The organism is Nocardia sp. NPDC051900 (assembly GCF_044452545.1).
Lineage (GTDB): Bacteria > Actinomycetota > Actinomycetes > Mycobacteriales > Mycobacteriaceae > Nocardia > Nocardia sichangensis.
The window spans coordinates 113,788-228,456 of the sequence record NZ_JBITBU010000001.1 but is presented as its reverse complement, the minus strand read 5'-3'; the positions used below and the strand labels follow the sequence as shown (position 1 = coordinate 228,456).

98 protein-coding genes, 1 other RNA gene and 1 pseudogene (2 of these 100 cut by a window edge) are annotated in these 114,669 nt (G+C 68.8%); 49 read left to right on the top strand and 51 right to left on the bottom strand.

All coding sequences use genetic code 11. From position 1 onward, the window contains the following. A protein-coding gene (locus tag ACIA5H_RS01025) for a hypothetical protein (RefSeq protein WP_397072989.1) crosses the window boundary here: on the bottom strand, positions 1 to 395 show its 5' portion. The gene continues 163 nt to the left of window position 1, outside the view; 395 of the gene's 558 nt are visible here — the first part of the coding sequence; the start codon lies at positions 393 to 395; its stop codon lies beyond the left edge, outside the window. A gap of 214 nt (positions 396 to 609) precedes the next feature. Between ACIA5H_RS01025 and aceE the strand changes: the two genes are divergently transcribed. From aceE to ACIA5H_RS00990, 7 genes are all read left to right on the top strand, one after another. Next, positions 610 to 3,525, top strand: coding sequence for a pyruvate dehydrogenase (acetyl-transferring), homodimeric type (aceE, locus tag ACIA5H_RS01020; RefSeq protein ID WP_397072987.1), 2,916 nt, complete (start codon positions 610 to 612; stop codon positions 3,523 to 3,525). Between the two features lie 11 nt (positions 3,526 to 3,536). Further along, the gene (locus ACIA5H_RS01015; protein WP_355072743.1) at positions 3,537 to 4,871 is read left to right on the top strand and encodes a helix-turn-helix domain-containing protein; all 1,335 of its coding nucleotides are present in this window, start codon (positions 3,537 to 3,539) and stop codon (positions 4,869 to 4,871) included. A gap of 128 nt (positions 4,872 to 4,999) precedes the next feature. Then, on the top strand, positions 5,000 to 5,914 hold the full coding sequence (locus tag ACIA5H_RS01010; RefSeq protein WP_355072745.1) for an ACP S-malonyltransferase: 915 nt from the start codon (positions 5,000 to 5,002) through the stop codon (positions 5,912 to 5,914). Positions 5,915 to 6,036: 122 nt separating this feature from the next. Continuing rightward, complete coding sequence (gene acpM / locus ACIA5H_RS01005) at positions 6,037 to 6,339, top strand: meromycolate extension acyl carrier protein AcpM (RefSeq protein WP_039796877.1); 303 nt, start codon at positions 6,037 to 6,039, stop codon at positions 6,337 to 6,339. Positions 6,340 to 6,349: 10 nt separating this feature from the next. Then, on the top strand, positions 6,350 to 7,600 hold the full coding sequence (locus ACIA5H_RS01000) for a KasA/KasB family beta-ketoacyl-ACP synthase (protein ID WP_355072747.1): 1,251 nt from the start codon (positions 6,350 to 6,352) through the stop codon (positions 7,598 to 7,600). 121 nt (positions 7,601 to 7,721) lie between these two features. Next, positions 7,722 to 9,155, top strand: coding sequence for a carboxyl transferase domain-containing protein (locus ACIA5H_RS00995; RefSeq protein WP_355072748.1), 1,434 nt, complete (start codon positions 7,722 to 7,724; stop codon positions 9,153 to 9,155). Between the two features lie 181 nt (positions 9,156 to 9,336). Continuing rightward, positions 9,337 to 9,822: a helix-turn-helix domain-containing protein gene (locus ACIA5H_RS00990; RefSeq protein WP_355072749.1), complete on the top strand. Its 486-nt coding sequence runs from the start codon at positions 9,337 to 9,339 to the stop codon at positions 9,820 to 9,822. A gap of 12 nt (positions 9,823 to 9,834) precedes the next feature. Here ACIA5H_RS00990 and ACIA5H_RS00985 read toward each other — a convergent pair whose 3' ends face one another. Beyond that, complete coding sequence (locus ACIA5H_RS00985) at positions 9,835 to 10,521, bottom strand: nitroreductase (RefSeq protein WP_397072983.1); 687 nt, start codon at positions 10,519 to 10,521, stop codon at positions 9,835 to 9,837. 181 nt (positions 10,522 to 10,702) lie between these two features. Here ACIA5H_RS00985 and ACIA5H_RS00980 point away from each other — a divergent pair, with 181 nt between their 5' ends. Then, a complete protein-coding gene (locus tag ACIA5H_RS00980) occupies positions 10,703 to 12,499 on the top strand; it encodes an Eco57I restriction-modification methylase domain-containing protein (protein WP_397072980.1) in 1,797 nt (598 codons plus the stop codon). 162 nt (positions 12,500 to 12,661) lie between these two features. Here ACIA5H_RS00980 and ACIA5H_RS00975 read toward each other — a convergent pair whose 3' ends face one another. After that, positions 12,662 to 13,285 carry a TetR/AcrR family transcriptional regulator gene (locus tag ACIA5H_RS00975; protein ID WP_355072755.1) on the bottom strand — a complete coding sequence of 208 codons (624 nt, stop codon included), beginning with the start codon at positions 13,283 to 13,285 and terminating at the stop codon, positions 12,662 to 12,664. Between the two features lie 223 nt (positions 13,286 to 13,508). Between ACIA5H_RS00975 and ACIA5H_RS00970 the strand changes: the two genes are divergently transcribed. Both ACIA5H_RS00970 and ACIA5H_RS00965 read left to right on the top strand, forming a co-directional pair. Beyond that, the gene (locus ACIA5H_RS00970; protein WP_397072977.1) at positions 13,509 to 14,321 is read left to right on the top strand and encodes an SDR family NAD(P)-dependent oxidoreductase; all 813 of its coding nucleotides are present in this window, start codon (positions 13,509 to 13,511) and stop codon (positions 14,319 to 14,321) included. Between the two features lie 104 nt (positions 14,322 to 14,425). Further along, entirely contained in the window at positions 14,426 to 15,424 is a 999-nt protein-coding gene (locus tag ACIA5H_RS00965; RefSeq protein ID WP_397072974.1) for a GAF domain-containing protein, read from the top strand. A gap of 24 nt (positions 15,425 to 15,448) precedes the next feature. Here ACIA5H_RS00965 and ACIA5H_RS00960 read toward each other — a convergent pair whose 3' ends face one another. From ACIA5H_RS00960 to ACIA5H_RS00950, 3 genes are all read right to left on the bottom strand, one after another. Then, complete coding sequence (locus ACIA5H_RS00960) at positions 15,449 to 15,634, bottom strand: hypothetical protein (RefSeq protein ID WP_039803648.1); 186 nt, start codon at positions 15,632 to 15,634, stop codon at positions 15,449 to 15,451. A gap of 167 nt (positions 15,635 to 15,801) precedes the next feature. Further along, complete coding sequence (locus tag ACIA5H_RS00955; RefSeq protein WP_397072972.1) at positions 15,802 to 16,317, bottom strand: gamma carbonic anhydrase family protein; 516 nt, start codon at positions 16,315 to 16,317, stop codon at positions 15,802 to 15,804. 51 nt (positions 16,318 to 16,368) lie between these two features. Then, positions 16,369 to 17,316 (bottom strand): GlxA family transcriptional regulator, encoded by a 948-nt coding sequence (locus tag ACIA5H_RS00950; protein WP_397072969.1) that lies wholly within the window; start codon positions 17,314 to 17,316, stop codon positions 16,369 to 16,371. Between the two features lie 71 nt (positions 17,317 to 17,387). On the opposite strand from ACIA5H_RS00950, the gene ACIA5H_RS00945 reads away from it, so the two are divergent. Both ACIA5H_RS00945 and ald read left to right on the top strand, forming a co-directional pair. Continuing rightward, complete coding sequence (locus tag ACIA5H_RS00945; protein ID WP_379252979.1) at positions 17,388 to 18,155, top strand: MBL fold metallo-hydrolase; 768 nt, start codon at positions 17,388 to 17,390, stop codon at positions 18,153 to 18,155. Positions 18,156 to 18,285: 130 nt separating this feature from the next. Beyond that, on the top strand, positions 18,286 to 19,395 hold the full coding sequence (gene ald, locus ACIA5H_RS00940) for an alanine dehydrogenase (protein WP_355072765.1): 1,110 nt from the start codon (positions 18,286 to 18,288) through the stop codon (positions 19,393 to 19,395). Here the strand turns inward: ald and sigJ are convergent, their stop codons facing one another. Next, the gene (gene sigJ / locus ACIA5H_RS00935; protein WP_379252981.1) at positions 19,396 to 20,346 is read right to left on the bottom strand and encodes an RNA polymerase sigma factor SigJ; all 951 of its coding nucleotides are present in this window, start codon (positions 20,344 to 20,346) and stop codon (positions 19,396 to 19,398) included. It lies immediately after the preceding gene. Between the two features lie 137 nt (positions 20,347 to 20,483). On the opposite strand from sigJ, the gene ACIA5H_RS00930 reads away from it, so the two are divergent. Together ACIA5H_RS00930 and ACIA5H_RS00925 are read left to right on the top strand one after the other, a co-directional pair. Next, a complete protein-coding gene (locus ACIA5H_RS00930; protein WP_397072964.1) occupies positions 20,484 to 21,401 on the top strand; it encodes a cobalamin biosynthesis protein in 918 nt (305 codons plus the stop codon). A gap of 233 nt (positions 21,402 to 21,634) precedes the next feature. After that, on the top strand, positions 21,635 to 22,033 hold the full coding sequence (locus tag ACIA5H_RS00925) for a VOC family protein (protein ID WP_355072770.1): 399 nt from the start codon (positions 21,635 to 21,637) through the stop codon (positions 22,031 to 22,033). A gap of 52 nt (positions 22,034 to 22,085) precedes the next feature. Here ACIA5H_RS00925 and ACIA5H_RS00920 read toward each other — a convergent pair whose 3' ends face one another. Both ACIA5H_RS00920 and ACIA5H_RS00915 read right to left on the bottom strand, forming a co-directional pair. Then, a complete protein-coding gene (locus ACIA5H_RS00920; protein WP_397072960.1) occupies positions 22,086 to 22,988 on the bottom strand; it encodes an SURF1 family protein in 903 nt (300 codons plus the stop codon). Beyond that, the gene (locus tag ACIA5H_RS00915) at positions 22,988 to 23,509 is read right to left on the bottom strand and encodes a low molecular weight protein-tyrosine-phosphatase (protein ID WP_379252984.1); all 522 of its coding nucleotides are present in this window, start codon (positions 23,507 to 23,509) and stop codon (positions 22,988 to 22,990) included. The genes ACIA5H_RS00920 and ACIA5H_RS00915 overlap by 1 nt, the downstream gene beginning before the upstream one ends. 44 nt (positions 23,510 to 23,553) lie before the next feature. Between ACIA5H_RS00915 and cobC the strand changes: the two genes are divergently transcribed. The 7 genes from cobC to ACIA5H_RS00880 all read left to right on the top strand — a co-directional run bounded on the left by cobC (position 23,554) and on the right by ACIA5H_RS00880 (position 39,059). Continuing rightward, entirely contained in the window at positions 23,554 to 24,594 is a 1,041-nt protein-coding gene (cobC, locus tag ACIA5H_RS00910; protein WP_379252986.1) for an Rv2231c family pyridoxal phosphate-dependent protein CobC, read from the top strand. 336 nt (positions 24,595 to 24,930) lie between these two features. After that, positions 24,931 to 26,043, top strand: a complete 1,113-nt coding sequence (locus tag ACIA5H_RS00905; protein ID WP_397072956.1) for a Nif3-like dinuclear metal center hexameric protein — start codon at positions 24,931 to 24,933, stop codon at positions 26,041 to 26,043. 136 nt (positions 26,044 to 26,179) lie between these two features. Beyond that, the gene (locus ACIA5H_RS00900; RefSeq protein ID WP_397072954.1) at positions 26,180 to 26,824 is read left to right on the top strand and encodes a hypothetical protein; all 645 of its coding nucleotides are present in this window, start codon (positions 26,180 to 26,182) and stop codon (positions 26,822 to 26,824) included. Between the two features lie 72 nt (positions 26,825 to 26,896). Next, positions 26,897 to 27,634: a C4-type zinc ribbon domain-containing protein gene (locus tag ACIA5H_RS00895; RefSeq protein ID WP_356965065.1), complete on the top strand. Its 738-nt coding sequence runs from the start codon at positions 26,897 to 26,899 to the stop codon at positions 27,632 to 27,634. A gap of 31 nt (positions 27,635 to 27,665) precedes the next feature. Next, a complete protein-coding gene (locus tag ACIA5H_RS00890) occupies positions 27,666 to 28,859 on the top strand; it encodes a bifunctional RNase H/acid phosphatase (protein ID WP_397072951.1) in 1,194 nt (397 codons plus the stop codon). A gap of 314 nt (positions 28,860 to 29,173) precedes the next feature. Further along, a complete protein-coding gene (locus ACIA5H_RS00885; protein ID WP_397072949.1) occupies positions 29,174 to 31,645 on the top strand; it encodes an FAD-dependent monooxygenase in 2,472 nt (823 codons plus the stop codon). Positions 31,646 to 31,823: 178 nt separating this feature from the next. Continuing rightward, complete coding sequence (locus ACIA5H_RS00880) at positions 31,824 to 39,059, top strand: amino acid adenylation domain-containing protein (RefSeq protein ID WP_397072947.1); 7,236 nt, start codon at positions 31,824 to 31,826, stop codon at positions 39,057 to 39,059. Positions 39,060 to 39,066: 7 nt separating this feature from the next. On the opposite strand, the gene ACIA5H_RS00875 is transcribed toward ACIA5H_RS00880, so the two are convergent. After that, on the bottom strand, positions 39,067 to 39,882 hold the full coding sequence (locus ACIA5H_RS00875) for a helix-turn-helix domain-containing protein (protein ID WP_379252990.1): 816 nt from the start codon (positions 39,880 to 39,882) through the stop codon (positions 39,067 to 39,069). A gap of 129 nt (positions 39,883 to 40,011) precedes the next feature. On the opposite strand from ACIA5H_RS00875, the gene ACIA5H_RS00870 reads away from it, so the two are divergent. From ACIA5H_RS00870 to ACIA5H_RS00860, 3 genes are all read left to right on the top strand, one after another. Then, entirely contained in the window at positions 40,012 to 40,419 is a 408-nt protein-coding gene (locus tag ACIA5H_RS00870; RefSeq protein ID WP_379252991.1) for a hypothetical protein, read from the top strand. A gap of 184 nt (positions 40,420 to 40,603) precedes the next feature. After that, positions 40,604 to 41,185 carry a GNAT family N-acetyltransferase gene (locus ACIA5H_RS00865; protein ID WP_397072944.1) on the top strand — a complete coding sequence of 194 codons (582 nt, stop codon included), beginning with the start codon at positions 40,604 to 40,606 and terminating at the stop codon, positions 41,183 to 41,185. Next, positions 41,182 to 42,141: a hypothetical protein gene (locus tag ACIA5H_RS00860; protein ID WP_397072942.1), complete on the top strand. Its 960-nt coding sequence runs from the start codon at positions 41,182 to 41,184 to the stop codon at positions 42,139 to 42,141. The genes ACIA5H_RS00865 and ACIA5H_RS00860 overlap by 4 nt, the downstream gene beginning before the upstream one ends. A gap of 4 nt (positions 42,142 to 42,145) precedes the next feature. Here the strand turns inward: ACIA5H_RS00860 and ACIA5H_RS00855 are convergent, their stop codons facing one another. The 4 genes from ACIA5H_RS00855 to ACIA5H_RS00840 form a co-directional block, all read right to left on the bottom strand. Continuing rightward, positions 42,146 to 42,607, bottom strand: coding sequence for a GNAT family N-acetyltransferase (locus tag ACIA5H_RS00855; RefSeq protein WP_355072794.1), 462 nt, complete (start codon positions 42,605 to 42,607; stop codon positions 42,146 to 42,148). Between the two features lie 48 nt (positions 42,608 to 42,655). Next, entirely contained in the window at positions 42,656 to 43,228 is a 573-nt protein-coding gene (locus ACIA5H_RS00850) for an NUDIX hydrolase (protein ID WP_397072940.1), read from the bottom strand. Positions 43,229 to 43,260: 32 nt separating this feature from the next. After that, positions 43,261 to 43,548 (bottom strand): hypothetical protein, encoded by a 288-nt coding sequence (locus ACIA5H_RS00845; protein WP_355072797.1) that lies wholly within the window; start codon positions 43,546 to 43,548, stop codon positions 43,261 to 43,263. A gap of 93 nt (positions 43,549 to 43,641) precedes the next feature. Continuing rightward, the gene (locus tag ACIA5H_RS00840; RefSeq protein WP_355072799.1) at positions 43,642 to 44,529 is read right to left on the bottom strand and encodes an alpha/beta fold hydrolase; all 888 of its coding nucleotides are present in this window, start codon (positions 44,527 to 44,529) and stop codon (positions 43,642 to 43,644) included. 36 nt (positions 44,530 to 44,565) lie between these two features. On the opposite strand from ACIA5H_RS00840, the gene rnpB reads away from it, so the two are divergent. Further along, positions 44,566 to 44,979, top strand: an RNA gene (gene rnpB / locus ACIA5H_RS00835) — RNase P RNA component class A. A 97-nt stretch (positions 44,980 to 45,076) separates the two neighbouring features. On the opposite strand, the gene ACIA5H_RS00830 is transcribed toward rnpB, so the two are convergent. Beyond that, a complete protein-coding gene (locus ACIA5H_RS00830; protein WP_379252995.1) occupies positions 45,077 to 45,445 on the bottom strand; it encodes a hypothetical protein in 369 nt (122 codons plus the stop codon). A gap of 452 nt (positions 45,446 to 45,897) precedes the next feature. On the opposite strand from ACIA5H_RS00830, the gene ACIA5H_RS00825 reads away from it, so the two are divergent. Together ACIA5H_RS00825 and ACIA5H_RS00820 are read left to right on the top strand one after the other, a co-directional pair. Next, a complete protein-coding gene (locus ACIA5H_RS00825; RefSeq protein WP_228827325.1) occupies positions 45,898 to 46,212 on the top strand; it encodes a hypothetical protein in 315 nt (104 codons plus the stop codon). Positions 46,213 to 46,228: 16 nt separating this feature from the next. After that, positions 46,229 to 47,680: an RNB domain-containing ribonuclease gene (locus ACIA5H_RS00820; protein WP_397072937.1), complete on the top strand. Its 1,452-nt coding sequence runs from the start codon at positions 46,229 to 46,231 to the stop codon at positions 47,678 to 47,680. A gap of 294 nt (positions 47,681 to 47,974) precedes the next feature. Here ACIA5H_RS00820 and ACIA5H_RS00815 read toward each other — a convergent pair whose 3' ends face one another. From ACIA5H_RS00815 to panB, 6 genes and pseudogenes are all read right to left on the bottom strand, one after another. Further along, entirely contained in the window at positions 47,975 to 48,838 is an 864-nt protein-coding gene (locus ACIA5H_RS00815) for a CHAD domain-containing protein (protein ID WP_397073405.1), read from the bottom strand. Positions 48,839 to 48,883: 45 nt separating this feature from the next. Continuing rightward, positions 48,884 to 49,831, bottom strand: a pseudogene (pip, locus tag ACIA5H_RS00810) (prolyl aminopeptidase); the annotation flags it as partial. 13 nt (positions 49,832 to 49,844) lie between these two features. Continuing rightward, positions 49,845 to 50,294 (bottom strand): hypothetical protein, encoded by a 450-nt coding sequence (locus ACIA5H_RS00805; protein ID WP_355072805.1) that lies wholly within the window; start codon positions 50,292 to 50,294, stop codon positions 49,845 to 49,847. A gap of 262 nt (positions 50,295 to 50,556) precedes the next feature. After that, positions 50,557 to 50,958 carry a PIN domain nuclease gene (locus tag ACIA5H_RS00800; protein ID WP_355072807.1) on the bottom strand — a complete coding sequence of 134 codons (402 nt, stop codon included), beginning with the start codon at positions 50,956 to 50,958 and terminating at the stop codon, positions 50,557 to 50,559. Next, the gene (locus ACIA5H_RS00795; RefSeq protein ID WP_355072809.1) at positions 50,955 to 51,173 is read right to left on the bottom strand and encodes a DUF2191 domain-containing protein; all 219 of its coding nucleotides are present in this window, start codon (positions 51,171 to 51,173) and stop codon (positions 50,955 to 50,957) included. Before ACIA5H_RS00795 ends, ACIA5H_RS00800 begins: the two co-directional genes overlap by 4 nt. 58 nt (positions 51,174 to 51,231) lie before the next feature. Next, on the bottom strand, positions 51,232 to 52,086 hold the full coding sequence (gene panB / locus ACIA5H_RS00790) for a 3-methyl-2-oxobutanoate hydroxymethyltransferase (RefSeq protein WP_379252999.1): 855 nt from the start codon (positions 52,084 to 52,086) through the stop codon (positions 51,232 to 51,234). A 188-nt stretch (positions 52,087 to 52,274) separates the two neighbouring features. On the opposite strand from panB, the gene ACIA5H_RS00785 reads away from it, so the two are divergent. The 3 genes from ACIA5H_RS00785 (at position 52,275) to ACIA5H_RS00775 (ending at position 58,385) form a co-directional block, all read left to right on the top strand. After that, on the top strand, positions 52,275 to 53,813 hold the full coding sequence (locus tag ACIA5H_RS00785) for an alpha/beta hydrolase (RefSeq protein ID WP_379253115.1): 1,539 nt from the start codon (positions 52,275 to 52,277) through the stop codon (positions 53,811 to 53,813). A gap of 164 nt (positions 53,814 to 53,977) precedes the next feature. Further along, positions 53,978 to 55,315 carry a type I glutamate--ammonia ligase gene (glnA, locus tag ACIA5H_RS00780; protein ID WP_379253000.1) on the top strand — a complete coding sequence of 446 codons (1,338 nt, stop codon included), beginning with the start codon at positions 53,978 to 53,980 and terminating at the stop codon, positions 55,313 to 55,315. Between the two features lie 58 nt (positions 55,316 to 55,373). Next, on the top strand, positions 55,374 to 58,385 hold the full coding sequence (locus ACIA5H_RS00775; RefSeq protein ID WP_397072934.1) for a bifunctional [glutamine synthetase] adenylyltransferase/[glutamine synthetase]-adenylyl-L-tyrosine phosphorylase: 3,012 nt from the start codon (positions 55,374 to 55,376) through the stop codon (positions 58,383 to 58,385). Between the two features lie 57 nt (positions 58,386 to 58,442). On the opposite strand, the gene ACIA5H_RS00770 is transcribed toward ACIA5H_RS00775, so the two are convergent. Further along, positions 58,443 to 58,778: a helix-turn-helix domain-containing protein gene (locus ACIA5H_RS00770; RefSeq protein ID WP_355072814.1), complete on the bottom strand. Its 336-nt coding sequence runs from the start codon at positions 58,776 to 58,778 to the stop codon at positions 58,443 to 58,445. Between the two features lie 106 nt (positions 58,779 to 58,884). Here ACIA5H_RS00770 and ACIA5H_RS00765 point away from each other — a divergent pair, with 106 nt between their 5' ends. From ACIA5H_RS00765 to ACIA5H_RS00745, 5 genes are all read left to right on the top strand, one after another. Beyond that, the gene (locus tag ACIA5H_RS00765) at positions 58,885 to 59,211 is read left to right on the top strand and encodes a hypothetical protein (RefSeq protein ID WP_040865768.1); all 327 of its coding nucleotides are present in this window, start codon (positions 58,885 to 58,887) and stop codon (positions 59,209 to 59,211) included. Positions 59,212 to 59,213: 2 nt separating this feature from the next. Then, the gene (locus ACIA5H_RS00760; protein ID WP_355072994.1) at positions 59,214 to 59,861 is read left to right on the top strand and encodes a cysteine hydrolase; all 648 of its coding nucleotides are present in this window, start codon (positions 59,214 to 59,216) and stop codon (positions 59,859 to 59,861) included. A 574-nt stretch (positions 59,862 to 60,435) separates the two neighbouring features. Next, on the top strand, positions 60,436 to 61,128 hold the full coding sequence (locus tag ACIA5H_RS00755; protein ID WP_397072931.1) for a class I SAM-dependent methyltransferase: 693 nt from the start codon (positions 60,436 to 60,438) through the stop codon (positions 61,126 to 61,128). Positions 61,129 to 61,266: 138 nt separating this feature from the next. Further along, the gene (locus ACIA5H_RS00750) at positions 61,267 to 62,211 is read left to right on the top strand and encodes an endonuclease/exonuclease/phosphatase family protein (protein WP_397072929.1); all 945 of its coding nucleotides are present in this window, start codon (positions 61,267 to 61,269) and stop codon (positions 62,209 to 62,211) included. 294 nt (positions 62,212 to 62,505) lie between these two features. Next, entirely contained in the window at positions 62,506 to 63,942 is a 1,437-nt protein-coding gene (locus ACIA5H_RS00745) for a metallopeptidase (protein WP_397072927.1), read from the top strand. Positions 63,943 to 63,945: 3 nt separating this feature from the next. Here the strand turns inward: ACIA5H_RS00745 and ACIA5H_RS00740 are convergent, their stop codons facing one another. Genes ACIA5H_RS00740 through ACIA5H_RS00725 form a run of 4 tightly spaced genes read right to left on the bottom strand, consistent with a single transcriptional unit; the run spans position 63,946 to position 68,326 of the window. Then, on the bottom strand, positions 63,946 to 64,398 hold the full coding sequence (locus ACIA5H_RS00740) for a 6,7-dimethyl-8-ribityllumazine synthase (protein ID WP_355072822.1): 453 nt from the start codon (positions 64,396 to 64,398) through the stop codon (positions 63,946 to 63,948). A gap of 9 nt (positions 64,399 to 64,407) precedes the next feature. Continuing rightward, positions 64,408 to 65,295 (bottom strand): lysophospholipase, encoded by an 888-nt coding sequence (locus ACIA5H_RS00735; RefSeq protein WP_397072925.1) that lies wholly within the window; start codon positions 65,293 to 65,295, stop codon positions 64,408 to 64,410. After that, positions 65,292 to 66,662, bottom strand: a complete 1,371-nt coding sequence (locus tag ACIA5H_RS00730) for a M20/M25/M40 family metallo-hydrolase (protein WP_397072923.1) — start codon at positions 66,660 to 66,662, stop codon at positions 65,292 to 65,294. Before ACIA5H_RS00730 ends, ACIA5H_RS00735 begins: the two co-directional genes overlap by 4 nt. Beyond that, positions 66,659 to 68,326 carry a CocE/NonD family hydrolase gene (locus ACIA5H_RS00725; RefSeq protein WP_397072921.1) on the bottom strand — a complete coding sequence of 556 codons (1,668 nt, stop codon included), beginning with the start codon at positions 68,324 to 68,326 and terminating at the stop codon, positions 66,659 to 66,661. Before ACIA5H_RS00725 ends, ACIA5H_RS00730 begins: the two co-directional genes overlap by 4 nt. 111 nt (positions 68,327 to 68,437) lie before the next feature. Between ACIA5H_RS00725 and ACIA5H_RS00720 the strand changes: the two genes are divergently transcribed. After that, entirely contained in the window at positions 68,438 to 69,352 is a 915-nt protein-coding gene (locus tag ACIA5H_RS00720) for a DMT family transporter (protein ID WP_379253008.1), read from the top strand. Between the two features lie 332 nt (positions 69,353 to 69,684). On the opposite strand, the gene ACIA5H_RS00715 is transcribed toward ACIA5H_RS00720, so the two are convergent. Next, positions 69,685 to 70,803 carry a glycosyltransferase gene (locus tag ACIA5H_RS00715; protein ID WP_397072918.1) on the bottom strand — a complete coding sequence of 373 codons (1,119 nt, stop codon included), beginning with the start codon at positions 70,801 to 70,803 and terminating at the stop codon, positions 69,685 to 69,687. Next, positions 70,803 to 71,543 carry a DUF2334 domain-containing protein gene (locus ACIA5H_RS00710; RefSeq protein ID WP_397072916.1) on the bottom strand — a complete coding sequence of 247 codons (741 nt, stop codon included), beginning with the start codon at positions 71,541 to 71,543 and terminating at the stop codon, positions 70,803 to 70,805. Before ACIA5H_RS00710 ends, ACIA5H_RS00715 begins: the two co-directional genes overlap by 1 nt. Positions 71,544 to 72,158: 615 nt before the next feature. Between ACIA5H_RS00710 and ACIA5H_RS00705 the strand changes: the two genes are divergently transcribed. Beyond that, the gene (locus tag ACIA5H_RS00705; protein WP_397072914.1) at positions 72,159 to 72,602 is read left to right on the top strand and encodes a TY-Chap domain-containing protein; all 444 of its coding nucleotides are present in this window, start codon (positions 72,159 to 72,161) and stop codon (positions 72,600 to 72,602) included. A gap of 62 nt (positions 72,603 to 72,664) precedes the next feature. After that, the gene (locus ACIA5H_RS00700; RefSeq protein WP_397072912.1) at positions 72,665 to 73,399 is read left to right on the top strand and encodes a DUF4191 domain-containing protein; all 735 of its coding nucleotides are present in this window, start codon (positions 72,665 to 72,667) and stop codon (positions 73,397 to 73,399) included. 74 nt (positions 73,400 to 73,473) lie between these two features. Here the strand turns inward: ACIA5H_RS00700 and ACIA5H_RS00695 are convergent, their stop codons facing one another. Then, positions 73,474 to 73,929, bottom strand: a complete 456-nt coding sequence (locus tag ACIA5H_RS00695) for an RDD family protein (RefSeq protein WP_364427805.1) — start codon at positions 73,927 to 73,929, stop codon at positions 73,474 to 73,476. A gap of 252 nt (positions 73,930 to 74,181) precedes the next feature. Between ACIA5H_RS00695 and glnA (ACIA5H_RS00690) the strand changes: the two genes are divergently transcribed. After that, a complete protein-coding gene (gene glnA, locus ACIA5H_RS00690; RefSeq protein WP_355072839.1) occupies positions 74,182 to 75,618 on the top strand; it encodes a type I glutamate--ammonia ligase in 1,437 nt (478 codons plus the stop codon). A gap of 166 nt (positions 75,619 to 75,784) precedes the next feature. On the opposite strand, the gene ACIA5H_RS00685 is transcribed toward glnA (ACIA5H_RS00690), so the two are convergent. After that, on the bottom strand, positions 75,785 to 76,642 hold the full coding sequence (locus tag ACIA5H_RS00685; protein ID WP_397072909.1) for a hypothetical protein: 858 nt from the start codon (positions 76,640 to 76,642) through the stop codon (positions 75,785 to 75,787). 170 nt (positions 76,643 to 76,812) lie between these two features. Further along, entirely contained in the window at positions 76,813 to 78,126 is a 1,314-nt protein-coding gene (locus ACIA5H_RS00680) for an FAD-binding protein (protein ID WP_397072907.1), read from the bottom strand. Positions 78,127 to 78,467: 341 nt separating this feature from the next. Here ACIA5H_RS00680 and ACIA5H_RS00675 point away from each other — a divergent pair, with 341 nt between their 5' ends. From ACIA5H_RS00675 to ACIA5H_RS00665, 3 genes are read left to right on the top strand one after another with little or no spacing between them, the layout of a single operon-like run. Next, positions 78,468 to 78,863, top strand: a complete 396-nt coding sequence (locus ACIA5H_RS00675) for a hypothetical protein (protein ID WP_397072905.1) — start codon at positions 78,468 to 78,470, stop codon at positions 78,861 to 78,863. 28 nt (positions 78,864 to 78,891) lie between these two features. Next, positions 78,892 to 80,898, top strand: a complete 2,007-nt coding sequence (locus ACIA5H_RS00670; RefSeq protein ID WP_397072903.1) for a type VII secretion target — start codon at positions 78,892 to 78,894, stop codon at positions 80,896 to 80,898. Next, entirely contained in the window at positions 80,898 to 83,012 is a 2,115-nt protein-coding gene (locus ACIA5H_RS00665) for a hypothetical protein (protein WP_397072901.1), read from the top strand. Before ACIA5H_RS00670 ends, ACIA5H_RS00665 begins: the two co-directional genes overlap by 1 nt. A gap of 100 nt (positions 83,013 to 83,112) precedes the next feature. On the opposite strand, the gene ACIA5H_RS00660 is transcribed toward ACIA5H_RS00665, so the two are convergent. The 3 genes from ACIA5H_RS00660 to ACIA5H_RS00650 all read right to left on the bottom strand — a co-directional run bounded on the left by ACIA5H_RS00660 (position 83,113) and on the right by ACIA5H_RS00650 (position 88,450). Beyond that, the gene (locus tag ACIA5H_RS00660; protein WP_397072899.1) at positions 83,113 to 85,308 is read right to left on the bottom strand and encodes an elongation factor G-like protein EF-G2; all 2,196 of its coding nucleotides are present in this window, start codon (positions 85,306 to 85,308) and stop codon (positions 83,113 to 83,115) included. A 96-nt stretch (positions 85,309 to 85,404) separates the two neighbouring features. Continuing rightward, positions 85,405 to 86,895, bottom strand: coding sequence for a serine hydrolase domain-containing protein (locus tag ACIA5H_RS00655; protein ID WP_397072897.1), 1,491 nt, complete (start codon positions 86,893 to 86,895; stop codon positions 85,405 to 85,407). Between the two features lie 130 nt (positions 86,896 to 87,025). After that, positions 87,026 to 88,450 (bottom strand): WGR domain-containing protein, encoded by a 1,425-nt coding sequence (locus ACIA5H_RS00650; protein ID WP_397072895.1) that lies wholly within the window; start codon positions 88,448 to 88,450, stop codon positions 87,026 to 87,028. A 135-nt stretch (positions 88,451 to 88,585) separates the two neighbouring features. Here ACIA5H_RS00650 and ACIA5H_RS00645 point away from each other — a divergent pair, with 135 nt between their 5' ends. Beyond that, a complete protein-coding gene (locus ACIA5H_RS00645) occupies positions 88,586 to 92,029 on the top strand; it encodes a phosphotransferase (RefSeq protein WP_397072893.1) in 3,444 nt (1,147 codons plus the stop codon). 13 nt (positions 92,030 to 92,042) lie between these two features. Here the strand turns inward: ACIA5H_RS00645 and ACIA5H_RS00640 are convergent, their stop codons facing one another. Then, positions 92,043 to 92,540, bottom strand: coding sequence for a hypothetical protein (locus tag ACIA5H_RS00640; protein ID WP_397072891.1), 498 nt, complete (start codon positions 92,538 to 92,540; stop codon positions 92,043 to 92,045). A 950-nt stretch (positions 92,541 to 93,490) separates the two neighbouring features. Beyond that, a complete protein-coding gene (locus ACIA5H_RS00635; protein WP_397072889.1) occupies positions 93,491 to 93,961 on the bottom strand; it encodes a MarR family winged helix-turn-helix transcriptional regulator in 471 nt (156 codons plus the stop codon). A gap of 181 nt (positions 93,962 to 94,142) precedes the next feature. Here ACIA5H_RS00635 and ACIA5H_RS00630 point away from each other — a divergent pair, with 181 nt between their 5' ends. Further along, positions 94,143 to 94,577 carry a hypothetical protein gene (locus ACIA5H_RS00630; RefSeq protein ID WP_397072887.1) on the top strand — a complete coding sequence of 145 codons (435 nt, stop codon included), beginning with the start codon at positions 94,143 to 94,145 and terminating at the stop codon, positions 94,575 to 94,577. Between the two features lie 189 nt (positions 94,578 to 94,766). Here the strand turns inward: ACIA5H_RS00630 and ACIA5H_RS00625 are convergent, their stop codons facing one another. The 6 genes from ACIA5H_RS00625 to ACIA5H_RS00600 form a co-directional block, all read right to left on the bottom strand. Continuing rightward, positions 94,767 to 95,528, bottom strand: a complete 762-nt coding sequence (locus tag ACIA5H_RS00625) for an ESX secretion-associated protein EspG (RefSeq protein WP_397072885.1) — start codon at positions 95,526 to 95,528, stop codon at positions 94,767 to 94,769. Between the two features lie 61 nt (positions 95,529 to 95,589). Continuing rightward, positions 95,590 to 96,867, bottom strand: coding sequence for a hypothetical protein (locus ACIA5H_RS00620; RefSeq protein WP_397072883.1), 1,278 nt, complete (start codon positions 96,865 to 96,867; stop codon positions 95,590 to 95,592). A 13-nt stretch (positions 96,868 to 96,880) separates the two neighbouring features. Continuing rightward, positions 96,881 to 97,255, bottom strand: a complete 375-nt coding sequence (locus tag ACIA5H_RS00615) for a hypothetical protein (protein ID WP_397072881.1) — start codon at positions 97,253 to 97,255, stop codon at positions 96,881 to 96,883. A gap of 14 nt (positions 97,256 to 97,269) precedes the next feature. Continuing rightward, positions 97,270 to 97,809, bottom strand: a complete 540-nt coding sequence (locus ACIA5H_RS00610; protein WP_397072879.1) for a DUF3558 domain-containing protein — start codon at positions 97,807 to 97,809, stop codon at positions 97,270 to 97,272. A 149-nt stretch (positions 97,810 to 97,958) separates the two neighbouring features. Continuing rightward, positions 97,959 to 98,468 (bottom strand): DNA-directed RNA polymerase subunit beta, encoded by a 510-nt coding sequence (locus tag ACIA5H_RS00605; RefSeq protein ID WP_397072877.1) that lies wholly within the window; start codon positions 98,466 to 98,468, stop codon positions 97,959 to 97,961. Between the two features lie 114 nt (positions 98,469 to 98,582). Beyond that, positions 98,583 to 98,792, bottom strand: coding sequence for a hypothetical protein (locus tag ACIA5H_RS00600; protein WP_364427856.1), 210 nt, complete (start codon positions 98,790 to 98,792; stop codon positions 98,583 to 98,585). A gap of 113 nt (positions 98,793 to 98,905) precedes the next feature. Here ACIA5H_RS00600 and ACIA5H_RS00595 point away from each other — a divergent pair, with 113 nt between their 5' ends. Both ACIA5H_RS00595 and ACIA5H_RS00590 read left to right on the top strand, forming a co-directional pair. Next, positions 98,906 to 100,504: a helix-turn-helix domain-containing protein gene (locus ACIA5H_RS00595; RefSeq protein WP_397072875.1), complete on the top strand. Its 1,599-nt coding sequence runs from the start codon at positions 98,906 to 98,908 to the stop codon at positions 100,502 to 100,504. Positions 100,505 to 101,056: 552 nt separating this feature from the next. Continuing rightward, entirely contained in the window at positions 101,057 to 101,746 is a 690-nt protein-coding gene (locus ACIA5H_RS00590; protein ID WP_397072873.1) for an esterase/lipase family protein, read from the top strand. A gap of 185 nt (positions 101,747 to 101,931) precedes the next feature. Here the strand turns inward: ACIA5H_RS00590 and ACIA5H_RS00585 are convergent, their stop codons facing one another. The 7 genes from ACIA5H_RS00585 to sucB all read right to left on the bottom strand — a co-directional run bounded on the left by ACIA5H_RS00585 (position 101,932) and on the right by sucB (position 110,143). Beyond that, entirely contained in the window at positions 101,932 to 102,510 is a 579-nt protein-coding gene (locus ACIA5H_RS00585; RefSeq protein WP_397072871.1) for a transglycosylase SLT domain-containing protein, read from the bottom strand. 669 nt (positions 102,511 to 103,179) lie between these two features. Further along, on the bottom strand, positions 103,180 to 104,613 hold the full coding sequence (locus ACIA5H_RS00580; protein ID WP_397072869.1) for an ATP-binding protein: 1,434 nt from the start codon (positions 104,611 to 104,613) through the stop codon (positions 103,180 to 103,182). A gap of 130 nt (positions 104,614 to 104,743) precedes the next feature. Further along, the gene (gene lipA, locus ACIA5H_RS00575) at positions 104,744 to 105,784 is read right to left on the bottom strand and encodes a lipoyl synthase (RefSeq protein ID WP_355072885.1); all 1,041 of its coding nucleotides are present in this window, start codon (positions 105,782 to 105,784) and stop codon (positions 104,744 to 104,746) included. 10 nt (positions 105,785 to 105,794) lie between these two features. After that, on the bottom strand, positions 105,795 to 106,541 hold the full coding sequence (lipB, locus tag ACIA5H_RS00570) for a lipoyl(octanoyl) transferase LipB (RefSeq protein ID WP_397072866.1): 747 nt from the start codon (positions 106,539 to 106,541) through the stop codon (positions 105,795 to 105,797). A 359-nt stretch (positions 106,542 to 106,900) separates the two neighbouring features. Next, positions 106,901 to 107,437 (bottom strand): GNAT family N-acetyltransferase, encoded by a 537-nt coding sequence (locus ACIA5H_RS00565; protein ID WP_379253035.1) that lies wholly within the window; start codon positions 107,435 to 107,437, stop codon positions 106,901 to 106,903. After that, positions 107,434 to 108,342: a TIGR01777 family oxidoreductase gene (locus ACIA5H_RS00560; RefSeq protein WP_355072890.1), complete on the bottom strand. Its 909-nt coding sequence runs from the start codon at positions 108,340 to 108,342 to the stop codon at positions 107,434 to 107,436. Before ACIA5H_RS00560 ends, ACIA5H_RS00565 begins: the two co-directional genes overlap by 4 nt. A gap of 19 nt (positions 108,343 to 108,361) precedes the next feature. Next, a complete protein-coding gene (gene sucB / locus ACIA5H_RS00555; RefSeq protein WP_379253037.1) occupies positions 108,362 to 110,143 on the bottom strand; it encodes a 2-oxoglutarate dehydrogenase, E2 component, dihydrolipoamide succinyltransferase in 1,782 nt (593 codons plus the stop codon). A gap of 260 nt (positions 110,144 to 110,403) precedes the next feature. On the opposite strand from sucB, the gene ACIA5H_RS00550 reads away from it, so the two are divergent. Continuing rightward, positions 110,404 to 110,766, top strand: a complete 363-nt coding sequence (locus tag ACIA5H_RS00550; RefSeq protein WP_379253038.1) for an oxidoreductase — start codon at positions 110,404 to 110,406, stop codon at positions 110,764 to 110,766. 203 nt (positions 110,767 to 110,969) lie between these two features. Here ACIA5H_RS00550 and ACIA5H_RS00545 read toward each other — a convergent pair whose 3' ends face one another. Beyond that, positions 110,970 to 112,481, bottom strand: a complete 1,512-nt coding sequence (locus tag ACIA5H_RS00545) for a leucyl aminopeptidase (protein WP_397072863.1) — start codon at positions 112,479 to 112,481, stop codon at positions 110,970 to 110,972. A gap of 9 nt (positions 112,482 to 112,490) precedes the next feature. Beyond that, entirely contained in the window at positions 112,491 to 113,291 is an 801-nt protein-coding gene (locus ACIA5H_RS00540) for a TetR/AcrR family transcriptional regulator (protein ID WP_379253041.1), read from the bottom strand. Positions 113,292 to 113,400: 109 nt separating this feature from the next. Between ACIA5H_RS00540 and ACIA5H_RS00535 the strand changes: the two genes are divergently transcribed. Further along, positions 113,401 to 114,054, top strand: a complete 654-nt coding sequence (locus ACIA5H_RS00535) for a GNAT family N-acetyltransferase (RefSeq protein ID WP_397072860.1) — start codon at positions 113,401 to 113,403, stop codon at positions 114,052 to 114,054. Continuing rightward, on the top strand, positions 114,051 to 114,669 hold the 5' portion of the coding sequence (gene gcvT / locus ACIA5H_RS00530) for a glycine cleavage system aminomethyltransferase GcvT (protein WP_397072858.1). Its footprint extends 482 nt past the window's final position; 619 of the gene's 1,101 nt are visible here — the first part of the coding sequence; it begins with the start codon at positions 114,051 to 114,053; the stop codon falls past the right edge of the window. The genes ACIA5H_RS00535 and gcvT overlap by 4 nt, the downstream gene beginning before the upstream one ends.

Genomic DNA, 114,669 nt, shown 5'->3' with positions numbered 1-114,669 from the left:
GTGGGTAGCGCCTCCTTGGCGGAGTTCACGCCGCTTTCCACCTTGTTCGCGGCGTCCTCTAGAGTCTGCGCCGCCGAGTCGCGCTTGGCGACGTAGTCCGGTGCGTTCGCATCGTGCGCGTCGACGAAATCGTTGTATTTGCTGACGCCCGCTCCGGTGATGGTGGGGAACTGACCGCAGTTGTCGGAGATGGCCTTGGCCTGGGCCGCGGCGCGCCTGGATGAGGTCGCCGCCGCCGACGAGGACGCTGCCTCGGTCTTGTATGCCGCCAGATCGCTCGCGTTCGGACCCGCCACGCCTTCCACCCGGTTGGCGCACCCCGCGACGACCAATCCGATGGCGACCGCGCCGGTGGCACACACCATTCCGAACCCGCGTGGGTTCAGCAGCTTCATCGTCCTCCCGCTCCTCAGGGCTGCCACGCTCGACATGCTCACCTTGCCTGTCGAACGGTACTGGATTTCCGGCTGAGATGATGATTTGGGACGCGTCATCGGCAAGGATGGATGGTGCGCCCGAACCTTTCGTGAACGGGGGGTCCGCCAACCAGCGAACCCGCCCGGGGATACCGACGCCATCAGCATGTCCACCCCTGTACGAGGAGCAGATTTGACCGACCTGATCCACTCTTCCGCACCGGCGAAATCCGCTGGTACCAGCTCCGCTCCCGCGCCCGCCGCGAGCCGCGATCCGAACGGGTCGCACGCGCCGCAGCCGGCCGGACGGGTGCGGGTGATCCGCGAAGGGGTGGCGTCCTACCTACCGGACATCGACCCGGAGGAAACCAGCGAATGGCTCGAGTCGTTCGATGAGATGCTCGACCGGGAGGGTCCCGGCCGTGCGCGTTACCTCATGCTCCGTCTGTTGGAGCGGGCCGGTGAACGTCGGGTCGCCATCCCGTCCTTGACCTCCACCGACTACGTCAACACCATTCCCACCGAGAACGAGCCGTGGTTCCCCGGCGACGAGGAGGTGGAGCGCCGCTTCCGCGCCTGGATCCGCTGGAACGCCGCGATCATGGTGCATCGCGCCCAGCGCCCCGGCATCGGCGTCGGCGGCCACATCTCGACCTACGCGTCCTCGGCGGCGCTCTACGAAGTCGGCTTCAACCACTTCTTCCGCGGCAAGGACCATCAGGGCGGCGGCGACTCGATCTTCATCCAGGGCCACGCCTCGCCGGGCATCTACGCCCGCGCGTTCCTCGAGGGCAGGCTGTCGACCGATCAGCTCGACGGGTTCCGTCAGGAGTACAGCAACGGCGGCCCCGGCCGCGGGCTGCCGTCCTACCCGCACCCGCGCCTGCTGAACAACTTCTGGGAGTTCCCCACGGTGTCCATGGGCCTGGGCCCGATGAACGCCATCTACCAGGCGCGCTTCAATCACTACCTGCACGATCGCGGTATCAAGGACACCTCCGACCAGCACGTGTGGGCGTTCCTCGGCGACGGCGAGATGGACGAGCCGGAGTCGCGCGGTCTCGCGCACGTCGCTGCCATGGAGGGTCTGGACAACCTGACCTTCGTCGTCAACTGCAATTTGCAGCGCCTGGACGGCCCGGTGCGCGGCAACGGCAAGATCATCCAGGAGCTGGAGTCGTTCTTCCGCGGCGCGGGCTGGAACGTCATCAAGGTGATCTGGGGCCGGGAGTGGGACGCGCTGCTCGGCGCCGACCGCGACGGTGCGCTGGTGAACCTGATGAACAGCACCCCCGACGGTGACTACCAGACCTACAAGGCCAACGACGGCGCGTACGTCCGCGACCACTTCTTCGGGCGTGACCCGCGCACGAAGGCGCTGGTGCAGGACTTGTCCGACCAGGAGATCTGGAACCTCAAGCGCGGCGGCCACGACTACCGCAAGGTGTACGCCGCCTACGCGGCGGCGATGGCGCACAAGGGCCAGCCGACGGTGATCCTGGCCAAGACCATCAAGGGCTACACCCTCGGCAAGCACTTCGAGGGCCGCAACGCCACGCACCAGATGAAGAAGCTGACCCTGCAGGATCTCAAGGACTTCCGCGACCTGCAGCGGATCCCGATCAGCGACGCCGAGTTGGAGAAGGATCCGTACCTGCCGCCGTACTACCACCCCGGTATGGAGGCCCGCGAGGTCCAGTACATGCTCGACCGGCGCAAGGCGCTCGGCGGGTTCCTGCCCGAGCGGCGCGCCGCGGCCAAGCCGCTGAAGCTGCCCGGCGACGAGGCCTACCGCTCGGTCCGCAAGGGTTCGGGCAAGCAGAACGTCGCCACCACGATGGCCCTGGTGCGGCTGATGAAGGAGCTGCTGCGGGACAAGGAGATCGGCAAGCGGATCGTCCCGATCATCCCCGACGAGGCCCGCACCTTCGGCATGGACTCGTGGTTCCCTTCGTTGAAGATCTACAACCGCAATGGGCAGTTGTACACATCCGTCGACGCGGAATTGATGCTTGCCTACAAAGAGAGCACCGTCGGGCAGATCCTGCACGAGGGCATCAACGAGGCGGGGTCGACGGCGTCGTTCACCGCGGCGGGCACCTCGTACGCCACGCACGGCGAGCCGATGATCCCGCTGTACATCTTCTACTCGATGTTCGGCTTCCAGCGCACCGGCGACGGACTGTGGGCGGCCGCCGACCAGCTCGCGCGCGGGTTCGTGCTCGGCGCGACCGCCGGACGCACCACGCTGACCGGCGAGGGCCTCCAGCACAACGACGGGCACTCGCTGCTGCTGGCCTCGACCAACCCGGCCGTGGTGACCTACGACCCGGCGTTCGCGTTCGAGATCGCCCACATCGTGCGCGACGGCCTGCGCCGCATGTACGGCGGCGGCACCCCGCCGCAGGGCTCCGCGCCGCTGCCCGGCACCCATCCGCACGGCAGCCCCACCGAGTTCGGCGGTGAGGACGTCTTCTACTACATCACCCTCTACAACGAGCCGTACCCGCAGCCGGCCGAGCCGGAGGACCTCGACGTCGCGGGGCTGCTCAAGGGCATCTACCTGTACAAGCGCGGCGGTGAGGGCGCGGTGCGCGCCCAGATCCTGGTCTCCGGCGTCACCGTGCCGGACGGCCTGCGCGCGCAGGCGCTGCTCGCGCAGGAGTGGGGCGTGCAGGCGGACGTGTGGTCGGTCACCTCGTGGGGCGAACTCCGTAAGGAGGCGCTCGACAAGGAGATCGCCGCGCTGCGCGACCCGGGCGCCGAGCCCGGGGTTCCGTACGTCACCGAGGCGCTGTCGCGGGTCGACGGCCCATATGTGGCCGCGACCGACTGGATGCGCGCGGTGCCCGACCAGGTCCGCAAGTGGGTGCCCGGCGACTTCACCACGCTCGGCACGGACGGTTTCGGCTTCTCCGACACCCGCCCGGCCGCGCGGCGGGTGTTCAACGTCGACGCGCAGTCCATCGTGGTCGCCGCGCTGGCCGGACTCGGCCGGATCGGCAAGCTCGACCCGGCCAAGGCCGCGGAGGCGGCGGCGAAATACGGCATCGCCGACGTGGACGCCGCGCCGAAGGCGGCGGTGAGTTCGGACGAAGACCTCGCATAGCGGAATATTGGATGGTGGACCGTAAACCGCCGCGGCCGCGACGGATCTCCGAGGGCTCTTCCGAGCACGAGGTGTATCTGCCGACGGGCGCGCTCTCCCCGAACCGGCAGACCCGCGACCCCCTTCCGGACACGCTGCTCAAACGCGTGAAGCAGTTCTCCGGCCGCCTCTCCACCGAGGCGGTGGGGTCGATGCAGGATCGGTTGCCGTTCTTCGCCGATCTGGACGCCGCGCAGCGGGCGGGCGTGCAGATGCTGGTGCAGACCGCGGTGGTGAACTTCCTGGAATGGCTCCAGGACCCGGACAGCGACATCCGTTTCAGCCTGGACGCCTTCCAGGTGATCCCGCAGGATCTCGCGCGGCGGTTGACGCTGCGCCAGACCGTGGACATGGTGCGCGTCGCCATGGAGTTCTTCGAGCAGTGGCTGCCCGCGCTCGCGCGCAACGACCGGCAGCTGGTGGCGCTGACCGAGGCGGTGCTGCGTTACGGGCGTGAGCTCGGCTTCGCAGCCGCCTCGGTGTACGCCAGCGCCGCCGAGTCGCGCGGCGCGTGGGACACCCGGTTGGAGGCGCTCGTCGTCGACGCCGTGGTGCGCGGCGACACCGGCCCGGACATGCTCTCCCGGGCCGCGACGCTGAACTGGGACGCCACCGCACCGGCGACGGTGCTGGTGGGCACGCCGCCCGGGGAGCAGGGTGTCTCGTCGGTGGGGGCGGTGCATTCCATCGCGGCGCGGCACGGGCGGGCCGCGCTCGCGGTGGTGCAGGGCACCAGGCTGGTGATGGTCGTCTCCGGGCATCTGGGGGAGACCGCTCAGATCTCACCGTTCCTGGCAGACCTGCTCGCGGAGGTGTTCTCCGACGGTCCGGTGGTGATCGGTCCGACCACCCGCACGCTGGGCGCGGCCCACGCCAGCGCGGTGGAGGCGCTGGCCGGGATGGAGGCCGTGGTGGGTTGGCGGGGGGCGCCCCGACCGGTGCACGCGGCGGAATTGCTGCCGGAGCGCGCTTTGTTGGGTGATCGAGCTGCGATCGACGCGCTGAACGAGTACCTTGTCCTACCGTTGGCTGCGGCGGGGTCGTCGCTGGCGGACACGCTCGATGCCTATCTGGATTGCGGTGGAGCGGTCGAGACGTGTGCGCGCCAGCTGTACGTCCATCCAAATACGGTTCGGTATCGCCTCAAGCGAATCGCCGAGATCACCGGCCGGGATCCGATGAATCCACGGGACGCGTACGTCCTCCGGATCGCCGCGACAGTGGGTCGTTTGACACGAACCCGTAACGAATCGTCAACTCCTGTCCCAGAAGTCACTTCGATCGCGTTGGGTCCCGAGGGCTTGTAACGCATCGGCGGAATCGGTCGATTCGGACAGCCCACGTGGTCTTTTGTGGAACCCCCACAAAAGCGCTTCCGAAGCTTCATCCGCGTCGACATCTCGTGCGGCCCGCCTCACAGTGTTTTCTTAGAGGCGTGATCGCGTTGTTCGCCCCTGGACAGGGCTCTCAGACACCCGGCATGCTCGCGCCTTGGCTCGACCTTCCCGGCGCGAACGAGCGCCTCACGCTGTGGTCCAAGGCTTCCGGCCTGGATCTGGTCCGTCTCGGCACCACCGCGACGGCCGAGGAGATCACCGACACCGCGGTCACCCAGCCGTTGGTGGTCGCCGCCGCGCTACTCGCGTTCGCGGAGATCTCCCAGGACGAGCTGCCCGCCGCTACCATCGTCGCCGGGCATTCGGTCGGTGAACTCGCCGCCGCCGCGGTCGCCGGAGTCATCTCCGCCGACGACGCGGTCCGGTTGGCCGCCATCCGCGGAGCGGAGATGGCCAAGGCGTGCGCACTGGAACCGACCGGCATGTCCGCGGTGCTCGGCGGCGACGAGGCCGCCGTGCTCGAACGGCTCACCGAACTCGACCTCGTCCCGGCCAACCGCAACGCGGTGGGCCAGATCGTGGCCGCGGGTCGGTTGGACGCTCTCGCCGAGCTCGCCGCGAACCCTCCGGAGAAGGCCAGGGTTCGGGCGCTGCCCGTCGCGGGCGCGTTCCACACGGCGTTCATGGCGCCCGCGCAGGATGCTGTGACCGACGCCATAACGAAGATCACGCCGAACGAGCCGACCAGAACCTTGCTCTCGAACTTCGACGGCAAGCCGGTCGCGTCCGGACAGGACGCGATCGACAAGCTCGCCGCGCAGGTCACCCGGCCTGTTCGCTGGGATCTGTGCACCGAGACCGTCCGGCAGGCCGCCGTTTCGGCGGTGGCGGAACTGCCGCCGGCGGGCACCCTCGTCGGCATTGCCAAGAGGGAGCTGAAGGGCACGCCCACGCTGGCCCTGAAGACCCCGCAAGACCTCCCCGCGTTGGCTGAGCTGACCGTGTCCGGCTAGCTTTCCTCCGCGACCATGCATCACATGATGCGAGGTCGTGACCGAGAGGCGGTAACTATTACCGCGCTCGATCCGAAAAAAACCAGTAGAGCCCTACAAAGTATCAAGAAGGGAGCCACGAAGTGGCCGCTCTGACCCAGGAACAAATCGTCGAGGAACTCGGCAAGATCATCGAAGAGGTGACCGGCATCGAGCCCTCCGAAGTGACGATCGAGAAGTCCTTCGTCGATGACCTGGACATCGACTCGCTGTCCATGGTCGAGATCGCGGTTCAGACCGAGGACAAGTACGGCGTGAAGATCCCCGACGAGGATCTGGCCAGCCTGAAGACCGTTGGCGACGCCGTCAACTACATCCAGAAGCTCGAGGCCGAGAACGCTGAGGCGGCGGCCGAGCTCAAGGCCAAGTTCGACAACGCCGAGTAGGGCCGAAACTGTGACCACTCCTTCCACCTTGAACGGGAACTTCCCCAACGTCGTCGTAACCAGCCTTGCGGCGACCACGTCGATCGCGGGTGACGTCGATGCGACGTGGAAGGGACTCCTCAACGGCGAGAGCGGCATCGACGTTCTCGAGGATTCCTTCGTCGAGGAATACGACCTTCCGGTCCGCATCGGCGGTCACCTGAAGGTCCGGCCGGACACCCTGCTGACCCGGGTCGAATGTCGGCGCATGGCCTACGTCGAGCAGCTCGCGACCGTGCTCGGTCGCGAGGTCTGGCGGAACGCGGGCAGCCCGGAAGTCGACCCGGAGCGGCTGGGTGTGGCCATCGGCACGGGATTGGGAGGCGGCGACGCCCTCATCGATTCCGTGGACAAGCTGAAGAACGGCGGCTACCGCAAGATTTCGCCGTTGGCTGTGCAGATGGTCATGCCGAACGGCCCCTCGGCCGTTGTCGGCCTCGAATTGAAGGCCAGGGCAGGAGTGGTCACTCCGGTCTCGGCGTGCTCGTCCGGCTCCGAGGCCATCGCCAACGCCTGGCGGATGATCGTCATGGGTGACGCGGACATGGTCGTCACCGGTGGCGTCGAGGGCTTCATCGACGCGGTGCCCATCGCGGCGTTCACCATGATGCGCGCCATGAGCACCCGCAACGAGGACCCGAAGGGCGCCTCGCGTCCCTTCGACAAGGATCGCGACGGCTTCGTCTTCGGCGAGGCGGGCGCGCTGATGGTCATCGAGACCGAGGAGCACGCGAAGGCTCGGGGCGCGACCATCCACGCCCGCCTGCTCGGCGCAGGCATCACCTCCGACGGCTTCCACCTCGTCGCCCCCGACCCGACGGGTGACGGCGCCGCGCGGGCGATGACCAGGGCGATGCAGTCCGCTGGCCTGACCAAGAAGGACATCACGCACATCAACGCGCACGCGACCGCGACGCCGATCGGTGACACCGCCGAGGCGAACGCGATCAACAAAGCCGTGGGCAGCCACGCCTCGGTGTACGCGCCGAAGTCGGCGCTCGGCCACTCGATCGGCGCCGTCGGCGCCCTGGAGTCCGTGCTGACCGTGCTCTCCATCCGCGACGGCATCGTTCCGCCGACGCTGAACCTGGAGAACCAGGACCCGGAGATCGACCTCGACGTGGTGAAGGGCGAAGCCCGCCGCCAGGAGATCGAGTACGCGATCAACAATTCCTTCGGATTCGGTGGGCACAACGTAGCGCTCGCCTTCGGTCGGGCATAGCCGCGCGATCGACTGCACAACGATTCCGGCGGGGCCGGCCATCTGACGTGGTCGGCCCCGCCGCGTTTCGCCATACGCAGCCGCGGCAGCGGCGCACTTATCGAGGTCAGGAGACAACGCGATGACAATCATCGCTCCCGCGTTGCATCAGGAGACGACGACCGACCCGCGCGATCCGCTCGGCCGGCTCCAGCGTTTCTTCGATCCCGGCACCATTCTTCCGCTACACCCGCGCGACAAGTCCGGCGTGCTCGCCGCCATCGGCGAGGTGGACGGCGTCCGCACCGTGGCCTACTGCTCCGATGCCACCGTCATGGGCGGCGCGATGGGCGTGGAGGGCTGCAAGCACATCGTCGACGCCATCGACACCGCCATCGACTCCGGTGTCCCCGTGGTCGGCCTGTGGCACTCCGGCGGCGCTCGCCTGGCCGAGGGCGTCGAGGCGCTGCACGCGGTCGGTCTGGTCTTCGAGGCCATGGTCCGCGCGTCCGGCCTGGTCCCGCAGATCTCCGTGGTGCTCGGCTTCGCGGCCGGTGGCGCCGCCTACGGCCCGGCGCTGACCGACATCGTGATCATGGCTCCGGAAGGCCGCGTCTTCGTGACCGGCCCGGACGTGGTGCGCAGCGTGACCGGCGAGCAGGTCGACATGGCCACCCTCGGCGGGCCGGAGACGCACGGTAAGAAGTCCGGCGTCACCCACATCGTGGCCGCCGACGAGTCCGACGCGCTGCACCGCGCTCGCCGCTTGGTGTCGATGTTCGCCGAGCAGGGCGAATTCGACTTGGTCGCGGCCGAGCACGGCGACGTCGACCTGAAGGCGATGCTGCCGGAGTCGGCGAAGCGCGCCTACGACGTGAAGCCGATCATCAACGAGCTGCTCGACAACGTCGACGGCGAGTCGTCGTTCGAGGAATTGCAGGGCGGGTACGCCCGCAGCATCGTCACCGGTCTGGGCCGTCTCGGTGGGCGCACCGTCGGTGTGCTGGCGAACAACCCGATCCGTCTCGGCGGCTGCCTGAACTCCGAGAGCGCGGAGAAAGCGGCGCGTTTCGTGCGGCTGTGCGACGCGTTCGGCATTCCGCTGATCGTGGTCACCGACGTGCCGGGTTACCTGCCCGGCGTCGGCCAGGAGTGGGAAGGCGTCGTGCGGCGCGGCGCGAAGCTGCTGCACGCGTTCGCCGAGGCGCGCGTTCCGCGGGTCACGCTGGTGACTCGGAAGATCTACGGTGGCGCCTACATCGCGATGAACGCCCGCTCGCTCGGCGCGACGGCGGTCTACGCGTGGCCGGGCTCGGAGGTGGCCGTCATGGGCGCCAAGGCCGCGGTCGGCATCCTGCACAAGAAGGCCCTCGCGGCCGCGCCGGAGGAGGAGCGCGAGGCGCTGCACGAGCGGCTCACCGCCGAACACGAGCGCATCGCGGGCGGTGTGGAGCGCGCTATCGCCATCGGTGTCGTCGACCAGGTCATCGACCCGGCGAAGACCCGCAGCATTATCGCGGCGGCGCTCGCCGCGGCCCCGGCCCGCGCCAGCCACCACAAGAACATTCCGCTCTGATCTACGCACCGAAGCGGGCTCCGGTATTCCCGGGGCCCGCTTCGCGTTTTCCGGATTTCGCACCGACGGGCTCGTGCGGCGCTGTGGAGTCGGCGGTTTGGTGTGTCGCACGCAGTTCGAGCGGGTGAGGTCGTGAAGTCTCACGGGGCGGGAGCGGCTCGGTGGTCGGTAGCATCGGGAGGTGCGCTACGAAGAACTGGCCGACGTGCCGTGCTCGATCACGCGCCCGCTCGTGATCTTCGGTGATCGCTGGACGCTGCTGATCCTCAAGTCCTGCTTCTCCGGGGTCCGGCGGTTCAACGCCTTCCAGAGCGCACTGGGCATCTCGCGCAGCAGGTTGCAGGATCGGCTGGACCGCCTGATCGAGCACGGCATCCTCGTCAAGCAGAAGGCCGCCGTGGGTGCGCACGAGGAGTACCGCCTCACCCCCAAGGGGCACGACATCTACCCGATTCTGCTGGCCATCCGTGATTGGGGCGATGCTTACATGGCGCCGGAAGGGCCTCCGGTGCGTTACGCCCATCACGAGTGCGCGGGCGAGGCCCACGTCCGGCTCGAATGCGATTCGTGCGGAGCCGAACTCACCGCACGCGATGTCACCCCGAAGCCGGGACCGGGCTTGCTGGGCGTCACCGGCGCCGAGGCGACCGCGGGTAGCGCGCGCTGACGCCCTCGGGTGTCAGTCGGCGAACCAGGTGGCGACTTCGTCGGCGTCGGCCCGGGTGGTGCGGAAGCTGTTGACGGGATGATCGAGGTCCGGATATCCGAATGAGATTCCGGCGACGACCTTGCGATGCTCCGGGATGCCGAAGTACTCCCGGACGAAAGGGGAGTACGAGGCGAGTGCCGCCTGCGGCGCCGCGCCGAGACCGAGGCTCTGCGCGCCCAGCAGGAAACTGCCGATGTACAGACCGCAGTCCACCGCTCCGTAGACGCCCAGATCGGCTTCGCTGGTCACGATCGCCACATGCGGCGCGTCGAAGAGTTCGAAATTCCGTACGGCCTGCCGCATCGTCTTCTCGTGATCGCCTTTGGCGATGCCGACGCTGTCATACAGTTGCTTTCCGCATTCGCGCCTGCGGTCCCGGTACGCACCGGTGTATTGCGCGGGAAACTCGAAATCCGACGCGGGCGTGGCTGTCGCGATGTGTTCGACCAGTTCCTTCCGGAAACGATCCGTTCCGGCGCCCTCCGTCACCACGACCTGCCATGGCTGGGTGTTGCACCACGACGGCGTTCGCTGGGCCAGCCGCAACAGGGCGCGGATGGTGTCGCGCTCGACGGGCTGCGAGTGGAATTGCCTGCAGGTCCACCGTTCGTCGAGCACTCGGGTCAGGGTTGTGAAGTCGTCGGTCGTCACGGTCATTCCCCCGCCTCCTTTGGTAGTCTTATTTCGAGACCGCACGCTAGCATCGAACGCTCCGACGCGAAAGCCGGGCGCCACGCCGTCGCCGGGCGCCGGGCGAGTCGGCCGCGACGCGCGCGGGGCGCAAAAGTGTTGCCCGCGTTGCGGCAACGGGCGCGGTCGCGCCAGGCAGAATCCCGATATGGCGTCCGAAGCTCCCGCCGCGCGGGACCGCAAACGGCACGGCAGGCATTACACGCCGCCCGTGCTGGCGCGGTTCCTGGCGCAACGGCTGCTGCGCCATGCCGAGCCCTCGGACGCGGGCGTCCTGCGTGTGCTCGATCCGGCCTGTGGCGACGGCGAATTGCTGTTCGCCGTGCACGAAGAGGTCGCGGCCCGGTTTCCCGGTGTCCGTCTGGTGTTGACCGGTTACGACCTGGACGCCCGCGCGCTCGCGGTCGCCCGTGAGCGCGCCCGCTCGGCGGGGATCGACGCGCACTGGCACAAGGCGGACTTCCTCGCGGTCGAGGCGCGGCTCGCGGACGGCGCGTTCGACGCGGTGATCACCAACCCGCCGTATGTGCGCACCCAGCAGTTGGGTGGATCGACCGCGCAGTTGCTGAGCAAGCGGTTCGGTCTGCGCGGGCGGATCGACCTGACCCATCCGTTCGTGGCGACGCTGCCCCGGCTGCTGGCCGCGGGAGGTGTGCTCGGCCTCCTGTGCGCCAACCGATTCCTGACCACCAAGGCCGGCGCGAACATCCGGCGGCTGTTGCTGACCGATCTGGCTCCGGTCGAGCTGTACGACCTGGGGGACACCAAACTGTTCACCGCCGCTGTGCTGCCCGCGATCACCATCGCGCGCCGCGCGAACCACGGCGACGGTTGCCGCTACGTCTCCGCCTACGAGGCCATCGGCGAAACACCAGGTGCGAAGACGCTGTTCGAGGCGCTGCTCGACCCGGGCGGCTCGATCGTCGAGTACAACGGCCGGACCTTCGCCGTCGAGGTCGGCACGTTGGCAACGGGGTGCGGGCCGCCCGGAGCCGGTCGGGGTGGCGATGAGAGTTCGACCCGTGACGCCGCGCCGGCGGTCACGGCGGAACGAAGGACTCTCCGAGGCGCGGCGCGGGAGCCGGAGGCCGCGTGGCGGATGTCGCACGACGCGATCGATTCCTGGCTGGCGCGGATAGCGACGGCGACCTGGCGCAATTTCGGCGAGGTGGCGCGCATCCGGGTCGGCATCAAGACGACCGCCGACCATGTGTTCATCTCCGACCGCTGGGCACAGGCCGACCTGTGTCCCGAGCCCGAACTGTTGCTGGAGCTGATCACCCATCACGATCTGGCGCCGTGGCGGGCCACACGCGCCCGCGACGTTCGCGTGCTGTATCCCTACGACCTGGCCTGTGCCCGCCGCACGCCGATCGATCTCGGCGAATACCCTGCCGCCGCCGCGTATCTACGGTCGCATCGTCGCACACTGGCCGGGCGACGCTATGTCGTCGAAAGCGGCCGCGCCTGGTACGAGATCTGGGTGCCGCAGCGCCCGCACCTGTGGCAGCAGCCGAAGCTGGTATTCCCGGACATCAGCGACCGTCCGCGTTTCGCGCTGGACAGCTCGGGCGCGGTGGTCAACGGCGACTGCTACTGGATCTCGCTGCCCGATCTGGCGGCTGCGCCCACGGAGGCGACGCGCTTGGCATATCTGCTGATGGGGGTGGCCAATTCGGCGCTCGGATTGCGGTTCTACGACGTGGTCTGCGGCAATCGGTTGTACTCGGGCAGGCGGCGGTGGATCACCCAATATGTGTCACGGCTGCCGGTGCCCGATCCGGCGGCGGCCCGGTCGGCGGGAGTCATCGATCTGGTGCGCGAGTTCGTGGAGGGCCGGGCGCCGGATGCGGCGGCGCGGGCCGAGCTGGACGAGCGGGTGGACGCCGCGTTCGGCGTCGGATTACGCGTACCTCCGCCTTCGCTCCGGCCATGCGCGGGCTGAAGACGGACTGTGTCCGACAGCGCCGATCAAGCGTACCTCCGCCTTCGCTCCGGCCATGCGCGGGCTGAAGACGGACTGTGTCCGACAGCGCCGATCAGGCGTACCTCCGCCTTCGCTCCGGCCATGCGCGGGCTGAAGACGGACTGCGTCCGACAGCGCCGATCAAGCGCTGACCCGGACGCCGACCATCGGCAGCAGCGTGCGGCGGGCGAACTCGCGCGCCGCGTTCTGATCGCTGACCGGGATCAGGCCGTCGGGGGTGAGGGCGAGCGACAGCGCCAGCCGGGCCATGATCTCGGCGACCAGATCGGCGTCGAAGTCGTGCGTGCCACCGGCATTCCGTAGCTCGCGCAGCTTCTCGGCCAGGTAGTCGCGGCCGACGGCGAGGATCGGCCCCGCCTCGGTGGTCAGCCGGGGCAGGATCAGGTCGGGCTCGGTGCGCAGCAGCCGGCGCAGCAGTTCGTTGCCCGCGATGGCGCTGATGAACGCGACGAAGATCTCGACGAGCTGATCGTCGTTGCCCGAGACGGTGCGCACCTGCTTCTCGATCGCGGCGACGAAGCGCTGTGCCTCCCGGACGCTGACCGCCTCGACGAGGTCGTTCTTGGATTCGTAGCGCCGGTACAGCGTGGCCGGGCTGATCCCGGCGCGGCGGGCGATCTCGCCCATGCTGGTCCGCTTGATACCGAAGTCCAGGAATGCCGAGAGTGCGCTTTCCAGGAGCTTTTCGCCGTCGGCGACCGGCTTCTCGAGGATGCGCTGCAACATGGGCGAGAGGGTTGGCATCGGATCTCCAGTAGGTTCGGCGCGGTCGCCGGGCCGTGGCCGGTGGGCGCGGCATCGCGACGGGTGCGGACGGGAACGTCCATTATTTCATTGGGTGGACGCCGCGTGACCCGGCATTGCCGAGGAGCGGCCGGATGGAGTGGGTCGCGCGTCCAGATTCGGCTGACTAGCCTGTGGTCGGTGTCCGGCCGCGACTCCGGCCGGTCCGGAAAGGGGTTGAGCCATGGGGTATTTCGCGAATCGTGTGGTGGCGGTCACCGGCGCGGGTTCGGGCATCGGCCGGGCGCTGGCGGTGGCATTGGCGGGCGCGGGGGCATCGCTGGCGCTGTCGGACAAGTCGGCGGATGCCGTGGCCGAGACGGGGGTGTTGTGCGCGGCCGTGGGCCGGGAGCCGTCGGTGAGCACGGTGGACGTCACCGATCGGGCGGCGGTGTTCGCGTACGCGGATCGGACCGTCGCCCGGTTCGGGCGGGTCGAAGCACTGTTCAACAACGCGGGCATCCTGCACGTCGGCGGCGTGCTGGAGTCGCCCTTCAGCGACTTCGAACAGGTGATGGCCGTCGACTTCTGGGGTGTGGTCAACGGGACCAAGGCGTTCCTGCCCCATCTGCTGGCCGCCGATCGCGCGCATGTCGTCAATATGTCCTCGGCGTTCGGGCTGGTGGCCGTCGCGCGGCACGCGCCGTACAACGCGGCGAAGTTCGCCGTACGCGGTTTCACCGACTCGCTGCGCCAGGACATGCGTGCGGCGGGCGGCTCGGTGCGGGTCACCGGGGTGTATCCGGGCGGCGTGCTCACCGGGATCGCCCGGTCGGCGAGCGTCGCGCCGGGCGTCGACGCGCAAGCGGTGGTGCGCCGATTCGAGGGACATGTGGCGCGGACCAGCCCGGGAGCGGCTGCGCGGACCATTCTGCGCGGCGCCGCGCGCGGCGACGCGAAGGTCCTGGTCGGAATCGATGCCATCGCTGTGGACCTGGTCACACGAATGGCGGGGTCGTACCACGAGAAGGTGCTGGACATGGTATTCCGGTCCTGACCGCACGCCGGATGCGCGGTCAGGGACGGGGAGGGCGAAATGACAACCGGCCGAGCATATTACGAGTTACGGTGGACCGCCGATGATGGCGTGCGGGGGCGCGGATGGTGACGAAATGGCTGCTGCTGGAGTGCTTTTCGGGCCAGCCGGGGCGAGTGATCGCCGTGGGGTCCGCGCCGAAGGCGTTCGTGCCGCTGAGCAACATCGTGCGCAATCCGCTGTCGCGGGCCGACGCGGAGTCGGCGCTGCGGCGGGCATGTGCCACTGGTGCGCCGGTCGCGTGCGTCTCCGGCGACGGACGGCGCACGGTGCGGGCCGAGCCGCTGCTCATCGCGCCGGGGCGGGCGCATGCCGTACGACTGTGGGTGGGCCCGCGGCAAGAGCCGGTCGCGGCGGCCGACCCGATGGGGGCGTGGTACTTCGATCTCACGGCCAACCGCTCGGTGCGCAGTATCGACCTGTTGGACCTGTACGGCGTCGCGCCGGAGAACCGTGCCGCCGAGCTGGCCATCGCGGGCGCGTTCACCCGGCTGGTCGCCAACCGCGACGAGAGCGAGGCGCTGGCCAAGATCGTCAACTCGGCGCCGGGCACCGAGCATCAGGCGGTCTGGACCATCCGGCGCGACGACGACGCTCTGCGCGCCGGGCATTTCGCCTGCCGGATCGTCGCCGAGCCGGACGACGCGGGCGAGCCTCATGTGCTGCTGCGCGGGGTGACCCAGGACATCGGCGCGGCCACCGCCGTCTCCGCCGCTCCACCGCCGACGATCCTGGAGTACGCGGTGCTGGAGGCCGCCACCGAACCCGGCGAGTACCGCGCGATCGTCAATCTGCGCTCGTTGCGGCTGATCCGGTGGATCGGGCCGCCCATGCCGGACGTCGCCTGGGCGGATCTCCCCGGGCAACCGAGGCCGCAGATTCATCCGGATGATCTGGCGACCGCGCGAACCATGTCGCGAGATCTGGCGCGGCATCGTACCGAGGGGACGGTGCGCCTGCGCCGGGTCGACGGTGGCTGGCAAACGGTACGCATTCGGGCCGCGTTGATGGCGCTGGATCAGCACACCACGGCCGGACTCGCCACGCTCACCGCGGCATCGTGATCCGCGGTGAGCGTGGCGTCGAAGTCATTGGCGCGGCAGATCCAGCTCGGCCATTTCCTTCTCGATCGCGTTCGCGGCGAAATCCACACCGCGAGAACGTAATTCATGAACCCGGCGCTGGAGTGCCTCGACTCCCCCCGGTTGGGCCGCGATGTCGGCGACGCTGATCCGGCCCTTGGGCCCGTGCACACCCGACTGCACGTACGACACCGTGATACCTCCTGCCTGCACGCTCGCCCACCCATCGACCCGGGTGGGTTCACCACTGCGCTACAAGTCGCACGACAACCGTGTCGACAGGAGAGCCCGGGTCGCCGGGCACGCTGGCTGAATGCTATCAGCGATCTCTAATGGACATTTGATCAGTGTGTCCTGTTTCACACCTCATTCGCCGTGCGATGTTGGGCTGTATTTGCTAGGTAGACAGTCGCATTCAGGCGAATGCGATCTTGCTCCTCGGCACCGAGTTCCCGGCGCACCTTGCCGGGCACGCCCGCCACGAGCGAACCGGGCGGAATCCGCGCGCCCTCCGGGATCAGCGCGTTGGCCGCGATCAAGCTGCCGGGTCCGACCACCGCGCCGTTGAGGATGGTGGCGCCCATGCCGACGAGCACGTCGTCGCTGATCGTGCACCCGTGCAGGATCGCGTTGTGCCCTACCGAGACCCCCGCGCCGACGGTCAGCGGGAAGCCCGGGTCGGCGTGCAGCACGCAGCCGTCCTGGATATTGCTGCGCGCGCCGACCTCGATGGTCTCCAGGTCACCGCGCAGCACCGCGCTGTACCAGACACTGACCTCGGCGCCGAGCCGGACACGGCCGATCACGGTGGCGTTCGGCGCGATCCACGCGCTCTCATCGATCTCCGGCGCATGCTCGCCCAGCTGAATCCGCATGGCCATGAACTTAGCGGGCTCGGCCGTGCGGCCACCCGCGGCCCGTCCCGGTCAGTTCTGTCCTTGGAAACTGGTGCGGTGCGCGGCGGGGCTGGTGCCGAGGATGCGGTGGAAGTGGTGGCGCAGGCTCACCGCCGTGCCGAATCCGGTGTCGACCGCGATGCGTTCCACAGTGTCGGTGGTGGATTCGAGCAGTAGCCGCGCGCGATCGGTGCGCTGGAGCAGCAGCCACTGCTGGGGGCTGGTGCCGGTGCGGTCGCGGAAGCGGCGGGTGAAGGTGCGCCGCGACATGAGCGCGACACGGGCCCAGCCGTCCAGGTCGACCGGGTCGCCGAGATGGGTGCGCGCCCAGACCATGGCGCGCTCGATCGGATCGTCGTCGGCGGCGTCGGGCACCGCGACGGGGATGTACTGCGCCTGGGAGCCGCTGCGATGCGGGGCGGTGACCAGCGACCTGGCCAGCTGGGTGGCGGCTTTGCTGCCGAGATCGCCGCGGACCAGATGCAGGCAGCAGTCCAGCGCCGCGGCCACCCCGGCGGAGGTCACGATATCGCCCAGATCCGACCACAACGTGTCGGCACGGACCCGGACCGCGGGGAACGCACGGGCGAGCTCGGCGGCGGAGGCCCAATGCGTGGTGATCTCGCGGCCGTCGGCCAGTCCGCTGGCGGCCACCGCCCAGGAACCCAGGCACAGCCCGACGATCCTGGCGCCGCCGGCGTGGGCGGTGCGCAGGGCGTCGCGCACGTCGGCGGACAGCGGAGCGCCGAGTCGCCAGCTCGGGATCACGACGGTGTCGGCCCGCGTCAGCGTCTCGAGTCCGTGCCGGACGTGGATGTCGAATCCGGCCGGGGTGCGCACTGTTCCGGGCCGCTCGGCGCACACGTCCACCTGATACGGCGCGGGCCCTTCGACGCCGACCCGGCCGAAAACGAGGCTGGGCACCGACAGATGGAAGGGACTGACTCCGTCGAACGCCAGAACGGCCACTGTACGCATGGCCCGATCTTAACGGTAAGCGGCTCGCGGGCCACTATCTCTTGGCGGGCGGGTGGGACAAGATCAACGGCATGAGCGAGACGATCGAACGCACCGGCCTGGAACTCCTGCACATCGGCGGTCCCACGGTGCGGTTCCGCTACGCGGGCCGCACCTGGCTGACCGACCCCACCTTCGACGAGCCGGGCGATTACCCGGGGCCCATCACGTTGCACAAACTCGTCGGGCCCGCCGTGTCGCGGGAGGAAGTCGGCCCCGTGGACGTCGTATTGCTCTCGCACGACGAACACGCCGACAACCTCGACGACTCCGGCCGGAAGTTGCTGACCACGGTGCCGACCGTGCTGTCCACGCCCGGCGCCGCGACTCGGATCGAAGGAGTGCGCGGGCTGGCGAACTGGGAGACGGTGACGGTGCACGGCGTGCAGGTGACCGGCGTGCCGGCCCTGCACGGTCCCGAGGGCTGCGAGCCGTTCAGCGGTATCGTCACCGGGTTCGTGCTGCGCGCCGAAGGCGAACCGACGGTGTACGTCTCGGGTGACAACGCCTCCGTCGACCTGGTACGGCAGATCGTCGAGCGGATCGGCCGCATCGACATCGCCGTGCTCAACGTGGGCGCCGCGAACGTCGGCCGTTTCGGCGACACCGACGTCACCCTGAACGCGCGCACCGCGCTGGAGGCGGCCGAAGCGCTCGGCGACGCGGTGATCGTGCCCGTCCACGCCGAAGGCTGGGCGCACTTCAGCGAGACGCTCGACCACCTGGGCCGTGTCTTCCGCTACGGCGGCCGCACCGAGCAGTTGCGGATACCGCCGCTGGGACGCACCACCACCGTGTGAGACGGGTCGTCCGAACTCAGCTGGGCAACGTGCCGAGAAACTCACCCGGCGCGCGCGGCTCGGGTGGTCGCCGTGCGCGTTCGGCGCGTCGGTCGTGGCGTCGGCCCCGCGCCGGGGCCACGATGGCGGTATGAGGATCGGAGTTCCACAGGAGGTCAAGGATCAAGAGTTCCGGGTAGCCCTGACTCCGGCGGGCGCCGGGGAGCTGACCGGGCACGGACACGACGTGCTGGTGCAGGCGGGCGCGGGCGTCGGATCGGGATTTCCCGACGCCGACTACGCCGCGGTGGGGGCCCGCCTGGTCCCCGACGCCGACCAGGTGTGGCGGGACGCCGACCTGGTGTTGAAGGTGAAGGAGCCGATCGCGCAGGAGTATCAGCGGATGCGCCGTGGGCAGGTGTTGTTCACCTTCCTGCACTTGGCGGCGTCGCGCGAATGCACCGACGCCGTGTTGCGCTCGGGCATCACCGCCATCGCCTACGAGATGGTGCGCGCCGCCGACGGGTCGCTACCCCTGCTGGCTCCGATGAGCGAGATCGCGGGCAAGCTCGGCGCTCAGGTCGGCGCGTATCACCTGATGGCGCCGCTCGGTGGCGCGGGACTGCTGCCCGGCGGCGTCCCCGGCGTGCGCCCGGCGGAAGTGGTGGTGCTCGGCGGCGGCGTCGCGGGGTCGAACGCGGCCGCGGTCGCCGTCGGCATGGGGGCGCGCGTCAGCGTGCTGGACACCAACCTGCATCGGTTGCGCGAACTCGACGCTCGCTTCGACGGGCGGATCGCCACCGTCGCGTCGAACGCCACGGAGGTCCGGCGCGCGGTGTTGTCGGCGGATCTGGTGATCGGCGCGGTGCTGGTTCCCGGCGCGCGTGCGCCGGAGCTGGTCTCCGATGAGCTCGTCGGCGGTATGCGCCCCGGCGCGGTGCTGGTGGACATCTCCATCGACCAGGGCGGCTGCTTCGCCTCGGCACACCCGACGACGCACGCGAATCCGACCTTCCGGGTGGCGGATTCGCTGTTCTACTGCGTCGCCAACATGCCGGGCGCGGTGCCGCACACCTCGACCATCGCGCTCACCAACGCGACCTTGCCCTACGTGCGGGCGATCGCCGAACTCGGCTGGCAGGAGGCATGCGCCCGGCACCCCGATCTCGCGCACGGGCTCACCGCGGACGCCGGGCGGCTGCTGTCGGCCGAAGTCGCGGCCGCGCACGGATACTCGCGGCCGCTCGGCGTCGCGGGCTGACTACTCCCGCTCGGTGCGGCTTCCGCCCAGGTGCCAGTCGGGCTCACCGGTGGTGGGCAGGTCGCGCAACTTGTCGGGGTTGCGGACCACGTCGATCGCGACGATGCGACCGTCGTCGACGGTGAAGGAGAAGACGCCCGTGTGGGTGCCGTCGAAGACCACCAGTCCGGGCTGGCCGTTGACCAGCACCGCGCGGCCCCAGCCGCCCGCCACTTGGTACCAGCCGAGCAGCAGCTTGGCCACGAGCTCGGCGCCGTGCACGGGCTGCCGAATCGCGGGCACCTTGCCGCCGCCGTCCGCGGTCAGGCTGACGTTCGTGTCGAGGACGCCCAGCAGGGCGCCGAGGTCGCCGGAACGCCACGCCAGCGCGAAGGCCGACACCACCTTCTTCTGCTCGTCGGGGGAGGCGGGAAAGCGCGGGGTGCCCTCCTCGACGTGTTTGCGTGCGCGGGAAGCCAGCTGGCGGACGGCGGCCGGGGTGCGGCCGACCACTTCGGCGACTTCGGGGCCGCTCATGCCGAAGACGTCCTGGAGTACGAACGCGGTGCGCTCGGCGGGCGACAGCGACTCGAGCACGACCAGCAGCGCGGTGGTGACCCGCTCGTCCTGGGTGATCCGGTCGGCGGGGTCGTCCCAGCTGGTCACCTCCGGCTCCGGCAGCCATTCGCCCACGTACTGTTCGCGGCGCACGCGAGCGGAGCCGAGGTGGTCGAGGGCGAGCCTGCCGGTGACGGTGGACAGCCAAGCCCGCAAATTGTCGATCGCTCCGGCGGCGCCCGTCTCGTACTGGCGCTGCAACCGCAGCCAGGCCTCCTGCACGACGTCGTCGGCGTCGCTGAGACTGCCCAGTGTGCTGTAGGCGAGCCTGCGCAGATACGGGCGGTGCTCCTCGAACCGCCGAGCCAGCTCGGCCTGATCGAGGTGCTCGGGGGAAGGCTGTTCGGAAGTCACGTCTGTTCGCCGTTCGTCGTTCGGGCCCCGCCGGGGCGAGTCTATGGATGCTTCACCAGGTCGACGACGCAGGGGCGCGGAGTGTGACACGGCCGGGCCGTGCGGGACGGTCGCCGCCCGCCCGATAGTGTCGCCGAGTGCAGAAGGGGACCGCTACCGCGCTCGGGTTGCTGCTCGGGTTCGCGCTCGATCGAACGTTCGGCGATCCGCGGCGGTGGCACCCGGTGGCCGGATTCGGTTCGGCGGTGGCGGCTTTGGAGTCGGTGACCTATGCCGACCGGCGCGCCGCGGGGCTGGTGCACGAGGCGCTGGCCGTCGGCGCGGTGGTCGGACTCGGCGCGGCCGTACGCCGCGGCGGCGTGGTCGCGACCGCCGCCGCGACCTGGACCGTGCTGGGGGGCCGGAGTCTGGCCCGAACCGGTCGCCGGATGGCCGATCGCCTGGCGAGGGGCGATCTCGACGGCGCCCGCGCGCTGCTGCCCTCGCTGTGCGGCCGCGACCCGCAGGCGCTCGACGAGGACGGTCTCGCCCGCGCAGCCCTGGAGTCCATCGCCGAGAACACCTCCGACGCGGCCGTCGCCCCGATGGTGTGGGGAGCGGTGGCGGGCGTTCCGGGTTTGCTCGGATATCGTGCGGTCAACACGCTGGACGCGATGATCGGCTACCGCAACGAGCGCTACCGGCATTTCGGCTGGGCCGCCGCGCGCGTCGACGACGCGGCCAACCTGATCCCGGCGCGCGTCACCGGTTTGCTCACCGCCGTGCTCGCACCCTCGATCGGCGGAAGGCCCGCTGCCGCCTTGGCCGCGTGGCGCCGGGACGCCGCCGGGCATCCCAGCCCCAACGCGGGCGTGGTCGAAGCGTCGATGGCCGGGGCGCTGGGCGTCCGGTTGGGTGGCCGCACCGAGTACCCGCACGGTGTGGAGATTCGCCCGGTGCTCGGTGACGGCCAAGCTCCGACCGTGCACGACTTGCGCCGCGCCGTACGCCTTTCGGAGGCGGTGCAACTCACCGCCACCGTGATCGCCGCCGCGGTGGCCGCGATCAGACGTTGAGTGGTTGGCCGCGGCGGGTGGCCGCGATCAGGCGTTGAGCCGTCCGCCGCACCGGGCAGCCGAGAACGGCGGGAGTCCGCGGGCGGTCGGCCCGCGCACCGGCCGCCGCGGCCGCTCGCGATCGCCGGGCGATGACTGTCACCGGCCGCAACGTCGGCGCCGCGCGGAACCTCCGATCGGCTGGCTTAAGGGCGCTGATCGTGCGAATCCGGATTGTCCCGTAGGGTCGGCGGGTGCGAATCGGGCTCATGACCATCGTGGTGGCGGAGTACGACGCCGCGATCGACTTCTTCGTCGACTCGTTGGGATTCGAACTGATCGAGGACTCAGCGGCTCGCACGAATGACGGCCGTCCGAAACGGTGGGTGGTCGTGCGGCCACCCGGCGCCGAAACCGGCATATTGCTGGCCCGCGCCGACGGTGCGCGGCAAGCCGCGGTGATCGGACAGCAGGTCGCGGGCCGCGTCGGATTCTTCTTGCAGGTCGAGGACTTTCGGTCGGCGTACGACCGAATGGTCTCGCGCGGTGTCGAGTTCGTCGGCGCGCCACGGAGCGAGCCATACGGGCAGGTGGCGGTCTTCCTGGACATCGCTGGGAACCGGTGGGATCTGCTCGGCCCGGCTCAGCCGTAGTGCGAATCGTCCGGCGTCGCGTCGAGCAAGTCCGGCCGCGACCATGCCGGGTTCAACCGCGGCCGCGGCCGTAGCGGTCGGCGAGGCGCGCTTCCGTGGTCGGTGCGGCGGGCACGCTGGGAGCCGTCGACGGAGTCTGCTCGGACCCGGCCGGTTCGGTGCCCGACGTGGCCTCGGGCGATTCTGCGGCGGAGCTCTTTTCCTTCCTTCGTTCCCGGATCTCGGCGTAAATGAAATAGCCGAGGCCGAGGGGAGCCATGATGCCGAAGGCCAGCCATTGCAGGCCATAGGACAAATAGGGGCCCGCATCGAGCTGGGGGAGCGGCGTCGGAGTGAACGCGCCCGGTTGGTTTTCACTCAGTTGCAGGTAGCCGCCGCGCTCGCCGCCGGTCGGAACGGCGGTCAGGGACTGTCGCAGGACCGCCGTCTCCTGGGTGGTGTCGATGGAGTACACCTGGCGATAGCCGTCCTGGACGCTCGGGTCCTTGCCGGGCGTGACCCCTTCGGACATCCGGACCCTGGCCTCGATGCGCTGTGGCCCGGCGGGGGGCTCGGGGATCTGCGGCGGGCGCGTGCCGTCGACCGCCGCCACCAGCCCGCGGTCGACGAGCAGCACGCGCCCGTCGTCCAACCGGAACGTCGCGAGCACCGCGTACCCCGGAGCGCCGTCGAGATGGCGCAGCCGCACCAGCGCCGTCGAGTCCGGCACATAACTGCCGGAGGCGGTGACACGCAGCCACTCGGTGTGCTCGCTCCCCGCGCCGGAGAGCACGGTCGTGACATCGACGGGCTCGGCCTTCACCGAGTCGGCGATCAACTGGTTGCGGTGCGACGTGGCGGTGTTCTTGCCGAGTTGCCACGGCGCGAGCACGGTGAAGCACAGGTAGGCGAACGCGGCGACCAGCACCGCCAGGATCAGCCAGCTGGGGCGAAGCAGGAAGGTCAGTCTGCGCATCAGGATCGCTCGTCGGAGACGAGGCGCGGGTCGGGCGGTTCGGCGGCGGCCAGTTCGGCGCGCACCCAGTCGAGCAGGCCGGGGACGGCGGCCTCGATCTGCGCGCGCACGAGTTCGAAGTCCGCCGCGTCGCCGTAGTAGGGATCGGCCACGTCCTGACCGTCGGCGTCCGGGTCGAAGGCGCGCAGCAACCGCAGCCGCTCGGCCGGGATGCCCAGGCGGGCGAGGTCGCGCTGGTGCGAGCTGTCCAGCGCGATCACCAGGTCCGCGTCACTGTGCTCGGCGCCGAACGCCGCGGCGACGTGGCCGGTCGGGTACCCGTATTTGCGCAGGGTCGCGCTGGTGCGCGGGTCGGCGTCGTCGCCCACGTGCCACGAACCGGTGCCCGCGCTGCTCACCCGCACCCGATTGGCCAGGCCGGCCCGGTACAGGTGCGAGGCGAAGATCTTCTCCGCCATCGGAGAGCGGCAGATGTTGCCGGTACAGACGAACGAGACGTGCAGCTGGCCCACGCCTGCCATTCTGGCCGGTCCCGCTCCGGCACCGCCACGTAGGGTGTGGTCTCGTGGCCGAGGACACCGTCGATCGAGCGAAACTGCGCCACCACGGCGACGTGGACGTACGTCCGGGCATGCTCGATTTCGCGGTGAACGTGCAGGGGGCCGCACCGCCGGAATGGCTGCGGCGGCGGTTGGCCGCGCGCCTCTCTGATCTGGGGCGTTATCCCAGCGCCGAGGACGCCGAAGCCGCTCGCCGCGCGATCGGGGCCCGGCACGGCCGCGATCCCGGGGAGGTGCTGCTGCTGGCCGGCGCGGCGGAAGGCTTCGCCATGCTGCCTCGCCTCGCGCCGCGGTCGGCCGCGGTGTTGCATCCGTCGTTCACCGAGCCCGAACTCGCGCTCCGGGAAGCGGGCGTTCCCGTCACCAGGGTGGTACTCGAACCGCCATACCGGCTCGATTCCGCCGCGGTGCCCGCCGGAGCCGATCTGGTGGTGCTCGGGAACCCCACCAACCCGACCTCGGTACTGCACTCGGCCGCCGCCATCCGCGCCCTGCGCAGGCCAGGGCGCGTCATCGTGGTAGACGAGGCCTTCGCCGACGCGGTGGCCGGTGAGCCGGAATCCCTCGCCGCCGACCCCGCACCCGACCTGCTCGTCCTGCGCAGCCTCACCAAGACGTGGGCGCTGGCGGGGCTGCGCTGCGGTTACTTCCTCGGCGCGCCCGAGGTGCTGGCGCGCCTCGGCCACGGGCGACCGCACTGGCCGCTGGGCACCCTGCAGCTGGAGGCGATCACCGCGACCGCGAGCCCGGCCGCCGTGGCCGACTCGCAGCGCCGCGCCGAAACGCTCGCCGTGCATCGTGCCGCGATGATCGAGCGCCTGAGCGGCCTCGGCGTGGCGGTCCACACTCCGGCGGAAGGCCCGTTCCTGCTGCTGCGCGTGGCGGACGGTGAATTGCTGCGCAAACATTTGGCCGCGGAGGGGATCGCGGTCCGGCGCGCGGACACCTTCCCAGGCCTGGGCCCGGATCACCTGCGCGTCGCGGTCCGTGGCCCCGCGGAAGTCGACCGGCTGGTCGCGGCGATCCGGTCGGCGGATGTCCGATGAGTACGAGGCTCCGGCCGTGCCACGCCGATCAAAGATCCGATCCCGCGCGCAGGCGCACTGGCTGGCGGAGATTTCGCCTGTCGGATGTCTCGCGGCCGGTTGCCGATCTCCACGTCCGCCGCATGGTGGTCGCCGCACCGGGCATCCGGGCGAACAAAGGGTCCGGCCCACTCACCACGACGGACGCGGTGTTCGTGGCGCTGGACTGTGCCCTTCGTACCGTCCGACCACGCGAATCACCGGCACGAGACGGGCGAGCGCACGCAGCCACGCAGGCACGCCCGGCGGTGAATCCACTGCCGCACAGTGCGGAACCGAAGCGAAGGAAGGTGGACGATGACCACGCTCGCGGATCTCATCGGGGCGCTCGACGCGGCCTACCCGCCAGCGCTGGCCGAGCCGTGGGACTCGGTCGGCCTGGTCTGCGGTGACCCGGCCGAGGAGCTGACCCGGGTGCTGTTCGCGGTGGACGCGACCGCCGCGGTCGTCGACGAGGCGATCGACTGGCGTGCGCAGGCGCTGGTGGTGCACCACCCGTTGCTGCTGCGCGGCGTCGACACCGTCGCCGCGAGCACGCCGAAAGGGGCGCTGCTGCATCGGCTGATCCGTTCGGGCTGCGCGCTGTTCACCGCGCACACGAACGCCGACTCCGCCGATCCCGGCGTCTCGGACGCGCTCGCCGCGGCCATCGGCCTGACCGTGACCGGCCCGCTGGACTCCAAACCCGAAGCAGCCGTGGACAACTGGGTGATCCAGGTACCGCGCACACACACCGACGCGGTGCTCGCCGCGCTCTTCGCCGCCGGTGCTGGCGCGAGCGGGCACTGTTGCGACCGTGCGGTGCGTGTGCCCGCGACCGGCCAGTTCCGTCCCGAAGCCGCGGAACAAGGCTCCCTGACCGAACTCCAGTACGTCGAGGAGGAGCGGATCGAGGTGGCCGCCCCGCCCGCCGCGCGCTCGGCCGTGCTCGCCGCGCTGCGGGCCGCGCATCCCGGTGACGACCCGGTGTATCACATCGGCGAACGCGCCCAGCTGCCGTCGTCGCTCGGCATCGGCCGGATCGGCACCCTGCCGCGACCGGAATCCTTGCGCGACTTCACCGATCGCGTGGCCCGCGCCCTCCCGCCCACCGCGTGGGGCGTACGCGCCGCGGGCGACCCGGATCGCACCGTCTACACGGTCGCGGTGTGTGGCGGCGCGGGTGACTCCTACCTGAACAGGGCCAGCGGGCTGGGTGTCGATGTGTATCTCACCTCCGACCTGCGCCATCACCCGGTCGACGAGCACCTGCGCAAGGGCGGCCCCGCCTTGGTGGATGCCGCGCACTGGGCGACCGAATTCCCGTGGTGCGCGCAGGCGGAAGCGGTCGTGCGAACCGCCCTTCCCGGTTTGGAGACCAGGGTGTCCACGCTGCGCACCGATCCGTGGACGGTGCGCGCGCCCGGCTGAGCGTCGCACGTCCGCGTCCGAACCCGTTGTCTCGGCGACGAACTGGCAACGGCGTGTCGGGGCGTGTCCGCGCCGGGCCGGAACGGGTTGGGCGTTTCGGGTGAATCGAGTAGTTCGCGCGGGGTACAACTACCGCATGAACTTCCCGGTGGATTTCGGGCTCGTGCAGATCGGGCTGATCCTGCTGCTGGTCGTCGGTGTAGCGCTGATCATCTCCGGTCTGATCGCCGCGCGCCGGGTGGGAATGCGGCCGCTGCTCGCACGCGGAACGGGCGGGCTCGCGCTGTTGCTGGTCGCCGCGGTGCTGCTGTGGATCGCGACGCTGCTGCAGACCTATCTCGGATTGACCGGCGAGATCAAAGCGGCGCATGTGGTGGCCAAGCCGGTGGCGGGACAGGAACACCTGCTCGACGTCGATGTCACCCTGTACGGCGACGACGACCACCCCGAGCAGCGTCTCACCCATCGGGTCGAAGGCGACATGTGGGTACTGCAAGCGGGCATCGTCGAGTTGGAGCCGTGGGTGAACGCGCTGGGCTTTCACTCCGGCTACCGGATCAGCCGCCTGTACGGTCAGCGTCTGGACGGCGTCGCGACCAAACAGAACCAGATCTTCCTCAACGACGGCGACCGCGACTTCTTCGCCGACATGCGCGCCGGCCGCTGGTGGACCCAGCCGTTCGTGCGCTCCGCCTACGGCAACGCGGTGATCGCGGTGCCCGGCGAATACGACGTCTACATCTCCCGCGACGCCATCAAAACTCGCACGGTCGGCGGCTGACGCCGGTCCGCCGATCCGGCGGGGTACGGTTGAACACCAGTCCCGTCCACCCCGTCCAGGAGTTTGTCCGCGTTGAATGTCGAACCCCCGATCCAGGCCGAGCTGCTGCGGCTCGCCGCCGTCGACGCCGAACTGACCCGGATCGCGCACCGCCGCACCGTGCTGCCCGAGCAGCAGGAGGTGGCGCGGCTGGAGGCCGAGCGCAACGCGCACTCCGACGCCGCGGTGGCCGTGGAGATCGTGCTGGACGATCTCGACCGCGACATCCGCAAGCTGGAGGGCGAGGTCGAGGCGGTGCGCAAGCGCGAGGAGCGGGACAAGAGTCTGCTCACCGCGGGAACCGTGAACGCCAAACAGCTTTCGGAGATCCAGCACGAGCTGGGCAGTCTGGAGCGCCGCCGCTCCGTGCTGGAGGACGAGCTGCTCGAGGTGATGGAGCGGCGCGAAGCCTCCGCCGCCGACCACGAGCACGCGGGCGCGCGGTTGAGCAAGACCGACGAGGAACTCGGCGATGCCAGGCGACAGCGGGACGAGGCGCTCGCGGACCTGGACGTGGCGCAGACGCGCTGCGAAACCGATCGCGCGGGCGTGGTCGCGAAGCTGCCCGGCGAACTTCTGGCCATCTACGACCGTCAGCGGGAACAGCACGGTGTCGGCGCCGCCCTGTTGCAGGCGCGTCGCTGCGGCGCGTGCCGCATCGAACTCGATCGCGGCGAGATCGCCCGTATCGCCAAGACCGCTCCCGACGTGGTCGTGCGCTGCCCGGAGTGCGGCGCCATCCTGGTCCGGACCAGGGAATCGGGGCTGTGAGTTCGCCGCGACCGACTGACCGGGAAGTGCGATGAGTTTCCCGGAGGTGATCGTCGAAGCCGACGGCGGCTCGCGGGGCAATCCCGGTCCGGCCGGCTACGGCGCGGTGGTCTACGACGCCGATCACGTCCGGGTGCTCGCCGAGCGCCGGGAGTTCCTCGGCATCGCCACCAACAACGTCGCCGAATATCGCGGACTGATCGCCGGGTTGGCGGCGGCCGCGGAGCTGGGCGCCGAATCGGTCGTGGTGCGGATGGATTCCAAGCTGGTCGTCGAGCAGATGTCCGGTCGCTGGAAGATCAAGCACGCGGCCCTGATCCCGCTCGCCGACCAGGCCCGCAGGATCGCGGCCGGGTTCGCCCGGGTGAGTTACCGCTGGATCCCGCGCGCGCAGAACTCGCATGCCGACCGGCTCGCGAACGAGGCTATGGACGCCGGAGCCGACGTGGACGAGGGCCGTGCTCACGCCGCCTCCACCCGGTCGGTGGAGGCCGCCGATCCGGCTCTCGCGGACACCGAGCGCGATCTGCCGAGCTGGATCGACGAAGCCAGGGAAGCGAACGCCGAGCAGTCGAAGCCCGCGCAGCACGGTCCCGGCTGGACCCGTGCCACGGGTCGGCCCACGCGTTTGCTGCTGCTTCGCCACGGTCAAACCGAGTTGTCGGTGCAACGCCGCTATTCCGGTCGCGGCAATCCGCCGCTCACCGCGCTGGGCCGCGAGCAGGCCGCGCGCGCCGCGAAAATGCTGGCCGCCAAAGGCGGCATCGCCGCGGTGGTCAGCTCTCCGCTCGGCCGGGCCAGGGAGACCGCCGAGGCGGCCGCCGCCGCGCTCGGGGTCCCGGTCGAGATCCACGACGGGCTGATCGAGACCGACTTCGGCGCGTGGGAGGGATTGACCTTCGCGGAGGCCGCGCAACGCGACCCGGATCTACACGCCCGCTGGATCGGTGACCCCACCGTCGCCGCGCCCGGCGGGGAGAACTTCGAGGAGGTCCGCGCGCGGGTGGACGCGGCTCTGCGCGACCTGCTCGAGCGGTACCCCGGCGCCAATGTGGTCGTGGTCAGTCATGTGACCCCGATCAAGACGCTGCTGCGGCTGGCCCTCGATGCCGGCCCGTCGCTGCTGTATCGCTTGCATCTGGATCTGGCGTCGCTCTCGATAGCCGAGTTCTATCTCGACGGCGGGTCTTCGGTGCGTCTGGTGAACGATACGTCCTACCTCTGAAGCCGACGACGAGCCCGATTCGAGGGCGAACGCGGTGCGTGGAGGGCGAATTATGCCTCATTGCAACACATTTCCGTTTCACAATCGCGCGATGCGGTGAATCTCACTTCAACTCGGCCTTGCGCGCCGAGTAGCGGTAGGCTTCCGGACGGTCAGGCACAGGCGTCCTAGCTGCCTGCCTGGTCGGGGTCGACGCAGTGACCTCGGTCAGTGCTGCTCAGCGGGACGGTTTCGCGCGGGCAGAGTGGCCCGCGGGCCGCGTCGCGGCGGGAACCACCTGTGCCGTCGAGTGGTTCGATGAGAGTGCAGGTTCGATGAGCAGTCCGATCAAGGTTGTCGTTCTCGGGGCAGGGATCGGAGGACTCACCACCGCGGCCGCCCTGCGGCATGCGGGATTCGGCGTCGAACTATACGAAGCGGGCCCGGAACTGCGGGCCCAGGGCTTCGGACTTTCCGTGCAGGCCAACGGAATCAACGCACTGCGCACGTTGGGTCTCGGCATCGACGAGCAGCTGCTCGACCGCGGCGGCCGGGTCGAGACCTTCCGTTTCTGCAACCCCGACGGCAGCCCGATCCGGGTGCTCCCGGTGCATCGGCTCGACGCCCAGCTCGGCGCACCCGCCGTGGCGCTGCACCGCACCGACCTGCACGACGTGCTGCTGAGCGCGATCGGCGACACGCCGACTTTCGTCGGCGCGCAGGCCACCCGCTTCGTCGACGACGGCGAGCACGTGCGCGTCGAGTTCGCCGACGGACGGGTCGCCGAGGGCGATCTGCTCGTGGGCGCAGACGGTATCCACTCGGTGGTGCGCGCCCAGTTGCACGGTCGCGCCGAGCCGCGGCCCGGCGATTTCGTCTGCTGGCTGGCCTGCATCCCGTTCGAGCACCCCAATGTCGCGCGCGGATTGTCGGCGCACTTCTGGGGCACCGGAATGCGTTTCGGCATCCACGACATCGGTCACGGCCGGGTGTACTGGTGGGGCACCAAGACGCTCCCCGCCGACGAGGCCGCCAACTGGCAGGGCGGCAAGGAAGACCTACTGCGCTTGTACGCCGACTGGGCGCCGGAGGTGCGCGCCTGCATCGAGCAGACCGACGAAGCGGCGATCCTGGCCGTGCCCGCTCAGGACCGCCCGCCGCTGGCGCAGTGGGGCCGCGGCCGGGTGACGCTGCTCGGCGACGCGGCGCACCCGATGCTGCCCAGCCTCGGCCAAGGCGCCAACGCCGCGATCGAGGACGCGGTTGTGCTGGCCAGTGTGCTGCGCAACTCCCTGGACCCGGTCGCGGGCCTGCGTCGTTACGAGAAGTTGCGCGCCGCCCGCACCGCCATGTTCGTGAACGGATCGGCTTCGCTGGCGAAGATCGAGCAGACCACCGACCCACGCCTGGTGCGGGTGCGCGACACCTACTTCCGCCACGCGCCCACCGAATTCTTCCTGCGTGAACTCGGCAAGCCGATGTCGTTCCCGGCGCCGGACGGGCCGACGGCGCGGCTGCCGCGTCCGCTCTCGCCGGTCGAGCGCTGGCACTGGATCGCCGATCAGCTGGCACCGCTGCACATCCTGTCGCGGGTGCGCATTCGTGGCCACGTCGAAGCCGACCGGATTCGCGCGGGCTTGGACGAAGTACAGCGCCGACATCCGCTCTTGCGGGTCGCCGTCGCCGCCGAACCGGACGGCACCGCACCGCGTTTCGTGCCGGTGCAAGCGCCGATCCCGCTGCGCGTGATCGAATCCGAGGACAGCACGAACTGGCTGACCGAGGCCGACGAGGTGGAGCTGCGCGAGCCGTTCGACTGGCGCACCGGCCCGCTGGCCAGGGCGGTGCTGATCAAGGAGACCGACGGCACCAACGAGCTGATCGTCACGCTGCACTACGCCATCGCCGACGGCGAGAGCGCGTTGTCGGTGGCCAAGCAGGTGCTCCAAGTGGCCGCCGGGGAAGGGGGCGACTTCTCGCCCGCGCCGGTCCGGCCGGGCCCGGAAGAACTGTTCCCCCCGCGCTTCCAAGGTGCGGGCGGTGCGCTGCGCACCGCGGGATCTTTCCTGCGCGACCAGAAGTCGCAGCTGCGCAAGCCGCGCAGGCTGGAGCCGACCAGGCTCGCCCCGCCCGCACAGCGGCGCAGCCGGGTGGTGCACCGCAGCCTCGACGGCGACCAGTTGGAGGCGCTCACCGCGGGCTGCGCCCGCCACGGCGTCGGCCTGCAGGCCGCACTCTCCGCCGCGCTGCTGACCGCGGCGGCCAGGGAGGCAGGCACCGACAAGGCCGCCTGGTACACCGTCGGCAGCTCGGTCAACTTCCGTGACCATCTCGACGGCGCCGCGGGCGACACCGAGGTCGGCACCTATCAGGGCATGATCGCCACCCCGGCGAAGTACGCGCCGTGGGCCTCGCTGTGGGAGATCGCCACAGAGATCGAGCGCGAGTACGGTGCGCGGATGGACCGGCGCGATCACTTGTCCGCGTTGAACCTGCTGAAGGTGGCCGCGCCGAAGTCGGTGGCCGCCAGCGCGTCCACGGTGAAACTCATGGACACTCGCGGCCCGGGACATCTCTGTATGACCTACCTCGGCGACTACCCGTTCCCGGCCAAGATCGGCTCCTGGCAGCTGGAGGGCGCGCAGTTCGTCTCCGGCATGTCCGTCAGCGGCTTCATCATGGCCACCGCCAATGCGACGCACAACGAGCTGTCCCTCAACATCGGCTACGTCGAGCCAGCGGTATCACGTGACCGCGCCGACCGTCTGGCCGACGAAAGCGTGCGCGCGCTGCTGTCAGCTTGCTGACCGGCCCGCATACACCGCGATAACAACAGCAGAGTCGCGGCATCGGCAGTGCCGATGCCGTGATTCGCGATATCGATAACTGGATAAGTGTGGTAGCAGCTTTGCGTGTCAGCGATCAGGGTGGGCTCGAGTAGATCCGCGCACGGCCGGTGCCGCGACTGTCGCGATAGGAGTGACTGTGACATTCGAACCGAGTGCTACTTCCGAGAGACCCCCCGAAGCCTGGCCGGTCAGCGCGTACCAACGCGATGTCTTGTCGGTCGCCTACCGGTATGCCCCGGCGCCGGTCACCCGAAACGCCTACTGCGCGTTCATGGACGAACCGTTCGACATGGACCGGTTGCGGGCCGTGGTGCGCAGGGCGCTGCTCGCCGACGAGGCGCTGCGCCTGCGGTTCGAGTTCTCCGAAGGCCGCTTCTGGCAGTGGGTCTCCGACGAGCTACCCGAGGTCGAGCTGGTCGATCTCAGTTGGGCGTCGGACCCCGCCGCGGCGCGCCGCGACTGGGTGAACCGGGCCAATGTGACGCCGTCCCCGCCCCGGCAGCCGTTCCGGATCGCCGCGCTGGTCGACGGGCCCGACCACTTCCATCTCTACGTGGCGATGCACCACGCGATGATCGACGGCTGGGGCGTGAACGCGCTCTGGAGCGCCCTGGTCGACAACTACAGCCGCACCGACCTCTCGCTCGAGCAGCTCGCCGAGCCGGATCCGTTCACCGAGCAGACCGACCGCGGCGCGGCGACCTATCGCGAGATCGCCGCCGAGCACGAGGAGTATCTGTCCTCCCCGCAGTGGGTGGCGGACCGCGACGCGCTGGTGCGTCGCTTCGAGGGAGTGGTCCCCGCGCTGTTCTCCGGACGTGCGAGCACCCCCAACGTCGACCGGGGGCGGCGGCGCGTGGTGGTGGAACCCGCGTTTCTCGACCGCATTCGCGCCACCGGCTTCTCCGTCTTCGCGTTCACGGTTTCGGCGCTGGCCGCCTACCTGACCACCATTCACCGCTCCGAAGAGGTGGTGATCGGCGTCCCGATGCTCAACCGGCACAGCGCGGAGACCTTCCGCACCGCCGGGCACCGGACGAATGTGGTGCCACTGCGCATCCGGGTCGACCCCGCCGAGCCGCTGTCGGCGGTCGCCTCGGAAGTGGCCGCGCAGATCCGGGAACTCAAGCGCTACGAGCGTTTTCCCTACGGTGACCTGGCACGTGCCCTCAGTAGCGATCCCACGGCGCCGCCGCTGTTCGACGTGGCGTACTCCTATATCAAGATGCCGCCGTCGGATCACCTCGACAAGATTCTCGGCACCCTCGACATCGTCAACCCGGGCACGGTGCTCGAGGCACTGAACATCCTCGGCGTCGAGCACGCGCGCGACGGCTCGCTGAACCTCCAGCTCTACTACGACAAGGACGTCTTCGACGAGAATTTCCCGTTCGAGTCGGTCGTGCGCGGCGTCGGTGCGCTGGTGGTGGCGGCGCTGGACCGGCCTGAGGCGCCGATCTCGGACTTGCCGCTGATGTCGCGGCGGGAGCAGGCGGCCGTCGCCGCGTTCGAATCCGGACCGCGCGAGGAATTCCCGTACACGACGATCGACCGGCTGATCGCCGACGTGGCCGCGCGGCATCCGGACCGGATCGCGATCGAACCGGTCGCCGGGTCCGGGGAGCAGCCGCTGCGCTACGCCGAATTGTCCGCGCTGGCCGACGGTTTCGCCGCGAGGCTGCACGCGTTGGGCGCGACCGGCAACGAATGCGTCCCGGTGGTACTGCCCCGCTCGACGGAGATGCTCGTCGCGATCTTCGGTGCGCTGCGGGCCGGTTGCGCCTATGTGCCGCTCGACCCCGACTTCCCGGCCGCTCGTATCGAGACCGTGCTCGCCGACTGCGGGGCACGATTCGTCGTGGCGGGGCCGGAGCATGGAGCGGTTTTCGACAGGCTGGGCGTCACGAGGATCACGGTGGCCGACACCGTCCCGGCGCGTGGTATCGAAAACGTCTCGCATCCAGCGGATCTCAGCTACCTCATCTACACGTCCGGTTCCACGGGCGTGCCCAAGGGCGTGATGATCGAGCACCGGTCGGTGGTGAACCGCCTGACCTGGATGCAGCGACGCTACCCACTACACGATTCGGACGTGATCCTGCAGAAGACGCCGGTGACCTTCGACGTCTCGGTGTGGGAGCTGTTCTGGTGGGCGATCACCGGCGCCAAAGTGGCGCTGCTGGAACCTGGCGGCGAGCGCGATCCGCGCCGCATCGCCGACGCGATCGCCGCACACGGCGTGACGGTGCTGCACTTCGTGCCCTCCATGCTGGCCGCGTTCGTCGACGAACTCGCGGCCGACCCCGCCACGGTCGCCCGCATCGGCAGCGTGCGACGGGTCTTCTGCAGCGGCGAGGCGCTACCCCCGGCGCTCGTGCGCCGGTTCCACGCGGTCTTCGCCGCGGCCGGGGCGTCGGCGCCGCAGCTGGTGAATCTCTACGGACCCACCGAGGCCACCGTCGACGTCTCCTATTTCGACTGCCCCGCCGACGATCCGCTCGACGTGGTGCCGATCGGCCGCCCGATCGACAACATCGACTTGCTCGTGCTCGATCACATCGGCCGCCGGGTGCCGGTCGGCGTGCCGGGGGAGCTGAACATCGCGGGTGTGGGCGTGGCCCGCGGCTATCGCGGCAGGCCCGAGCTGACCGCGGCGGCGTTCGTCGACGATCGCGCGGTGCCGGGGCGCCGCCGGTACCGCACCGGTGACCTGGCGCGCTGGCTGCCGGACGGCAATCTCGAATACCTGGGTCGCTTCGACGATCAGGTGAAGATCCGCGGCAACCGGATCACCCTCGGCGAGGTGCAGAACGCGATGCTCGGCTGCGCCGGGGTGCGTGCGGCGGCCGTGGTGGACGAGGTCTCGGAAGCGCACGGCGTGCAACTGGTCGGCTATTTCGTCGGCGCCGATGTCTCCGGTGAGGAGATCGCCGCGCAGCTGGCGGCCCGGCTGCCCCGCTACATGGTGCCGTCGCGACTGATCCGGGTGGACCGGATTCCGCTGACTCGCAACGGGAAACTGGACCGGCGCGCCCTCGCCGAGCAGCTCGTCCTCGGCCACGGCGGCGAGCCGGTCGCGGGCGCGGAGCCGCGCACCGATGTCGAGACCAGGCTCGCGCAGGTCTGGCGCACCGTGCTGGGCGTCGAGTCGGTCGGCGTGCACGACAACTTCTTCACCCACGGCGGCGATTCCATCCTCGCGCTGGCCGTGCGCACCGCAGCCGAACGCGCCGGGCTCTACTTCGACGTGGACGCCTTCTACCAGGCGCCCACCATCGCGGAGCTGGCCCGCGTCGTGCGCGACGACCGCCACGACGAGCGTGGCCGCGTCGCCGCGCCCCTGGAGACGGTGCCGCTGATCGACCGCGCCGCGCTGCACCAGGCCGAGGACGCGTTCCCGGCAACGGCCCTGCAACTGGGCATGCTGTATCACAGCATCGAGCGCGCCGACTCGGTCACCTACAAGGACGTGTTCCGCTATCGGCTCGAAGTACCCTGGGACGCTTCGCAATTCAGGGATGCCGTGGACCGGCTGGTGCGGCGTCAACCCGCGCTGCGCTCGTCGTTCGAGCTGAGCAGGTATTCGGTTCCGTTGCAGATCGTGCATGTCGCGCCGCCCTACGAACTGGAGATCATCGATCTCGGCGAGATGGACGAGGCGGACGGCGAGGATCTGATCGAGATCTATCTCCAGGAGCGGGCCCACGCCCAGTACGACATCTCACGCGCTCCGCTGTTCGCGATCCGGGTGTTCGTCCGTCCCGGCTCGCAGCAGCCGGTCGGCACGGTGGACCTGGTGCTGAGCTTCCACCACGCCATCCTGGACGGCTGGAGTGTCGCCACGTCGGTGCTGGAACTGCTGCTGGACTACCTCCACCACATCGGCATGACTCGCAACCGAGTCGAGGCCACCCCGCATCCGGCCACCGTGCTCGCCGAGTACGCGCGGGCCGAGCAGAGCGCCGCGCGCGACAGCGCGGCGCGCGCGTACTGGCTGACCGCCCTGGAAGGCGCCGAACCCACCGCGCTCACCGCGCTGGGGGTGCACCAGCCGGTGGTGGCGGGCGTGCCGCAAGCGCGGGCGCTGGTGCCGCGCAGACTGGCCGAACGGGTCTCCGCGTTCGCCACGCGCCACCAGGTGCCGGAGAAATCGGTGTATCTGGCCGCGCACTGCCTGGCGTTGCGGGCGCTGACCGGCCGCACGGACGTCACCACCGGCGTGGTGAGCCACGGTCGCCCGGACCGGGCCGGCGCCGAACGAGTGGCGGGCCTGTTCCTCAACACGCTGCCGATCCGGTTGGACGGCACCGCGACCACCTGGCGCGCGGCGGTAGAGCAGATCGCGCGACGCGAACGCGAGGCCTACCCGTTCCGCCGCTACCCGCTGCGGTCGATCCTCGCCGACGGCGGGCCGGTCTTCGAGACGGCGTTCAACTTCGTCAACTACCACGTCTTCCAGCCCATGCTCGTGCTGGACGGCGTGCGCCTGCTCGATTTCGACGCCCGCGAGGAGACCAACTTCCAACTGCTGGTCACCGCGGCCACCGACCCGCGCGACGGCCGGATGTGGTTGCGGGTGGACGGCGACCACACGCTGACCGCTGAGCAGTGCGAGACCGTGGCGCTCACCCAGTTGCGCATGCTGGCCGGAATCGTCGCCGACCCGGACGCGGCGATCGACCGTGGCGTCGGCCCCGCGACCGCCCGCGACGTGGGCACGCTGGTGGCCGAGGCGGCCGCGCTCGACCCCACCCGCATCGCCCTGGCCGGTGACGAGGAATCGGTCACCTACGACGAGCTGATCGATCGCTCCGACCGGCTGGCCCGGCGCCTGGTCGGGCTCGGGGTGTCCCAGGGCGACCGGGTCGGCATCCTGATGGTGCGCCGCCCGCGGCTGGTGCTGCTCGTGCTCGCGCTGAGCAGGATCGGGGCCGCGTGTGTTCCGCTGGATGTCAGCTACCCGCGAGCCAGGCTCAATCTGATGATCGACCGAGCTCGCCCGCACCGGGTGATCGCCGACGCCGCCTATCGCGACATCGTCGACGACGCCGCCTTGGTGCTGGACACCGCCGCGCTCTTCGACGACTCCGTGCCCGACGCGGAAGTGGCGCTGCCCGACCACGTCCCGCCCGACGCGGTGGCCTACGTGCTGTTCACCTCCGGGTCGACCGGCGAGCCCAAGGGCGTCGCCATGCCGCATCGCGGCCTGACCTCTCTCGTGGACTGGCAGAATCGCGCGGCCACCGGCACCGGCCTGCTGAGCACACTGCAGTTGGCGCCGTTGAGTTTCGACGTCTCGTTCCAGGAGATCTTCACCACCCTCGCGGCCGGGTCCACCCTGCGGGTGAGTTCGGCCGATCTGCGATCGAACGTCGAGCAACTGCTGACCACGGTGGTGGAAGAGGGCATCGAACGACTCTTCCTGCCGTACGTGGCCTTGCAGGCCTTCGCCGAGGCGGCCGTGGCGCACCGGATGTTCCCGACCGAACTGAAGGTGCTGATCTCCTCCGGCGAGCAGCTGCGCATCACCGACGAGATCCGCGCCCTGTGCAAGGTGGTTCCCGGCCTGGTGCTGGAAAACCAGTACGGTCCCACCGAGTCCCACGTCGCGACCAAGTTCACGCTCACGGGTCCGGCCGACGAGTTCCCCGCGCTGCCGCCCATCGGGCGCGCCGTCGACGGCGACACCGTCGAACTACTCGACAGCGCCCTGCGGCCGGTGCCGGACGGCGTGATCGGCGAGATCTATCTCGGCGGCCGCAGCATCGCCCGCGGCTACGAGGGCAGGCCCGCGCTCACCGCGCAGCGGTTCGTCGCGACGCACGCGGGCGGAATCCGCTACCGCACCGGCGATCTCGGCGTCCGGCTGTTCTCCGGCGACATCGTCTGCCTGGGACGCAGCGACAGCCAGGTGAAGATCCGCGGGTTCCGGGTGGAGCCGGCCGAAGTCGAGCTGTGCATCCTGAGCTTGGTCGAGAAGTTCCCCGGCATCACCGAGGCCGCAGTGGTGGCGCGCGGTTTCGGCGGCATAGACGGCTCGCTGATCGCCTTCCTGGTCGGCGCGCCCGAGCAGACCGACCTCGCCGCGTTGCGGCACGACCTGCGCTCGATGCTGCCCGCGCACATGGTGCCGTCGCGGTTCGCCTGGCTCGATGAGCTGCCCCGCACGCCCAGCGGCAAGCGCGACGACGCGACGCTGCGCGCCTACGGCGAGGACGCGACGGAAACCGTGTCGGCGCGGCGGGAGCCCGCCGACGAGTACGAGCGGTCGGCGGTCGAACTGCTCGCCGAGTACGCGGGACTGCGCGCCATCGGTGTGGACGACGACTTCTTCGCGGCGGGCGGCACCTCGATCGGGGCGATGCGCGTGGTGATGGCGCTGTCGCGCCGGTGGGGCGTCGAGGTGCCGCTGGACGCGTTCATCGGCGCGCCCACCGCCGCCGGGATCGCCACCCTGGTGCGGGCGGGCGCCGTGCAACGCACATTCGACCCGCTGGTGCCGATCAGCGTCGGCGGCAGCAAGCCACCGCTGTTCCTGGTGCACCCGATCGGCGGAAACGTGCTGTGCTACCTGGCCCTCGCGCGTTATCTGGATCCGGATCGCCCGATCTACGGGTTGCAGGCGGCAGGCGCGGATTCCGGTAGCGCCCCGGAGAAGACCATTCCCGCGATGACGGAGTCGTACCTGCAGGCGGTGCGGCGGGTGCATCCGAAGGGGCCGTATCACTTGGCGGGTTGGTCGTTCGGCGGCTACGTCGCGTTGGAGATGGCCCGCCAGCTGCCCGAGCACGAGGTCTCGAGTGTGACGCTGCTGGACACCATGGCGCTGCGCGCACGCACCCGGACCCCGATTCCGGAGGAGAAGCTCATCCGGTGGTTCTTCCTCGAGCTGCTGTGGTACGCGCGGGGAAGCCGCTCCGCCCTGGTCGATTTCGAGCCCGGCGTGCACAATTCCGAGGATCTGTTCGCGGCGATGCTGGCGGAGTCGGTGCGGTCGGGCATCCTGCCCGCCGACAGTTCGCCGCAGGCGATCCGGCGGCTCTACGAGGTGTTCTTCGCCAACTACTCGGCCATGCTGGACTACAAGCTCGAGCCGTACCAGCGCGACATCACGCTGCTGCGCGCCACCGAGGGTCTGCCGCCGGGCGTCGACCTGGCGCACAAGACCGTCGGCAGCATGTTCGACAGCGCCGACAACGGCTGGAAGCAGTACGCGGCGCGCAGGTTCACGGTGATCGACGTGCCGGGCGATCACCTGAACATGATGACCGAGCCGAACATCGGCGAGCTGGGGCTGCGGTTGGACGAGGTGCTGTCGGCCGCCGATCCCGACCTGGACCGCGAGTGGGACGAGTCCATGCTGGACGCCTGAGGTCCGCTCACGACTTCGCCGCGGCCGCCGCCCCGCGCAGCGCGGCCGCGGTGAAGTCGTCGAGGGGATAGAACAATTCGATGGCCAGCTCCGACAGCGTCACGTCGGCCGGAGCGCCGAAGGTCGCCATCGTGCTGAACATCGACAGTTCGCCCGCCGGGGTGCTGATCCGGATCGGCACCTCGAACGGGCTGGACGGTAAGCCGGTCCGCGCCTCCGCCTCCGTCCCCGGCGGATCGGGGTAGCCGGAGACCTCGTCGTAGAGTGCGGTCAGTTCCGCGTCACCGCTCGCGCTGACCTGCCTGGCCAGCCGCTCCAGGAACAGCTCGCGCACCTGGGTGCGGTTGGCCAACCGGGCCGAGAGCCCGTCCGGGTGCAGCACCAGCCGGTAGACGTTGGGCCGGGGCGCGCGGACGTGCTCGGGGACGCCGTCCATCAGCACGCGCATCGCCGCGTTGCCCACCACCACGTTCCACAGCCGATCGATGACCACCGCCGGATACGGTTCGTGGGCGGTCAGCATGGTGTCCAGCGCGGAGCGGACCGACGCGAGATGGGCGTCTTCGAGGCTGCTCTCCCGGTAGGCGGGCGCGAAACCGGCCGCGACGAGCAGGGTGTTGCGTTCGCGCAGCGGCACCTCCAGCGTGTCGCACAGCCGCAGCACCATCGCCCGGCTGGGCGCGGCTCGGCCGGTCTCCACGTAGGACAGGTGCCGCGCCGAGGTGTCCGCGGCCAGCGCCAGGTCGAGCTGGCTCAGCCTGCGCCGTTGCCGCCATTCCCGCAGCAGGATGCCCGCTCTCGACTGTGTCCGCACCGAAGTCACCCGGTCAGCTAAGCATCCCGGCGCGCGGTGCGGCCATGACCTCGGAGGTTATTGAGACGCCCATCTCCGGGCAGCAGGGTTGGTGCCGGGAGCCGATCGGCCCCGCCGGATCGACCACGGGAGTACGACATGAGACCCACCACCCTGGCTCGCCGCGACGGCGGCGCCGCGTTCCTGTGCTCCGCATTGCGCGTGGACGGCTGGAGCACCGGGATCTTCGGCGGGGTGTTGCTCGCCGGAGCCGGACTGCTGCGCGACCCGCTGGGGGTACCGACGGGCTGGTGCCTCGCGTTCGGCGTCGTCATGCTCGGCGGCGCGCTCGCGTTGCTGTCGATCGCCCGGCGCCCGGCGGTCGCCGCGCGCTACGCGGGGGCGGTGGTCACGGTCAACGCGCTCTCCGCGGCGGGGATGATCGGGCTGGCCGGTTCGGGATTCTTCGCGTTGACCGGGCTCGGCGTCGCATTCCTACTCGTCGGAGCGGCGGCGGTGGCGACCTTCGCCGGGCTGGAGTTCGCCGGACTGCGCAGGCTCGGGTGAGCGCCGTGCTCGATGACGACCGGTCCCGCCGCGCCGACGAAGCGACCCGCGCGGCTGCTCCGGACACCCTTGCCGGTTCGAGGTTACGAGGATCGGGTTGCTCGTCGCCGATGTCGCGGTGACAGCGCCTCGCCGTGGTCGAATTCCGTTGTGCACGAATCGTGGACCGGGTAGAGACGTGCGGATGGACGTTTCGATATCCGGGATCAGATTGCTCGCGCCCGATGACTGGGCGGTGTTCCGGCGCGTCCGGCTCGCGGCGCTGACCGACGCGCCGCAGTTCTTCGGTACCACCCTGGCCGAGGCGCGGGCCCGCACCGAAAGCGACTGGCGGCGCGCCCTGTCGGACCGGGCGCAGTTCGTGGCTGAGTCGGGCGGGACCGAAGTGGGCACCGTCGCGGGCATGCTCGACCCGGAACACGGTGGCGTGCACCTGATCTCGATGTGGGTGGCGCCGCGGGCACGGGGGACCGGCGTGTCCGACCGGCTGGTCGGCGCGGTGCTCGACTGGGCGGTCGCGGGCGGACACGACGTCGTCCGTTTGGAGTTCGCCGAGCACAATGCCTTCGCGGAGCGGCTGTATCTGCGCAATGGCTTCGTGCGGACCGGGGTGAGCGGGCCGATGGCCCCTGGCGACCCGCGACGGGAATTCGAGATGGCGTGGCGGCCGTCCCGTTTGTCCGCCCCTTCGCAGGGTATCCGGGCCGCAACGGCATCCGAGACGCCCGTCCCGCACCGCGACGCCGAGCACAGGAGACAGCCATGAACAAGCGCAAGCCCACGGACAAGGGACCCGACGACGTGCAGGACACCGCCGACGTCTCCGGTAACCGGTCGGCCGGAACCGGGCGACCGGCCGAGGATGCGGCGCACGGGGGCCGGGAGCCGGAGCCGGGCGCCACTCGGCGCGCGGCGGGCACGCCCGGCGACTCCGACGAAGGCGGCGCGGGAGCACCGGCCACGGGGAGTGCGGCGCAGGTCTCGGAAGACGCGTCCGTGCAGGTCACCGTCGCCGCCGACGCGGCGGCGACGGTGACCTCGGGGAAGGTTCCGACCGGCACGGCCCCGCAGGCGGGCGGCACGCCTGATGCGGGGGAGTCCGTGACTGCCGGTACGGCTTCGCAGGCGGGCAGCGCGTCTGGTGCGGGGGAGCCGCTGTCTTCGGGGGAGGTTCCGACCGGCACGGCCCCGCAGGCGGGCGGCACGCCTGATGCGGGCGAGTCCGTGAGTACCGGCGCGGCCCCGCAGGCGGACAACGCGCCCGGTGCGGCGGAGACGGTGTCTTCGGCGGAGATTGCGACCGGTGCGGCCCCGCAGACTGGCGGTACCGCCGATGCGGCGGCGGTGTCTTCGGCGGCGGCTGCGCAGGAGGGCCGCACGACTGGTGCGGCGGAGCCGGTGACTCCGGCCGATGCGGCTGCGCAGGCGAGTAGCGCTCCTGGTGCGGCAGAAAAGCCGGAATCCACCGGGAGGCACGCGGCCGGAGCCGGGAGTCGTGAGCAGACGCCGGTCGGGGAGTCGGTTCGACGCGCGGCCGAGCGCGCCGAACGAGTCCAGGCGGACGCCGCCACCGCCGCCGAACGCGGCGCGGCGGGAATTCCCGGCCCGGTGGCGCACCCGGGCCGCACCCTGTTGGAGACGCTCCGCGACAAGCCTGTCCTCGCTGCGATTCCCGCCTCGGTCCTGGCTTTCATTTTCTGGCGCGCGTTCCGTCGAGGCTGACCCCTTACACGCGCCGCCGGTAGAACTGCCGAGATCCGCCCTCTGGCCCGGGATCCGCCTCCTCCGCGGGATGGAAGCCCAGGTTCTCGTAGAACGCGCGCGCACCACTGGCGACCGCGCCGGGATGGTCGGGCCCGAAGGTGACCACTTCGAGCGTGCCGGGAGTCGGCACGTAACGGCGGATCGCGTCCGTGGTCAGCGCCCGGCCGATCCCGTGCCCGCGCGCCTGTTCCGCGACGACCAGCCAATGCACCCGGTAGGTCGGCGGGTTCGAGCCGAACAGGATGCCGCCGAGCACTTCCGCCCCCGCGGACCGGGCGACGAGCGCCGTACCGCGCCGCACGTGCCGCAGCACCGCGGCGCGAAATCCGGCATCGTCGGCGGACGCGCCGAACCAGTGCTCGACCTGCCCCGCCAGTTCGAGAAAACCGGCGAGGTCGTCCTCGCGCGCAAGCCTGACAATCATCCGCGCCATCGTGACACCATCGGCCGCCGCCGTCGACTCGAAGGGACCTCAGTCGGCGGCGGGTCGCAGAGCGATGTCGAGCTTGGTGCGGAAACGTCCGAAGTGGGGGTCGGTGTCGTGGAGGGCGAATCCGTCCAGTTCCCACCATCGTTCACCGTCGAACTCGCGCGGATCCAGGGCATGGCCGTCGGCGCGGTCACCGCGGATGACATACCAGAGGCTGACGTCCTCGTGACCGGAGTCCGAGCCGACCGTGGTGGTGACGGTGAGGAACAGCGGGTCGGGCCCGATGACGTCGAATCGGGCCTCGACGCCGATCTCCTCGGCCGCTTCACGCCGCGCGGTATCGAGCGGATGCTCGCCCGGATCGACGTGCCCTCCGGTCGGCAACCACAACCCGGCGAGGCGATGCTTGCCCAGCAGCACCGCCCGTGCCGCCGGATCGACCAGCACGACATAGCAGACCAGGTGCCGCGGCGGGGTCGCTGGTCTGGCCCGCCGGAAGATGTCGTCGGTCGACGCGAGCCAGGCCAGCGTCGTGTCGATGTGCCGTCGCTCGAGCTCGTCGAGGGGCGCGATCCGACGCACGATCTCGGCGATCGCGGCGGTGGAGGGCTGCATGGCACGGACTGTAGCGCCGGGCACCGACAGGTTCAGCCGTCCAGCACAACGGGTTTCAGCCGGGCCGTGTACGCCGCGGCGCGGTCGAGCGCGTCGGCGGCCGCCGCGAGTTCGATCAGCGCTTCTTCGAAGACTTCGCGTGCCCCGGCGACGCAGTAGCCGGGGGTGGTGAGCGCGCCGATCCCGTCGGTGTCGATCAGCAGCCCGGAATCCGGCAACGCGCCGTAGTCGTCGGCCAGCGCCGCGAGGTCGCGCCGCAACTCGCGTACCCGGTGCAGCAATCGGCCGCGCCGTTGTTCCAGGATCAAGGGATCGATCATCGGTGCCTCGTTTCGATCGACGCGTGCTCTTTCGCAATCTACCGAGCGCGGCACCGATGTGCGGCCCGGCCGCCGGGCCGGGCCGCGAACGCCCTATGGTCGCAGCACCGACACCAAGAATTCGGTTTGGTCGTACACGGTCTTCTCGAAGACCTCGTCGAAATAGATGTCGAAATGCTTGGCGGGATAACGTTTCACCACCGCGTGCTTGGTGCGTTCGGCGGCGCGCAGCGCCGATTTCACCGGCGCGACGGAATCGTCATCGCACAGCGCGTACAGCACCGGCATCTTCAGTGCCTTCGCGCGCCGCGCGGGTGCGTCGAAGAGTGCCGAGAACGCTACTCGCGCGGCCACTTTCGGCTCGTAGGTCTCGCTCTCGTCGGTCAGCCTGCGGAAGCCGTCCGGTACGTCGGGCGCGCTCATCAGCGCCGCGGCGCCGCGGCGTCCGGCCAGCCGAATGCCGACCGGCTTGCGCCGGAGCGTTCCGAGCAGCAGGTCGGTGGCCGCGATGGTGGTGACCTTGACCAGGCTGATCGGCCCCTTGGCCAACGCCGAGGACAGGCCGCTGGTGAACGGCACCTGCGCGACCACGGCCGCGATGTAGGCATCGTCCGGTGCGACCGAAAGCACGTGGCCGCCGCCGAACGACGTGCCCCACAACGCGATCCGGGTCGCGTCGATGCCGCGCAGCGTGCGCGCGAACGCGATGGCGGCATGCCAGTCCGCGCGCTGGCGCGCGATGTTCAGCAACTGGCGCGGCGTGCCCTGGCTGGCGCCGAAATGCCGATAGTCGAATACCAGGACCGCCATTCCCGCGGCGGCGAAACGCCGCGCGTACCGATCCAGTCCCATTTCCCGATTGGCCCCCAGGCCGTGTCCCATCACCACTAGCGGGCGGGGTTTGGGTGCGCCGTCCGGGCGATATAGCCACGCCGCGCACTGTTCGCTTCCGGATGGGAAGCCGACCTCGACACGTTCCATGGCCATCAACCGTACCCAGTATCCTGTTCTGGCGGACGAGTTGGTCGGGCGGCCGCGGCGCTGGGAACGGGCACGGCTGTGCCGCCGCCCGGCGCCGAGGAAAGTCCGGACTCCACAGAGCAGGGCGGTTGTTAACGGCAACCCGGGGTGACCCGCGGGAAAGTGCCACAGAAAAGAGACCGCCCACGGCCTAGCGGTCGTGCGGTGAGGGTGAAACGGTGCGGTAAGAGCGCACCAGCGCCCCGGGTGACCGGGGCGGCTCGGTAAACCCCGCCCGGAGCAAGGTCGAAGGCCGCACCGGTTACGGTGCGGCTGCGCAGGCGCTCGAGGGCTGCTCGCCCGAGCCTGCGGGTGGACCGCTCGAGGTACCCGGCAACGGAGTGCCCAGATGGATGGCCGCCTCCCGGCTCAGGCCGGGGACAGGATCCGGCTTACAGACCAACTCGTCCGCCCGCCGGCGCGTGCTCCGCACTCCGGCTCGACTCCGCGCGAGGTCGCGTTCCGCGAACTCGGCGGGTGTGCGAAGCACGCCGGGATAGCGCGGGGGTCAGCACATCAGTTTGGCCATTTGGTAGATCGCCTTGGCTTCCTCGGCGCTGGGCTGGGTGGCGCCGCCCGCGCGCTTGGTGATGTTCTTGACGACGTCGTCCTCGGATTTGCCCGCTTTGATGTCCCCGCAGGTTTCGGTCAGGATGCTCGCGATCTTCGCGTCGTCCTTGCCCTCGGCCAGCTTGGGGAACGCGCCGCGGAAGCTGACGAGGAACGCGCCCGCCTTCACGCTGTCGACCTGGGCGGCGGCCTGTGCCGTGGTGGTGGCGGACGAGGTGGCATTGCTGGTCTTGTCGTCCCCGCACCCGGTGAGGAGCAGGGCGAAGAGGGTGGCGCTGGCCGCGATGGCGGCGGTAGTTCTTGTCACGGAGCGGCATGCTAGCCGCCTATAACCACCGCCGCCTCCCGTCGGGTTAACGGGAGGCGACGAGCAGTGGGAAAAAGAATCGGGCGGTCAGATCGGGTTGATCACGAAAACCTGCGCCCAGTACGCGGCCTGCTCCGGGCCCAGCAGCGGCAAGAGGTAGTCGAACAAAATCGATGACATAGGTGCGGAGCTCCCAAATTGTCGACGTGCGGAACATTTCCAAACGTGCGGGCGAACCCACGCCCGTCACGGCGGGCCACGTTAGCAGCGCCGCCCGGGTCGTGTCGCGGGGCGAGAATTTCCGCTGTCCGATTCGTGCGGAACTGGCCCTGATCGTGATCGACGTCATAAAGTAGTCGCCGTTGGTAGGGGCCGGTGCGGGGCAGCACCGGGCCATTCATACTTCGATCGCGGGAAAGCAGGTCTCAACACATATGCGAGTAGTTCGCTCCATGGTCGCCGGCGCATTGGTCGCAGGCGCCGCTTCGGTTTTCGCGGTGCTGGGTGCGGGGTCGGCCGGCGCGGTCGCGGTCACCCCGCTGCCGGGCGGGGTTCAGGTCGACCTGAGTCCCGCCGACACGGTATGGGTGCACCAGAATCATGTCGGTCTGGCTATCGCCGGGTTGCCGCATCCGTCCGCCGCCTCCTTCGGCGAGGCGCTGGACGCGGCGGCTCAGGTGTCGTCCTCGGTGCCGAACGGCCGGGTCACGTTCACCGTCTACGGGCCGTTCGACCAGTTGAACGGCTCCATGCTGGCGCTGCAGTAGGACCCGGCGCCCCAGCGTGGAACTCCACCAGCGGATCGTGTCGGCGCCGGTCGATTTCGGCGCCATCCGGTCCGAGTTCGGCCTGGCCTCGGCGTACCCTGCCGAGGCCAGTGCCGAGGCCCGCGACGCGGTCGACGCGTTCGCGGGCAACCGGGTCGATCGCACGGACATCCCGTTCGTGACGATCGACCCACCCGGGGCCATGGATCTGGACCAGGCCCTGCATATCGAACGCGGCCCCGGCGGCTTCCTCGTGCATTACGCCATCGCCGACGTGGGCGCCGTGATCTTCCCCGACGGCGCGCTCGCCAAAGAGTCCGGCGCCAGGGGCCAGACCTTCTATCTTCCCGACGGCACCGTGCCGCTGCACCCACCCGCGTTGTCGGAAGGGTCCGCCAGCCTGCTTCCGGACCGGACGCGCCCGGCCGCGCTCTGGACGATCGAACTCGACGAGCAGGCCGAACCGGTGCGGTACTCGGTTGTCCGCGCCCTGGTGCGCTCCCGTGCCCGGCTCGACTACTCCCGCGTGCAGGCCGACGCGGAGTCTGGTCGGCTGCATCCCTCGATCGCGGCCCTGCCGGAATTCGGCACGCGGCGCATCGAGGCGGGGCTGGCGCGCGGCGCGATCGGGCTGCGGTTGCCCGCGCAAAGCGTGGTCCAGGACGAGCACGCCGACGGGCACTGGCGCCTGGTGGTGGAACCGCGCACCGCCGCCGACGACTGGAACGAGCAGGTCTCGCTGCTGACCGGCATGTGCGCGGCGCGGATCATGCTGGACGGGCACGCGCCCGCACTGGACCGGGTCGCGCTGCTGCGCACCATGCCGCCACCGTCGGAATCCGCGATCCAGTCGATGCGCCGGACCGCGCAGGCGCTGGGCGTGGCCTGGCCCGACGGCGAAGCTGTCGGCCGGATGCTGGCCCGGCTGGACACCGGCACTCCCGCGGCCCTGGTCCTGATGTCCGAGGCGACGAGCTTGCTGCGCGGCGCCTCCTACACCGTCGTCGACGGCGCGGCAGGAGTGCCGCACGCGCCGGAAGCTCTGCGGCACAGCGCGATCGGCGCGCCGTACGCGCACGTCACCGCTCCGCTGCGGCGGTTGTCGGACCGGTTCGCGACCGAGATCTGCCTGGCCCGGTGCGCGGGGGCCGAGGTGCCGCGCTGGGTGCGGGAGGGGCTGGTGAGCGCCGCCGAGACCATGCGGCGCAGCGACAGCGTCGCGGGCAAGATCGAACGCGCCTGCATCGACCTGACCGAATCGACCCTGCTCGCGCAACGTACCGGCGCGACGTTCGACGCCGTCGTGGTGCGCGAGGCCAACGGCAACCGGCCCGCCGTGGTCTTCGTCGCCGACCCGCCGGTGCTGGGCCCGTGTGAGGGGAGACCGCCGGAAGGCGAGACCGTGCGGGTGCGGCTGCTGTCGGCCGACCCGAGGGAGCGGAAGGTGTCCTTCACCTACCCTGCGTGAACGACAGCGGCGGACGCGCCGTGCACGACCTCGTCTCGCAAGCGTGCCGGTGAGCAGAGGTTTGCACCGCGGCGGCCGTGTTGTCGACTATGAGCCAGCGAGCTGGGTTGATCGACCGCGCGCGGGTGGCCGCGTTGCCGACGGACGCGAGGCGGCCCGAGTTGCCGACTCCGGACGCGCGCCGGCGTCGTATGCCGGCTGCGGACGACCGCTACCGGTCACGGCACCGCCCGCGGCGCTGCTGGTCGGCGAACGCGGTGATCGGCTCGACCGGCTCCACGCCGGGACGCCGGATCACCCCGTGATGACGGCCGCTCCGAACAGCGCCGCGGCGGTGGCCGGATAGCGGCTCAGTTCACGGCCCGCCGCGGCGTCCTCCGTGGCCGCGAGGGCCTCGTACAGGCCGGCACGCTCGCCCGCCGCCGCGGCTTCGGCCGCCCGGTGCAGGATCGCGTCGTGCGACTCCACCGCGTCCCGATGGTCGCCGAGCACGGTCTGCAGCTTCTTCGCCCGGACGCCGCGATCGGCGGCGTCGTCGCCGAGGACCTGCTGCGCCGCCTCGCACGAGTACCGCAGCCGCTTGGCGCTCTTGCGGATGTCGTGCAGCAGTTCCACCCGTTCGAGCGGATCGACGGTGGGCTCGGCGCGGATCAGGGATTCCACCCGGTCGAGGTCGCGCCGCAGCACCTCCCGGAACACGTCCGGCGCCGCCGCGTCGGCGCGTGAGTGGCGCAGCGGCGGGTCGGTGCGCCATCGGGACAGCTCGTCGCGCAGCTCGCGGTAGCGGGCGCCGTCCAACGCGGTCAGCACCTCGTCGTGCGCCGCGCGATAGCGCTCCCGCTCGGCGTCGACCAGCCGCGCGGTGACCGCGTCGAGCTCCGCCGGGTCGGCTCGCTCGGCATGATCGGCCAGCAGCGTGGCGAACCGATCGGCGCGCACCTCCGCGTCCCGCGCTTCACCGAGCAACCCGGCCAGCCACTTGAGTTCCGCGCCCATCGCGGCGGCGGGTTTCTTGGCGAGCAGTTTGCCGTAGGACCGCAACACGCTGCGCAGCCTGCGGGTGGCCACCCGCATCTGATGGACCGAGTCCTCCGCGTCCGCGCGGACCGCGGGTTCGGCGGCCGCGAGCCGGTCGATGTCCTCGCGCAACGCGTCCACCAGAGCGGACCCCGCCGTGCTCACCGTGCTGGTCCGCGCTTTCGCGAATCGGTCGGTGGCCTCGACCAGGTGATGTGTGATGCCGGGCTCGTTCGCCGCGTGCCCCGCGTCGTCGACGATGTGCAGAACCGACCCGGGCCAGGCTCGGTGCAACTCCCACGCGCTGACCGCAGGGCAGACGATGTCGTGGCGGCCCTGCACGAGCACGGCCGGGATGTGCGCGATGGCGTCGATGTCACGCAGCAGCTGGCCCTCTTCGAGGAACCCGCCGTGCCGGAAGTAGTGATTCTCGATCCTCGCGAACGCCAGCGCGAATCGCGGCTCCGACGTCTCGGCCACCCGATCCGGATGCGGCAGCAGCGAACTCGTCGCGCCCTCCCAGCTGGACCAGGCGATCGCGGCCTCGCGGGCGAGGTCTTCGTCGGCCGAGTGCAGCAGGCGGTGATAGACCTCGACCAGGTCCTGATCGCGTTCGTCTTCGGGCACCGGCGCGAGGAACTTCTCCCACTCGTCCGGATAGACGTAACCCGCCGCGCCGTTGTAGTACCAGTCGATTTCCTTGCGGCGCAACAGGAAGATGCCGCGCAACACCAGTTCGGTCACCCGGTCGGGGTGCCGCTGCGCGTAGGCCAGCGCGAGCGTGGAGCCCCAGGAACCGCCGAACACCTGCCAGCGATCGATGCCGAGATGTTCGCGCAGCCTCTCGATGTCGGAGATCAGGTGGCCGGTGGTGTTGTGTTCCAGACTCGCGCCGTCGGCCAGGTGCGGAGTGGAGCGGCCGCAACCACGCTGGTCGAACAGCACGATCCGGTAGGCGTCCGGATCGAAGAAGCGCCGGTGGAACGGCGTGGTGCCGCCGCCGGGCCCACCGTGCAGGAAGACGACCGGCTTACCGGCCGGATCGCCGCTGACTTCCCAGTAGACCGACTGGCCGTCGCCGACCGCGAGCATGCCGGAGTCGTGCGGCTCGATCTCGGGATAGAGGGTGCGCATCCGGCCGCCCGGCTCAGAACGCCAAGCCAGAGGCCAGATCCGGGATGCCGAGCGCCTCCACGGCCTGCTGACGGACATCCGGGCAGCTCTTGACGGTGGCGCGGTCGACGATCGGCTTGTCGGCCAGCACCGCGCCGTTGATGCCGCCGTTGCGCAGCGCCCACTCGTGCACCAGGGCGTTCAGCCCGATCTTGCCCAGGGTCCCGCCCTGGATCCGCCAGTTGGACAGCTCCGGCCGGATCATGTCGCACAGCTGGGTCGCGGCCGCGTCGGAGATCTCCGGGCTCGTCGGCGTGACGCGGCCGGAGGTCGTGCCAGGAGCGGCGGTGGCCGACACCGTGGTGGAGCTCGAGCTGCCGGTGGGCGCCGGGCCCGAGTCGCTGCCGCAAGCGGTCAACGCGGCGGCGGTGAGAGCGCCCGCCACCAGCAGGGTGCTGCGTGAAATCCAACGGCTGTACGGCATGGGTACCTCTGGTCGTGTCGGTATTGTCGGCATCGAGTCTGCCATTGATTCCGCCGACCGGCCCGAACCGGCCGTTTTCGGTGGGAAGAGTTCAGCCGAAGTGCGCGCGCAGCTCGTCGAGCAGTTTCGGTGTTCATGCGACGCCCGAGCCGCTCGATGGACGGAGAATCGCTGCCCGGAGACAGGGCGTCGGCCGGACTCGGTTCGCCACCGCCGCAGGGTGATCGAGTGGCGTCGCTCTACCTGCCGCACTTCCCGAGTTCTATCGGTCGACGCGAATCATCGGAAGTTCCGGTCGTACCTTCGCGATCGAGTCGAAGTCCGCGTCCGCGTGAATGAGCGTCAGGCGGTGCTCGAGCGCGGTGAGCGCGATGACGATGTCCATCGGCGACGGCCCGCGATGATGGCCGATGCGGACCAGATCACGCTGCACCGCCAACACGTGGCGCCAGGGATCGTCGAGCGCGGGGTACCAGCCGAACGTGCGTCCGAGAACAGCGAAAAACGGTTCGAAGTCCTTGCCCGATCGAACGGAAACCATGAGCTCGGCTTCGACCGGCGGACAGATCGCGACGAGTCCTTGCGCCACCTGGCGGGGCCATGGATCATCGACCTGGCCGCGGAGCAGTCGCCACACGGCCGAGGTATCGGCGAGGTAGGTCACCGCTGGGGATGCTCCTCGCCTGCCAGAACGTCGAAGTCCAAAACGTCCTCGGCATTAGCCTGCAGCCAGGCCAAACTGCGGGCGCGATCGTCCGCGGTCAGGCCCGCCGCGATGGCCAAAGCCCGATTGATCGTGTCACGTTTGGTGCGTGTGCCCAGCTGCTGCTGAGCGAGTGCCAGTGCGCCGTCGTCGAGATCGACTATGGTCCGCGTCATGCTCCGAACCTCCCTTGATATACGGATATACGTAAGTATATCAAGGGAGGTGGCGATTTCAGAAACTGTGCTCCGCCGCGGGGAAGGTGCCCCGGCGCACTTCGTCGGCGTAGGCAGCGGCGGCGGCACGCAATTCGTCGCCGACGTTGCCGAAGCGCTTGACGAACTTCGCGGTCTTGCCGCTGGTGTAGCCTGCCATGTCCTGCCAGACCAGCACCTGCGCGTCGGTGTCGGCGCCCGCGCCGATGCCGACGGTCGGAATGGTCAGCTTGCGGGTGACCTGCCCCGCCAGTTCGGCCGGGACCATCTCCATCACCACGGAGAACGCGCCCGCCTCCTGAACGGCGATGGCGTCGGCGATCAGTTGCTCGGCGCCGTCGCCACGACCCTGCACGCGGAATCCGCCGAGGGTGTTCACGCTCTGCGGGGTGAAGCCGATGTGCGCCATGACCGGGATGCCCGCCGCGGTGATCAGCGCGATCTGCTCGGCGACCCGCTCGCCGCCTTCCAGCTTCACCGCGTGCGCCCCGCCCTCCTTCATGAACCGGGTCGCCGTCGCCAGCGCCTGCTGCGGGGAGGACTCGTAGGTGCCGAACGGCAGGTCGGCCACGACCAGCGCGTGCGGCGCGCCGCGCACCACCCCGCGCACCAGCGGGATGAGCTCGTCGACAGTGATCGGCACGGTGGTGTCGTAGCCGTACACCACGTTGGCCGCGGAATCGCCGACCAGCAGCACGGGAATGCCCGCTTCTTCGAACAGCCGCGCCGAGGAATAGTCGTAGGCGGTCAGCATCGCCCAGCGTTCACCGTCGGCTTTCATCTGCTGCAGGTGGTGCACCCGGGTCTTGCGCATCTTCTTGGGCTCGGCGGGCGCCGCACCGTAGGCAGGGGTTTCCGAGTCGGATACGGACATCATCGTCCCTTTCGTCTGTGTCGCCTCGGGGCCCGTCCGGGTCCCCGGGAGTGTCTGACGATTTCAGTGTGCCACCCGCCACCGAGGCGGATTAAGGCCGATGACCGGTGCGATTGGTCACAGCGCGGCACGGGGTTTGCCCGGGGCGGCCACCGCGTTCGCCCGATGGCAGTATCGACAGCATGTCGATGGTGCGGAATGGGCGCGGTGCACTCCCGGTGGCGGTGCTGGCGTCGCTGGCTGTGCTGGTTGCGGGGTGCGCCGTCACCCGCACCGAAACGGGGCAGCCTGCGCCCACGCCGCCCACCGGGCTGGAGAAGTTCTACGGCCAGGCGGTGCAGTGGGGTGACTGCACCGGATTCGGCGGGCCGGACGACCGGCTGCCGCCGAGCACCGAGTGCGCCCGGATCACCGTGCCGGTGGACTACGCGGCACCCGACGGGCCGACCGCCCAGATCGCGATCTCCCGGACGCGGGCGACCGGGCGGCGGGTCGGTTCGCTGGTGATGAACCCGGGTGGCCCGGGGGAGTCAGGTCTCGGCCTGTCGTCGCTCGGCAACAAGACGGAATTGGCCGAGCGCTTCGACCGGATCGGCTTCGACCCGCGCGGCGTCGGTTCTTCCACCCCCTCGATCGTCTGCCAGACACCCCAGGAGCAAGACTCCGAGCGCGCCGAGCCGGAGGACGACTACACCCCGGCGGGCATCGCCGACGCCGAGGCCGACAACCGCCGGTACGCGGGCCGCTGCGCCGATCGGACCGGGAAGGAGTTCCTCGCCCACGTCGGCACCCGCGAGGTCGTGCAGGACCTCGACATCATGCGCGCCGCGCTCGGCGACGCGAAGCTGACCTACGTCGGCTACTCCTACGGCACCAAGATCGGTTCGGCGTACGCGGAGCGGTTCCCCGACCACGTGCGCGCCATGGTGCTGGACGGCGCCATCGACTCCTCGCAGGATCCGGTGCAGGAGTCGCTGCGCCAGGCGGCGGGCTTCCAGAAGGTGTTCGACGCCTACGCCGCCGACTGCGCGCGGCAGCCCGACTGCCCGCTTGGCGCCGACCCGGCGCAGGCGGTGCCGCGGTTCCGCGCGTTGGTGAACCCGCTGTGGGACAAGCCGGCGCCGACCACCGATCCGCGGGGTCTGACCTACGGCGACGCGCTCACCGGCGTGCGCCAGGCGCTCTACACCGACGAATTGTGGAAGGTGCTCACGCTCGGGCTGTCCGAGCTGCGCGACGGGCGCGGCGATACGCTGCTGGCCCTGGCCGACCTGTACGACGGACGTCGCGACGACGGCACTTACGCCAACACCAGCGACGCGTTCAACGCGATCCGCTGCGTGGACGATCCGCGCATCACCGATCGCGGGGTCGCCGGACGCCAGGACGCCGAATACCGGAAAGCGGCCCCGTTCCTGGACGACGGGCGCGGCACCGGCGCGGCGCCGCTGGAGCTGTGCACCGCCTGGCCGGTGCCGAACACGAGTGAACCGCATCGCATCTCGGTGACCGGTCTGCCGAAGACGGTGGTGGTGTCGACCACCGAGGACCCGGCGACGCCGTACCAGGCCGGAGTCGACCTGGCCGACCAGTTGGGCGCCGCGCTGATCACCTATCAGGGCAACCGGCACACGGTGGCGCTGGCGGGCGGCGTCCCCTGCGTCGACGACGCGGTGATCGCCTATCTGGTCGACCTGACCGAGCCCGCCTCCGGCCTCACCTGCTGAGCCGGGCGCGCGCGGTTGCTGATCGGTCACGCGATGCTGCCCGGTCCGGAAGAATCTCACAAACCGGACGATCCGACTGTGCGGAGTCTTCCGAAAAAACCAGGTCAGCAATCTTAAGCGTGTATGTAACACAGATTTAACGCCGGATGCTTACGCTCGCGGACATGGATCGCCAGAAGGAATTCGTGCTGCGGACGCTCGAAGAGCGGGACATCCGCTTCGTACGTCTCTGGTTCACCGACGTCTTGGGTTACCTGAAGTCCGTCGCGATCGCGCCCGCCGAGCTGGAGGGCGCGTTCGAAGAGGGTATCGGTTTCGACGGCTCGGCCATCGAGGGCTTCGCCCGCGTCTCGGAGGCCGACATGGTCGCCCGGCCGGATCCGTCGACCTTCCAGGTGCTGCCGTGGGCCACGAGCAAGGGCCATCAGCACTCCGCGCGCATGTTCTGCGACATCACCATGCCGGACGGCTCGCCGTCCTGGGCCGACCCGCGCCACGTGCTGCGCCGTCAGCTGAACAAGGCGGGCGACGTCGGCTTCAGCTGCTACGTGCACCCCGAGATCGAGTTCTTCCTGCTGGAGAACGGCACGCGTGACGGCGTCCCGGTCCCCGCCGACACCGGCGGCTTCTTCGACCAGGCCGTGCACGATTCGGCGCCGAACTTCCGCCGCCACGCCATCGACGCGCTGGAGTCCATGGGCATCTCCGTGGAGTTCAGCCACCACGAGGGCGCTCCGGGTCAGCAGGAGATCGACCTGCGCTACGCCGACGCGTTGTCCATGGCAGACAACGTGATGACCTTCCGCTACCTGATCAAGGAAGTCGCCATCGACGAGGGCGTGCGCGCGACCTTCATGCCCAAGCCGTTCGCCCAGTACCCGGGCTCGGCGATGCACACGCACATGAGCCTGTTCGAGGGCGAGACCAACGCCTTCCACGACCCCGACGACCCGATCAACCTGTCGGAGACAGCGCGCGCGTTCATCGCGGGCATCCTCGAGCACGCCCCGGAGATCAGCGCGGTCACCAACCAGTGGGTCAACTCCTACAAGCGCCTCATCCACGGCGGCGAGGCGCCCACGGCGGCCTCGTGGGGCCGGTCCAACCGCTCCGCCCTGGTCCGTGTGCCGATGTACACACCGAACAAGGCCTCCTCGCGGCGCGTCGAGATCCGCAGCCCCGATTCCGCGTGCAACCCCTACCTGGCCTTCGCCGTGCTGCTCGCGGCCGGTCTGCGTGGTATCGAGAAGGGCTACACGCTGCCGCCGGAGGCCGAGGACGACGTGTGGTCGCTGACCGTCGCCGAGCGGCGCGCGATGGGCTTCCGCGAGCTGCCCGGCACGCTGGACGAGGCGCTGCAAGCGATGGAGCGCTCCGAGTTGGTCGCCGAGACCCTGGGCGAGCACGTGTTCGACTTCTTCCTGCGCAACAAGCGCCGGGAGTGGGCGGACTACCGCAGCCAGGTCACGCCGTTCGAGCTCAAGGAATACCTGGGGTTGTAATCCGAGCGATGCCCCGGGGGCGGCGTGCCCCCGATCGCGGCCAGGTAATTTGAGAACCATGGTCCGGCCCCCCTCTGCGCGCTCCGCTGTCCCCGGTGTCGGTCGGCTCGGATTGCTCGAGCCATCCGCCGCCGCGTCGCTGCGCGAATTGGGCTGGGACAACGTCGAGAGCATCCCCGTGCTGTGGTCGCTGTCCCGCGCGCCGGACGCCGACCTCGCGTTGAGCACGCTCATGCGACTGCGCGAGAGCATCGGGGACGGTTGGCACGCGATCGATTCGGCGATCCGTACGGATACGTCGCTGCGGGGCAGGCTGTTCGCGCTGCTCGGTTCCTCCAGCGCGTTCGGCGATCATCTCGTCGCGGCGCCGGAGTCGTGGGAAGGCTTGCGCCGCAAGGAGTTACCTGGACGCGACGAGCTGATCGCCGATCTGCTCGCCGTGGTCGACGCGGCACCGGAGGAGGGGCCGAACGCGACCCCGATGCTGTTCCGCGCCGCGATCTCGGGGCCCGAAGTGGCGGCGTCGCTGCGCAAGCGGTACCGCGATCACTTGATGCTGCTGGCCGCGCTGGATCTGGCGGCCACGGTGGAGAACGAGCCCGTGCTGCCCTACCAGGTGGTCGGCAGGCAGCTCACCGACCTGGCCGACGCCGCCCTGACCGCGGCGCTGGCGGTGGCGGTGGCGCGGGTCTGCAAGGACGAGCCGGTGCCGGTGCGGCTGGGCGTGATCGCGATGGGCAAGTGCGGCGCGCGCGAATTGAACTATGTCAGCGACGTCGACGTGGTGTTCGTCGCCGAGCCCGCCGACGCCACCGCCACGCGTCTGGCCGCGGAGATGATGAGCGTGGCGAGCCAGGCGTTCTTCGAGGTAGATGCGGCGCTGCGGCCGGAGGGCAAGGCCGGTGCGCTGGTGCGGACGCTGGATTCGCACATCGCTTACTACAAGCGCTGGGCACGCACCTGGGAGTTCCAGGCGCTGCTGAAGAATCGTCCGGCGACCGGTGACATCGCGCTCGGCGAGCAGTACCGAGCCGCGCTCATGCCGATGGTGTGGTCGGCGTCGGAGCGTCCCGATTTCGTCGCCGACGTGCAGGCGATGCGCCGCCGCGTGGAGGATCTGGTGCCCGCCGATCTGCGCGAACGCGAACTCAAGTTGGGGCGCGGCAGCCTCCGGGACGTCGAATTCGCCGTGCAGCTCCTGCAATTGGTGCACGGGCGGGTGGACGAGACGCTGCACGTGCAGGGCACCGTGGAGGCGCTGACCGCGCTGGCCGCGGGCGGCTACGTCGGTCGCGACGACGCGGCCAATCTCACGGCTTCCTACGAGTTCCTGCGGCTGCTGGAACACCGGCTCCAGCTTCAGCGGTTGCGTCGCACCCACACCCTGCCGGCCGACGACGACGAGGAGGGCATGCGCTGGCTGGCCCGCGCGGCGCACATCCGGCCCGACGGCAGGCAGGACGCGGTGGGTGTGCTGGGCAGCGAGATCCGCCGGAACGCGGTGCGCGTGCGGCGCTTGCACGCCAAGCTGTTCTACCGGCCGCTGCTGGATTCGGTGGTGCGGCTGGAACCCGATGCGCTGCGCCTGAGCCCCGAAGCCGCAATCCGGCAGCTGGCTGCTCTCGGCTACGCGGCGCCGGAACACGCCCTCGGCCACCTGAAGGCCCTCACCGGCGGCGTGTCGCGCAAAGGGCGCATCCAAGCCCTGCTGCTGCCGACGCTGCTCGAATGGCTCGGTGAGACACCGAATCCCGACGCGGGCCTGCTGGCCTATCGCCGCGTGTCGGAGGGGCTCGCCGACCAGATCTGGTTCCTGCGCGAACTGCGCGACGAGGGGGCGATCGCCCAGCGGCTGATGATCGTGCTCGGCTCCTCCGAGTACCTGCCCGATCTGCTGATCAACGCGCCGGAGACGATCCGGATGTACGCCGACGGCCCGAGCGGCCCGCTGCTGCTCGGACCGCAGCCCGACGAGGTGGCCCGCGGCATCCTCACCGCCGCCGCGCGCTACGAGGACCCGAAACGCGCCGTCGCCGCGGCCCGTTCGCTGCGCAGGCACGAACTCGCGCGGGTGGCGTCGGCCGATCTGCTGGGCATGCTCGAAGTGCCGCAGGTGTGCCGGGCGTTGTCGTCGGTGTGGGTGGCGGTGCTCGAGGCGTCGTTGCGTGCGGTGATCCGGGCGGGCGAAGCGGAGCGGGGTGCGCCCGCGCCTGCCGACATCGCGGTGATCGGCATGGGCCGACTCGGTGGCATGGAGCTCGGGTACGGCTCGGACGCGGACGTGCTGTTCGTCTGCGACCCGCGGCCGGGCGAGGACGAGACCAAGGCGGTGAAGTGGGCGATCGGGGTGGCCGACCGGGTGCAGCAGCTGCTCGGCGCGCCGAGCACCGACCCGCCGCTGCACGTGGACGCCGGGCTGCGTCCGGAGGGGCGCAACGGCGCGCTGGTGCGCACGTTGGCCGCCTACGCGGCGTACTACCAGCAGTGGGCGCAACCCTGGGAGGTGCAGGCGTTGCTGCGCGCGCACCAAGTGGCCGGTGACCAGGAACTCGGGGTGCGTTTCCTGCACGTCATCGACAAGGTGCGGTACCCGGAGGGCGGTGTGTCCGCCGAGGCGGTGCGCGAGATCCGGCGGATCAAGGCCAGAGTGGACGCCGAGCGGCTGCCCCGCGGCGCCGATCCGGCCACGCACACCAAACTGGGGCGCGGGGGCCTGGCCGACATCGAGTGGACGGTTCAGCTGGTGCAGCTGCGGCACGCCCACGAGGTGCCCGGCTTGCACAACACCTCCACACTCGAGGCGCTGGATGTGATCGAGCGGACCGAGCTGCTGGACGCGCAGGACGTGGCGCTGCTGCGCGACGCGTGGCTGACCGCCACCAATGCCCGCAACGCCTTGGTCCTGGTACGCGGCAAACCCAGCGATCAGCTACCGGGTCCGGGGCGGCTGCTTTCCGCCGTCGCCCGCGTCGCGGGGTGGCCCAACGACGACGGCAGCGAATTCCTCGACCACTACATGCGCGTCACCCGGCGCGCCAAAGCGGTCGTCGAACGAGTCTTCGGCGCGTGAGGTTCCTGTCCGCGCGCACGTCCCTTTCGGCCTGACGAAATCGAGCCCGCGGCCGGCTCAAGGACCGACGGTGAGACCCGCGCGGGCCGCGCGCTGTTCGCCCCAGTCGTAGAGCGCGGTGAGGACCGGGACGAGGGTGCGGCCCTCGTCGGTGAGGGTGTATTCGACCTGCGGAGGCACCGTGTCGAAGGTGGTGCGCCGGACCAGGCCGTCGGACTCCAGTTCGCGCAACTGCTGGACCAGCATCTTCTCGCTGGTGGTCGGCATCCGCCTGCGCAACTCGCCGTAGCGGTGCACACCCTCCTTCAAGTGGGCCAGGATCACCGGCTTCCACTTGCCGCCGATCAGGTCGACGGTCACCTCCACGGCGCAGTTGTAGCGCTTGTCGGGCACCTGTCCTCCGGGTACTCACTGAAAAGTGCGTTCTTGTAACACTGTAATCATCGCGATTCCATGAATGCCGTTGGTATCGACCACCGCAATCATGGAGCGAAACATCGTGAAGGTCATCGTTTTCGACCGCTTCAAGCCAGGCGTCACCCTGGAGACGATCAACCCGTACCTGCCCGAGGAGGTCGCCAACGTGTGGCGGCTGTGGAAGGCGGGCATCGTCCGCGAGAACTACGCCCGCGCCGACGAGCCCGGCGTGGTGATCGTATTCGAGGTCGACAGCGTCGAGGAGGCGCGGAAGTACGTCGCGGACTTCCCGCTCACCAAGGCCGGATACCTGGAATGGACGTTCGTCCCGGTGCAGGCGCCGTTGCCGCTGGAGGCGCTGATGGATCCCGCCGTCGACGTCGCCGAGCCCTACGACCGGACCGCGTGAGCATGCGCCACGCCTTCGGCCTGAGCATCCCGCAGACCGTGCAGGAGGCCTGCGATCCCGCGCGGATGGCGCTGCTCATCTACGACATGCAGGTCGGCATCGTGCGGCAGATTCCCGGCGGCGAGGAGATCGTGCGCGCGTGCGTGCGGCTGCGCGACGCCGCCCGGGCGGGGGGCTTCCGGGTGTTCTACACCCGGCACATGTCCTTGCCGGTGGCGGCGTCGGGCGTCGCCCAGCTGCGCACCGCGATGTCCTGGCAGCGGGTGGACGACCCGGCGGACGTGCGTTCGAGCTTCCCGCAGGGTTCGCCGCAATTCCACTTGGTGCCCGAGTTGACGCCGGGTCCGGACGAGGTGGTGTTCGACAAGATCACCATGTCGGCGTTCGCGGCCACCCCGCTGGACTTCGCGCTGCGCGACTGCGGCATCGACACCTACGCCGTGGCGGGCATCGCCATGGAGGTGGGGATCGAGCCGACGGTTCGGCACAGCCTGGACCTGGGTTATCTGCCGATCATCGTCACCGACGCGTGCGGCGCCGGTCATCCGGCGGCGGCCGAAAGGTCGCATGCCACACTCGAATTCACCGGCGGATCGCTCACCACGGACACCGCCGCGCTGACCGAGGCCATGAGTCGGCACGCCCACTGACGTTGCGGTCCGCCGAACCGGTGTGCGTCGCGCGCCGGTTCCGTGGCCATCGGCTCGTTCGCCCGGCCGAATGTGCCGCTATATCTCGGCAGGGAGCGAATCGGCCGATCCACGTTCCTGCGCGCGGTCTCCATGCGGCGCCCAAGTCGACCACCGGCCGGACGAGGCGCTGCTCGGTGTGGGATCACCACCAGGCCCGCGCGGTGATCTCCACTGCGCGGGCCGGGTCACGGACTCCCGCACGCCAGGTCGTCCTGCGGTGGGGTGTTCGCGGCGCCGGTCAAGATCTGGAAGCGATCGACGAACCGGCGCAAGGCGAGCCGGTCTTCGTCGCCGAGCCCGTTCGCGGTCGTGACGGTGACCTCGCCATCAGTTCTCGGCCAAGGGTAGACCGGCCGACCTCGTCATGGACGACGATCCGCCGCCCAGCCCACGGTCCGGTCTCGATCAGTGGCGTGTCGAGCGGTGCGGGAGATCTCGCCCAGCCCCGGTGTCATCCCGCCCGTCGAGCGGATCGAGCGCGTCGTGGGCGAGGGTCCGCGACATCGGGCAGATGCACTGATATTCGTTTGCTATGACGACGCCAGAGGATTTCGATTTCGATGCCATCTATAGGGGCACCGGCGGCCCGTTCGGTCCGGGTGTCAAAGCACCGTGGAGTATCGGCGAACCCCAACCCGAACTCGCCGCCCTGATCGACGAAGGGAAATTCCACGGTGACGTGCTCGACGTCGGCTGCGGGGAGGCGGCGATCTCGCTGTATCTGGCCGAGCGGGGTTACACCATCGTGGGATTGGATCTGTCGCCGACCGCGGTCGAGCTGGCCCGTGCCGAGGCAACCCGGCGCGGCCTGACGAGCGCTTCGTTCGAGGTCGCCGACATCACTTCTTTCACCGGCTACGACGGCCGCTTCGGCACCATCGTCGACAGCACGCTGTTCCATTCGATCCCGGTCGAGTCGCGGGATGGTTACCAGCAGGCGATCGCCCGCGCCGCCGCGCCGGGTGCGTCCTACTTCGCGCTCGTGTTCGACCGGGCGGGCCTGCCCGAAGTGCCCCAGCCGGGGCCATCGCCGGTCACCGCCGATGAGCTTCGGGAGGTGGTGTCGAAGTATTGGACGATCGATGAGATCAGGCCGGCGCGAATTCACGCCAACTTGCCCGCGGAGTTGCCCGAGGGCGCGCCTGTCCGGTTCGAAGGGATACGCGACGAGCCCGGCGGCCGCAAGTCGGTTCCGGCCTGGCTGCTGTCGGCCCACCTGGGCTGATTCTCCGACAGCGAAGTCGCGAGGTGCGTCGCCCGGGCGAGGGACATCGCCAGGCATCGAAGTGGCCGGGTTTCCTCTGTGCCGGTCTCGAGCTGCACCGGATCAAGGGCTTCACCGGCATTGCCTAGGCTCGACCGCATGCGTAGATGGATGGACCGGGCATTGTTCGGTGTGGGGTGGTGCGCAGTAGCCGCAGGCGCCGTCGGGATAGCGCTGCACTTCGCTGCGTGGCAGCGGCGAGTGCTGGTGTTGCTCGCATCGGGGGCGTCGTACTTCATGATCGGCGCGATCGTGGGCCTGGTGCTCTTGCTGATCGCGCGCGGATGGCGCAGCGCCGCTGTCGCCGGGGTGCTGGCGGCGGCGACGCTGTGGACGCTGGTGCCCGCGTTCGTGCCGCAGGGCCGGGCAGCCGACGGTCCGAAGCTGACCGTCATGCAGTCGAATCTGCTGTTCGGCGGCGCCGACCCGGCCGCCGTTGTGCGCGCGGTGCGGGACGACCGGGTCGACGTGCTGACCGTGGACGAACTGACCGACGCCGCGCTGGAGCGGTTGGCGGGCGCGGGCCTGCTGGGTGAACTGCCCTACCACTACACCGAGCCCACCCGCGACGGCGGTGGCGGCACCGGCATCTACAGCCGATATCCGCTGCGCGACACCAAGAAATACGACGGATACATCCTCAACAACATCTCCGCGACGATGGATCACCCCGAACGGGGACCGATCACCGTCTTCGCGTTCCATCCGGTCCCGCCGCCGTTCGATTTTCCCGCGTGGCAGACGGAGATGCGCAAGACCAGGGAAATCCTCGACGCGCAACGGGGCCCGGCCATCGTGGGCGCGGATTTCAACGCGACCCGTGACCACGCCGCCTTCCGCGACCTGCTACGCGGAAGCTTCGCCTCGGCGGCCGACCAGGCAGGCGCAGGCCTGCTGCCCACCTTCCCCGCCGACCGCGCGTGGGGACCGGTGATCGGCATCGACCACATCCTGCTCGCCGCCGCCACCGCCGAAGAGGTACGCACCCTCTCGGTCGCCGGCTCCGATCATCGAGCGCTGCTCTCCCACATCCACCTTCAGTGACCCCACACTGTCGGGCGCGCACAGACCACGCGCGACGGCCGCCACATCGAACTTCGCCGCCGGCAAGTCGCGATGCGCCCCGGCCGGCTTCTGGTGATCTTCGATTGTCGCTCTGAGGCCGCTCCCATCATCGACCGCACCCGACCTGCTGCGCGCCTGACCAGGCGTGAAAGTGCTGCGCGCCTTGGCGATCCGGAGACGATCGTGGCGCTGTGATGCGCGCAGCGCGCTCGCGGCGATTACGATGTGAGCGCTCGGCGAGCCCGAGACGCGGTACTCGGGGAGGCGAGTTCGATGAGGAAGTACAGGCGATTCGGTGTGGCCGTGCTCGCGGTGGTGGCGCTGGTGTCGGCCGGATGCGCGCAGGGCACGAACGACCGTGCCGCACGGCAGGTCTCGCCGCCCGCCGACACCTGGGAACTGGCCGGGTCGATGACGGCTTCGGGCCCGAACGGTCCCCGCAAAGGTGTGCCGGACGCGCCGCTCACGGCGGAGAACGGTGATGGCGGCGTCATCGACAAGCTCGCCCTCAATACCATCGCCGACGTGCAGGACTTCTGGACCAAGGAGTACCCCGCGCACTTCCCCGGCACGTTCAAGCCGGTGACCAGGTTCATCTCCTGGGACGCCAAGGCGCCCAGAACGCAGTCGGTCAAGTTCTGCAAGTCCGACACCTACCAGGTGGTGAACGCGGCCTACTGCGGCGGTGACCACACCATCGGCTGGGACCGGGGTGTCCTGCTGCCGAAACTGGTGCAGAAGTACGGCGAGATGGCGGTGGTGATGGTGCTCGCCCATGAGTACGGGCACGCCATCCAAGGGCAGGCCAGACTCGCGGGCCTGCTGACCCCGCCGCTCGTGCAGGAACAGCAGGCGGACTGCCTCGGCGGTGTATTCCTGCGCCATGTGGCCGAAGGGAATTCGGCGCACTTCACGCTCAACACCACCGACGGCCTCAACGCCGTGCTCGGCGCCACGGTGGCGGTGCGCGACCGGGACCCGAACGATCCGGACAACGTGCACGGCTCGGCCTTCGAGCGGGTGACGGCGGTGCAAATCGGTTACACCGACGGCGCCGACGGGTGCAAGAAGATCACCAGGAAGGAGATCGCCCAGCGCCGCGGCAATCTCCCCACCACCTTCGAGCCCGGTGAGGAGCAGGCGCAACTTCCGGTGGACGCCGCCGCCCTGACCAGCCTGAGCCAGGCGCTGACCAAGATCTTCCCGGTCACGCGGACCCCGCAGTTCGACTACTCCGGGGTCGGCCGCGGTTGCTCGGACGGCGCCGTCACCCGGCCGGTGTCGTACTGCCCGAGCGCGAACCGGATCGGCACGGACGTGCCCGCCTTGGCCCGCCGCGGCGGAACGATGACCGACGGCGACCCGCTGTCGGCGGTCGTGGACGGCGACTACAACGCGTTCGTCGTCTTCGTCTCGCGCTATGTGCTCGCGGTGCAACAGGATCGCAAGCTGTCGCTGACCGGCGCGGAGACGGCGGGCCTGCGCACCGCGTGCCTCAGCGGCGTGGTGACCACCAAGTTGAGCGAGCCGGGCAGCGACCCGCACCTGTCCGCGGGCGATCTGGACGAAGCGGTCTCCGGCCTGCTCGCCGACGGCGCGGCGGCCGCCGACGTGAACGGAAAGGTAGTGCCGAGCGGCTACCAGCGGCTCGAAGCGTTCCGCACCGGCGTCCTGGACGGTGAGAGCGCCTGCCTGGCCAAGTTCCGGTAGTCGCTACACCGGCAGCGATCGCAGCGAGCTGAGCGTGCCCGCCAGCGCGCGGGCCGCCTCGGCGCCCTTGGTGACGAAATGCTCGGTGAAGTACGTGACGTGCTCGCTGTGCTCGTGGAAGTGGTGCGGGGTGAGCACGACCGAGAACACCGGCACGTCCGTGTCCAGCTGGACCCGCATCAGCCCGTCGATCACCGCCGAGGCCACGAAATCGTGCCGGTAGATGCCGCCGTCCACCACCAGCGCGGACGCGACGATCGCGGCGTACCGGCCGGAATGCGCCAGGCGCTTTGCGTGCAGCGGGATCTCGAAGGCGCCCGGCACCTCGTAGACGTCGATGCCGGCGGGATCGAAACCGAGGTCGGCGTATTCGGCGCGGAAGCCCTCGTACGCCTTCTCGACGATCGAACTGTGCCAGCTGGCGCGGATGAACGCGATGGATCCGGTAGTACTCATGGAGAGATACTACTGTTCGGTAAGGTGCGCTTCCAGCCAGCCGACGACGTCGTCGAGCACCTTCTGCTGCTCGGGCTCGTTGAACACCTCGTGGTAGAGGCCCTCGTAGCGGATCACCGTGAGGTCCTCCGACCCGGCGCCCCGCTCGATGAGATCGGAGCTGGACGGCGCGGCGATCGCGTCGGCGGTGCCGTGCAGCACCAGCAGCGGCACGGTGACCTTCGCCAACCGCTGCTTGACCGTATTCGTCGCGCTCAGCATCTCGGCGCCGGTGCGCGCGGGCAGCATGCCGCGATAGACCAGCGGATCGTTGTCGTAGGCCGTGACGACCGCCGGGTCCCGGCTGATCTGCGACGAATCCAGTTTCAGCACACCCAGATTCGGGGTGAGCCTGCTCAACACCGGTGCGAGCATGCGCTGCACCGGATTGCCCACCGGGATGTCCAGCGGCGGGGCGGACAACACGATGCCCGCCACGTCGATCGGCGCGCGGGTGGCCAGATACAGGGTGATCAGGCTGCCCATCGAGTGCGCGACCAGGAAGCGCGGCACGCCGGGCTGCTCTCGGGTCGCGATGTCCAGCATGGCGGCGACGTTGTCCGCGGCGCCCGCCATGGAGCCGATGTTGGCCTTGCTGCCCGCGGACTTCCCGTGCCCGATGTGATCGAGCGCGTAGACGGCGAAACCGGCGCTGACAAGACGCTGTCCCACATGGGCATAGCGGCCGGAATGCTCCGCCACGCCGTGCACCAGGACGATCACGCCCCGCGCCGCGCCCTCCGGCAGCCACGCCCGCCAGGCGACTCCGCTGCCGACACCGTCGAACTCGCCGGACTCGGTGCGGATCGCGGTCGGCTCGGTGGACGCGGTGTCGCCCGCCGTCGGCTCGGTCGTCATCCCTGCGCTCCTGACGTCGATGGCGCGCCGACCGTCGCGAAATGCTCGATCAGCCGCCGGTTGAACTCGATGAGTCGAGCGTAGTTGACTCGCGAGATGCGCTCGTCGGTTCCGTGGATCGAGGCCAGGTCGCGCTCGTCCAGCACGATCGGGGCGAAATTGCACCGGGTGCCCGCCAGGTCGTCGTAGTGCCTGGAGTCGGTGGCGCCGGGCACGATGCCGGTGGTCACCGCGATGCCGGGAACGACGGCGCGGGCGAGATCGGCGATCAGATCGAATGCGGGGCCGGGCCGCGTGATCCGCGACGGCTCCGACGACATGCCTACCAGGTCGAATCGAATACCCTTGTCGCGCACGACTTTCCGGCAGTGCGCCAGCACGGAGGCGACGGTGTCGCCGGGCAGGATGCGGAAGTTCACCATGGCCTCGGCCCGCTGGGGCAACACGTTCGCCCGCACTCCGCCGCGGATCACCGTCGGCGCCGTGGTGGTGCGCACCATCGCTTCGGTCTGCGGCTGGGCCGCCATCACCCGGGTGACCACCGGTGCGGCGAGATTCGCCAGGCCCAGCAGCAGTCGCCGCGGCGCGGGCATGACCTCGCGCACCCTGGTCAGCATGTCCGCGATCACCGGGGTCAAGCGCAGCGGCATCGGATGGTCCTGGATGCGGCCCACCGCCCGCGCGATCCGTCCGACCGCCGTCTGCCTGCCCGGCATGGACGAGTGCCCGCCGACCTCGGTGACCGACAACCGGACCGTCGCGTAGCCCTTCTCCCCGAGCATGATCGTCGCCACCGGCTGCCGCACGCCATCGACGACGCCCGCGGTGATCACCCCGCCCTCGTCCAGCAGCAGATCCGCGCGCACGCCCGCCTGCCGCAGATGCTCGGCCATGCGCTCGGCGCCCTCGCCGCCGAAGACCTCCTCGTCGTGCCCGAAAGCCAGGTACACGGTGTGCCGGGGGCGCAGGCCCGCGGCGAGCGCCGATTCGGCCGCCTCCAGGATGGCGAGCACGCGGCTCTTGTCGTCGATCGCCCCGCGGCCCCAGATGAACTCGTCGTCCACCACTCCCGCGAACGGCGGGTGGGTCCAGCGCTTGGCGTCGTCCACCGGGACCACGTCCTGATGCGCGAGCAGGATCGCGGCCACCCGGTCCGGGTCGGCGCCCGGCCAGCGGTAGAGCCTGCTGTGCGCGAACTTCCGCAGTTCGAGTTCGGCGTGCACCCGGGGGAACGACGTCCGCAGGTGCGCGTCGAGGCGGTCGAACGCCGCGCTGTCGGTGTCGCGCGGGTCGTCGGTGGACACCGTCGCGCACCGCAGCGCGGTGGCGAGGCGTTCGGCGGTCAGGTCGTCGACCGGCTCCGTCATCGGTCACCGGCGCGGTCGGGCAGATTCATGGACACCGTTGCATTGTTCAACATGCTCGGGTCGAGGGCGATGGTCTTCTCGTTTCGCCACTTCACGATGCCTTCGGTGAGCTCGCCCGGCAGGTCGGGACGGCGCGTCGCCGTCAACAAGGGCAACTCGATGCTCGCGGAGGTCACCGTGACCGCGGCGAGGGCGGGGGAGTGCGACCACACGTCGTCGACCACGTCGGTGATCCGCACGCCGATCCGGTGGCCCGCGGCGATCGGCCAGTCCTGCGCGAGCAGCCTGACCTCGGCGGTGTCGCGCACCGGGGCGATCCCTCGGGTGATGACGGTCGCGCGCAGGTCGGGCGCGATGTCGTAGAGCTCGACCGCGACCGTCGCGTTCGGCGGGCCGCTGAGCCGGAGGGTGGCGGTGGGAATGCCGGACAGATGCTGCTCGCCGGTCAGCGGCGCGGAGACCGACCAGATCTCGCGATCGGGTCCGGGAATCAACCCGCGATCGGTGTAATCACCGGTCCGCAGCTCGACCGGAACCCGCCGGGCGTCGGCGGGCGGCCAGGCGCTCTCCGCGCGCCAGCGGCCGTCGAACTGGCCGACGGTGATCCGCGGGCCTGGCACCCGCACGTCGCGGGCGGCGACGTGCTCGTCGAAGAACGCGAGCAGTTCGGTGTCGAAGTGGGGCGTGCCGCATTTGTCGTGGCAGGTGCGGTGTCCCCACTGGCCGAACCAGGCGCGGTGCTCGCCGGGCCCGAGGCCGTTCCACAGATCGAACACACGGTAGGCACGGGTGTTGTAGTCGACGAAGCCTTGACCGAGGAACAGCGGAATGGTGGCGCCGCGCAGCCGCGCGACGAGGTCGCGATCACGCCAGAAGGCGGTGCCGGGGTTGTGGTCGCCGATCTGGGTCAGGTACTGCTGGTAGCACTGCCACGGCAACTGCGTCGCGTTCGCCTGATATTCGCCGGAGTCTTCCGGACGCGGTGGCGTCGAGGCGATCAGCAGGTGCTCGAGTCCCGCGAAGTCGGCGGGACGCACGCCGCTCTCGGTGATCGGTTTGCCGGAGAACTTCCACGAGACGCCCTGCATGTACAGGTAGGAGTACGGGTCGACGACCGGCTCGAACGCGCCCACCGCCGCGAGGCCCTTCGGGGCGGCGGCCAGGCCCATCAGGCCGGTCCAGGCTTCGTACGAAGTGCCGAACAGCCCGACCCTGCCGGTGGACCACGGCTGGCTCGCCGCCCACTCCACGGCCGTGGCGACGTCGGCTCGTTCCCCCGGCCCGCCGAAGTCCGGGCAACCGTCGGAGCCGCCGAACCCGCGCAGGTCGACGATGACGTAGGTGTAGCCCGCGTTCAGGAACAGGTCGGCGGTGAGGTTGTCGGTGGACGGGCCGCCGGTCAGGCGCGGCTCGCTCAGATAGGCCAGGTGCGCGCGATACGGACTGACGGTCAGGATGACGGGTGTGCGGGTGTCGTCGGAGACACCGGCTGGGCGCAGGATGTCCGCGTGCAGCCGGGTGCCGTCCGTGCCGTCGATGAACGCTTGCTTCCACTGATAGGGCACCGGCAGCGGTTCGGCGGCCGCTCGCATCGGGGTGAACGCGGCCAACAGCAACAACAGGCCGCATAGGGCACGAGACAGGACGGCTCGTTCGATCACCATAGGACTATCGAGTCTGCCCGGACGGCCGTCCAGCCCCCGGAACCGGGGTGGTCGTCCAGTAGCCAGGCGAACGCCATCCGGTGTTCATCCGGACCGGCGAGCATCGAGGTTATGCCGGAGCGCGGTTTCGGGTCCGTCGACTCGGTAGGGACGGTCGGTTCGGCGTTGTCGGCCGCGTTCCTGTTCGCGGTGTCGGCGTTCCTGCAACAAGGCGCTGCCAGGCAGGCGGCCACCGCGTCCGGGCAGGGACGATTCCTGGTGATCGCCGCGATCGCTCGTCGTCTGATCACCGACCGCCGCTGGTTGGCCGGGCAGGGCGCGAACGTAGCCGGATTCGTCGTGCACGCCGTCGCGTTGCGCTTCGGCGCCATCGCGGTAGTGCAGGCGCTGCTGGTCGTGCAGTTGTTGTTCGCGCTGCCGTTCGCGGCATTGCGGCGTGGTCGCGCGCTGCTCGCCAGAGACTGGGCGGGGACGTCGGCGGTGTGCGCGGGGCTGATGCTGCTCGTCGGGCCGGGGATTCCCGAGCATTCGGCGGTGCGCACGCAGCTGCTCCCGGGGGCGTGCGCGGGGGTGTTCGGCACGGTCGTCGTGTTGTTCGGTCTGTCCCGGACGGTCCGCTCCACCCAGGTGCGGTCCGCGCTGGTGGCGGTGGCGGCGGGCTGCTGTTTCGCCACTACGGCGGTCCTCGTCGTGGTGGCGACGAGGACGCTGCCGGACCCGAGCTGGGCACTGCTGGGCATTCCGGTGTCCACCGTCCTCGGCGGCATCCTGACCCAGGAGGCGTACGCACGCGGGTCACTGCCCACGGCGCTGACCGCGATGACGATCACCGACCCGGTGCTGAGCTACCTGGCCGGTCTCACGCTGTTCACGGCGACGATCCACCCGCGCCCCGCGCTGCTTGCCTGCGCGGCCACCGCGGTGATCGTCGGTGTCGCACTGCTGGCGAATTCGCCGACGCTGCACGACGAGCGGGAGATGTCGGCGGAAGCGACCCGCCCGGCGGTACGGGCGAAGGCCGGGTGAACTCCGGCGCAATGCGGGGGCGCTGACCGGAGGAAGGGGATTCCGACGGGCACGAGCGGGGCGAACCACGGGCCGATGCGGGCATCCGGCGCGACACCGGTCGCTGGGCATCCTACGCGGTTGGAACCGGCGAATCATTCGCCGTGAGCGGGCATTCGCACGCCGAGGCGCGGTGACCCGCACTTCCCCCATCGAGGTCAGCGCACGTGCCTTTGCCCGGCTCGTCGACGCCGGGAGTTCTGCGCGGAATCGGCGGCACGCAGGCCGACGCCCCGGGTGGGTGACTTCAGCGGTTGGATCAGCGCGATCGTGCCAAACGCCGAGGTTGTTCCTCAGGCCGAGCGGGCCGGAGTCTCGTAGTCGGCGTAGAGCGCGAGCATGCTCTGCACCGTCGCCGACCACGGAAAGCGTTCCGCCGCGGCACGGGCCGCGCGACGACGCTGGGCCGCGGGCAGGGCGAGCAGTTCACGCACGCCGTCGGCGAGGCCGCGCGGAGTCCCGTCGCAGACGAGGCCGGAGCCGGGGTCGCCGACGAGTTCGCGAGCCGCGCCCGCCGCGGGAACGACGACCGGAGTCCCGCAGGCGAGCGCCTCCAGCACGGCGAGGCCGAAAGTCTCGGCAGGGGAGGGAAACACGGCGACATCGGCCTCGGCGACCAGGGCGGCCATCGCGGTCCGGTCGGTGAGATGGCCGTGGAAGACGACCGGAAGCCCTGCCGCCAGCTGCTCCAGGCGAGAACGCAGCGGGCCGTCCCCGATGACCGACAGCACGCAGCGCACACCGGATTCGACCAGGACGCGGACCGCCTGGATGGCGCGTTCGGCTCGTTTCTCCCGGGACAACCTGCTCACCAAGACCAGCCGCACCGGATCGTCGGAGCGGTCGTCGCGCCGGTTCTCGGTCGACGGGCGAAAGGTCGTGAGGTCGACGCCGAGCGGGATCCTGCGCACGTTGCGCGCGCCGACCCGGTCGAACTCGGCGGTGGCGAAACGCGAAGTGACCACGACCTTCTCGGCGCGCACCCAAAGCCGCCGGTTGGCCAGGTCGGCCGCGGCGGTGAGCGGGAAGCCGCGCGGCACCCGCGAGCGCAGGATGGCGTCGATGCGTTCGTGGGAGAACAACACCAGCGGAACGCCCGCCCCGCGCGCCCACGGCGCCAGCCAGCGGACGCTGAGTTTGTCGCTGCACTCGAGCACGTCCGGGGCCAGCCGGTCGAGCACGGCACGGGTGCGCCGGGCGGTGAGCACGTGATAGCCGGCATCGCCGAACTTGGGGCTGCGCACGGTGATCCGATGCCCGGACGCGGTGTGCTCGTCGGCGTCGCGCGGACCGGGCACGACGAGGACCCGGTCGTGACCCGCCGCCGAATAGCCGCGTCCCATCTCGTCGAGGCACGTGCGTAAACCGCCGGAGGCGGGAGTGTAGAAGTTGGCGATCTGCACGATCCGCACTAGTCGACCGCCGATCCGACCAGCTCGCGATAGGTGATCGCGTGCGCGCCGGTGCGCAGCACCGCGTCGATGGCGCGCAGTGTGGTGTCGCGCAGGCCCGGTCTGCTCAGATCGTCGGGATGCAGCGCCAGCCGGACCAGCCCGCCGCGTTCGGCGGTGCGGCGCGCCGCCGTCTCCAGCAGCGCCGCGCCGAACCGCTCGGACCAGCCGCCGCCCGGCCGGTGCGAGAGCGCGAACCCGCGGAACCGGCGTCCGGTGCGCAGTTGCTCGGCGCCGAAGTGGGAGGTGGTGTAGGTGAACCCCGCCGCGCGCAACGCCTGTTTCGCGCCGGGCGAGGCGAGCCAGCCCGGCGGCGTGAAACCGGTAATCGGCAGACCTGCTTCGATCATCACTTCGGTGGCGGCGCGCAGTTTGACGGTGGCCGTGCCGACGTCGATGGCGGCGAACTCGGCCGCGCCGCGCGCCACCGCATGCGCTACCGCGCGGCGCGGCCGATCACCCTCGGGACCCGCTCGGTGCGACCACCCGTGCACCAAGACGTCGTCACCGGCCTGCCTGCGCTCCCGCAGGAACGCCGCGTAATCGGGTTCGTCGGCCAACCGCCTGCCCCGCCACGGCCCCGGTATCACCAACAACGACACGGGAATTCCGAACCGATCGGCATCGGCGCACCAGCGCGCCGTCTCCGCCGCACTCGCCGGTGCGACGTCATGGACGCTCACCACCAACCGCGCACACACGTCGGGGAAGCTAACACCGCACGGTGGCCGTCAGCTGAACAGCGCGGTGCACTCGGCTGAAAGATGTGTACCGCCGATCACCAGATGTCCGTCCAGGCGGGCCGCACCGGCAGATCGAAGGCGACGGAACGCTCGCACCAGCAGGGGCGCCTATGCGTTTTCCGGAACCCGGGCATGCGACGACTCGGCCCGTGGTCGAGGTGAACAGGTACTGGGTCTCCACCCGATACCGCTCCTACTCGTCCCACGCCGGACTCCATGCCGCCGAGACGAAATCCATAGCGCGATTCCAAGCGCGAACCCGAACGCTACGGTCTCCCATCGAAAGCATTCCGCCGGACCCATTCCTGCGTCGGCGGAAAACGCCGGGGCGGAAACGAAAACCTCAATTGCGCTCCGGGGTTTCTGCTGCCTGATCCGTGCGCGCCGCACCGGCCCGACTCGGTGTCGCCGGTGGAGACGCCGCAGGTCCGGCTGGTGCTCGGCCGAGAGCCGATACGGGATATGGCAAACGGCTATAGCCCGGAATGAACTACGCAACGTCGCAACGAGTTTCGTCTGGTGTCCCGGCCGGGTCGGCGTATGATCAGGCCAGTGCGAATACCCGGGGGAAGAATGAGCGAGCCGGCGACAGCGGACTGGGAACGGTTCGTGCAATCGCTGGCGCACTGCCTCTCGGAGCTGCCCTCGCGGGCAACCCTGATCATCGCCGCCCCCGGAAATCGCTATGTCCAATTTGTCCAATACGACATCAAATTGTCCGCCGAACTGGCCGGGAACAATTACCTGAGCAACCCGATCCCGGAGACCGCCGCGCAGGAGTTGCGCGCACTGGGCTGGCATGAGCCCGCAGATCGGCACGACGCGGACAACTGGACCAGGATCCTCTTCTGGCCCATCGCGCCGAGCGGCTTGCTCGAGTTCGCGCGCTCGGTCGCCGTCGGCCTGCGCGACGCCCTGGGTGTGGCGGCGCCGGTCGAGTTGCGCGCGATGGGCTGGACCGAGGCCTCGGGTGACCTGGATCTCACCGTGCTCGGATCGATCGCGCGCCGCGGGTAGCGCCCGGTCGGGCCGCTGTCCCACGGCGAAGCCGCGACTACCTGGGCACTATCCTGAGAGTCATGGCAGCAGGCAAGCCCACCAAGGAAGCGAAGGCCGCGGCGAAGGCGGCCCGCAAGCAGCAGTCGAGAGAACGCCGCAAGCAGTTGTGGCAGGCGTTCCAGATGCAGCGCAAGGAAGACAAGCTGCTGCTGCCGCTGATGATCGGCGCCCTGGTCGGCATCACCGCCGTCTTCGCCGTCATCGGCCTGATCTTCGGGCTGACCTGGTTCCTGATCCCGCTTGGCGTGGTGCTCGGCGCGTTGGTGGCGTTCATCATCTTCGGCAGGCGGGTGCAGAAGAGCGTCTACCGCAAGGCCGAGGGGCAGGCGGGCGCCGCGGCCTGGGTGCTGGACAACCTTCAGGGCAAATGGCGGGTGAGCAACGGCATCGCCGCCACCACGCAGTTGGACGCGGTGCACCGGGTGATCGGCCTGCCCGGCGTGGTGCTGGTCGCCGAGGGCTCACCGCAACGGGTCAAGTCGCTGCTCGCCCAGGAGAAGAAGCGCACGGCTCGGCTGATCGGCGACACCCCGATCTACGACGTCGTCATCGGCAACGACGAAGGTCAGATTCCGCTCAAGGACCTGCAGCGTTACCTCACCAAGCTGCCGCGCAACATCGACGCCAAGCGGATGGACCTCATCGAAGGCAGGCTGGCCGCCCTCAGTGCGCGCAGCGGGCCCGCCCTGCCGAAGGGGCCGATGCCCGCGGGCGCCAAGATGCGCGGCGTGCAGCGCACCATCCGCCGCCGCTGACCTGCTCGCTCGAAAGGCCCGCCGCCCCGCCCGGGGTGCGGGCCTTTCCGGTCGTCACCGCGCGGGTCGGAAGATCAGCGTGAACGCACCAGCGCCGTTCCGGTCGCGCGGTCGTGCATGCCGCGCCCGTCGGCGTCGGTGAACAGCGCGGGCACCACGAACACCAGCAGTACCTGCCTGGCCAGCGCCCGGACGAAGCCGACCGGCGCAGCCGCGTCGATGCGCACCGTGCGCAGCCGCAGGAAATACTGCCCCGGCGTGAACCCGAAGAGCGTGACGGCGCCGACACCGATGACGAACCAGATCAGCAGCGTCAAGCTCGACGCCGAACCGCTGCGCGTGATCAGCGCCGCGATGCCGAGGGCGATCAGCCAGTCCACGAACAGGGCGGCGATGCGGCGGCCCATACCGGCCAGCGAGCCCGCTCCGGCCTTCGGCAGGCCGAGCTGCGCCCCGGGGAACTCGGTGGTTGCCGGGCCACCGGAGTCGGCAGGAGGTCCGGAGAGCCAGGAGCCGGTGATGCGTGCCATGCACCCCAGAATAGGCGCGCCCGGACCGGCGCCCGGTACCGCATAAGCGGAGTTCAGCCTCCCCGCGCACCGCGGCGCGGGCAGGACTACCATGCATTTCGAGTCATGGTGGTCAGTACCACGCTGCCGGACGCACGTGTAACACCGGCGAAACAAATCCTTGACTGCCGGGAAACACGGCATCCATAGCGTCTGGTCGCGACGAACCCATGCAAGCGACACTGGCTGGGAACCGATCCGTAAGGAGAACAAGTGACGTTCAGCACGGCCGACGAGGTCATCAAATTCATCGCTGACGAGGACATCGAGTACGTCGACATCCGGTTCAGCGACCTGCCCGGTGTGCAGCAGCACTTCTCGATCCCCGGGAAGGCCTTCACCACCGACCTCGCCGAAGAAGGGCTAGCGTTCGACGGCTCCTCAGTCCGTGGGTTCCAGTCCATCGACGAGTCGGACATGCTGCTGCTGCCCGACTTCTCCACCGCGCGTGTCGACCCGTTCCGCGCCGCCAAGACGCTGAACCTCAACTTCTTCGTGCACGACCCGTTCACCCGGGAGGCCTACAGCCGCGACCCGCGTAACGTCGCGCGCAAGGCGGAGGAGTACCTGCGTTCCACCGGCATCGCCGACACCGCGTACTTCGGCCCCGAGGCGGAGTTCTACATCTTCGACTCGATCCGCTACGACTCGGCCATGAACGGCGCCTTCTACGAGATCGAGTCGGTCTCGGGTTCCTGGAACACCGGCGCGGAGTTCAACCCGGACGGCACCCGCAACCGCGGCTACAAGGTCCGCAACAAGGGCGGCTACTTCCCGGTCGCGCCCTACGACCACTACGTCGACCTGCGCGACAAGATCTCGACCAACCTGCAGAACTCCGGCTTCGAGCTGGAGCGCGGCCACCACGAGGTCGGCACCGCCGGTCAGGCCGAGATCAACTACAAGTTCAACACCCTGCTCGCCGCGGCCGACGACCTGCAGCTGTTCAAGTACATCGTCAAGAACACCGCGTGGCAGGAAGGCAAGACCGTCACCTTCATGCCGAAGCCGCTCTTCGGTGACAACGGCTCGGGCATGCACGTGCACCAGTCGCTGTGGAAGGACGGCAAGCCGCTGTTCCACGACGAGGCCGGCTACGGCGGCCTGTCCGACCTGGCCCGCCACTACATCGGCGGCATCCTGCACCACGCGCCGTCGCTGCTGGCGTTCACCAACCCGACGGTGAACTCCTACCACCGCCTGGTCCCCGGCTACGAGGCCCCGATCAACCTGGTGTACTCGCAGCGCAACCGCTCCGCCGCGGTCCGCATCCCGGTCACCGGCAACAACCCGAAGGCCAAGCGCCTCGAGTTCCGCGCGCCGGACTCCTCGGGCAACCCGTACCTGGCCTTCGCCGCCATGATGATGGCCGGCCTGGACGGCATCAAGAAGAAGATCGAGCCGCTGGCCCCGGTCGACAAGGACCTCTACGAGCTCCCGCCGGAGGAGGCCAAGAACATCCCGCAGGCCCCCACCAGCCTCTCGTCGGTCATCGACCGCCTCGAGCAGGACCACGACTACCTCACCGAAGGCAACGTCTTCACCGAGGACCTGATCGAGACCTGGATCACCCTCAAGCGCGAGGGCGAGATCGCCCCGGTGAACCTGCGGCCGCACCCGTACGAGTTCGAGCTGTACTTCGACGTGTAAGCCTTTCCGGGCTTCTGACCTGCGGCGGAGCATCTACCCAAGGTCCTCCGTCCGCAGTAGGTTTAGCGAGTCCACCCGTTCCGCGATTGCAGAACGGGTGGACTCGTCTGCGTCTGGCGTGAGAATCCGCAGGAGCAGGCGAGTGTGGGAGGGAGTGGATGCGAAACTACACGTCGCTCCACGTGGGGACGCCGTAGACGTTGAGTTTGTCGATGCCGTGGTCGGCGGAGTAGCCCAGTCCGACCAGTGAGTAACGCCATCTCGCGCCGCACGCCTGCGCTGCCTGCGCGAGGGCATCGACGCCGTGAGTGGTGCCATGGTGCAGGGACGCGAGTTCGCGCACGAGTGCCGTCAGTTCTTCGTTCCGCTTCGAGGTCGCGTAGATCCCGAAGCCAGGAGCGCCTGTGCCGCGGGCGCAGCAGATCATGAAGTCGTGTTCATGGAGTTTCGCGGCGTCGACGCCACATCGGACGAGTTCGGATAGCACTTCCCATGCCGCATCGCCGAAGTAGCGGACCAGTTTCATCGGCACGCCGACGTCGTCGTATCGGGCCCTGAGGTAGATTTTGTGGTTGACGTCGCCGTGCGCGTCTATTTCGATCGCCGCGCCCACGGGCTTGATGAGTTTCTCGTTGTCGGGTACGGACACCAATCCCGCGAAGCCGGGCGATACATCGCAAAGTCGCTGCAGTGCACCTGGCACGAGCTTCAAATTGCCGTAGACCTTGAGGCGGGCCGCGTTGTTCGGTGCTGCGGCATGATGAACAACCCCTATCCAGGTCGCGAAACTGTGTCGCTGCGGGATTGCCGCGGGGGCGGGATACAACGTCGTGACGAAGGACTGCAGCATGTCGGAGACGGACTTGTCGCCGTTCGGCAACCACGCGACCAGATCACCGATTGCGGCCAGTTGAGCGGAGACGCGAGAGGCGAACTCGGTTTCCTGCGTGGCCGTTTCGGTGGCATAGCGAATGGCGGGCGTGAGTTCTCCACGGCCACCGGACACACTGGCTTCGAACGGCATACCGGTCGTGGTCAGCGTGCTGGCTCGACGCCCATCCGGCCTGCGTCGGTCGAGTTGTCCGCCACAGGCGCGTTCCATCATCGTGTGAATCGGAGCCGGGTCGCAGGGCAGCGTCAGCCGCTTGGCCAAGTCGACCAGGAATTCTCCAGCAACTGCGGCCCTCACCATCGTCAGTGTTCTCCCGTGATGAGCCGGTTCGCGGTTCGCGAGTCGGCATTCCTGCTCACAATGGCAGCCTGTCCGCTTCTCGCCGACAACTTTCTTTCATTCGTCTTTTCGGCCTTGACAGTACTATTTCGCGCCGAGGAGACAGTGCGTGCGGCTCGCACGAGTGGGAGGTGGGCGTTGACGTGTTCCAACCGGTACCGGGAGCGTAGTTCCGCGAGCCGATCGAGGTCGGCTCCATAAAGTTGCCTGGCCAGCAAGTCGTCGAAGTCGTTGGCGCCGTAGAGATAGGGGCGCCCATCCAGTTTGCAACAGTGGTCCAGGAGGTCGCGAAAAACGTCGCGAATGGCGACCTCCGTGGCCGGGTCATTGCTGAACGAGGTATATACCCCTAGTCCGATGGAGACGGGGTCGGTACGGACCGGCGTGAAGGCAAACGGTATCGCATCGGGAGGGCGGCGCAAGATCAGGATGTACAACATCATGTGGACACGGTTCAGCGGATCACGGTGCAGAAGCGTCTCGACGGCCGCGAGCATTCGTGCGAATCGCCCTGCGGGCACAAGGTAATCGGTCCAGAGTTGTGCTTGGTCGGGAGATCGGGAGGCCCTCTCAGCCACGTCGCCGTCCCCCAGGAGCGGCAGATTGGGCAGCGTGACGCATTTGCCGACATCGCATCTCGTCGGTTTGTTGGTGCGCCATCCAGTGATGGATGCGAGCCTGCCGCGGCGCAGCGATGCCCGGTAGATGTCGACGTCGTCGCGCTGGGCAATCTGTTCGGTGTAGTCCGCGAGCTCGGCCAGTGCGGCGTGGCGTGCGTGATGCACGTGGATGTAGCGGTGGTGCGGCACCGTGCGCAGCACCGCCCGTTCGATCAGTCCGGCCATGCCGAGCCCGCCGAGTGCGAACCGAAACAGTTCCGGATGATCGGTACGCGAGCACCAGCGGCTGCTTCCCGTTCCGTCGATCAGCTGGATCCGCTCCACATGGTCGACTTGCATCCCGTACCGCACCGAGTCGACACCGGCGCCGCCGACGGAGAGAGTGCCACCCACCGACATGCGCAGATAGTTGGGTAGCACCGGAGCGGTTCTGCCGCGGCGATTCAGGTGTCGTTCCAAGCCGTGCCAGCTTATTCCGGCGGGCACCTCGATCAGGCTCTCGCCGAGATCCCGCACCTGTCGGTCGGCGGTATCCGGCGCGTAGGTGACGAGCAGCTCTCCATCGGTCACGGTTTGGCCGTCGCAGGAGTGGCCCGCACCGCGCAGCGTCAATGGTCGGCCGGAGCCGAGTAATGCCGACGGGAATGCGGAGGGCATCCGGTGCACGGCCATAGGGACGGTGCGCCGCAGACCGCCGAAGTCGGTGGCGAAATCGTCGATGGGGGCCTCGCGGGGGAACTCATGGTCTCGCCTTCGGGAAACCGCTCTGCCACCCGAGTATGACTTCTTCCCATCGTGGGGAACAACTCGCTGTCGGCGGTCATCGTACAAATAGGGTCGAGAAGTGTTCGTGCGAAAGTTTGGGATTGCCGTGGCTGGTTCGGGCACGCGGGACCCGAAGGACGGGGCAGTCGTCAACGGCGTTGCGGCGTAGCGAACGAGAAGGCAGTTGGTCGGTTGCCGTGCAGTGAGCAGTCCGCCAGCGGATGAGAGGATCTATGAGAGACATTCACCCTGACGTACGCGCCGCACTCGGCATGACGCGGGAGTTGCGGCACCGCATCGCCGAGGTGCGGGAACGAGCCGAAGAGATCGTCGCACGCCGCCCGTCCCCGAGCGGCCTGGTCATTCCCGAACTCGATGTCATGGGACGGCTTCGGGACCTGTATCTGGCGCCCGGGACCTGCGCTCGGTTCGGCAATCAGGAACTGGCCGCCGAGATCATGGCCGCCATCACCGAGAGCACCCAGGATGCGCGGCGACAGTACGGCATCGCCATGAACGACACCGACATGTTGCCTCGGCCGATGTCGGAAGTCATGCGGGAATGGCGGGCCGGGAGCGGCCCGGACCAGCCGGTTCCCAACTTTGGGAAGGCGGAACAATCGACCTGAGACAGATGGTGGGAGGAATAGACCTAGCATGCCAGAGTACCTGGATGTCGAGCCGGATCAGCTGCGCAGAATCGCCCAGCAGCACGATACGACCGCTGCGAACATCCGGAAGTGGGGCGAAATCCCGCGTGACTGGCTTACCGAGTTCCCCTCGAAATACGGCACGATCGCCGACCCCGTGCGGGGCGCTTTGGAGGACTATTACCAGAGGCGCCACGATAACGCGGAACGCCTCGCTGCCAGGCATGAGCGGACGCGAGATGACCTGATCGCAGCCGCGAAAGCGCTCGAAGACGGCGATCAGTCCGGCAAACACACCATCGGTCGAGCGGGTGGTGGTTTCGACGGTAACGCCCCTGCGGATGGTCCAGCTCCCGGCGCGTCGACGAACCCGGTGCGAAAAGCGGATCCTCCTTCGGACCCGCCGATTGTGCAGAGCGCTCAGCCGGAGCGCCATCCCGCCACCACTTCCGACGCCCCGGACCTGCCCCCTCAGACCGGTCGTTTCGATGAAGTACCTCCGCAACCCGCCGCATCGGCACCACACAATAACGACGCCGCGCCTTCTGGCTTCACGCCTCACAATCCCGCTGTGCTCACGGGGGTGACGCCGCTTGCGGTGGATACACCAGAAAGCGGCGCCGACATCTCCCACACTCCGGCCGACGACACCAGCAGTGCCGTGAGCACCGGTGGATACACCGACAATGCAGCAGGCAGGAGCATCGGCACGGACGGTGCCGCGAGCTGGGGCAGTGGTGAGATGCCTGCGCCGATGACGCCAGGCACATTCCCCACCGCGCTCGCGGGCACGTCCTCCAGCATGCCACCATCCCTGGCGCCGGGCCCCCTCACGTCGGCAGCCCATGTGGCCGAGGACCGACAGGCGCTGCCGTCGTTCGTGGTAGGCGAGCAGATCGGTGACGACTTACTGCTTGCTCGTAATCTCCTTGCCGCAACCCTCACCGCGGTGGCCGATTCGGCGCGCGGCGTGGAATGGGCGGTGGCAGTGGGGCGAACTCCCATCGGTCCCGTGGTCATGCTGACCTCCACCGAGGGGCGTGGCTGGCTGCCTCCCGGACTGTTCCTGCCGTCGGAGGTCGCCCTGCCGTGGAATTGGGACTCGGTGCTCGACACCGAGGTCCGGAGAACTATCGCAGCGTTGGAGGGTACGACCGACCCGGCACGGATACTCGCCGAGTTCGGCGTGATGATGCGTCGCAGGGGTGTCCGGCTTCGTGCCCTCGTGTCGTCCGCGACGATCTCCGATGAGCTGCGCGCCGCCCTGGGGGTTGATGTCGCAGTAGAGGACCGGGTGACAGCTGCGGAGTCCGCGGTCGACCTCACCTCGCCCGGCGTCGGGCTGGTCGATCGGCTCACGCTCGGAGGCTCCGGCGAGTCGCTGCAAGAAGCGACGACGGTATCCGAAAAGCAGATTCGAGCCAGGTGCATCGAGCTGGCGAAAGCCGCGGATGCACAAGTCCGTGCTGCCCTTTCCGGTGTCGGTGCGGAGGTGTCCGCGCACCGTGTCGGGCGACAGCAGATCCTCGATGCACTGCAGGCGGGCTTCCCCATCCCCGCGAGCTGGTGGGAAGAACTTCGCACCGTAGATGACCGGGCGGCTGAGGTACTGCAAGCGCGGCGGGTGAACGTGTCCCATGTTCCTCTCGGCGGCATCTTTGTAGATGCATTCGGCACCGACGATGTGCGCGAAATGGTCTTCGAGCGACGTGCCGACGAACTGCTGCTATTGCTCGCTTCAGGCGAACCCGACCGGCAGACTCTGCGCGATGCTCTCTACAGCTATGACCAGATAATCGAGCACCCATCGTTCCCGGCGGTAGCAAGGGCAGTGGCGACGCCCGCGACGGCGGTTCCGGACGTCGAGATCGCCCGCCGCGTCGAGCCTCCTATCCATGGCGTCGGTTTCGTCAGCGTCGATTCCGCCCGCCTCGGCGGGGCTTCGCCTTTTCTCGGTGAGTTGCTGACAGGTCCAGCGGAGTCCGAGGGCTCCATCGAGCAGAGGAGAAGCTGATGGGCGACAAAGAGGTCCAGGAAGCCGTCGATCTTGTCAACAAAGAAAACTATGTCGGATACTACGACGGCAATACGAACTTCGCGAACGATGAAGACAAAAAAGTTCTCGAGAAGCTGGCTGGATTAAGTTCCTCCGATTTCGAGAAGGCTTTCAACAAACTCGATGACGATGTAAGAAGAAACATCGGCGAAGATGCTGACGAGGATCTCAGGAACGATCCCAAGTACAAAGACATCATCTATGCGCTCAACTCCGGCGACCCGTCCGGCTACGTCAAGACCAAGCAGACGGCCGAGCAGACAGCGGAAACACCGGTCTTCGGGAACGATTGGAATCTCAACAATCTGCCCGATGAGGACGGGGGTAAACATGCTGAGCCGGTCAAGCTTCCGATACCCAAAGGCGCCAGTGCGCAATTGATCGCGCTGATCAAGGACACCGAATTCACGATGCAGTGGGGATTCGACACACTGGGCGTCCGTAATCCGAAAGATGCTCCGGATTTCACCAATGTGCTCGACGACGAGCATATAACAACGGCGGACGGCTGGTCGGAAATCAAGAAACAGCACGGGGAGCTGGGCGAGCGATTGGAGAAGCGCAAGACTGATTACAAGGACAAGCACAAGGATGTCAAATTCGAGACTTTCGATACGAAGGTGATCAAGGATGACACCTTCAAGGAACTCGTGCAAATCAAGGACGATCTCGTAAAGGACCTGAAATACGAGCCTACGAAAACCACGCATACTGGCGACCAGATCACCGAAAGCTCCGGGGGTCCCGCCAACTATGAGCACCAAGTTCCGGTCTATGAGAAGAACACTGTCAAGGACAGTGAGGGCTACGGCAAGTTCTATCTGACGGCGGAAGCCGAGCAGAGATATTATGTCAGAGCCATCGACCTCGCCGCCGAGGATTGGGACAAGAAGTACGCGGAAGCAACCAAGGAATTCCAGAAAAAAGCCGAGAACATCGACCACGAGAACAACAACAACAACAATAATAATAATAATAACTCGAATAACAACAACTCGAATAATAATACCGGCAACAACAACACTGGCAACACTAATACGGGCAACAACAACACCGGCAACAACAATTATGTGCCGCCGACCACGGGCAACTCCACCCAGCAAACCGGCACCGCTAACGATGACTGGAGTTCCACGTACGACGATCTGCTCGGCGGTTCCACCGATACCTCGGGCACGACGACCGATTCGGGTACCCAGACAGTCTCCGACAACGGCACTACCGGTACGTCCACCTCGAGTGGCTACCCGACCACCAGCGGTTCGTCGTCGCCGTACGGTAACTCCGGAACTGGCACCACGGGCGCCAACGCCACGCCCGTCAGCACTACCGCGACGCCCGCCAGCAGCGATAATGGCATGGCCAATGCGATGCAGCAGATGGCGATGATGAGTGCCATGAGCGGAATGATGAACCCGCAGAATCGTCAGCCCGGCGACGACCGCGCCTACGACCGAGCGGAGGAGCGGGATCGGCAAGAGGAACGGGACCGTCGGCGCGAGCGGGAACGCAACGCCCAGACGGCTACCGCGAATCAAGCAGTGCAACAGGGCACTCCTCCCGGCGTGACGGCGGCGACGTACGCGGGCACCCCGCCTCCGATAACGGCGCCCGGCACGACGCCGGAGGTCCAAATCGGGGATACGAAGGTGCAGGCGTCACCGCCGGTGGCGGAGGCGTTGCGGAAGCAGACGCAAAACACCGCTCTCGATGCGATATCCGCATACCAGGGGACAGCGGGTGAGATCACGGCGGAACATCCGCCCGCGGTGGTCAATGGTCCTGGCGAACTGAAGACGGGCGATATTCTCCAGTGGGAGAGACACAGTGCGCTGATCGTCAGGAACGAGCATGGGCTTTTCGTCCTCGACGATGGCCGGCTCGTTCCCTTGGAGCCCAATAACCCCCCGCTGGTAGAGAAGTACGGGAATTTCGCGGGCTTCATCCACCCGACGGGTCTGGATGTCGGTTCCAATACCGCCGATCCGGGAGCTACGGCGCTGCCTCAGCCGAAGGTGAGCTCGGCGCCACCCGCCGGCCCACCGCCTGTCGGACCGCCACCGCAGGTCTGAGTGGCCGCAGCAGAAGCCGGTGGCAACTCGGCCAGAGGCTGGCAGTCGGCGGTGTCTTCGCCGTCCACGGTGCAGTGGGTGAAGGTACGAGCCGAGCGGACTACGCTCGTGCCTTTTCGCCCCGCACCGAGGCGGCGACCTGGTTCGGCATCGGTTCGTGGCGTGCGTACCTACGGGTGAAATCGCCGGTGCCGTGGGAGATCGAGCGTAGGTCGATGGCGTAGCGGCTGAGTTCCAGCTCGGGGACTTCGGCGTGGATCCGGGTGCGTCCGGCGCCGTGCGGCTCGGTGCCGAGGACGCGACCGCGGCGGCTGGACAGGTCGCTCAGCACCGGTCCGACGTATTCGTCGGTGACCAGCACCCAGACCTCGGCGAGTGGCTCCAGCACTTTGATTCCCGCGGTCGCCGCCGCCTCTCGCAGGGCGAGGGCACCTGCGGTCTGGAAGGCGGCGTCGGAGGAGTCGACGGAATGGGCTTTGCCGTCGAACAGGGTGACGCGCACGTCCACGAGCGGATATCCGGCGGTCAATCCGCGGTTGGCTTGCGCGCGGACGCCCTTCTCCACCGATGGAATGAACTGGCGCGGGACCACTCCGCCGACCACCTTGTCCACGAACTCGATCCCGGACCCTTCGGGCAGCGGTTCGACTTCGATCTCGCACACGGCGTACTGGCCGTGCCCACCGGACTGCTTCACATGCCTGCCGCGCCCGGTCGCCTTGCCCGCGAGAGTCTCTCGCAACGCCACCTGGTGATCGGTCACGTCCACCTGCACGCCGAACCGGGTCCGCAATCGTTCCAACGCTACGTCGCGGTGCGCTTCGCCGAGGCACCACAGCACCAGCTGGTGGGTTTGCGCATTGTGCTCCAGCCGCAGCGCCGGGTCCTCGGCGGCGAGCCGGGCGAGGCTCTGCGACAGTTTGTCCTCGTCGGCTTTGCTGTGCGCGCTGATGGCGATGGGCAGCAGGGGATCGGGCATCGGCCACGGCTCGATCCGCAAGGGGCTGTCGGTGGACGAGAGGGTGTCGCCGGTTTCGGCGTGACCGAGTTTGGTGACGTAGGCGATGTCGCCCGCGATGGCCTGGCGTAGCGGGCGTTGCTGTTTGCCGAACGGAGCCGAGATCGCGCCGACCCGCTCGTCCAGTTCGTGGCTCTCGTGGCCGCGGTCCTCCAGGCCGTGCCCGCTGACGTGCACCGTGTCGTCGGCGTGCAAGGTGCCGGAGAAGACACGGACCATGCAGACTCGCCCCACGTACGGGTCGGACGCGGTGCGGATCACCTCCGCGGCCAGCTCCGCGCCCGGGTCGCAGCGCAGCGGGTGCGGCTCGGCGCCGTTGCTGGCGGTGATGAGGTGTTCGGCGGGCGTCGGAAAGCCGCCGGTGATCAGGTCGAGAAGCTCGACCGTGCCGAGGCCCTGCTTGGCCCCTTCGGGCGCGGGCGCGGCGAACAGCACCGGATGGAAGCTGCCCCGCGCGACCGCGCGCTCCAGGTCGGCGACCAGTGTCGCCAGGCTGATCTCCTCGCCGTCGAGGTAGCGCTCCATCAGGCTCTCGTCTTCGCTCTCGGCGATGATGCCCTCGATGAGGCGATTGCGCGCCTCCTCCAGCGCGGGCGCCTGATCGGGCGAAGGGTCGCCCTGGACCTCCTCGCCGGAGGAGTAGTCGCCCACGCAGTGCGGCAGCAGCTCCACCATGCCGGTGACCGGCCGGTGACCGTCCGGATTCTTCGGGCCGTACACGGGCAGGTGCAGCGGCAGGATGCTCTCCGACGAGCCGCCGCCCAGCACGGTGCGGCAGGCCTCGGTCATCACGTCGTACTCGTCACGCGCCGTGTCCAGATGGGTGATCACGATCGCACGCGGCATCCCGACCGCGGCGCACTCCTCCCACAGCGCCCTGGTCGCTCCGGCGATCCCGTCTACGCCCTCGGCCGCCGAGATGACGAACAGCGCCGCATCCGCCGCGCGCAGCCCTGCCCGCAGTTCGCCGACGAAGTCCGCGTATCCGGGCGTATCGATCAGGTTGATCTTCATGCCGCCCCACGCCACCGGCACCACCGACAGCTGCACGGAGCGGTGCTGGCGATGCTCGATCTCGTCGTAGTCCGACAGCGAGGTGCCGTCCTCGACCCGCCCGGCGCGATTGACCGCCCGCGCGGTGAGCGCCATGGCGTCGACCAGCGTGGTCTTTCCCGACCCGCTGTGCCCGACCAGGACCACGTTGCGAATCTGCTCGGGCCGGTCCGCCGTCATCACGCCGCCGTCGCCCGCGGCAGCTCCGTTGGTCTTGTCCACCATGTGTCTCGCTCCTTCGCCCGACACCTGCCGTACATCCACCTTCCCACCGGGCGTTGCGTTCCGTCGACGAATCGGCAGATCAGGGCGCGGAGCCCGTCATTCGCAGGCGGGCGAGGGCGGCCCGGTCCCGGCGGTGTTCTCGCACGCCCAGTACCGGTCGATACGCCAGGAGCCGTCGCGCGAGACGAACGGCACGATCGTCGGACGGCGGCCGTTCGGTCCGGTGAGAGCGACGGTCGCGAGGAGGTAACCGCCCGCGCCGGTCACTTTGCCGACCGTCGTGGTGATCGAGGTGAAGGCCTGAGCGACCCGGGTGATCAACTCCGGGTCCTTGTCGTCGTCCGCGACCCGCAGCGGTTTCCGCTCCGTGGGAATCGCCGGGTCCAGCGTCTGACGTAGTCGACTGTCGAGATCGGTGACCGTGGGCACCGGTGGATCGGGCTGGGTGTTCGCCGGGGCGTCGGGCACCGTGCCCGGATACAGCTGACGGACGATGCCGAACCAGATGACCGAGGCGGTCACCCCGAGCAGGGGTGGAGAAGTGAATTCGTTGACCGCGACGGTGACGCTGACGTCCTGCTCGGGGAGATAGCCCATGTGGGTGGTGTAGCCCAGCACCGCGCCGCTGTGGCCGAGCCAGCGGCCGGACTCCACCATGCCCAGTCCGTAGCGCAGGTCTCCGGCGAACTGGGTCCTGGCCCGGAAGGTCTCCGGTTTCAGCAGATCGCCGCGGCCCAGCATGCGGGCGTAGTCGGCCAGGTCGGAGATCGTGGACACCATCGTGCCCGCCGCACCGAAGAGCGCCGGGGTGGTCCGCGCGGTGACGTCGGTGGGCGCTTCGTCGAAGTAGGAGTACCCGCGACTCTCAGGCGCGGGCATGGTGGCGTCGGTGGGATACGTCGTGGCGCGCAACCCGTGCGCGGCGACGACTTCACCGATGACTTGGGGCACCGGCTTCCCGAAGACCTTCTCGAGCACCAGGCCCAGCAGGTAGAACTCGGAGTTCGAGTACTCCACGCGGGTACGCGGTGGCTTCGCCCGCTCCGGCTGAGCGATGATCGCGCGTAACCGGTCGCCGTCGTGCCATTCGGATGCCGAAGGCGTCGCGTCGAACTGCTCGGCGAAGGCCGGATAGTCCCGGAGATCCCAGACGCCGCCCTGCATGCCGAGCAGGTCGCGGAGAGTGATGGTGCCGCCGTTGGGCACTCCCGGCACATATCGTTCCAGCACGTCGTCCAAAGAGAGCTTGCCCTCGTCGGCCGCGCGCAGCACCGCGGTCGCGGTGAACGTCTTGGTGATGCTTCCGATCCGGACATGATCCGCTACATCCATCGGACGACCTGTCGCGAGATCCGCTGTGCCGTAGGCCCTGACGAAGGAACCCCGTTTCGGGTCGTGCACCGCGACCAGTACCCCGGGGGCCAGCCGCGCGTCCATCTGCGGCCGTACGATGCGGTCGATCTGCTCGGCTGCCTCGGTTGGAAAGCCTCGTTCCTCGCGCTCGTCCGACGCGCATCCGGCCAGCAGCGCGGCCACCGTCGTCAGCGCCACGGCGACCGCACACAACGATGTGAATCGTCCCCTCATCGAGCCCCCTGTTCGATAGCGCTTTTGTCAGTGTGTCAGGTCCACCGAACAGCCGTGTTCCCATCAGGGACGTCCCTCGCACATCTCGCGCCGACGTGCGAGGAACGCCTCCTTCGGGAACGTCTGCCGCTCAGGACAACCGGCGGATGTCGCCACGGACGCGGTAGAAGCCGCCGCGCGCCGACTCCGCTATGCCGTCGACCACGTAACGAGCCCCTGCCAGACGAATATCCTTGGGGAACTGCACATTCCATCCCTGGTTATATCCAGGCGAGACGACTCGCACGCGCAGCGAACTGCCCTGGCTCACGCACTCCACGACGATTCCGCTGCCCGCTTCGGAGGTGATCTCGACGGTGTCGCTGGGCACCACCGCCGAGATCTCGGGAGCCTTCACCGACACCGTTTCGGGCAGCACACCCTGCTCGGCGTCGCGGATGGCGGCCTCGCCGACATCGAGACAGGCCAGCGTGCCGGTGGTGGTGACCAAGTACAGCTTCTCGTCGTGGTACTGCATGGAATACGCCGAGCCGCAGCCGGTGGCGAGCTTCCACACGCGGTTCCCGGCGGCGTCGAAGCAGTACACCGAGGAGTAGTTGTCGCCTGCGAAGACATACCGGCCGTCGGGCGAGGTGGCGCAGGAGAAGACCGCGGCGTCGCACTGATAGACGCGCTCGGCCCGGCCGCTCTTGGCCACCATGCGGACCTGGTTACGGGCGGTGCCCGCGTAGACGGCGTCGGATTCCTGCCAGCCGAACAGGACGCCGCCGCCGGTGCCCATCTGCCACAGGGTGCTTCCGCTGTCCAGGTCGTACTTGGTGACGCCGGCGGAATGCCCGTGGTAGACGCCGTTCGCGTCGATGCGCACCATCCAGCCCGAATCGCCGGTGCTGCGCCGCGTCCACAGCGACTCTTCCTCGTAGTCGATCACGGTGATCCCGCCTTGGCGGTCGGAGACGCCGAGGATGCCGTCGTGGATGTCGAGCCAGTAGATGTCGACATCGGCCGCGATGTCGTAGGCCGCCCGCGGCACCTTGCCCGAGAGGTCGTAGACGCGCCCGTCGTCGCAGCCTGCGTAGATCCAGAAGTCGTCGGCCACAATGCACTTGACCGAATCCGGCAGGCGGTACCGGCCGGTGACCACACCGTCGGGAGTCAATGTGAACACGTCGCCGCTCTCGTTGCCGACCCAGCAGCGGCGCTCGTCGACGAAGATGCCGAAGGCGGCGGCGCCGGAGTCGAAACTCCACAGCACGGGCGCCGCCTTCGCCGTGGAGCGGCCGCTGCTGATCGCGCGCCTGGTCACCGGACGCCTGGCCCGCGCGCCCAGCACGGCGGGCGCGTAGCCCTTGCGCACCTTCTCGCCGATCTTCTTCGACGCGGCCGCCCGCGCCTTCTCCTCGGAGGCGAACGAACTCACCTTCGTCTGCCCTTGTTCCCCGATGCGACCGAAACGGACGCTCACTTGCGTACCCGCGACGATCACCTCGTAGAACTTGTGCGCGGTACCACTGTCCTCGGACAGTTCGAGATAGGTGGTTCCCCCGATAGTCATAGCGCCTCGCCTGTTTTCGTCAGATCAGAACGAGACGAAAGTTAGCAAGAGGCACCGACATTCGACGGCGCGTGCGAGGTCGCCGGTGGCCGGCTCTGGCACAATCGTGCCGGGCTCGTCAGGAGGGGGTAGGCCATGGTGTTGACCGCGCGGTTCCAGCCGGGATCGACCAGCCGTCCGTTCGTCGACCGCGCGCCGGTGCTGACGCGGTTCGACGAACTGCTCGCCGAGGCCGCAGGGCATCCCCGCGTCATGCTGCTCGGCGGTGTCGGCGGGATCGGCAAGTCCCGGCTGGTCACCGAACTGCGGTCGCGGGTCGGCAAGAAACATCCGGCGGCAGTGCTCGACCTGCAGGTTCCGAGTCATCGCCAGGCCGCGGACGGACTCGCCGTGCTGCGCATGCAGTTCGGCGCGCAGAAGATCAAGTTCCACCGCTTCGACATCGCCCGCGCGGTGTTGTGGCAGCGCATGCACCCGCATCTGCGCCTGACCTCGGACGCGCTCGCGCTCGCCGAGCACAGCGAGATCCTGACCGAGATCCTCAACGACGCCACCGGCATCCCGGTCTTCGGCACCGCGACCCGGTTGCTCGAACTCGGCGCTCGCAAGGTGATCCGCACCCACCGGATCCGCCACGATCCGGTCCTCGGGGAACTCGACCGGTTGAGTCTCGCGGGCCTGGAAGAAGCCGTCTCCTACCTGTTCGCGGAGGATCTGAAGAGTGGGACGGAGGGGAAGCCGTATGTGGTCTTCCTGGACGCCTACGAAGCGCTGATAGGCGGCGCCGATCGTGAAGGCCGCGCGGCGGCGTCCGATGCCTGGCTACGCGATGTGGTCGCGCAGCTGGACACCGGGTTGGTGGTGATCGCCAGCCGCGAGCCGCTGGGCTGGGAGCGGCACGACTCGGAGTGGTCGGCCCGCATCCGGGCCGTGCCCGTCGACGACCTGCCGATGGACGCCCGCTTCGAATTGCTCGACTCCTCCGGCATCGAGGATCCCGACGAGCGCGCGGCGATCGCCGCTTCGAGCGCGGGTGTCCCGTTCTATCTGCATCTGGCCATCGATGCCCGGACCCGCGCGGGTTGGGTGACGCCCGCCGAATTGGTCTCTCCGGAAACGATTCTCGAGCGTTTCCTCCAGCACGTGCGCCCCGACGAAGTTCGCATGCTGGAACTGCTGGGCCTGCCGCGCACCTTCGATCGGGAGATCTTCACCGCGGTCGCCCGGCAGTTCGAGCTACCGCATCACATCGCCGCGTGGAAGTCCCTGGTCGCGTACTCGTTCGTGTACGCGGCGGACGAGAACGACGAGGGTGAGCGCTTCCAGCTGCACCAATTGATGGTGGACGCGTTGCAGTGGCGTTTGGATCCGGACGTCCGGCGCACTCTGCACGGCGTGCTGCACGACCTGTGGTTCGCACGCGCCGAACGGTCGCTCGGCCGGGTCGCGGCCTTGCGGGAGGCGGGATATCACGGTGTCCGGTCCGGGCTGCTGTCCGCGGTGACGTTGCTGGGATACGTCGACCGGATCGAGGCGGCGGGTGGCAGCCAGGGCATCGGCGGAGTGATCAGCGATCTGGACCGATATCTGAGCGATCCGCATGAGAACCTGACAGGTATGGCGGAACTGTCGGAACTCACGCGGTGCCTGGAAGCGGAAGCGGCGGTGCTGCTCGGCGACGCCAAACAAGCCGATCGGCTCACCCGGGACGTCGCTTTGGACCGGACCGGCCCGATCGCGGAGCGGTTGGCAGTCGCTGCGGCGAACGCACGCCGCATACTCGGCGACACCGACGACGCGTTGGCCATCTATCACGACGTGTGGTCGCGCGGATCGGGGCGGGCCCGGCTCGTCGCGGGGCAGTGGGCGGCCGATTTGCACATGTGCCAGGGCCGATTCGGTCAGGCGCTGAGCATGTGCGAGGAGCTCGTCGCGATGGCGGAGGACGACCACGAGTTCCTCGGCGACATCGCCCGGTTGCGTCATCTCGCCTACCGATTGGCGTTCGACACCGAACGCGCCGCCCGGTATCTGACGGAGGCCGACACCCACTATCGAGCTGCGGGCAGCGTTGTCGGACAGGCGAATGTCGCGACGAACCTGGCGGAACTCTTGGCGCTCACGGACCCGGCAGGGGCGATCGAGGCCGCCGGAGCGGCGATCGTGCGGCAGCGTGAGCTCGGCGCGTTGCACGAACTCGGAAAGGCCTACACCGCATTGGGTCTGGCGCGGTTGTCGCTCGGGGAGCTGGATGCCGCCGAGCACGCGCTCGCCGAAGCGTGCGAGATTCTCGAGCAGGCCGGGTACCGCTCCGGTCGGGCCAGGGCCGAACTGTTCCGCGCGGGCGTCTTCGCGCGTCGCGGGAGGCGCGACGATGCCGTCCGCAGTGCGCGCTGGGCCATCGCGGAATTCCAGGGGGCGAACGTCTATCCGGGGCTGGTCCTCGTCGCGCGAGCGGTCCTGGCGCTGTACGGCTGGACCGAACCCGACATCTCCGAAGCCGCGGCGGCCGCGCGGTCGCGCATTCAGCCGCCGACGCCCGGCTCGGGATTGGACCGCGACGCGGCACGCGTGATCGCCCGGGTGATCGGTGTCGACGCCGAGGCGATGTACGTCGAAGCGCTGTCCCGATCGCAGTCGGCCGCGGGGTACTACAACCACAACGTCCGCGTCGACGGCGTCGCCGGTGCGGTGAACGTGCGGATTCCGGTAGCCGGCGCCGATGTGATGGACCTGCGGCAATGGCCCGAACCCGCGGTGCTGATCGCGATCGAGCCCTTCGTCGCCGCGGCGCCGAGACTGCGCTGGGAATCGGTTCACCCCGCCTATCAGATCCACGACTACATCGACGGCGACCTGCTGGATCGCATCGCGCCGCGCGGGGTCCGAGTTCCGGCTCATGTACCGGCTGATGTGGCGGCGCTGTTCGGGGAACTTCGGCGCATCCCCCGAGATCTACTGCCGCCGGTCGAGCCGGACTGGGGTGACGAACCCGCTGGGTTCGCGCGCCGATTGTCCGCCGTCACCGCCCGCGTGCACCGTGACAGCAGTGCGGAGTTCGGCGAGCTGTACCGCCGCTTGGGTGTGCCCGATCAGCCGCTCGAGCACATCCTCGCGGCGTGGGACACGCTCGAGGCCAGGCCTTTTCGAATGCTGCACGCCGACGTGCACCGGAAGAACATGATCGTGCGAAACGATCGGGTCGTATTCCTGGATTGGGAATTCGCGCTGTACGGCGATCCGGTCTACGACGTGGCCACGCATCTGCACAAGATGGGCTACCTGCCGGAAGAGCAGGAGGCGTTCCTCGCCGCGTGGGTCGCCGCCGAGCCCGAGGCCGCGATCGGGCAGTGGCGTCGCGACCTGCGGACCTACCTCGCACACGAGCGGGTCAAATCGGTTGTCGTCGATGCGGTCCGCTACCGCAAAGCAATCGGGCAGGGCGGGGCCGACGCGGCGGCTGAGGCGGCGTTGGTGGCCAGCATGTGCGGAAAGCTGCGGCTGGCGCGAGACGTGTGGGGACAGACCGAGCCGGTCGACGACGCGGCGGTGGAAGCGGCGTTGCGCGGGCGTGATTGACGCGGCGATCCGCTCACCGGGTCGGGGCCCCGATCGAAATGCCGGTGATGAACTCCGCGACGATCGTGTGATCGGGATACTGCCGTCCGTAGACGGCGACGATAGCGCCGACGCGGATGTCCGTCGCCTGTTTGGCAACCAGGACGTTCACCTTGGTGTTGGCGTCGGCGCGGACCTTGACGCTGCTGCTGGTGAACGCGTTTCTGACCACCATCGTCGTGCCGTCATTGGCGACGACCTTTCCGAAGGTGACACCGATGCCCGTCCGGACCGGAGGGGGAGCCGCTACCGGCGTTGTCTTCTGCACGGTGGACGTCGGTGCCGGGGCGCTGGGTGCGCTGGTGCGCAGGGCCGTCGACGACGCCGACGTTCCCGTCGGGTGGTTCACCAGTAGACACCCCGATACCAGCAGGAGCACTACACCGACGCAGAGTCCGACGAAAGCGGCCGCGCCCGAGTGATGCAGCCGGTGCGGCTCGTCGTCCTGACGTGGTGGTGGCAGCGGAGGCATCGCCATCACTGTGGTCTGCGAGTCGGATTCGCTCTTCGGTGCGAGTGCGCCCGGATGTACTCGCGGCGGCGGCGGTGCTTGGTTGTGCGCGGTCGACGATGCGCCGGGCCCACTCGCGGCGGCGGTGATCGATCTGGTTATCGACCTGGAAAGCGTTGCTGCCGAGAATGATTCGGGATCCCCGCCGACTCGTGCCAGCCGGCCCACCTCCGCCGGCTTCCGTCGGTGCGTACTCCAGCGAGGCATAGGGCAAGGTTATGTTCACCCGGCGCTGTGTTTGTTGTCACTGGCGGGAGTAGCGGTGTGACCTGCATCGATGGGCCGTCGTCGGGCCGATGGGCCGTTCGCGTGGCGACTACGTGGCGCAATCGGCACCGCGGTTTATGCCGAAATCGTCTGTGGGGCAGCATACGTCGCTTATCGACCGCAGCACCCCGCCAGCTTTCGCCAGGCGCGAGTGCCCCGCAAGCTCCGGTCCCAGCTGGACTCGCACTGGGGGTCGTCTTCGGCTTGCTGCGCCCCAGTGATCGCGGCGGTGGTGGCGAACATTCTCGGCCGAGTCGTCGAAGCGCCTGCCGCTGTGGGGGCCCTTCCCGCATCCTGGACGAACTTGCTCCGAGCAGTGGCGTCGTTGCGGCGTCCGATCTTGAAATCTTCAGGCCACCACGCAATCGGCGGTGAGTGCTTGATTCAGAGAGGAATGGAACCGGAACGGCTTCCCGGGAGTCCAAGTAGGTAAGCGGTACCGCAACGGGGAGGTGCCGTTTCGGGAACTCTGCCGCTCTGGAGAGCGCTACGCGATGTGTCCCCGGAAACGCGAGAACAGCGTTGCTGGTTTCACGAATCATCGAACGTTTCGACGGTTCCTCCAGAACAGGCACCGACCCGCTCCACCTGACGTGACCAACCTCCGCACTGCAAGGAGGGCGCCCATTCTGAAGTGCTGATGCTCATTGTTGTCCGCGGCCGGGCAATGGTGCGACGTCACTGGGTGCAACGTTCACGAATTTTCCCAGCAGTCGTTTGAATTGCGCGCGCTCAGCGGCATCGAATCCCTCGAGCAGGTCGTCGGCGGCGGCCTTGGCGATCGTTTCCGCATGTTTGAACGCCTTCGTGCCGGACTCGGTCAGTGTGACGGCGACCGCTCGCCGGTCGGCAGGGTCGTCGCAGCGTTTGACGAATCCTCTGGACTCGAGATCATCGATCATTCGGACCATAGCGGACTTGTCCGCGCCGAGATGTTCTACCAGCCGTGTCTGATTCATCGGGCCGAGGCGCTGCAGGGTCATCAGCACTCCGAAATGCCTGCCCTGTATGTCCAGTGCCGTGAGCGCCGAGTTGAACGCGTCAGCCGCATGCCGGTGCGCTCGCTGCAGGAGGGGGCCGATGGCGTAGTCCGGTGTCGCGTCACGGATAGGCATGGCGGGAGGCTACCTCTCTGGTCGATCACTCGACCAGGTGTATCTCACTTGATACTATCTCGATTGAGATAATATCCTGTCATGAACTAGGAGGATACCGATGTCCGATCACGCCACCACCGAACGAGCCGCGGTCCGCTCGGATCCACCGAGACGCACCCAGGTACCCCACGTCGGACGGGTGCTGCTGGTTGTCGTCGGCATCGCCACGATCGTTGTCCCCGTCCTGCTCGACGGAGTGATCCTGGCGAGCAGACATATGAACAATCCCGCTTGGCTGCCGCACGCCAAGCTGCATACCGCGATGGGTTTCTTCGCCGCCATCGGCCTGGGCGTAGGTGCGCTGATATGCCTGCTCGGCCGCCCGGTGACCGATCGCTTCAGCATGGCAACCGGCGCCTACCTCGCCGGCGCCTTCTGGATCGCGGTGCTCGCCGCGGGTTGCTGGCCCGGCACCTCGTATTTCTTCGTCGATGATCCCGTCTACAGCCATCCCCTCTATCGCCCCGAATTCCTGGGAATGCCTGACAACGTCGCCACCGCGGTTCTCATGATTGTGCTGGTCGTCATCGGGCTAGCGCTGGTCCTGAGGCGTCAGAAGACATCCACCGACTGAGCGCGCTGCCACAAGGTCGACGCGCCCGAACTCGGCGCGCTCGTCCGCGCCGGTGCCCTGTGCCACAAGGGCAAACCGCTCGGACTCCCCGGAGAATCGGGCTGGTGAACTCCGGTGCGTCTGCGGCGCTGGATCGTTGGCTCACTTCTCTGGCCCGCCTGGTCCCGGTTGCGTGTGTGGAGGGTGGCGTCAGGTGTAGCTGGGATCGTTTTCCTCGCGGAAGGCCGCGACCGTTGCGTGTACGACCCGGTCGAGTTGGGACCGTACTTCCGTGGTGTCGGCGGGGACGGCCTTGATGGTGGTTCCGCTGCGGACGAGGTAGCGGCCGTCGGGGTAGTCCATCACGTGGAAGCCGCGGGCGGGCGCCGGGCGGTTGTCCCAGGCCGGGCCCGCGTAGACCGCGACGTGGGCGATGGTGGTGCGGGGGCGTTCGAAGAACTGCTCGGCTCGGGCGCGGGGCGGGGCCGGTGCGCCCACGCGGTACGGTTCCTCGTCCTCGGCGTCGAGTTCGTGCCGGGAGATCTCGATGCCGGGGCCGCTGCCGCGTGCGGCGTCGGGTAGGTGGTCGATGACCCGACGGCTCACGCTCTCCGCAGCGATCAGTGACATGTGCACGGCTCCACCGCGATCCGGCGATGCGGTGGGCTCCTGTACCAGCAGCACGGCATGCCGATAGTGCACGGCCGCGTGGACGCGCAGTTTGTCCTTCCCGCTGAATCCCGCCATCTCGATGCGTGCCTCGGGTTCGGCCAGCACACGCAGTGCGCTGTACAGGGACTCGTCGAGGCGACGGTGCAGTCCGGCGGCTTCGGATTTCCACTCCGACTCGTAATCGGCGACGGTCTCCGCCGTGGATCGGTACTGCAAGGGGTATGGCAGCACGTCGCGCTCGACGGCCCGCCACAGCACCGTGAAGCCGAGCGCGGTGAACGACCAGTCCCGTCGGCTCATGCAACCGGCTCCTTCGTCATGGACCCCGCGCGTCGTGGCGTGGCGTCGAGACCGGTCCGGCTCATTCGCCGATCACCGGTGGCACCGACTTCACACTGTTCTCCGCACCGAGACCGGTGAGTTCCTCACCGTTGCGCTGGTTCACCAGGTAGTCCTTCGTCTGGTGCTCCTTGTCGTCGTCGCCCTTGCCGCGAGCGCCCGGCGCCATCATGCCCGGCATGCCGCTCGTTCCCGGCCGACCGGTGCCGGGCCGCGCGGAAGCGGCGGCTGGAACGCCGCCCGGGACACTGTTGATGCTGCGACCCGGTGCGGGAGCGCCGAGGCCTGGAGCGTTCGGGTTGAGTGTGCCCGGGCTGTGCGTGCCAGGAGATCCGGGACTCGGTGTTCCGGGGCGGGTCAGCGATGGATCGGTTCCGGGATTGGTGCTCGCCGGTTGGGTCGACGGGTTCGTGCTCGCGGGTGTGGTCGCGCTCTGTTCGGTCGTGCTTTCCTGCTCGGCAACAGGATTCGTGCTGGACGGGACGGTGGTCTCCGGCGTGTTCTCGGTACCCGGTTGCTGTGCTGGGTCCGCCGTGGTGGCTTTGTCGGCGGTGCCTGTGCCGGACGACGACGGCTGCCAGCCGTTGTTCGGCGTGTACGGCTGATCGCTCGAATTGTGCACCGGGTTGTACGGCTTGGGCACCAGTGGAACGCCGGTGTCAGCTTCACGGACGGCAGGGTAGAAGACGTTCTTGACGACGTTCACCGACGCGTCGTGCGCGGCGTCCTCGCGATGCTGGTTCAGCTTCCAGGTCGGGCCCGGCACCCAACTCGCGACGTTGCTGGTCCACGTATGGGCGGGTGCTTCTTGCACGGCGGGCCGGGTGACCTCGATGCCCGACCGGATGATCTTCACCTTCTCGGCGACGATCTGCACCGAACTGATCAGTCCGCCGGACTTGTCGACATATTCCTTGATCCCGTCCGCCGCGGCCTTCGCCGCCGCCCCCTCCCATTTGCCTTCCATGGCCTTGCCGATCTCCGGGCCGAAACCTTGCAAACCCTGCTCGAGCCGGTTGCGAATGGACTCCCACCGCTGGTGCAGCGCGACGACTCCATCGATCGACATCGCCTGCAGGCGTTGATAGAGATCGTCCATGCCGTCCGGGTTCTTGTACGCGCTCTCCGGAACTTTCGGCGACTGGGTCTGCAAATCACTACCGGCGCGCATGATTTCGGTGATGCGGTTCCGCGCGATGGCCGCGTCGGGGCTCTCGTCGCGCGAACCGCTGTCCGGCGGGCCGGATTTCGACTGCTCGTACAGCGCGGCGCCAATCGCTACCAAGAACGGCAGGCCCATGATTATCCCCCGGTCAGTTCAGCAGATTGCTCGTATCTTGCGCGTTGGAGTCGTCCGTCGCGCCGATGCGGTCCACGGAAATCTGGATCGTATCACGCATCAGGGTCAATACTTCGATGTGCTCTTTGAGGGCGGAGTCCACATCCCCGTCGCCGCCGATTGCCTTTGCGCCCAGCATGTCTGCTAGGTCATCCGAGCAGTCGAACTTGCCGAGCCCGCTTACCTTGCTAACCCACTGCAGATCATCGCGAAGCTGATTGTAGAGATCAATCTGCCGATTGCACGCGTCGCGGCATGCCTGTGCGACCGATCGGTCCAGATACAACCGACCTGCTTTGGCCTCGCCGGCTAGGTACTGCCATCGTGATAAGTCTTCGTTCAGTGCCATTTGATGCCCCCTTCTCAGCGTGGAAAAGTCGGTACAAGAATCTCCGCCGCAGCACGCGCGCTCGAACACGGCTCTGCCGGATTCTTTGCTGACGCGCGATTGGAAATCGTCAAACCGAACGATCCGAATTTCGCAGGAAAAATTAGATCGCAAAGCTCGTTGAACCGGTCCGAAGATCTCCGGTGCTGGACACCCTCGCGTCCGGCGATCGATAGGTCGGAGAAGTTGATGTTGTCGGGCTTGGCCTTGAAGTCATCGACTGTGTAGATCGTCGTGGACACTCCGAGGTTGAAGTTGTCGTTGTTCCACGAGCACACTTTCCAGCCAGGCTCCTCGACCCCCGCAACCCCCGACCTCTTGGTGTCTGGTCGGACGCCGATCTGCTGCAATGTGCTGTTCGATACTTGCGTGCACGGATCCCACAGGGCGGCCGTGGCCGCCGAGGTATCGGTCGTGCTGGGCGTGGCAGTCCCGTTCGTGCCCGAATCGCACCCCGAAGCGACCAGCGCCACCCCAGCGAGTGCAACAACTGTCGCCGTCGTCCGTCGTCCCACGAAGCCTCCCGATCCGGGCCGTCAAAGTCGTCCTGAAGTCTATGACGCATATACAGGGTCTCCGGTTCCACCGGATTCGGTTCGTTCGGATCAGGAGCTTCGGGTCGTTGGGTCATCTGATCGACGGGCGCGCAGGTGAGTGGGTGTTGCTAGGGGTGTTCTCGCGGCTGGTCGGTTTTTTGGAACCCATAGTGGTGGTGTGCAGTTCGGTCCGCGCAGATGATGATCGACTGGACGACGGTGCTGATGTGCGGGCGGAACGCGTCGCGTGGTGCGACGACCCACCGGCGGTATCCAGTTCGTTCGTCGGCGGGGGAGGGCAGCAGGATCTCGCCGCCATCGGGGACGATCGTCGCGGAGGCGCGCAGCAGTGCGACGAAGATGTCGGTGTCGTTGGCGAGCTGGTGGGTGTCGTCGGGGCGGACGAGGATCGTCCAGCGTCCGGAGCCGTGTGCGATGACGGGGCCGAGCAAGTATTGCCCGGCGAGGTCGGAGTGGACCATTCTGCCGAGTTGTTCGGGCACGGTGACCGCGCCTACGTCTCCCGCGCGCAGGGTGATTCGCCGAGTTTCCTGGTGTACGTAGCACGGCAGGCCGTAGACGTGCCGGTAGCGCTGGCAGCGGGTGAGTGTGGGATCGGAGGCGGGATCTGTATTCATGGCCGCTCCGTCAGCACGAATCGGGGTGGAGTCGGCCTCGTTCGAGTTGGGCAGATCGCATCGTTGCAGTCTCCGTTCGCATTTCGAGGATGAAGGGGTGGCGGGGCGGAGCGATCAGTCCCACAGCTGTGCGCAAGGAAGGTGCGGGAGATCGTCGTCCAGGTCGTCGTCCACAGTCACCGTGATTTCCGGGAACCGTTGCGCCAGTGCGCGTGCGACGCTTTCGGCCTGTTCGGCGCTTGCCTGGTAGTCCAGGCGCAGCGGACCGGTTTCGATTTGGATGTGGCGGCGTCGGTTCGGCGGCCCGGGAGCAGCTGCCGTCACTGCGGCCTGCTCGGGTCCGGCACCATCCGTCCGCTGTCGACCAGCACCTGTCGCGCCGCCGCTTTGCGTGCGCAGTATTTCGCGCGGCAAGCCACATGGATCTGCATCACCTCATGGGCCTGGCGGATACTGAGCGGCCGCATCGGCGCTTGGTGGGCGGCCGCGTCACACAGGGCGATGAGTTGGTACATGGCGAGGGAATGCGTGGACACGGGAAACCTCTCTGTCTCGCGGATCGACCGGTGCCCGGTACCGGGGGCTTTCGCCACCGGCCCGCCACTCTGGCGGGCTGGTGCGCCGCGCAGAGTGCGGCGTCGCCCCGGTACCGAGCATCCGCGAGCGAAGGTAGGTCGCGCGAACACCGAGGTGGGAGCACGGATCGCGATTTCCGTTCCGGCTATGCGAAGGGCCGTATATCCTGCCGGTGCAATCGCTTTCGGGGTAAAAGCTGTGGGGAAATTCGACAAACGATCGGGGGACGCTCGGCCATGTACATGACCACGGGCGAAGTGATCCGGCGCATCAGGAAATCCGTCGGCATGACGCAGACGGAATTAGGTGCGCTCATCAACTTCTCGCAGCCCGCTGTCTCGGGTCTGGAGCGCGGCGGCCCGGCCTCGCACGATGTTCGCGTCCTGCGGCTCGTAGCCCGTGCACTGGACGTTCCGCTTGCCATACTGGTAGTGGAGTCGGACCGGGAGGCAGATGTGGACCGTCGCAACTTCTTCAAAGCAGGGGCATCAGTAAGCGCGGGGGCCGCCATGATGTCGGTTTCCGCCCCCGCGAACGCCGCGTCGGCGTCCGCAGGGAAAGTCGGCGCGAGCGATGTCGAAGCCATCATCGACAGCGTGAATCAGATCCACGAACTGGATCTCGTGGTCGGCGGCGACCGTTTGTGCCGGGTGGCGGCCAATCAGGTCCGCTACGTCGAGCAGCTTCTCGACCAGGGGAGTTACACCGAGGCGGTCGGGCGTGCGCTCACCAGCGCCGCCGCCGAGATGATGACCGCCGCCGGTTGGGTGCACTACGACGCAGGGCGTCTCGATGATGCTCGGCGGTATTACGCCGACGCGGCGAACGCTGCGAATGCGGCAGGTGACGGGATCGCTGCGGCGCATGCGCTGGGGAATGCCAGCTGTCTGATGGCGAGTCGTCCCGGAGACGACGCGAAGGGGAACCCTTTGGCCGTGCAATACGCACAGGCCGGAGCCCGGGCATCGCTCCGCGACGGTGGTCCGAAACTGCGTGCGTTGATGGCGATCAGGGAGGCCGAAGCTCACGGGGTACGCGGTGACAAGTCCGCCATGACGGCGGCGATCAGCCGGGCGCACCGTGCATTCGAATCGACTCGTGGGCACGACCCGGATTGGGTTTACCTGCCGGAAGGCGAATTCGTCGGTGGCATCGGCTGGGCGCAGATGCGGCTCGGCGAGCACTCGCAGGCGACATCCAATCTGCAAGCCGCGATCGAAAGTTCATCGGCATGGCCCAGGGAGCGCGCCGCGTGGCAGGTCCATCTCGCGGAGAACTTCACCACGTCCGGTGACGTCGCACGAGCATGCTCACTGCTCGCCGAAAACTACGACACCATCGCCGGACTCGCGTCCACCCGCCTGCATCAACGCATCGATGCCATCGCGGATACGATTCGCGGTCATTCCCGGGTTCCAGAGGTTCGAGACTTCTTGGCCCGGCGCGCGGCACAAGTCTGATACCTCGTATCCATTAGTCGGCATCGACCAGCTGGTGGGAAGCGCGACCCAGGACTCGCCGCATCGAGGTCTAGCTCGAAGGTGGGTCTTGGCGCGGTGCGCCGTCCCTGGTGCCGCGTCCGGAATTTGATGCGGTACCCACGGTCCGGGGTGGCAGCCGCAAGCTGGCCCATATCCCGCTGCGCGGCAAGCGGCTGGTCCGGATTCAGCGGGCAGTGGTGATGGCGTCGGCACAAGCATCAGCCGGTCGGATTCCTTGCCGAGCTGACGCGAGTATCCGGAATCGTATGCACGGTAGGCGGCCCGCGACTTCAACGGGCACGGGTTCGAGGCTCTGGACTCCTCTCCCGAGGACTCCTCTCCCGACCTGCCCTCTGCTGTCAGCTCGTCGGCGCGGCGTAGCTTCGCCCAGGACCTTCTGCGCGGAATGTCGTGAGAGAACCAAGGACTCGGCGGCGAGTTGAAACAACCAAATCTCACAATGCCCCGGATGAGCCTCGAGGCGCTACCTTCTGTCTGCTCGCAGTGCAGCGAGCAGATCGGAGTCAAATCATGCGCATCACATCGATCACGCGCCGCCTAGGCATGGCCGCAATCACCCTGGTCACGACGGCTACGGCCGCACTCGGCATCGCCACGCCACAGGCGGCTGCGGCGCCGGCGCGGGATCCTATCCTTTTCGTCCACGGCTGGCACGGATCGGCGGCGGACTGGGATTACATGTGGAGCAGATTCCTGGACGCGGGATACTCCGCAGAAGAGATGGCACGATTCAGCTACGACACCACACAGTCGAACAAGGACATCGCACTACAGGTGAAAGCGCAGGCCGATGCGCTGCGCGCGAAAACCGGCGCCGCCAAGATCGACATCATCTCCCACTCGATGGGCGGCCTCAACAGTCGCTGGTACCTGAAGAAGCTGGACGGCCTGAATGTCGTCGACGACTGGGTCTCCATCGCCGGCCCCAATCACGGCACCGACGTCGCCAACGGATGCTTCGACGCCTCCTGCGTGGAGATGCTGCCCGGCTCAGCCTTCCTCGCCGAACTCAACAGCACCGACGAAACCCCCGGCCGGGTGAACTACGGCACCTGGTGGTCGCCGTGCGATGAGATCATCAACCCCGATCAGAGCACGATTCTCAGCGGTGCCACCAACACCCAGACGGCGTGCCTCGGCCATATCGCGCTGCTGTCCTCGTCGACGGTTTTCGAGGGCGTGCGCGACTTCGTGAAGTAGTCGGCTGAGCCCAGCCCGGCAAAGCTGTCCGCAAGCGTCGACGGCCTCCGCGTCGAGGAAGTCCAGCCCGAGTCGTGGGGACAGGGCCGAAACAGCGGTGCCGCGGTGGTGCGGTCGCACCCGGAAACGGCAGCGCCTCCGCGTCGAGGAGACGAGGAGGCGCTTGCCGGATCCGGGTTCGAGGCTCAGTAGGCCCCGTTGACGTTGTCCATCGAGCCGTAGCGGTGCGCCGCGTAGTTGCAGGCGGCGGTGATGTTGGCGACCGGGTCCCAGATGTCGAAGGCGGTGCCGTCGACGTGGTAGGCGTTGAAGGTCGGGTCGATCACCTGGAGCAGGCCCTTGGAGGGGGTCCCTTTGGCGGCGTTGGAGTCCGACAGGTTGATGGCCTTGGGGTTGCCGCCGGATTCGCGCATGATGTTGCGGTGGATGCCCTCGTAGCTCCCCGGAATGCCGTGCAGGCGCATGACGTCGAGGGACTGGCGGATCCAGCCGTCGAGGTTGTTCTCGTAGACCTGCGGCGGGGCGGGCACGAGACCCTCGGGCGCGGGCGCGGGCAGCCCTGGCAACGCGGGCAGCGCGGGCAGTCCCGGCAGAGCCGGGAGGTCGAACGGCGCGGCGACCGGCGTAACGGGCGCCGGAGCGCTGTCGTCGGCCACCGCCACACCGGCGGAGAAGCCGACGGCGATCACGCCGACTGTGGCGGCGAGGGCAGCGCCCTTACGAAGGGACGGGCGGCGGAGAAAAGAAGGGCGTGCGTCAGACATCGAGAAATCAGTTCCTTGTTCGTGCGGCGATCCGGCCGGGAAAACCCAGCGCGGATCCACGGCGGGCACCAGGTAAGGTGTTCGCCATCTCGGCTCGTGTGCGGTTTTCGGATTTCGTTGTGAAGGCCAGGGTTCGAATTCCTGGCGGCGCGACGCGGTGCACGACTCGGGGGCGATGCCCGTCGGTGCCGCTGCCGTACCCGAAGAGAAACAAGCCGTGGGCTGTGGAGCTGTTTCCCAGGTCCCTCTCAGACCTGATCTCAGCTTGATCACGACTGGTTAACGCACGGCAAACAGTCAGTTAATGGTCCGGATAAGCGATCTTGTAAGCGCCGATCGGCTATACCTATCAACGCCACTACCAGGCATTATGCTAGCAAACGTGATTTGGACCACAAATTCGTACTTTGCAGTAACGAGACCAACTTTGTCTCGATCCGATTACTGGAACTCTGTATCCACGCTTGTGCTGACAACTCAGAGCGGGCATGGGCAATTATTTCGCGACTACCTCGCAACCAGTCCTACCGGCTTGCAAGATCGCGCTCCGCGAGAAGTTCCGCTTGTCCCCTGAGTCGATTCCGTTCGCATCGCTCGGCATCCTCGGGTCCTGGACGCAGATTATCCGGGTGTCCGCTCGGGACCGAACAGGCCGATTCGGATCGAGATTCACTCCCATGCTCGAACGAGATCCTCTGGCCCCCAATGCAATGCCAGCGGCAAGTTCTTCGCGACGCCGGATCGCGAGACGGCTACGAGTGCGGTGCCGTGATCGGTTCCGGGCACTGCGGACAGCGAACGGGCGAGACGGTCGTAATCATGGCGGTCGAACGGGCGATCTTCGAGCCACTTGATCGAGCCGACGAAATGCACCGCCCTGGCGACCGGTTCTCGATCGGCCCCGATCAGGTCGATTTCGGGATTGTTCTGCCGGTTCCACCAGCCACCGACCGCCTCGGTGTCCGGCCACCTCGTATCGGGCAGCAGACGCATGAGGGATTCGCGGACCAACGGTTCGATAGCACGTCCGCGCCAGGTGGTCCAGGAACGTTCGATCCGGTTCAGTGCGACATCGCCACGGCCGCGCTCGATGAGTGGAATGCCGCGTTCCAGGAAGGCGAGCCAGAACCGGAGATAGGGGTCGGCGATTCGGTAGCGTTTGTTCTTGGTATCCGGCTTCGTGGACAGCGGAAGATCGCCAGCAACGATTCGCTTGTCCTGCAACATGTTCAGCAGCGGATTGAGGGTGCCCGCGGGCAGTGCGTTCGTTCCACCGGCTTGGGCGGCGATGGTACTGAAGGTTCGTTCTCCGCTGCCGATGGCTTCCAGGACCGCGCGCGAGCGCATTCCCTCCGGAAACTCCCCCAGCAGCGACAACTCGCCTGCCACGAGCAAAGGGGCCAGTGGATTCGCGGCCGCGTCACGCAGGAAGTCGGCACGGCTCATTCCTGGGCGCCACGAACTCACGATCTCGGGGAATCCGCCGGTGATCAGCACCGCGTCGACGCTGTCGGCGGCGTCGAGGCCGGTCATGGCCTGCACATCGGCCAAATGCAGCGGTTCGACGGTCATTTTCGTCGCGCGCCCGAAGAACGGCCGGTCGCGTGATCCGAGTGCCTCCATGACGGAGATGTCGCTGCCGACCAGGAGCAGTAGCACCGGCTTGGCCGACAGGTGGCGATCCCACACCGTCTGCAACGCGCCTTCGAACTCCGGATCCTGTTCGACCAGCCACGGCACCTCATCGATAACCGCGATACAGGGCGCGTCATCGGGTAAGGCGATCGCCAGGGACCGGAGAGCTTGATTCCAGTCGCCGGCCTGCAACCCGCTGATCAACTCCGCGCGACCGAACCCGGACTGAGCGACCGTAGCGGTGAACTCCTCACGCTCGGCAACGGGATTGCGCCCGCGCGTTGCCTGAAAGACCAGGTAGCCGTGGTCGGAACGATCGCAGAATTCCTGGACGAGCCGCGATTTACCGACCCGTCGGCGACCGGTCACGATGACGGCACGGCCCCGGGTGGTGCCGGTGCCCTCGATCACCGAGTTCAGTTGACGAGTGAGCAGGTCGAGGTCTGCGGACCTTCCGGTGAACTCCACACCCGCCTCCTGAACTAAGGTGACAACTTACTAAGAATCAATCTTAGTTTACGCACCGAGAGTGTGGTCTGCTTCGGACACGCGTCGGCCCTCGCGCGCGAAGGCTGGGCGCGAGGGCCGACGGTAAGGATCAGTTGCCGAAGCGGGCCAGCACCGAGCTGGCTTCCTGGGAGGCGGTGCCCTCCTCAGCGAGGTGCGCCATCTCGGGAGCGATCTCGCGGCCATGGTGGGCCATCGCCTGGGCATACAGCCGCCCGGCCCGGTAGGAGGAGCGGACCAGGGGGCCTGCCATGACGCCCGCGAAGCCGATTTCCTCGGCCGCCTCGGAGTGCTCGACGAATTCCTCCGGCTTCACCCAGCGGTCCACGGGATGGTGGCGGGGGGAGGGGCGCAGGTACTGGGTGATGGTGAGGATGTCGCAGCCTGCCTCGTGCAGGTCGCGCATGGCCTGGGTGACTTCCTCGGGGGTTTCGCCCATGCCGAGGATGAGATTCGACTTGGTGACCAGACCGGCTTCGCGGGCGGCGGTCAGGACCGCGAGGGAGCGCTCGTAACGGAAAGCCGGGCGGATGCGCTTGAAGATGCGCGGAACCGTTTCGAGGTTGTGCGCCAGCACTTCCGGGCGCGCGGAGAAGACCTCGGCGAGCTGGTCGGGGTTCGCGTTGAAGTCGGGGATCAGCAATTCCACGCCCGTGTGCGGGTTCAGACGCTTGATGGCGCGGACGGTTTCGGCGTAGAGCCAGGCGCCGCCGTCTTCCAGGTCGTCGCGGGCGACGCCGGTGATGGTCGAGTAGCGCAGGCCCATGGCCTGGACGCTCTCGGCGACGCGGCGGGGCTCGTCGCGGTCCAGGGCAGCGGGCTTGCCGGTGTCGATCTGGCAGAAATCACAGCGGCGCGTGCACTGTTCGCCGCCGATCAGGAAGGTGGCCTCGCGGTCTTCCCAGCATTCGAAGATGTTGGGGCAGCCCGCTTCCTCGCAAACAGTGTGCAGGCCTTCGCGCTTCACCAAACCCTTGAGTTCGGAGTACTCGGGCCCCATGGTGGCGCGGGTGCGAATCCACTTGGGTTTGCGCTCGATGGGGGTTTCCGCGTTGCGGGCTTCGATGCGCAAGAGCTTGCGGCCGTTGGGTGCGGACGCATTGTGTGGTGTCGGGGTATCGACTGAGGTCACTTGATCGACCTTACGCCGTCGCGTTCGTGGTACGCGGGGTGGTGTCACCAGGAGTGACGCGGGAGATATCGTGCTCGCCGACCGGCAGGTCGCCGTCGAGCGCGCGGATGATGGCGTCGGCCACCAGCGGCTTGATCTCGGCGACGGTCACTTCTCGACCGAGTTCGCGGGTCAACGTGGTGACGCCCGCGTCGCGGATGCCGCAGGGGACGATCGCCTGGAACCCGTCCATGGCGGCGTTGCAGTTGAACGAGACGCCGTGCAGGGCCACGCCACGCTGCACGCGCACCCCGATCGCGGCGATCTTGCGTTCGGCGTACAACTCGGTGGCGGACAGCCAGACGCCCGAGCGGCCCTCGACGCGGCCACAGACCAGACCGAGGCCGGTGCACACGGTGATCAACGCCTCCTCGAGGCGGCGCACGTAGTCGACGACGTCGACCGGCTCGGCGAGCCGCACGATGGGGTAGCCGACCAGTTGGCCCGGACCGTGCCAGGTGATCTTGCCACCGCGGTCGACCTGCACCACCGGACTGCCGTCGATGGGCAGGTCGTCGGCCTCGGTGCGGCGGCCCGCGGTGTACACCGACGGATGTTCGAGCAGCAGCAGATGATCGGATCCGTTGCCGTCGGCGCGCTGCTCGGCGATGCCGCGTTGCAGGTCCCAGGCGGCGTGATAGTCGATGAGTCCGAGATCCTCGACCACGATCGGGGTCGTATCGAATCGGGCGGACCGGGTGGTGCGCGGGTTGATCACAGCGACGACGGTACGCCCACGGGGACGGCCGGTTCCAGCACCTCGATGTGGGAACCCCCACAGTCGTGGCGGGGTTGCCAGGTGGAGAGCTGGAGGGTTGCCCTTACGCTGACCGGAGGAGGTTCCCGGTCCTTGTTCGGCCTGATCCCAGACAGGCGATCTCGCATCCCGGAGGCTGTCGCCAGGTCCATGCGATGGGGTCTCGCGGGCAGGTGCCGAGACCGCAGGATCTGAAAGACACGCGCGCAGCGACGCCGAGGCTCGACTACGGACCGGCCGCCCTGCGTAGACGAGCGCATTGCCGCGCGAACAACTGGTATTCCGCGCGAGATTCGGCAGGTGAGGTGCGAAGATGCGGGTCAGTCGACCTCGACCGGCAAGGTCAGCTGCATGAGGGTCAGGTCCATCCAGCGGCCGAATTTGTGGCCCACCTCGGGCAGCACGCCGACGGTGCGGAAGCCGAAGCGTTCGTGCAGCACGATCGAACCGGTGTTGGACGATTCGATGGCGGCGATCATGGCGTGCACGGCGCCCGCGCGGCGCGCACGGTCGATCAACTCGGTGAGCAGGGCGGTGGCGATGCCGCGACGCTGGAAGCGTTCGTCGACGTACACGGAGTTCTCGACCGTGTAGCGGTATCCCGATTTGGCTCGCCAAGGCCCGTAGCTCGCGTAACCGGCCAGCTCCCCGCCGATCTCGGCGACCAGCACGGGCAGGCTCGCGCCGGTGCGGGCCCGGAACCAGCCGAGGCGTTCGTCCAAGCCGACGCGCTCGGTGTCCCAGATCGCGGTGGACGTGGCGATATTCGCGTTGTGGATGTCGAGGATCGCCGGAAGATCGTCGGTGGTGGCGTCGCGGATGACGGTGGCGGGCCTGGTGTCGAGTCGGTCGGTCATCGAACATCTCCGGGTCGTCCCACCGCGGCCGCGAGCGCGGCGCCGATGGTGGGATGGTGGAACTGGTAGCCCGCTTCCTCGAGCGCGGTGGGAATGGCCCTCGGCCCGTGCAGGATCGCCTCCCGCGCCATCTCGCCGACGAGCGCGTGCAGCGCGAATGCCGGGATGACGAGCGGAGTCGGGCGATGCAGCGCCCGGCCGAGCGCGCGGCTGAACTCGGCGTTGGTGACCGGTGCGGGACCGACCACGTTGATCGGACCGGACATCGTGTCATGGGTGAGCGCGAAGACGATCGCGCCGATCTCGTCGGCCATCGAGATCCACGGCGTGTACTGGCGACCGTTGCCCAGCCGCCCGCCCAAGCCGACCGCGTACAGCGGATGCAGCATGCCGAGCAGGCCACCGGCCCGGGACAGCACCACGGCGCTGCGCAACAGCACGGTGCGCACCCCGGCCGCCGTGGCGGGTTCGGTCGCCTTCTCCCAGTCACGGCACAGCGCGGCCAGGAATCCGGAACCGGCGGGCGATGACTCGTCCACCACCCGATCGCCGGTCGCGCCGCCGTAGTAGTGCACGCCGCTGGCGTTGAGCAGCACGGGGACACCCGCGTCGGCCACCGCCCCGGCCAGCACGTCGGTGGGCGTGATCCGGCTGTCCCGCAATTCTTGTTTGAAGCTGCCGTTCCAGCGGCGCCGTCCCACGCCCGCGCCGCACAGGTTGACCACGGCGTCGGCGCCGCGAAGCGCCCGCTCGTCCAGGTGGGCGCGGGCCGGGTTCCAGGCGAATTCGTCCGGACCCGCGGTTTTCCTGCGCACCAGCCTGGCGACCTCGTGCCCGTCGCGGCGCAGAGCCGCGACGAGCGCCGTCCCGATCAACCCGGACGAGCCGGCGATCACGACCTTCATACGTGCCGCGGGACCTTCCTCACAGGCCGAGATCGGCCTCGAACGCCGCTTCCTCGAGCCGGTGACGGATCGTGGTCAGGAAGCGCCCGGCGTCGGCGCCGTCGATCAGGCGGTGGTCGTAGGTGAGCGGCAGGTAGCACATCGAGCGGACGCCGATGGACTCGTTGCCGGTCTCGTCGGTCACGACGACCGGACGCTTGACGATCGCGCCCGTGCCCAGCATGGCCGCCTGCGGCGGAACCAGGATCGGGGTGTCGAACAGCGCGCCCTGGCTGCCGATGTTGGTGATGGTGAAGGTGCCGCCGGCCAGCTCGTCGGGCTTGAGTCCGCCGTTGCGGGCCCGGTTGGCGATGTCGGCGATGGCGCGCGCCAGCCCGGCCAGCGACAGGTCGCTGGCGTTGTGGATCACCGGGGACAGCAGGCCCTGCTCGGTGTCGACGGCGATGCCGAGGTGCACCGAGGCGTGGTAGGTGATCTCCTTGCTGGACTCGTCGTAGCTGGCGTTGACGTTCGGGTGCACGCCCAGCGCCTCGACCACGGCCTTGGCGAAGAAGGGCAGGAACGTCAGGTTGACGCCTTCGCGCTCCTTGAACGCGGCCTTGGCCTGCTTGCGCAGCGCCGCGATCTTGGTGACGTCGGCCTCGTGCACCTGGGTCAGCTGCGCGGTGGTCTGCAGCGACTCGCGGGTCTTGGTCGCGGTGATCTGGCGGATGCGGTTGGCCTTCTGCACCGTGCCGACCAGGTGGGCCAGCTGGGAACGGGCGGCGGCGGGCGCGGCGGGCGCCTGCGCGGCGGGCGCGGCCGCGGCGGGAGCAGCCGCCGGAGCAGGAGCCTTCTTGGCCTCGGCGGCGGCGAGCACATCCTGCTTGCGAATGCGGCCCCCGACACCGGAACCGGTGATCGCGGCGAGGTCGACGTTGTGCTCGTCGGCCAGCTTGCGGACCAGCGGAGTGACGTACGGGGTTGCGCCGTTGGAGGATTCGGCGGCCGCCGCGGCGGCGGGCGCGGGAGCCGGTTCGGGCTTGGGCGCCGGAGCCGGAGCGGGAGCCTGGGCGGGTGCGGGAGCCGGGGCGGCGGCGACCGGGGCCGGTTCGGGCTTCGGGGCCGGTTCGGGCTTCGGAGCAGGTGCCGGGGCGGGCGCGGGAGCCGGGGCGGCGGCCGCCGGTGCTCCGCTGCCGATGACGCCGAGCTGCCCACCGACGGCCACGATGTCGTCTTCCTGGGCGGAGATCTCCAGCAGGGTGCCCGCGACGGGCGAGGGGATCTCGGTGTCGACCTTGTCGGTGGAGACCTCGAGCAACGGCTCGTCGACGGCGACCTCGTCACCGACCGCCTTCAGCCAGCGGGTGACGGTGCCCTCGGTGACCGACTCGCCGAGTTCCGGCATCTTCACCGGCGTGCCGTCACCCGACGACGCGGGAGCGGCCTGGGCGGCGGGCGCGGGCTGCTCGGCGGGAGCGGGCTGGGGCTCGGCGGCAGGCGCTTCCTCCGAAGGGACCGGGGTCTCCTGCGCGGGCGCCGCGGCTTCGGGAGCGGGCGCGGGAGCGGAAGAAGCCGCCTCACCGGGCTCGCTGATCACGCCGAGCTCGCCGCCGACCTCGACCACGTCGTCTTCGTTCGCGACGATCTTCGACAGCACACCCGCCGCGGGGGACGGGATTTCGGTGTCGACCTTGTCGGTGGAGACTTCGAGCAGCGGCTCGTCGACCTCGACCGTGTCTCCTTCCTGCTTCAGCCACCTGGTCACCGTTCCCTCGGTGACGCTCTCACCAAGAGCGGGCATCTGGACGGAGAAGGCCATGTCCGTTGACTCCTCTGACTGCTCGACGGGGTTCTACAACAGTTGATCTCACTGCGGACGCCCGGCGCGGGTCGCGACGGGAGTCCGGAAGCCACCGATCATTGTGCGTGGCACCGGAGATCCGTGTGGTTCTTGTACCGCGGTCCATCCTTGCACTCGCGCGCAAGCCATGTAGCACAGGGCGGCGTACTGCGCGGAGCTGGCAGTATGGGAAGACCGGCGGTGAACATTCTCCGGTGCAGGAAAGGAGGTCGGCGTCGTTGGGTTTGCTGGATCGTTTCCGCGGCGGCGCTGCCCGGGGTGGCGGCACTTCACGTGGGGGTTCGGTGTCCGGGCCGGACGCTCGTCATCTGGCCGACTGGGTGCGCACGCATGTGGGCGTCGAGGGCTACATCGAACCGAAGACCACGGTGACAGATGTCACAGTTGTCCTTATTGCCGCGGATGGTGAATGGACACGCCGGATCGTCGGCGAGCGCGGGGCGCAACGGCTTGCCAAGGATTTGCACATCCCCGTCTACGACGTCCGCAAGACCGGGTATCCGCAACGCATGCGCGACTACGACGCGCGTAAGCGAGTGGAGCGGCAGCGCGAAATGGAGCGGGATCTGTACGACCTCTGAGCCGTCGGATTGTCCGTTGCGCCCGATTCCCGCGGGACCCGTGGGGGTGCCGCGGAGCCGTCTCGCTTGCCGTCAGTGACGCGAGCCGGACGCGCCGGAATGTCGGTCCTGAGTCCGGCCAGGAGCATGGAACACGTGATGCGGTCGGGCGGGGTGGCCTGTGCGCGTCGTCCGGGAGTCGTCCCGGACGACGCGCGTCGCGCTCACTCCCCGGCGATGTCCTGGAGCACGGCGATCAGCGTGCGAACGGGGACGCCGGTGCCGCCCTTGCCGATGTAGCCGAACGGACCGCCGGTGTTATAGGCCGGGCCCGCCACGTCGAGGTGGGCCCACTGCACGTTCTCCGGGACGAACTCCTTGAGGAACAGCCCGGCCGACAGCATGCCGCCCCAGCGGTGCGGCGCGACATTGGCCAGGTCGGCGATCTTGGAGTTCAGGTCGCCGCGCAGTTCGGCGGGAAGCGGCATGGCCCAGCCGTTCTCCCCGACCTCGCGGGAGATGCGGGCAACCCGGTCGCGGAACTCGTCGGTGCCCATCACGCCGGGCGTGCGGGTGCCGAGCGCGACCATCTGCGCCCCGGTCAGGGTGGCCACGTCGATCAGGTACTCCGGGTCGTCCTCGCTCGCGCGCACGATCGCGTCGGCGAGGATCAACCGGCCCTCGGCGTCGGTGTTGAGCACCTCGACGGTGGTGCCGCCGTACTGGGTGAGCACGTCGCCGGGGCGCTGCGCGGTGGCCGACGGCATGTTCTCCGCCATCGGCACGGTCGCGGTGACGGTGATCGGCAGGCTCAGCCGCGCGGCCAGCAGCGTCGTGGCGATCACGGCGGCGGCGCCCGCCATGTCGGAGGTCATGTTCTCCATGTTCTGCGCGGGCTTGATGGAGATGCCGCCGGTGTCGAAGGTGATGCCCTTGCCGACCAGGGCGACCTTCTTCGGGCCGCCCGCGTAGGTGATCCGGATCAGGCGCGGCGGGCGCGAGGAACCCTTGCCCACGCCGAGCACGCCGCCGTAACCGCCCGCTTCCAGCGCTTTCTCATCCAGCACCTCCACGGTGAGGCCCGCGGCCTCGGCGAGTTCCTGAGCACGCGACGCGAACTCGGCCGGGAACAGATGGCTGGGCGGGGTGTTCACGAAATCCCGTGCGGTGGCGACGGCCTCGGCGGTGACCTGCGCGCGGAACAAGGCTTCTTCGCCGAATCCCGGCTCGGGCACGAGCAACTCGACGCGGGCCACGGGCCGCTCGTCCGGCTTGGGCGCCGACTTGTCCGAGCGGAACGGGGTGAACGAGTAGGCGCCCAGGTAGAAGCCCTCGGCGGCGGCGCCGATATCCAGCCCGGACAGCGTGGTCACCACCAGTTCGGTGCCGGACAGCGAGCGGGCGGCCACACCGGCCGAACGGCGGATCTGCTCGGCGTCGAGCTTCTCGGCGGAGCCGAGGCCGACGGCCAGGACGCTGCTCACGCCGTCCAGCCCGACCGGCGCCGGGATGCGGGTCAGCTCCTCGGCTTTGCCCTTGGCGCCCACCGCGCCGAGCTGATCGAGCAGTTCCGCGCGCACGTCGGCGGTGAGCACGTCGCCGAACAGGTCCTCGGGCACGATGGCGGGACCGTCCTCCGAGGAGGTCAACCCGATGACGAGCACATCGGTGTCCGCGCCGATGGTCTCGGTGCGTGCCAGTTCCGGTCCGAGCGAGCGATCTGCAACAGCGGTCATTGGCACAGGCTATTCGCTTCGTTCCGGATGGCGCACCGCGACGCCGTCGAGCAGGAGTTCCACCGAGGTCGCGAGCAGGTCGTCGAAGTCCATCTCGAAGGTGGAGAGGTCGGTGAAGTAACGGTGCAGGACGGGACGCAGCGCCGGGTCGAGCAGTTCGGCGAGATCGCGCGGCGCGGCCGTCTCGGCGGCGTCGCGCGGATCGCCGAGGCGGTCGGCGCGCTCGGAACTCCACAACAGCGCGAGCCCTTGGACCAGGCCCGACAGTGCGAGGTAGATCGCGAATCCGGTCTGCCGGGTCAGGCCGGGATGGTCGAGGGCGGCGAAGTTGCGCTCCAGGACGTCCAGCAGCGCCGGGCCCAGCGGCGGACGGACGCGCGCCAGCAGCGGCAGCATCCACGGATGCCTGCGGTAGAGGCGCCACTCCTCGTGCGCTTCGTGCCGTAGCCGGGGACGCCAGCCGCCGCATTCCGTCCCGGGCGGCGGGATCTCGTCGAGCGCCAGCTCCGCCATGCTCGCCAGGAGCGCTTCGCGGTCGGGGAAGTGGCGGTAGAGGGTGGCGGTCGCGACGCCGAGCGCGCCGGCCAGGCGGCGCATGGTGAGACCGTCGAGCCCGTCGCGGTCGGCCAGCTCCACCGCCGCGCGTGCGATGCCGACGGTGGTGAGCCGCGCCGGACGGGTGGGGCGGCGCACCGGAATCGCCGCGCGGCGGGCGCGATAGGCGCGGGCCTGGCAGGAGCGCGAGCAGTACTTGCGCCGTCGGCCCCGGCTGGGCTGGGCGAGGTCGCCGTGGCAGATAGCGCAGGTCATCCGGATTCCGTTTCGACACACGAACAGGTGTGACGAAATGGTAGTGATACGGCTTCGACCTGCCTAGATTCATGCGTGAGTACGGTGTTCGCAGGGAAAGGGGAGGCGGATGGAGATCACCGCTCGCCAGGCGGGTGTCCAGGACCGTGACGCGCTGATCGAGGCGTTCGGCATCGCCAGCGCGGACGAGGTGGTGACCGCGTGGGTGCTCGAAGGACAGCCCGATACGGGTTTCCGTACCGCGTTCGTGCCCGGTCTGGTCGATCGAGCGTTGCGCGACGACGAGATCTGGGTCGCGGGCGCGGGCGAGGAGATCTGGTCGATGTCGATCTGGCAGCACGTCACCTCGGTCGAACGATTCGCCGACGAAGCCGCCGAGGCGCGGACCATGCTCGAGCAGGCTCCCGATCTGCGCGTGGCGCAGCGGCTGGTGATCGTCACCGACCTGCTCGCCCGCGAACACCCCCGGGAGTTCCCGCATCGGTACCTGCAGGTGATCGTCACGGTGCCGGAGCATCGCGGAAAAGGGGCCGGAGCGGCGATTCTCGCCGATCGGTTGAAGGCGGCATCCGAAGCGGACGTCCCGGCGTTCCTGGAAGCCAGCACCGAACGATCCGCCCGGCTCTACAGCCGCTGCGGATTCGCGCCGACCGGAACGACGCACACCTTGCCGCAGAACGGCCCGACGCTCATCCCGATGTGGTTCCGGCCTCAGTGCGTGCGAGCGTCGGACGCCCTGGTCCCGGATAAGCTCGGCTGGTGACCGAGACGAACCTGCTGCAAGGACCCATCCACGCCGTGCACGTCGAGCTGGGGGCGACCTTCGCGCCGTTCGGCGGCTGGGAGATGCCGGTGTCCTATGCGGGCACGGTGACCGAGCACCAGGCGGTTCGCACGACGGTGGGGCTGTTCGACGTCAGCCATCTCGGCAAGGCGACGGTGCGCGGCCAGGGCGCCGCGGCGTTCGTGAACTCGGCCCTGACCAACGATCTCGGCCGGATCCGGGCGGGCAAGGCGCAGTACACACTGTGCTGCGCCCCGGACGGCGGAGTGATCGACGACCTGATCGCCTACTACGTCGGCGACGAGGAGATCTTCCTGGTGCCGAACGCCGCCAACACCGCGGCGGTCGTCGCGGAACTGAGCAAGGTCGCGCCCGAGGGCGTCACGGTGACCGACGAGCACCGCGACTACGCCGTCTTCGCCGTGCAGGGCCCGCGCTCCGGCGAGGTGCTGAGCGCGCTCGGGCTGCCCACCGACCTCGAGTACATGGCCTACGCCGACGCCGAGTGGGACGGCCGTCCCGTCCGGGTCTGCCGCACCGGATACACCGGCGAGCACGGCTACGAATTGCTGCCGCGCTGGGCCGACGCCGAGT

Excerpts from the sequence above, each read along its gene's own strand:
- ACIA5H_RS00795 (WP_355072809.1), bottom strand. The coding sequence starts at position 51,173 with ATGACGCGGACCATAGTCGATCTCGACGACGGCGCACTGGCACTCGCT.
- ACIA5H_RS00985 (WP_397072983.1), bottom strand. The coding sequence starts at position 10,521 with ATGACCGTGACGACCGACGACTTCACAACCCTGACCCGAGTGCTCGAC.
- ACIA5H_RS00560 (WP_355072890.1), bottom strand. The coding sequence starts at position 108,342 with ATGAAGGTCGTGATCGCCGGCTCGTCCGGGTTGATCGGGACGGCGCTC.
- ACIA5H_RS00725 (WP_397072921.1), bottom strand. The coding sequence starts at position 68,326 with ATGGTGATCGAACGAGCCGTCCTGTCTCGTGCCCTATGCGGCCTGTTG.
- ACIA5H_RS00655 (WP_397072897.1), bottom strand. The coding sequence starts at position 86,895 with ATGAGGGGACGATTCACATCGTTGTGTGCGGTCGCCGTGGCGCTGACG.
- ACIA5H_RS00740 (WP_355072822.1), bottom strand. The coding sequence starts at position 64,398 with ATGAGTACTACCGGATCCATCGCGTTCATCCGCGCCAGCTGGCACAGT.
- ACIA5H_RS00685 (WP_397072909.1), bottom strand. The coding sequence starts at position 76,642 with ATGCCGTTCGAAGCCAGTGTGTCCGGTGGCCGTGGAGAACTCACGCCC.
- ACIA5H_RS00950 (WP_397072969.1), bottom strand. The coding sequence starts at position 17,316 with ATGCGTACAGTGGCCGTTCTGGCGTTCGACGGAGTCAGTCCCTTCCAT.
- ACIA5H_RS01015 (WP_355072743.1), top strand. The coding sequence starts at position 3,537 with ATGGTGGACCGTAAACCGCCGCGGCCGCGACGGATCTCCGAGGGCTCT.
- ACIA5H_RS00865 (WP_397072944.1), top strand. The coding sequence starts at position 40,604 with ATGGACGTTTCGATATCCGGGATCAGATTGCTCGCGCCCGATGACTGG.
- ACIA5H_RS00605 (WP_397072877.1), bottom strand. The coding sequence starts at position 98,468 with ATGAATACAGATCCCGCCTCCGATCCCACACTCACCCGCTGCCAGCGC.
- ACIA5H_RS00785 (WP_379253115.1), top strand. The coding sequence starts at position 52,275 with ATGGTGCGGAATGGGCGCGGTGCACTCCCGGTGGCGGTGCTGGCGTCG.
- ACIA5H_RS00850 (WP_397072940.1), bottom strand. The coding sequence starts at position 43,228 with ATGCAGCCCTCCACCGCCGCGATCGCCGAGATCGTGCGTCGGATCGCG.
- sucB (WP_379253037.1), bottom strand. The coding sequence starts at position 110,143 with ATGGCCTTCTCCGTCCAGATGCCCGCTCTTGGTGAGAGCGTCACCGAG.
- ACIA5H_RS00590 (WP_397072873.1), top strand. The coding sequence starts at position 101,057 with ATGCGCATCACATCGATCACGCGCCGCCTAGGCATGGCCGCAATCACC.
- panB (WP_379252999.1), bottom strand. The coding sequence starts at position 52,086 with ATGTCCGTATCCGACTCGGAAACCCCTGCCTACGGTGCGGCGCCCGCC.
- ACIA5H_RS00545 (WP_397072863.1), bottom strand. The coding sequence starts at position 112,481 with ATGACCGCTGTTGCAGATCGCTCGCTCGGACCGGAACTGGCACGCACC.
- ACIA5H_RS00885 (WP_397072949.1), top strand. The coding sequence starts at position 29,174 with ATGAGCAGTCCGATCAAGGTTGTCGTTCTCGGGGCAGGGATCGGAGGA.
- ACIA5H_RS00730 (WP_397072923.1), bottom strand. The coding sequence starts at position 66,662 with ATGACGGAGCCGGTCGACGACCTGACCGCCGAACGCCTCGCCACCGCG.
- ACIA5H_RS00660 (WP_397072899.1), bottom strand. The coding sequence starts at position 85,308 with ATGGTGGACAAGACCAACGGAGCTGCCGCGGGCGACGGCGGCGTGATG.
- ACIA5H_RS00840 (WP_355072799.1), bottom strand. The coding sequence starts at position 44,529 with ATGGAACGTGTCGAGGTCGGCTTCCCATCCGGAAGCGAACAGTGCGCG.
- ACIA5H_RS00635 (WP_397072889.1), bottom strand. The coding sequence starts at position 93,961 with ATGCCTATCCGTGACGCGACACCGGACTACGCCATCGGCCCCCTCCTG.
- ACIA5H_RS00760 (WP_355072994.1), top strand. The coding sequence starts at position 59,214 with ATGCGCCACGCCTTCGGCCTGAGCATCCCGCAGACCGTGCAGGAGGCC.
- ACIA5H_RS00645 (WP_397072893.1), top strand. The coding sequence starts at position 88,586 with ATGGTGTTGACCGCGCGGTTCCAGCCGGGATCGACCAGCCGTCCGTTC.
- ACIA5H_RS00915 (WP_379252984.1), bottom strand. The coding sequence starts at position 23,509 with ATGGCAGGCGTGGGCCAGCTGCACGTCTCGTTCGTCTGTACCGGCAAC.
- ACIA5H_RS00980 (WP_397072980.1), top strand. The coding sequence starts at position 10,703 with ATGGCGTCCGAAGCTCCCGCCGCGCGGGACCGCAAACGGCACGGCAGG.
- ACIA5H_RS00535 (WP_397072860.1), top strand. The coding sequence starts at position 113,401 with ATGGAGATCACCGCTCGCCAGGCGGGTGTCCAGGACCGTGACGCGCTG.
- ACIA5H_RS00625 (WP_397072885.1), bottom strand. The coding sequence starts at position 95,528 with ATGAGCCGACGGGACTGGTCGTTCACCGCGCTCGGCTTCACGGTGCTG.
- ACIA5H_RS00595 (WP_397072875.1), top strand. The coding sequence starts at position 98,906 with ATGGGCCTGGCGGATACTGAGCGGCCGCATCGGCGCTTGGTGGGCGGC.
- ACIA5H_RS00995 (WP_355072748.1), top strand. The coding sequence starts at position 7,722 with ATGACAATCATCGCTCCCGCGTTGCATCAGGAGACGACGACCGACCCG.
- ACIA5H_RS00680 (WP_397072907.1), bottom strand. The coding sequence starts at position 78,126 with ATGCCCTCCGCATTCCCGTCGGCATTACTCGGCTCCGGCCGACCATTG.
- ACIA5H_RS00705 (WP_397072914.1), top strand. The coding sequence starts at position 72,159 with ATGAGCGAGCCGGCGACAGCGGACTGGGAACGGTTCGTGCAATCGCTG.
- ACIA5H_RS00805 (WP_355072805.1), bottom strand. The coding sequence starts at position 50,294 with ATGCCGTACAGCCGTTGGATTTCACGCAGCACCCTGCTGGTGGCGGGC.
- ACIA5H_RS00540 (WP_379253041.1), bottom strand. The coding sequence starts at position 113,291 with ATGACCTGCGCTATCTGCCACGGCGACCTCGCCCAGCCCAGCCGGGGC.
- ACIA5H_RS00900 (WP_397072954.1), top strand. The coding sequence starts at position 26,180 with ATGAACTTCCCGGTGGATTTCGGGCTCGTGCAGATCGGGCTGATCCTG.
- ACIA5H_RS00975 (WP_355072755.1), bottom strand. The coding sequence starts at position 13,285 with ATGCCAACCCTCTCGCCCATGTTGCAGCGCATCCTCGAGAAGCCGGTC.
- ACIA5H_RS00675 (WP_397072905.1), top strand. The coding sequence starts at position 78,468 with ATGAGAGACATTCACCCTGACGTACGCGCCGCACTCGGCATGACGCGG.
- ACIA5H_RS00650 (WP_397072895.1), bottom strand. The coding sequence starts at position 88,450 with ATGACTATCGGGGGAACCACCTATCTCGAACTGTCCGAGGACAGTGGT.
- ACIA5H_RS00755 (WP_397072931.1), top strand. The coding sequence starts at position 60,436 with ATGACGACGCCAGAGGATTTCGATTTCGATGCCATCTATAGGGGCACC.
- ACIA5H_RS00695 (WP_364427805.1), bottom strand. The coding sequence starts at position 73,929 with ATGGCACGCATCACCGGCTCCTGGCTCTCCGGACCTCCTGCCGACTCC.
- ACIA5H_RS00825 (WP_228827325.1), top strand. The coding sequence starts at position 45,898 with ATGGTCGCCGGCGCATTGGTCGCAGGCGCCGCTTCGGTTTTCGCGGTG.
- ACIA5H_RS00615 (WP_397072881.1), bottom strand. The coding sequence starts at position 97,255 with ATGGCACTGAACGAAGACTTATCACGATGGCAGTACCTAGCCGGCGAG.
- ACIA5H_RS00970 (WP_397072977.1), top strand. The coding sequence starts at position 13,509 with ATGGGGTATTTCGCGAATCGTGTGGTGGCGGTCACCGGCGCGGGTTCG.
- ACIA5H_RS00745 (WP_397072927.1), top strand. The coding sequence starts at position 62,506 with ATGAGGAAGTACAGGCGATTCGGTGTGGCCGTGCTCGCGGTGGTGGCG.
- ACIA5H_RS00565 (WP_379253035.1), bottom strand. The coding sequence starts at position 107,437 with ATGACCGACCGACTCGACACCAGGCCCGCCACCGTCATCCGCGACGCC.
- ACIA5H_RS00845 (WP_355072797.1), bottom strand. The coding sequence starts at position 43,548 with ATGATCGATCCCTTGATCCTGGAACAACGGCGCGGCCGATTGCTGCAC.
- ACIA5H_RS00670 (WP_397072903.1), top strand. The coding sequence starts at position 78,892 with ATGCCAGAGTACCTGGATGTCGAGCCGGATCAGCTGCGCAGAATCGCC.
- ACIA5H_RS00620 (WP_397072883.1), bottom strand. The coding sequence starts at position 96,867 with ATGGGCCTGCCGTTCTTGGTAGCGATTGGCGCCGCGCTGTACGAGCAG.
- ACIA5H_RS00720 (WP_379253008.1), top strand. The coding sequence starts at position 68,438 with ATGCCGGAGCGCGGTTTCGGGTCCGTCGACTCGGTAGGGACGGTCGGT.
- ACIA5H_RS00700 (WP_397072912.1), top strand. The coding sequence starts at position 72,665 with ATGGCAGCAGGCAAGCCCACCAAGGAAGCGAAGGCCGCGGCGAAGGCG.
- glnA (WP_379253000.1), top strand. The coding sequence starts at position 53,978 with ATGGATCGCCAGAAGGAATTCGTGCTGCGGACGCTCGAAGAGCGGGAC.
- ACIA5H_RS00955 (WP_397072972.1), bottom strand. The coding sequence starts at position 16,317 with ATGCGGATTCAGCTGGGCGAGCATGCGCCGGAGATCGATGAGAGCGCG.
- ACIA5H_RS00860 (WP_397072942.1), top strand. The coding sequence starts at position 41,182 with ATGAACAAGCGCAAGCCCACGGACAAGGGACCCGACGACGTGCAGGAC.
- ACIA5H_RS00890 (WP_397072951.1), top strand. The coding sequence starts at position 27,666 with ATGAGTTTCCCGGAGGTGATCGTCGAAGCCGACGGCGGCTCGCGGGGC.
- ACIA5H_RS00905 (WP_397072956.1), top strand. The coding sequence starts at position 24,931 with ATGACCACGCTCGCGGATCTCATCGGGGCGCTCGACGCGGCCTACCCG.
- ACIA5H_RS00665 (WP_397072901.1), top strand. The coding sequence starts at position 80,898 with ATGGGCGACAAAGAGGTCCAGGAAGCCGTCGATCTTGTCAACAAAGAA.
- ACIA5H_RS00855 (WP_355072794.1), bottom strand. The coding sequence starts at position 42,607 with ATGATTGTCAGGCTTGCGCGCGAGGACGACCTCGCCGGTTTTCTCGAA.
- ACIA5H_RS00870 (WP_379252991.1), top strand. The coding sequence starts at position 40,012 with ATGAGACCCACCACCCTGGCTCGCCGCGACGGCGGCGCCGCGTTCCTG.
- ACIA5H_RS00920 (WP_397072960.1), bottom strand. The coding sequence starts at position 22,988 with ATGCGCAGACTGACCTTCCTGCTTCGCCCCAGCTGGCTGATCCTGGCG.
- ACIA5H_RS00945 (WP_379252979.1), top strand. The coding sequence starts at position 17,388 with ATGAGCGAGACGATCGAACGCACCGGCCTGGAACTCCTGCACATCGGC.
- ACIA5H_RS00750 (WP_397072929.1), top strand. The coding sequence starts at position 61,267 with ATGCGTAGATGGATGGACCGGGCATTGTTCGGTGTGGGGTGGTGCGCA.
- ACIA5H_RS00640 (WP_397072891.1), bottom strand. The coding sequence starts at position 92,540 with ATGCCTCCGCTGCCACCACCACGTCAGGACGACGAGCCGCACCGGCTG.
- ACIA5H_RS00585 (WP_397072871.1), bottom strand. The coding sequence starts at position 102,510 with ATGTCTGACGCACGCCCTTCTTTTCTCCGCCGCCCGTCCCTTCGTAAG.
- ACIA5H_RS00965 (WP_397072974.1), top strand. The coding sequence starts at position 14,426 with ATGGTGACGAAATGGCTGCTGCTGGAGTGCTTTTCGGGCCAGCCGGGG.
- ACIA5H_RS00735 (WP_397072925.1), bottom strand. The coding sequence starts at position 65,295 with ATGACGACCGAGCCGACGGCGGGCGACACCGCGTCCACCGAGCCGACC.
- ald (WP_355072765.1), top strand. The coding sequence starts at position 18,286 with ATGAGGATCGGAGTTCCACAGGAGGTCAAGGATCAAGAGTTCCGGGTA.
- ACIA5H_RS00775 (WP_397072934.1), top strand. The coding sequence starts at position 55,374 with ATGGTCCGGCCCCCCTCTGCGCGCTCCGCTGTCCCCGGTGTCGGTCGG.